Origin of the sequence: Pseudescherichia sp. AS216 (assembly GCF_037152055.1) — a bacterium.
Taxonomy (GTDB): Bacteria; Pseudomonadota; Gammaproteobacteria; order Enterobacterales; family Enterobacteriaceae; genus Pseudescherichia.
In genome coordinates this window covers 114,088-212,585 of sequence record NZ_JBBCMV010000006.1, presented here as the reverse complement: position 1 = coordinate 212,585, position 98,498 = coordinate 114,088, and the positions used below count along the sequence as shown (strand labels likewise).

Here is a 98,498-nt window from a genome sequence, read left to right as displayed (position 1 = left end):
GCCGCAGTTCTCGCCCGCACGACCTTCGTCCAGCAGTTTGCGGAACATTTCAACGCCGGTACAGGTAGATTTCGCAGTATCTTTGATACCAACGATTTCAACTTCTTCACCAACTTTGATGATACCGCGCTCTACACGACCGGTAACAACGGTACCACGACCGGAGATGGAGAATACGTCTTCGATCGGCAGCAGGAACGGCTTGTCAATCGCACGCTCTGGTTCCGGGATGTAGGAATCCAGGTAGCCAGCCAGCTCAACGATTTTCTCTTCCCACTCAGCTTCGCCTTCCAGCGCTTTCAGCGCGGAACCACGAATGATCGGGGTGTCGTCGCCCGGGAAGTCGTACTGGGACAGAAGTTCACGCACTTCCATCTCAACCAGCTCCAGCAGCTCTTCGTCATCAACCATGTCGCATTTGTTCAGGAACACGATGATGTACGGAACGCCTACCTGACGACCCAGCAGGATGTGCTCACGGGTCTGCGGCATCGGGCCGTCAGTCGCAGCAACAACCAGGATCGCGCCGTCCATCTGCGCAGCACCGGTGATCATGTTTTTAACATAGTCGGCGTGGCCCGGGCAGTCTACGTGTGCGTAGTGGCGAGTCGGGGTGTCATACTCAACGTGAGAGGTGTTGATGGTGATACCACGAGCTTTCTCTTCCGGCGCGTTATCGATCTGGTCGAATGCACGAGCAGAACCACCGTAGGTTTTAGCCAGAACGGTAGTGATGGCAGCGGTCAGGGTAGTTTTACCGTGGTCAACGTGGCCGATAGTACCAACGTTAACGTGCGGTTTTGTACGTTCAAATTTTTCTTTAGACACGGCTATATTCCTTACTATAGTGCTCTCCCCTTCAGGAGAGAGCACGGGACTTAGATTTTAACCCTGCGGCTTATTTACCGCGGGCTTCAATTACGGCCTGAGCAACGTTGTTCGGCGCATCATCATACTTCAGGAATTCCATGGAGTAAGATGCACGACCTTTAGTCAGTGAACGCAGCTGAGTTGCATATCCGAACATTTCAGACAGCGGAACTTCAGCGTGGATCTGAACGCCAGTAGCGTTAGATTCCTGACCTTTCAGCTGACCACGACGACGGCTAAGGTCACCGATAACGTCACCGGTGTTCTCTTCCGGCGTCTCTACTTCAACCTTCATGATCGGCTCAAGCAGAACTGGTTTTGCTTTCTTAAAGCCATCTTTAAAGGCAATAGACGCAGCCAGTTTAAACGCCAGCTCAGAGGAGTCAACGTCATGGTAAGAACCGAAGTGCAGACGCACGCCCAGATCCACTACCGGGTAACCCGCCAGCGGGCCAGCTTTCAGCTGTTCCTGGATGCCTTTATCAACGGCTGGGATGTATTCGCCAGGAATTACACCACCCTTGATGTCGTTGATGAACTCGTAACCTTTCGGGTTAGAGCCCGGCTCCAGCGGGTACATGTCGATAACAACATGACCGTACTGACCACGACCACCAGACTGCTTGGCGTGTTTGCCTTCGATATCGGTAACTTTTGCGCGAATCGCTTCACGGTAAGCAACCTGAGGTTTACCGACGTTCGCTTCAACGTTGAATTCACGCTTCATACGGTCAACGATGATGTCGAGGTGCAGCTCACCCATGCCCGCGATGATAGTCTGGTTAGACTCTTCGTCAGTCCAAACGCGGAATGACGGGTCTTCTTTAGCCAGACGACCCAGAGCCAGACCCATTTTTTCCTGGTCAGCTTTGGTTTTCGGCTCAACGGCGATAGAGATTACCGGCTCAGGGAACTCCATACGCTCCAGAATGATCGGGTGATCCGGGTTACACAGGGTGTCACCGGTGATCACGTCTTTCAGACCGATTGCTGCAGCGATGTCGCCTGCGCGAACTTCTTTGATCTCTTCACGTTTGTTAGCGTGCATCTGAACGATACGACCGAAACGCTCACGTGCAGATTTCACGGAGTTCAGTACGGTATCACCAGAGTTAACCACACCGGAGTACACACGGAAGAAGGTCAGGTTACCTACGAACGGGTCGGTAGCGATTTTGAACGCCAGCGCCGCGAACGGCTCGTCATCACTTGCGTGACGCTCAGCCGGGGTATCTTTACCGTCATCCAGCATGCCGTTGATCGCCGGTACGTCGATCGGAGATGGCAGGTAATCAATTACCGCATCCAGCATCGCCTGAACACCTTTGTTCTTAAATGCAGAACCACAGGTTACCAGGATGATTTCGTTGTTCAGAACGCGCTGACGCAGAGCCGTTTTGATCTCTTCTTCAGTCAGTTCTTCACCGCCCAGGTATTTCTCCATCAGCTCTTCAGAAGCTTCAGCAGCGGATTCGATCAGGTTCTGGTGCCATTCTTCAGCCAGATCCTGCATGTCAGCCGGGATATCTTCGTATTCGAAGGTAACGCCCTGGTCGGCATCGTTCCAGTTGATGGCTTTCATTTTCACCAGGTCAACAACACCGGTGAAACCTTCTTCAGCACCAATCGCCAGCTGCAGCGGAACCGGGTTCGCGCCAAGACGGGATTTGATCTGACCAACAACTTTCAGGAAGTTCGCACCCATACGGTCCATTTTGTTAACGAACGCGATACGTGGAACTTTATATTTGTTTGCCTGACGCCATACGGTTTCAGACTGCGGCTGAACACCACCAACTGCGCAGTAAACCATTACCGCACCGTCAAGAACACGCATGGAACGTTCTACTTCGATGGTGAAGTCAACGTGGCCCGGGGTGTCGATGATGTTTACGCGATGCGGTTCATACTGCTTCGCCATACCAGACCAGAATGCAGTGGTCGCTGCGGAGGTGATGGTGATACCACGCTCCTGCTCCTGCTCCATCCAGTCCATAGTTGCCGCGCCGTCGTGTACTTCACCGATTTTGTGGTTTACACCGGTGTAGAACAGGATACGTTCGGTAGTAGTGGTTTTACCGGCGTCGATGTGCGCACTGATACCGATGTTACGGTAGCGTGCAATGGGTGTTGTACGAGCCATTTGATTCCTCTATTGCCTTAGCGTTCAAGTTATGTAGCCCAAAGCGGGCAGCTTACATAAAGCGCCCGCTTGGTGACTATTACTCCGAAGGGATTACCAACGGTAGTGGGCGAACGCTTTGTTGGCTTCTGCCATACGGTGAACGTCTTCACGTTTCTTAACTGCAGTACCTTTGTTGTCTGCAGCATCAGAAAGTTCGTTCGCCAGGCGCAGAGCCATGGATTTATCACCGCGTTTACGAGCAGCTTCAACGATCCAACGCATTGCCAGAGCATTACGACGAACCGGACGAACTTCAACTGGAACCTGATAAGTAGAACCACCAACGCGGCGAGACTTAACTTCTACAGTCGGGCGCACGTTGTCGAGAGCGACTTCGAAAGCTTCCAGTTCATTTTTACCAGAGCGCTGAGCCAGGGTCTCAAGAGCACTGTATACGATTGCTTCTGCAGTAGATTTTTTACCATCTACCATCAGGATATTTACAAATTTAGCCAGCAGTTCTGATCCGAACTTAGGATCCGGCAGGATTTTACGCTGACCAATGACGCGACGACGTGGCATGGAAATACTCCGTTGTTAATTCAGGATTGTCCAAAACTCAAAGAGTTTAGTTTGACATTAATTTAAAACGTTTGGCCTTACTTAACGGAGAACCATTAAGCCTTAGGACGCTTCACGCCGTACTTGGAGCGAGCCTGCTTACGGTCTTTAACGCCTGAGCAGTCAAGTGCACCACGAACGGTGTGGTAACGAACACCCGGAAGGTCTTTAACACGACCGCCACGGATCAGGATCACGGAGTGCTCCTGCAGGTTGTGACCTTCACCACCGATGTAGGAGGTAACTTCGAAACCGTTAGTCAGACGCACACGGCAAACTTTACGCAGTGCGGAGTTCGGTTTCTTAGGAGTGGTGGTATATACACGAGTACATACACCACGTTTCTGCGGGCAGGCTTCCAGCGCAGGCACGTTGCTTTTCGCAACTTTGCGTGCACGTGGTTTGCGTACCAGCTGGTTAACTGTTGCCATTAAATAGCTCCTGGTTTTAGCTTTTGCTTCGTAAACACGTAATAAAACGCCCTCATACAATATGAGGACGCGGAATTTTAGGGCTGTGCTCAAAAGGTGTCAAGAAATATACAGCGGATCTCACACTACCAGGCGATCTGAGCAGCGTGTTTTACCGTCAGGCTAACGAAATCAGTATAGCTAACCAGGACGATTCTGTTCGAAATTTGACCAGAAAGAGCGCGGGCATCAACGTCTTCCTGTAGAGCATGAACTGTTATGGGGGCAGCCAGCAGTAAATCAAGGTAGTGACTTCCCACCACCGCCGCCGTAACGCCATCAGAGAGCAGCAGCAGGTCATCCCCCTCCTGCAACGTGCGCATCAGCGTAGCCATGTCGCACTGCCAGGGAGAGTAACGAAGAGTATGCAGCATAACAGCCTCAAAACGTCATAACGACGTCATAGCGATGTAGACACTCGCGCAGCGCTTCAGGTTCCAGCGGCTGGGCATTGAGAATAAAAGAGTGTGAGGCGCTCAGCCCGCGCTCGCGCAGCGAGGCCGCGCACAGCCAGAGCTGCTCGATATCGTAGAGCGGTAGCACCTTAAAGGTAGCGATATAGTCGCGGGCGAGGATATCGCCAGGGCGCTGGTTAGCCAGCAGCTGAAAAACGCCATCGCCAAGGAAAAAGACGCCAATCTCCTCAGTCAGGGCCGACATTGCCAGCAGCGCATCCAGCCCTTCCCGTCCGGCAGATGAGCCGTGCGGTGCGGAGTTAAACACAAATGCCACGCTTTTCATCAGAACTGCACCACGCGATCGCAGGTTAACGCCGCCTCGGCCAGCGCGCCTAAGCCGCTGAGGGTAAAGCCCGGCTGAAGGTTGGCAGCGGGTAAGCCAGCACGCTGCGCTTCGCTCTCGTCGGTTACGCCACGCCGCAGCGCTGCCGCAACGCAGATATGCAGCTCGACCTGATGATCAAGGTGCAGCCCCTGCCAGGCCCGAACCAGATTGAACTCGTCGCTTGCTGGGGCGGTAAGCTGGTTGGCGTTATAGACCCCTTCGCGGTAGAAAAAGACGCTCGCCAGCTCGTGACCCGCTGCCAGCAGTGCCTGAGCAAACTGCCATGCGGTGCTGGCCTGCTGCGTGCCGTAGGCAGGCCCCGTCACCATTAAGGCAAAACGCATTACTTATCCTGCCCCTGGAAGTCGCCGCTCTTGAACTGGCGAATGTAGAGGTAGACCGTATGCTTGGAGATATTCAACCTATCGGCCACCTGGTTAATCGCATCTTTAATATCAAAAATGCCTTTTTCGTAGAGGTTCAGCACGATTTGCCGGTTCTTCGCATTGTTAGAGACGTTCCGGTCGGCGTTCACCTCTTCGATGGTGAACTCCAGGGTCTGCATCACCAGATCGTCCACTGAGGAGGCAAAGTTCACGGCGGAGCCGACGTCCGGCGTCTCCGGCGGAATAAAGGTGTTCATAATTTGCGAGAAGGGAACATCAAGGTTCATGTTGATGCACAGCAGACCAATGACCCGGTGCTCGCGATTGCGGATGGCAATCGTGACCGACTTCATCAGCACGCCGCTTTTGGCACGGGTGAAGTAGCACTTCGAGACGCTGCTGTCTGCGCCCGTCATGTCGTGCAGCATGCGCAGGGCAAGATCGGTAATCGGCGAGCCAATCTTACGCCCGGTGTGTTCACCGTTAGCAATACGAATGGCGGAGCATTTGAGATCCTGCAAGGAGTGCAAGACGATTTCACAGTGGGCACCAATGAGCATCGCTAACCCATCGACCACCGCTTCGTAGGATTTCAGGATATCGAAGTCGGTCTGATCAAAAGGCCGTTGATCCAGCAGATCGAGCTCGCTGGTTTCGTTGGTTAATAGCGACCTGGACATGAAAAAAAACACTCCTTTTCAGGAGCCTGTCGTTATGTTTTCAGGGCAGGCTCATCATTTACAGGGACATCTAAATTAATACAGCGGCCATAGCGCTGCCAGTGTTAATTATACCTGCCCTGTAATAAAAAACCGCCGCCTGATTAGGCGGCGGCTGTCAGCGTATTACTTTTTATCCGCAGCGGCAGGTTGCTCTGCCGGTGCTGCCGCTTCCGGCTTCGGCTGCGCATCCGCTTTCGGTGCCGGTTTGATATCCAGCAGCTCTACGTCGAAGACCAGCGTAGAGTTAGCCGGGATACCCGGAACGCCGGTTTTACCGTAGGCCAGCGCCGGTGGGATCACCAGCTTGATTTTGCCGCCTTTCTTGATGTTTTTCAGGCCTTCGGTCCAGCCTGGGATCACACCATCGAGGCGGAAGGAGAGCGGTTCGCCACGGGTGTAGGAGTTATCAAACTCTTTACCGTCGATCAGCGTACCTTTGTAGTTAACCACCACGGTATCGCTATCTTTCGGTGCATCGCCGGTCCCCTCTTTCTCTACTTTGTAGAGCAGGCCGGTAGAAGACGTTTTCACATCCTTCTCTTTAGCAAAGGTATCGCGGAAGGCTTTGCCTTTGGTTTCGTTCTCAGTCGCGTCCTTCTCCATCTTCTCCTGAGCGGCACCCTTCACGCGTGCTTCAAAGGCCTGCAGAGTCTGCTCAATCTCCTGGTCAGAGAGCTTGCTCTTGTTGGCAAAGGCGTCCTGAACGCCGGCGATCAGCTGAGCCTGGTCCAGCTTGATGCCCAGTTTTTCCTGTTCTTTCAGGGAGTTTTCCATATAACGACCCAGTGACGCGCCCAGCGCATAGGCTGATTTTTGGTCGTCGTTTTTGAATGCCGCTTTGCTGTCGGTGGTTGCCGGGGCTTTAGCCGGAGCGTCAGCAGCAAAAGAAAGAGGTGCATTCAGCGCAACGGCCATCGTGGTCGCCAGCAGCGTGACTTTAAACAGTGATTTCATCCATATCTCCAGGGCCGGGGGCAAATTGCTCCAGGGTTTGCGTATTTGAAAAACGTACTATAAATCGTTGTGGGAGAAATCTATATAACGACATTCCCGATTGTTGCCTCTTTTGAGACTATTTTTGTTTAAATTAGTTTCTTAAGGATGTCAGGTAGGCTGCGCAGCCGCGTAAAGTTGCGTAGAATCCGGGCTAAAACAGATGAGGTGAAACATGCAGAATATGACGCTGGAAGCGCGGCTGGCAGAGCTGGAGAGCCGTCTGGCTTTTCAGGAGATTACGATCGAGGAGCTTAACCAGACGGTCACCGCCCACGAGCTGGAGATGGCGAAGCTGCGGGACCTGATGCGCCTCGTTACCGAAAAGCTGAAAGCCAGCCAGCCTTCACACATGGCCTCTCAGTCAGAAGAGACGCCGCCGCCCCACTATTGATTTTTAAAACGCGAGGCGTAAAAAAAGCGGGGATATCCCCGCTTTTTGAAAGACGAAGTCTTTAGTGGCAGCCGCAACCGCCGTTGCCACAACCACCTTTACCATGACCGTGGTCATGATCGTGGCCGTGACCACCGCAGCAACCGTCGCCGTGTTCATGGTCGTGACCATGATCGTGGCCGTGCGGGCCGTGAACGTGGCCGTGGGCCAGCTCTTCTTCGGTCGCTTCACGAATGGCAACGACTTCAACGTTGAACTTCAGGTTCTGGCCAGCCAGCATGTGGTTACCGTCAACCACGACGTGGTCATCTTCCACTTCGGTGATCTCAACCGGCACCGGACCCTGGTCAGTTTCAGCCAGGAAGCGCATGCCTACCTGCAGTTCGTCAACGCCCATGAAGACGTCTTTCGGTACGCGCTGCACCAGGTTCTCGTCGTACTGACCGTAAGCGTCATTTGCGCCCACCGCCACGTCAAATTTGTCGCCAGGTTCGTGACCTTCCAGCGCGGACTCCAGACCAGAGATCAGGGAGCCGTGACCGTGCAGGTAGTCCAGCGGCGCACTTACCGGAGACTCATCAACCAACACACCGTCTTCTGTACGTACCTGATAGGCCAGGCTGACCACCAGGTCTTTTGCTACTTTCATGATATCTCCTGAGCGTGGGTAAATTGCTGGCGCAGATTGTAACGGAATTCTGCCCCTGTGTACCCTTAAGCTTAAAAAAAGCTAGGGCATATCGCTAGTCCGGATGAAAAATCCCGATAACTTGCTCTTCTTTGCGAACGTGCTCACGGGCCTCTTTATCCGCCTCGCGCATCTGGTGGCCGCACTTAACGCACTCAACAATATCGACATTATTTTCGCGCCACATCGCCAGCGTATCCTGGGCCTGACAGGCTGGGCACCTGGCACCCGCGATAAAACGTTTACGTATCGCCATACTTTTTACCCTCTATTCAAACTCGTCCCAGCCATCCGGCTGCCGGCGCTCATGCTGCATTTCACGCTGGAAAATCTCTTCCAGCTCGCGCCGCGCCTCCCGGACGCGGGAGATCTGCTGTGTATCAGTATGCACCACCGGCATCAGTTCGCGCAGCATCCGCATATCAAGTCGACGGAAATGCAGCTGTGCTCGCTGCGCCTGGTGAGGATGCATGCCCAGCGAGACCAGCGCCTTGCGCCCCAGCTCCAGCGCGCTGGAGAAGGTCTCACGGGAGAACTGTGTCACCCCCGCCTGAAGCAGTTCGTGCGCCTCAAAACGTCCCCGCGCCCGGGCAAGAATGGCCAGGTGTGGGAAATGCTGCTGGCAAATGGCGACCAGCTTCATGGTGTCTTCCGGCTCGTTGCAGGTGATGACGATCGATTCCGCCGCCTCTGCGCCCGCCGAACGCAGCAGCTCCACCTGAGTCGCGTCGCCGTAGTAGACCTTATAGCCATATTTCCGCATCAGGTTCACCACGCTGATATCGCGCTCCAGCACGGTGATGCGCATCTTGTTGGCCATCAGCAGGCGACCAATCACCTGGCCGAAGCGGCCAAAGCCAACAATGATGACCTGCGGCTTGTCATCTTCAACCCACTGGGCTTCCCCCTCCTCTTCCGGGCTGTTGAAGCGCCGGGAGAGTCCCTTATCAATGCCTTTCATCAGCAGCGGCGTGGTCATCATCGACAGGGTGACCGTGACCAGCAGCAGCGCCATCTGATCGTTATGGAACAGCTTCTGCGAGGAGGCGGTAGAGAAGAGCACGAAGGCAAACTCACCGCCCTGACTGAGCACGCCGGCGAACTGCATCCGCTCCGAGCTTCGCAGGCCATAGAGGCGCGCCAGCAGATAGAGCACCGTGGTTTTGACCGCCACCAGAGTGGCGACTGCCGCGATAACCCACGGCAGATGGGTATAGAGCACGCCCAGGTTAAGCGCCATCCCCACGGAGATAAAGAACAGCCCCAGCAGCAGGCCTTTGAACGGATCGATGGCCGATTCCAGCTCGTGGCGGTACTCGCTCTCTGCCAGCAGCACCCCGGCGATAAAGGTACCGAGGGCCATCGACAGCCCCAGCGCGTCCATAAAGAGCGCCGAGCCGAGCACCAGCAGCAGCGTGGCGGCGGTAAACACCTCCCGCACTCCGGAGGCGGCAATAAAGCGGAACACCGGGCGCAGCAGATAGCGACCGCCTAGCAGCATCCCGGCAAAGGCGATCACCTTCATGCCGATCTTGATCCAGTCGAAGTGGTCATCGCCGCTGCCCGCCAGCAGCGGCACCAGCGCCAGGGCCGGGATCACCGCCAGATCCTGGAACAACAGCACCGAGAATCCCAGCTGTCCCGCCTCGCTGCGGTTCATCCCCTTGTCGCGCATAAGCTGGAGCGCCATCGCGGTGGAGGACATCGCGAGACCAATGCCGCCAATCACCGCCGCCTGCCAGGCAAAGTCGGTCAGCATCAGCAGCCCGGCAAGGATCGCGGCGCTGAGCAGCACCTGCGCCGCCCCGACGCCAAAGATCGACTGCCGTAGCTGCCACAGCTTCGATGGGTTGAGTTCCAGGCCGATGATAAACATCAGAAACACGACGCCCATTTCAGAGAAGTGGAGGATCTCATCAACGTCGCTGATAAATCCTAGCCCCCATGGGCCGATGGCAATACCTGCCAGCAGATAGCCCAGCACGGCACCAATGCCCAGCCGGGCAGCCAGCGGCACGGCGACTACGGCGGCAAATAGAAACAGTACGCCCGCCAGCAGCAGATCGGTTCCGTCCATTAGCGACCTCCCGTCGCGGTGGGTGATGCCAGCCAGTCGCCGTAGGCCTTAGCATGGCTGGCCAGTTCCTCTTTCGGCTGGCGGCGTGCCCAGTAGACGATAAACGGCGTCATCCACTGCATGTGGCACATGGCTGCCGTCAGCTCAAAGGGACGCAGGATATCGCTAAGCGGATAGCGGTTGAGACCGTCGTAGCGGTAGGCGCTCTCCGGCTCGCCAGTGGTGACCACGCAACGCCAGCGCTTGCCTGCCAGCTGGTTGCCTCCCGGTCCGCTGGCGAAGCCGCGGGTGAGAACGCGATCCAGCCACTCTTTAAGCAGCGCCGGACAGCTATAGGTGTAGAGGGGATACTGAAAAACGATAACGTCGTGCTCGCGCAGCAGCGCCTGCTCGCGAGGGATATCGATAAAAAAATCTGGATAGTGCGCATAGAGATCGTGCACTGTCACGTTGTTGAGTTGCATTGCCGGCTTAAGCAGGACCCGGTTAGCTACCGAGTCCTGGGATTCCGGATGGGCATACAGCAGCAGCACTCTGGCTGTCTGGGACATCGCTCCCCTCCCGGTGATGTTTTAATGATTTTGTGTATCGCTGTCGTTTCGGGCTACCATTGCGCCCCGGTGCGGCATTATAGGCGCACTCCACATTATCATAATGACAAATTAACATAGTCGGAACATACGGCGCTCTATGATTGTTTTCTCCTCACTACAAATTCGTCGCGGCGTGCGTGTCCTGCTGGATAACGCCACCGCCACCATCAATCCCGGCCAGAAAGTCGGGCTGGTGGGTAAAAATGGCTGCGGGAAATCGACCCTGCTGGCGCTGCTAAAAAACGAGCTTACCGCCGACGGCGGCAGCTTCACCTACCCTGCCAACTGGCAACTGGCGTGGGTGAATCAGGAGACCCCGGCCCTCAACGAGCCCGCCATCGACTATGTTATTGATGGCGATCGCGAGTATCGTCAGCTGGAGGCCCAGCTCAACGACGCTAACGAGCGTAACGACGGCCATGCCATCGCTACCGTGCACGGCAAACTCGACGCCATTGACGCCTGGACCATCCGCTCCCGCGCCGCCAGCCTGCTGCACGGACTGGGCTTCTCTACCGAGCAGCTTGAACGCCCGGTAAGCGACTTCTCCGGTGGCTGGCGTATGCGTCTCAACCTTGCCCAGGCGCTGGTCTGCCGCTCGGATCTGCTCCTGCTCGATGAGCCCACCAACCACCTCGATCTCGATGCGGTGATCTGGCTGGAGCGCTGGCTGAAGAGCTATCAGGGTACGCTGATCCTCATCTCTCACGACCGTGACTTTCTCGATCCGGTGGTGGATAAAATCATCCATATCGAACAGCAGAGTATGTTCGAGTATACCGGCAACTACAGCTCGTTTGAGCGCCAGCGCGCCACCCGTCTGGCGCAGCAGCAGGCTACCTACGAGAGCCAGCAGCAGCGCGTAGCGCATTTGCAAAGCTTTATCGACCGCTTCAAAGCCAAGGCCAGCAAGGCCAAACAGGCCCAGAGCCGGGTGAAGATGCTGGAGCGCATGGAGCTGATCGCCCCGGCGCACGTGGATAACCCCTTCCACTTCAGCTTCCGCGCGCCAGAGAGCCTGCCCAACCCGCTGCTGAAGATGGAGAAGGTGAGCGCGGGCTACGGCGATCGCACCATTCTTAACTCCATCAAGCTCAACCTTGTGCCGGGCTCGCGTATTGGTCTGCTGGGACGTAACGGCGCGGGTAAATCGACGCTGATCAAGCTGCTGGCGGGCGAGCTTGCTCCTACCGGCGGCGATATTGGCCTCGCGAAAGGCATTAAGCTCGGCTACTTCGCCCAGCACCAGCTGGAGTTCCTGCGAGCGGATGAGTCGCCACTGCAGCATATGGCGCGCCTTGCGCCGCAGGAAGCGGAGCAGAAGCTGCGGGACTACCTGGGCGGCTTTGGCTTCCAGGGCGATAAGGTCACCGAGAACACCGAGCGTTTCTCCGGCGGTGAAAAGGCCCGGCTGGTGCTGGCCCTGATCGTCTGGCAGCGTCCTAACCTGCTGCTCCTCGATGAGCCAACTAACCACCTGGATCTCGACATGCGCCAGGCACTGACCGAAGCGCTGATCGAGTTCGAAGGCGCACTGGTGGTGGTGTCGCACGATCGTCACCTGATCCGCTCCACCACCGACGATCTCTACCTGGTCCACGACGGCAAAGTTGAGCCGTTCGACGGCGATCTGGAGGATTACCAGCAGTGGTTGAGCGACGTGCAGAAGCAGGAGAATCAGCCTGCCGAGGCGGCGAAAGAGAACGGTAACAGCGCCCAGGCGCGGAAAGACCAGAAGCGTCGGGAAGCTGAGCTGCGCACCCAGACTCAGCCGCTGCGCAAAGAGATCGCCCGTCTGGAGAAAGAGATGGAGAAGCTCAACGCCCAGCTGGCGAAGGCCGAAGAGAAGCTTGGCGACAGCGGCCTGTACGATCAGAGCCGCAAGGCCGAGCTGACCGAGTGCCTGCAGGCCCAGGCGAGCGCGAAGTCGGGTCTGGAGGCGTGTGAGATGGCATGGCTTGAAGCACAGGAGCAGCTTGAAGGCATGCTGCAAAGCGAGTAACGCCATGGACATCGCCAGCGACATCACCTTTCGCAAGCTGACCATCTTCATGACCTTTATGGAGAAGGGCAACATCGCCCGCACCGCCGAGGCGCTGGAGATCAGCGGCGTCAGCGTTCACCGGGCGCTGCACACCCTGGAGGAGAGCGTCCGCTGCCCGCTGTTTGTGCACAAGGGACGCAACCTGCTGGCGCTGCCCGCCGCCTGGACGCTGCTGGAGTATTGCCAGGAGGTGACGCAGCTGATGGCCCGCGGCCTTGAGGAGACGCGCAAAACGGCGGGCGTCGGCCAGGGTCGGCTCCGGGTAGGCACGCTCTACTCGCTCACCCTGGAGACGGTGCCGCGCCTGATCATGGGGATGAAGCTGCGACGGCCGGAGCTGGAGATTAACCTGACGATGGGCTCCAACGACATGCTGCTGCAAAAGCTGGAGGATGGCGAGCTGGATGCGATCCTCATCTCGCTCTCTGAGCACCAGGTTGATCTGGCTCAGTTCGAAGTGCTACCCCTGTTTCACGATGACATCTTTCTTGCCGCACCGGCCTCCGCTACGCTGAATAGTGACGAGCTGGCGGATCTACGCGACTACCGCCAGCAGAAGTTTGTCTCGCTGGCAGAGGGATTTGCGACCTACGCCGGGTTTCAGGACGCGTTTCACATCGCTGGCTTTGAGCCTGAGATCGTTACCCGTGTGAATGATATCTTCTCGATGCTTAGCCTGGTGCAGGCCGGGGTAGGCTTTACCCTGATGCCGGGGCGGATGAAAAAGGTGTATGAGAGCTCGGTACAGCTGCTGAAGTTAGCCGAGCCGTACCAGATGCAGCAGCAGATTGGCATTGTCTTTGCCCGCAGCCGCGAGCACGATCCCAATCTGCTGGCGCTGGCCGCCGAAGGACGCATGTACGCCCGTAGCCTGGAACAGAACGTTACGCCCTGAGACGCTTCGCCAAATGGGCGACAACGTCCACGCCGCTGCGCTCAAGCGAGATCGCTTCCCCTTCCCACGCGGCCTGACGGGTCAGGCAGGTCAGAATGCCACCCGGTGGCATCTCAATGGCCAGCCGCGCCTCGCGCTCATTGGCGGCAATCACCGCCTCCTGCCAGCGCACCGTTCGCGCCATGTTCATTGCCAGATCGTCTGCAATGCGCTCTGGCTGCCACAGCACGCGGGCGCTACTGCCGCTAAGATAGGCGCAGCGGGGACGAGAGAGCGTTACCCCGGTAAAGGCCTGCGCCAGCTTCTGCGCAGGGGCATTAAGCAGCGCGCAGTGCGACGGCACGCTTACCGCCAGACGCTGGGCTTTCGTTGCCCCCAACGCCTGCGCCTGCTGCGCCACCTGGGCCATATCTTCATCGCGCCCGGCGATTACGATCTGCGTCTCGGCATTGAGATTGGCTATGTACGTGCCGCTGCCCGCTACCAGCGCCTCCACCTGCGTCAGGGTCAGGCCCATGATCGCCGTCAGGCCATAACCGTGCGGGTAGGCCTGCTCCATCAGATCGCCGCGCAGTGCCACCAGGCTTAACGCATCTTTAAACGCCAGCGCCCCGGCGATGACGGCCGCAGGGTATGCGCCAATCGACAAGCCGCTGACCAGATCCGGCTCAATGCCGCGACGCTGCATCGCGCGCGCCCAGGCAACGCCGGCAATCAGCAGAGAGAGCTGCACCGCGCGGGTATGCTTTAGCGCCTCCGGGCTGTCGAGAGTATCGATCTCCGCGCCCAATACTTCACGCGCTTCGGCCATCTCGTGACCCGGCAGATTTTGCAGCATGCCAGGGCGCTGGGTCCCCTGTCCGGGAAAGGTAAACAGAATTTTCATTAATCCTCCCTGTGCCAGGGATCGCTGACCAGACGCGGGCCCCGGCTGGTTTTAAGCAAGACGCGCCCGTCGCGCAGCCACTCGTTGAGGGCAAAGCCACCGATTGGGGTATCCACCTGGGTATCTACCCGACACAGGGCATGCATCAACGGCGCCTGCCAGCGGAGCAATAGCTCGCGGGAGAGCGGCTGCGGAGCGCGGATCAGCAGGTCAAGATCGCTGCTGGCGTGGATCACCGGAATACCGGTGGCCAGCGCATAGCCGCTGCTGCCGGTGATGCCCCAGACCCACGGCCACGTCTGCTGAGCAAGCTGCAATGCCACCTGTACCGGCGGCTGCGAGATAAACGGCGAGCGCAGCAGATCGTTACTGTCTACCAGCTGTTCTGGGGAGACCACACGTACTACCTGCGTCGCGTCGGTCCAGCCTGCCGCGCGCTGGTCGCGGCGAAGACCGCGCACCCCAACCGGGATGCGCTCTCCGTCCATGTCACGCCGCACCACCACCGGTAATCCTGGGTGCCATACCGTCTCTACCCAGGGTTCACCAACCCCATCGAGAGCCTCGCGGTTTTTCAGCCAGATAAGATCGTGGGGGCGCAGCGTGGTCATGGTTACATTCCTGAAGTCAGCGAGATAAACAGCGGTAGCGACAGGATACACAGCAGCGAGCTTAACAGCAGCACGGCTTCTGCATCCGGGGACTGCACGCCAAAGCGGTTACCAAACACCACGCCGAAGAAGCCCGCTGAGAGTGCAATCATCAGAATGGCGGTGATCGCCACGGAGCCGGAGAGGCCAAGAGCCAGCACGATACCCCAGGCAATCGCGGGCTGGATCAGCAGTTTGGCGATGGTTGAGGTGATCACCATGGTGTTAATTTGCAGCTTCCGTGCGGAGAGGATCACCCCGGTCAGGAACAGCGCAGCGGCGGTAGCAGCCAGACCCAGCGGTTTGATCGCCGCCAGCACCAGCTCCGGCATGCGAATGCCGATAGCGGACAAGATCACCCCCAGCAGCGGTCCCATGACAATTGGTTTTTTAATCGAGCGCCACATCAGTACCGGCAGCATGGAGAGCGTAGAGCCGCTGTTGTTGCCTTCGGCACGCGCTTTTTCGCGTTCAAGGATCAGCAGGCAGAACGGCGTCATCAGCACGGAGCCGCAGGCGATAGAGACCGCCACGGAGAGCGAGGTAGAAGAACTTTCACCCAGCACGCTGCCCAGAATCGGCAGGCCCAGCGCGGCGTAGTTCGGCAGCGCAACGGTCAGCGTGAGCACGGCGGCATCCTGCGGCGACTTTATAAAGACTTTTGTCGCCAGGAAGTAGATCGCGGCGTAGGTGATCCACATCGCCAGGGTCAGGACCAGAATCAGCGGCGACTGGGCGACGATGCCGGTCCACGGGGTCTGCACGGTGGCGCTAAACAGCGCGGCGGGCAGGGCAAAATCCATCACGAAAATATTGAGCAGGGAAACATTTTTATTATCAACCATCTTTGCTTTGCCGGCCCAGAATCCCAGCAGCATGATGACGAAAATCGGTGCGAGAGCATGAACAATTACGTAAGTCATAAAAAATCACCTGTGGTTAAAAGTTTTAGCACTGGCGCGATGATTATTATTTTTTCAGGGCGTCGTTCTCCTCGCGGGCGCAGCGAATGCGCCCACGGGGACTTACCTCTGGCAGGTCTCTCTTTTCTTACCAGCTCGCTTTCATGCGCTCGCGCACAAGAAGAGAGCTATGACGGTTGTCAGCCCCGAGACGGTTTTTCAGCGTCCGGTCCTGACGAGCATCATGGATGGCCTGTTGCAGGGCGCTGTGCACCTGCGCCAGGTCGTTATCGGTTGGGGCGTCGGGATTGCTGATATCCAGCAGGTCAGCCAGTAGCCCGAGGGTGGCGTAGTTGCTGATGTCGTAGGCCATCGGCGGAATCGTTGCCGCCAGCTTCTCCAGCGCCTCGACGGTACGCAGCGTAATACGTGCCGCAGACGCTTTACCCATCGCATGGATCAGCACGCCCTTGTCGTTAAAGGCGATCAGCCGGTTGGCCTGGTAGCCGTGGGCCAGAAACGCGCCGGACATGGCTTTACCGACGATCAAACCAATCACCGGATGTCCTGCCAGCCGTGCGTTCGCATAGGCCGCAGCGGCCCCGGCCAGCGCCTGATGGATACCAAACGCCTCTTCACGCCGGCCATAGGCCTGGCTAGGCACGTCGATCACCGCCACAATCGGGCGCTTAACATCGTTGTCAGCATCCAGGGCGATGGTTTCACTCACTACCTTCGCCAGAGTCCACCCCTCCAGCAGCCCCACTTCGCCTTGAGCGGCGCGAGGATAGTGGTTGTGGGCATCCGGAACCACGGTAATGAAGCGCACAGGTTCCCCGTTAAGCTCGCCATCAGCGGCCTGAACAGAGGGACACAGCCCCGCCAGACGTTTGGCGTTGGGGACCAGGGTTTCCAGCCATAGTTCGCCGCGGCTAATTGAGTTACTCATTATTTATCCTCCCGGGCAAAGAGCGCTTTAATCTGTTCTGCATCAGCCTGCTTAGTGGTATCGAAACGGCTCAGGCGATCCAGATACCAGGCGTAGTTGTCGGTACGGTGCTTAGCCGGTACGCCTTTGGCGATGAAGTCATTCATCGCGCCTTTTACGGCGTTGATGCCGTCGCCGACCAGGGCATCCACCAGCCCGCTCTGATAGCGCACCTCACCACCGGTCATGCTCCAGATAAACGGCCGGTCGCGGGAGTCGTACTCGGCAATGCCCGCCTCCTGCTCAATCACTTGCGGACCGTTAAGGCCGAGGCGCGCCTCGCGGGTGACGATCAGGTAGCTACAGAGCGCAGCGGCAATGGACATGCCGCCGAAGCAGCCCACCGTACCGGCCACGATGCCGATAACCGGGGTGTAACGACGCAGATCGACAATCGCCGCATGGATATCGGCAATCGCCGCCAGGCCGAGGTTGGCCTCTTGTAAACGCACCCCGCCGGTCTCCAGACACAGTACGGCCTGGGTGGGAATGCCGTTGCGGTTGTCTTCCGCCGCCAGCTCTAACGCTGCCGCCATCTTCGCACCAGAAACCTCGCCCATGCTGCCGCCCTGGAAGGTGCCTTCGATAGCCACGACCACGGCGGGTTGGCCATTGATGGTGCCTTTAGCAACCACCATGCCGTCGTCGGCCTGCGGCACGATGCCCTGCGGCCCCAACCACGGTGAGATAATGCCTTCGAACGGATCCAGCAGCTCGCGGAAGCTGCCCTCATCCAGCAGCGCCTGCGCACGCTGGCGCGCTTTCAGTTCGATAAAACTGCGATCGTCACGCATGGCTTACCCCCTCAAAGACCTGTTCGATACGAATGCGTGCCACGCCCGGCGTTGCGCCAAAGTCATGGATCACCAGCTTGCCGGCAGGCAGCTCGCTTACCATGCCAAGGCGGTTAAACAGCGCTTCCCAGCGGGCGCGGCTGTTGTCCACGGAGGTGGTGATATCAATAGTGAGCGTTTCGCCCGGCGCGGCGGTGAATAACACCTCCATATCGCCGGATCCGACAACGCCTGCCAGCGCTTTGCCGCTTAGCGTGCGGCTGGCGGGCACAGAGATTGTGATCTGTTCCATAACATCCTCTTAATGCTTTAAATAGGGCGATTCGACACGGTCAAGAAACAGGGTGGCAGCGAGCAGATCCGCTGCGCCACCCGGCGAGGCGTTGAGCATCAGCATCTGGCGATCTAACCTCGCCAGCGCCTGCTGCCCGGCCAGCTGCGCGGTGCCGCCCGCGTTGAGTACGGCTCGTGCGCCATGCTGCATGGCCTCAAGCCCCTCCATCCCGGCGCGGGAAAGTACGCAGGTGTCGGTCAGCGAGGTCATGATCGCCATCAGGGCATCAAGCCTGGCGTGCGTCTCGCTGCTGCCGTTCAACCGGCTCTGCTGCAACTGCGGCAAGGCGTACTGCATGATGTGCGGAAACGCCTGCTGAGCCTCTTCACGTGCACCCGGCACGCGATAGCGATGGGTAGCCCGCAGCCCTTTACTGAAGACCTTTGGGGCAGCGTCATCCGGCAGCATGGCCAGGCCTGCGGCAGTGCGGGTAATCGCCTGCGCATTGCCCTCGCCGCCGAGCATCGCCACCGCGCTGACCAGTAGCCCCAGCGCCCAAATCGCGCCCCGGTGGGTATTCACGCCGTGGGTGGCCGCCATCATCTGCTGCTCCCCTTCACGGCCGAGTCGTCCAATCGTTTGTCTGAGCGCAATGTCCGCTGGCCGCTGCCAGCTCTGCTGCGCCAGGGCCTGAAACGTCGGGGTCAGGCTGCGCGCCGAGCGCTCCATCAGCGCTAACGACAGGTCGTGATGCGCGCCGTTTCCCCGGCTGTCCACAAGTCCGGGCTTCGGGCTGAGTCGTGCTTCGTCAATCAGACACTGGGTGGCGGTATGCGCCAGCCATTCGGCACCGCCCTGAGCCTGAATCTGTGGCAGATGTTTCATTACCAGCTCCGGAATTTTGCAGGTGGGTTGTAGAGGCCGTCTGACCACTCAACCAGGTCAGCCACGCTGCCCGCCGCCAGCAGGGAGCGGGTGGCGTCGGAGCGGCGAATACCCATATCTTCCGGGTAGAGCACCTTGCCGCTTTGACGCAGCGCCGCAACGCGTTTAGCGTCAACGCCCAGACCGATGTCGGTGATCCCAGCGACCGCGGCGACCATCGCCCGGCGCTCTTCCATGCTCTCGGCGCGCCACAGGTGAGCCAGCCCCTCTTCGGTCAGGACGTGGGTCACATCGTCGCCGTAGATCATCACCGGTGCCAGCGGCATGCCGGAGGCTTTGGCCACCTCAACCGCGTCGAGTTTCTCAACGAAGGTGGGTTTAACGCCGGCCTGGAAGGTTTCGACCATCTGCACCACCAGTTTTTTACCGCGCTGCATTGGATCGGGCTCAGTCATCATGTTGAGCCAGGCCGGGGTAGCGTGACGGCGGCCGTGGGGATCGTGGCCCATGTTAGGCGCGCCACCAAAGCCAGAGAGACGACCGCGGGTCACCGTTGAGGAGTTGGCATAGCCATCCACCTGCAGCGTCGAGCCGATAAACATATCTACCGCGTACTGGCCCGCCAGCTGGCAGAAGGCGCGGTTCGAACGCATCGAGCCGTCGGCTCCGGTAAAGAAGACGTCAGGGCGGGCGCGGATATACTCCTCCATGCCCAGCTCGCCGCCGAAGCAGTGGATGCTCTCTACCCAGCCGCTCTCAATCGCCGGGATCAGCGTAGGATGCGGGTTCAGGGTCCAGTGCTTACAGATTTTGCCTTTCAGGCCGAGCTGTTCCCCGTAGGTAGGCAGCAGCAGCTCGATAGCAGCGGTGTTGAAGCCGATACCGTGGTTCAGCGACTGCACCTGGTGTTCGGCGTAGATACCTTTAATCGCCATCATCGCCATCAGGATATGCTCCTGCTTGATCAGGCGCGGATCGCGGGTAAAGAGCGGTTCGATAAAGAACGGCTTGTCAGCGACCACCACGTAGTCAATCCACGATCCGGGAATATCGACGCGAGGCAGATCGTTCTCGTCATCCACCAGCTCGTTGACCTGTGCAATAACGATACCGTCATGGAACGCGGCGGCTTCCACCAGCGCCGGGGTATCTTCGGTGCTGGCCCCGGTATAGAGGTTGCCCTTGCGGTCGGCTTTAAAACCGGCGATCAGCGCCACGTTCGGAGCCAGATCAACGTAGAGACGAGAATAGAGTTCGATGTAGGTGTGAATTGCACCGATCTCAAGCTGATCGTCTTCTAACAGCTGAGAGATGCGCAGGCTTTGCGTTCCGGAGAAAGAGAAGTCCAGCTTGCGGGCGATGCCCTTTTCAAAAATATCGAGATGTTCGCTGCGCCCGACGCTGGGCATGATCATATGCAGGTCGTGCACTTTTTGCGGGTTAACCTCCGCCAGCGAACGAGAGAGGAAGTCCGCCTGCTTCTGGTTGTTCCCCTCAAGGACCACCCGGTCGCCCGGCGCAATCAGTTTTTCTAGCATGGCGACCAGGTCGTCGGTCGGTAGCACTTTGCCTTCTACCGGGACAGAAGCCAGACGACGCTGTTTCTCAGTGCGTCGTGTGTTCCATACCCGTGCAGGCGTTTGCCCAGATAACATTATTAACCTCCTGATTCAGCAATCGTTTTGATTTGCTTAACGCTGAAGGAAGTGTGCGCCCTGCTGAAAAATGCATCAATAAAGCGGTTAGCAGGATCATTAGCCTGAGAGTAACGATCAAAATAGGAATTTGTGATTCAGATCAGCCCAGAGGGGAGAAAAATGCGCTACGACAGGAGAAGAGTGACCCATTTTCATAAACATAATTTATTCGTGCAGGTATAGTATTCCGCAGATAACTGAAAAATAACTCGCACGACATGACCCAAATAACTCCCTTACTGCTTCCCGCTGCGGCGGAAGATAACGTTGAATTCCGCCCGATGCCGGGGGCAAGCAACCCGCATTTGCAGACCATGCTGCCGCGTATTTTGCGTCGCCGTCTGCAGTTCACCGCCCAGTGGCAGCGCCTTGAGCTTCCCGACGGCGACTTTGTCGATCTGGCGTGGAGCGAAGATCCGCAGCAGGCAAAAGATAAGCCCCGGCTGGTGGTATTCCACGGCCTGGAGGGCAGCCTGCACAGCCCCTATGCCCATGGATTAATTCACGCCGCCAGGCAGCGCGGCTGGCTTGGGGTGGTGATGCACTTTCGCGGCTGCAGCGGCGAGCCTAACCGCCTGAACCGCATCTATCACTCCGGCGAAACCGAAGACGGCAGCGCGTTCCTGCACTGGCTGCATAGTGAGCTGGGCCCGGCACCCACGGCGGCTGTGGGTTACTCCCTCGGCGGCAATATGCTTGGCTGCCTGCTGGCTAAAGCGGACGACAGCCTGCCGCTCAACGCGGCGGTGATTGTCTCGGCTCCGCTGGTGCTGGAGGCCTGTAGTCTCCATATGGACAAGGGTTTCACACGCGTCTACCAGCGCTACCTGCTGAACCTGCTGAAAGCCAACGCCACGCGCAAACTCAAGGCCTATCCCGGCTCCCTGCCGATCGATCTCGCCCAGCTCAAGCGCGTGCGCCGCATCCGTGAGTTTGATGACCTGATCACGGCGAAGGCGCACGGGTTCGATGATGCCATCGACTACTACCGCCGAAGCAGCGCCATGCCGCTCCTGCCGCAGATCCGCAAGCCGACGCTGATTATCCATGCCAAAGACGATCCCTTTATGGATCACCACGTCATTCCCGCGGCGGGCCATTTACCCGCTAATATTGAGTATCAGTTGACCGAACATGGTGGCCACGTTGGCTTCGTTGGCGGCACGCTGCGCCGTCCTGAGATGTGGCTTGAAAAGCGCATCCCCGACTGGCTGGCACCCTATCTGGAGGCATAATGATTATTCCCTGGCAAGAGGTTCCACCCGAGACGCTCTACAGCCTGATTGAGAGCTTTGTCTTGCGCGAAGGCACCGATTATGGTGAACATGAGCGTTCGCTTGAGCAAAAGGTTGCCGACGTAAAGCGTCAGTTGGAGACGGGTGAGGCCGTGCTGGTGTGGTCAGAGCTACACGAGACGGTCAATATTATGCCCCGCAAACAGTTTCGCGAATAACGCTGCGTCAGGCGATCCGCCCTCTTCTGCTGTTTATCAGGGAGTCGTTCGCTATGTCAGCCAAACATCCGGTGATTGCTGTGACAGGTTCCAGCGGGGCAGGAACCACCACCACCAGCCTCGCCTTTCGTAAAATTTTTTCCCAACTCGGGCTACGCGCCGCCGAGGTGGAGGGCGATAGCTTCCACCGCTATACCCGTCCGGAGATGGATATGGCGATCCGCAAGGCGCGCGATGCCGGGCGACATATCAGCTACTTTGGCCCGGACGCCAACGACTTTGGCCTGCTGGAGCAGACCTTTATCGAATATGGTCACAACGGCACCGGGCAGGCGCGCAAGTATCTGCACACCTACGACGAAGCCGTGCCCTGGAACCAGGTGCCGGGTACCTTTACGCCGTGGCAGCCGCTGCCGGCACCCACCGACATTCTTTTTTACGAGGGATTGCACGGCGGCGTGGTGACGCCCCAGCACGACGTGGCGCGCCATGTGGATCTGCTGGTGGGGGTGGTGCCGATTATCAACCTGGAGTGGATCCAGAAGATGATCCGCGACACCAGCGAGCGCGGTCACTCCCGGGAGACGGTGATGGACTCGGTGGTGCGCTCGATGGATGACTATATCAACTTCATTACGCCGCAGTTCTCACGCACCCACATCAACTTCCAGCGCGTCCCCACGGTCGACACCTCCAACCCCTTTGCGGCCAAAAATATCCCCTCGCTGGACGAGAGCTTTGTGGTGATCCACTTCCGCGATCTGGAGGGGATCGATTACCCATGGCTACTGGCGATGCTGCAAGGCTCGTTTATCTCCCATATCAACACCCTGGTGGTGCCGGGGGGTAAAATGGGGCTGGCGATGGAGCTGATCATGCTGCCGCTGGTGCAGCGGCTGATGGAAGGCAAGAAGATTGAATAAGATAGTGCCCGGCGGCGCTACGCTAACCGGGCCTTTAACGTTACGCTTCAATCACTTCGTATGAATGGGTGATGTTGACCGCTTTCTCCAGCATCAGCGCCACGGAGCAGTACTTCTCTGCTGAGAGATCCACCGCACGGGATACTGCCGCATCCTTCAGCTCTTTGCCGGTAACGATAAAGTGCAGGTTGATGTGGGTGAAGAGACGCGGTGCCTCTTCCCGGCGCTCGGAGGTCAGCTTCACTTCGCAATCGGACACGCTATGACGGCCTTTCTGCAGGATCGACACCACGTCGATGGCGCTGCATCCGCCTGCCGCCATCAGCACCATCTCCATTGGGCTGGGGGCTTTATCCCCGGAGTTGCCGTCCATTAACACCTGATGACCAGAGGCGGATTCGCCAAGGAACGTCAGCCCTTCAACCCATTTTACGCGTGCTTGCATTTTCATCACTCCAGAGTGGCAATTTTCCCGACAGATTACGCGCGCCGAGTAAAACGCGCAACGGAAGGCGACATGCATCAAGCTGAAGCGAGACACCAGGAGACACACGGCAAAAGCTATGCTAAAACAGTCAGGATGCTACGGTAATGTATTGACATTATGCAGGTATGCAGAGGACTTCAACCATTACAGGCCGCATGCCTATATTGACGGCCCCCTTCCCAGGATTCGGGAAGCATATGATTGCAACCCCAGCCGCCGGATCCGTCCCGCGACTGGCGCCAGCTTATAACAGAGGATAACCGCGCATGGTGCTTGGCAAACCACAAACAGACCCGACTCTCGAATGGTTCTTGTCTCATTGCCACATTCATAAGTACCCATCGAAGAGCACGCTGATTCACCAGGGTGAAAAAGCGGAAACGTTGTATTACATCGTCAAAGGCTCAGTGGCAGTGCTCATCAAGGACGAAGAAGGGAAAGAGATGATCCTCTCTTACCTGAACCAGGGAGACTTTATCGGTGAACTGGGCCTGTTTGAAGAGGGCCAGGAGCGCAGCGCATGGGTACGGGCGAAAACCGCCTGTGAAGTGGCCGAAATTTCCTATAAAAAATTCCGTCAGCTTATCCAGGTCAACCCGGATATTCTGATGCGCCTTTCGTCGCAGATGGCTCGCCGCCTGCAGGTCACCTCTGAGAAAGTGGGCAACCTCGCCTTCCTCGACGTGACCGGCCGTATCGCGCAGACCCTGCTGAACCTGGCTAAACAGCCGGACGCCATGACCCATCCGGACGGGATGCAGATCAAAATCACCCGCCAGGAGATTGGCCAGATCGTCGGCTGCTCTCGTGAAACCGTGGGCCGTATTCTGAAGATGCTGGAAGATCAGAACCTGATCTCCGCGCACGGCAAAACCATCGTCGTCTACGGAACACGTTAAGCTTTAAAAACGGCGTATCGCCTCGCGGACGCCGTTTTTGCTCTCCTCCTCATGTGGCGCAGGTTAATCTACCACCCCGAAGTTAACTACGCACTGCGGCAAACGCTGGTGCTGTGTCTTCCCGTGGCCATCGGCCTGGCGCTGGGTCATCTTCAGCATGGTCTGCTGTTCTCGCTGGTGCCCGCCTGCTGCAACATTGCCGGTCTCGATACCCCCCACAAACGCTTCTTTAAGCGCCTGATTATCGGCGGCTCGCTGTTTGCCGGCTGTAGCCTGGCGGTGCAGCTGCTGCTGGGGGCCAACGTTGCGCTCCCGCTGATCCTCGCCGGGCTGGCAATGCTGCTTGGCGTCACGGCGGAAATCAGTCCTCTACACGCGCGCCTGCTGCCCGCTTCGCTTATCGCCGCTATATTTACCCTGAGCCTGGCGGGCAATATGCCGATCTGGGAGCCGCTGCTCATCTACGCCCTTGGCACGCTCTGGTATGGGGCATTTAACTGGTTTTGGTTCTGGCTGTGGCGCGAGCAGCCCCTGCGCGAATCGTTAAGCCTGCTCTACCGCCAGCTCGCCGACTACTGCGAGGCGAAGTACAGCCTGCTGACGCAGCACGCCGATCCGGAGAAGGCGCTGCCACCGCTGCTGGCGCGTCAGCAAAAGGCGGTGGATCTCATCACCCAGTGCTATCAGCAGCTGCATATGCTCGCTGCCAACCAGCATAACGACTACAAACGCCTGCTGCGGGCGTTTCAGGTGGCGCTGGATCTGCAGGAGCACATCTCGGTAAGCCTGCACCAGCCGGAAGAGGTGCAGAAGCTGGTGGAGCGCAGCCACGCCGAAGCGGTGATCCGCTGGAATGCGCAGGTAGTCGCTGCCCGGCTTCGGGTACTGGCGGACGACATTCTGTATCATCGCTACCCGACCCGTTTCACCATGGAGAAGCAGATTGGCGCGCTGGAGAAGATCGCCCGCCAGCATCCGCAAAACCCGGTTGGGCAGTTCTGCGCCTGGCACTTTAGCCGTATCGCCCGGGTGCTGCGTACCCAGCGCCCGCTCTATAGCCGCGATCTGATGGCCGACCAGCAGCGCCGCCAGCCGCTGTGGGAGGCGCTAAAAAGCTACCTGTCGCTGAAATCTCCGGCGCTGCGCAATGCTGCCCGCATCAGCGTCATGCTGAGTATCGCCAGCCTGATGGGCAGCGCCCTGCATCTGCCGAAGCCCTACTGGATCCTGATGACGGTACTGCTGGTCACGCAGAACGGCTACGGCGCTACCCGGGTACGTATTTTACACCGGGCGGCGGGCACGCTGGCAGGGTTAACGGTTGCCGGGGCTACTCTGCACTTCCATGTCCCGGAGGGGTATACGCTGCTGGGCATGCTGTTTATCACGCTGATCAGCTATCTGATTATTCGCAAGAGCTACGGCTGGGCGACGGTGGGGTTCACCATTACGGCGGTGTACTCGATTCAGATCCTGACCCTGAGCGGCGAGAACTTTATCGTCGCCCGGCTGATCGACACCCTGATTGGCTGCCTGATCGCCTTCGGCGGGATGGTCTGGCTCTGGCCGCAGTGGCAGAGCGGCCTGCTGCGCAAAAACGCCCATGATGCCATTGAGAAGGATCAGGATGCGATTCGCCTGATCCTCAGCGACGACCCGCAGCCGACGCCGCTGGCCTACCAGCGCATACAGGTCAACCAGGCGCACAACGCCCTCTTTAACTCGCTCAATCAGGCGATGCAGGAGCCGGGGTTCAATACCCACTATCTGGAAGATATGAAGCTCTGGGTGACCCATAGCCAGTTTATTGTCGAGCATATAAACGCCCTGACGACGCTGGCCCGTGAGCACACCATGCTGACGCCGGATCTGACCCAGCGCTATCTCGAGTCATGCGAAATTGCGCTTCAGCGCTGCCAGCAGCGGCTGGACTATGACGGGGCCGGGGCTTCCGGCGACGCGAATATTCTTGAAGCGCCGGAGACGCTCACCCAGGGTCCAATGAGCCCAATGGAGATGCATCTTCAGCGCATTATCGGGCATCTGAACAGCATGCACACCATCTCGTCGGTGGCATGGCGTCAGCGCCCGCATCATGGCATCTGGCTTAATCGCCGGTGGAGTAAAGATTAAGCCCGAGTGATGTTGGCCACCGCCACAGCAAAGCGCTGCATACCCTCATCAATATCCTGCTCGCTGACCACCAGCGACGGCGCAAAGCGCATCACGTCCGGCCCGGCGTTCAGCACCATCACGCCCTCATCGGCGGCCGCGTAAAGCAGATCGCGGGCGCCCCCCTTGTATTGAGGTTTTAGCTCTGCGCCAATCAACAACCCCATGCCGCGAATATCGCTGAATACGTCAAACTGCTCGTCGATCTGCTGCAAATGCTTCACAAAGCGCTGACGCTTCTCGCTCACGCCTTGCAGCACCTCAGGCGAGCTGATGATGTCAAAAGCCGCGCCCGCTACCGCGCAGGCCAGTGGGTTACCGCCGTAGGTCGAGCCGTGAGAGCCCACGTGGAAGGCGCTGGCAATCGCCTCGGTGGTCAGCACCGCGCTAATCGGGAAGCCGCCGCCCAGGGCCTTGGCGCTGGTGAGGATATCCGGCGTCACGCCGTAGTGCATGTAGGCAAAGAGATCGCCGCTGCGCCCCATCCCGCACTGCACCTCATCAAAGACCAGCAGCGCCTGGTGCTGGTCGCACAGCTCACGCAGACCCTGTAAGAATTCTGGCGTTGCGGCAGTCACGCCCCCTTCCCCCTGCACCGGCTCAACCACCACCGCACAGGTGTGATCGTCCATGACCGCTTTCACTGCATTAAGATCGTTGAACGGCACGTGGATGATATCGGCGGGTTTTGGCCCGAAGCCGTCAGAGTACTTCGGCTGGCCACCAACCGAGACGGTAAACAGCGAGCGTCCGTGGAAGGCATTATGGAAAGCAATGATTTTGGTTTTGTACGGACTGTGGCGCGTAGAGGCATAGTAGCGCGCCAGCTTAAAAGCGGTTTCGTTGGCCTCGGTGCCGGAGTTCATAAACAGCACGCGTTCGGCAAAGGTGGTATCGATAATCTTGCGCGCCAGGCGCAGCGCCGGCTCGTTGGTAAAGACGTTGCTGGTATGCCACAGGGTTTCGCCCTGGCTCTTCAGCGCCTCCACCAGCGCAGGATGGCAGTGGCCCAGCGCTGTCACGGCAATCCCGCCGGCGAAATCAACATACTCCTTGCCCTGCTGATCCCACACTCGGCTGCCTTTGCCTTTCACCGGAATAAACTCCGCCGGTGCATAAATGGGCAGAATTACTTCGTCAAATGTTGCGCGCGTAACTGCGTTCTGTTCAGTTGCCATGTCATGCCCATCCGTTATATGCAGCAATGATTATGAAAATATAATCACAAAATATGCATAAAAAATCAGTGCATGGCAACTAAAAATCGGCATGGTTGAGAAAGTTTGCCAGTAGCGCGTGCCCCTGCTCGCTCAGGATGCTCTCCGGGTGGAACTGCACGCCCTGCAGATCCCACTCCCGATGACGAATAGCCATAATCTCCTGGGTATCGCTCCAGGCGGTCACCTCGAAGCAGTCGGGCAGCGTAGCGGGATCGATCAGCAGCGAGTGGTAGCGGGTGACGGTAAGCGGATTGTTGAGCCCATGAAACACGCCCCGCCCGCTGTGGGTAATCGGCGAGGTTTTGCCATGCATCACCTTCTGCGCCCGCACGATGGTCGCGCCAAAAACCTGCGCAATGGCCTGGTGGCCCAGACAGACGCCGAGGATCGGCAGTTGACCGGCGTAGTGACGGATGACCTCCAGCGATATGCCCGACTCGTCCGGCGTGCAGGGTCCGGGAGAGATCACGATCTTCTCCGGGGCCAGCGCCGCGATATCGGCGAGGGTTACCTCGTCGTTGCGCTTCACCACGACCTCCGCTCCCAGCTCGCAGAAGTACTGATAGAGGTTCCAGGTAAAGGAGTCGTAGTTGTCGATAAGCAGGATCATGATAAGTCACTTGATAACTCTCTTTGCGACATTGTACGCAGCTTGAGAAATTCTGACTATGACCTACTGAAAGAAGTGCTTACTATTGCACTAAGTGCTACATTAAAGTGAACAGGGATGTAAATCAAATGCGGATTTTTAAAACAAAATGGTTCAGTAAAACGGCAAAAAACCATGCCATCAAGGACGATGAGTTATGTTTGGCTATCAACGCGGCATGTGAAGGAAAAGCAGATGACCTTGGCGGTGGCGTCTATAAAAAGCGCCTAAACCACAATCGCGATCGCGCCATTATCCTGGCTAAAGGTGGGAGGAATTGGTTTTACACTTTCCTGTATGCCAAACAGGATATGGCAAATATCACTCATGAAGAACTCTCAGGCTTTCGAACACTCGCAAAGCATTACGGGTGTCTGAAAAATGAAAAACTGAGCCTATTAATTGACGCTAAAGAGTTGCTGGAGATTTGTCATGATCGCAAAAGAGAAATTTAAAAGCACCGCTTTTGAAGCGATTCATAGCGCTGCTGCGGGATTACACAGCGTAGATGCTATCTCCCAAGAAACAATGCGTAGCTTTGATAAAGCCTGCATTGGCCAGGTAGATGATATTCAACCCAATGAAATCAAAAAGCTGCGGGAGAAGTTTAACGTTAGCCAGCCTGTTTTTGCCCACTACTTAAACACCAGCGTTTCAACCGTACAAAAATGGGAAAGCGGAGCTAAACGGCCGAATGGGTTATCGCTAAAGCTGTTAAGCGTTATACAAAAGCATGGGCTGGACATATTGATATAGATATGTCCGCCCTTACGCAGGCCGGATAAGCGCAGCGCCATCCGGCAACGTTCTACTCCGCTTCGCTCACCACCTGAGTGAAGATAGCGATCAGTGCCGAGAGGTCGCCCATTGCGCCGCTCTGGTTGGCCGCGCTCCAGGCGTCTGGCTCAATGCCGCGCCAGTCCAGCAGATAGCCTGCATGGATCGCCAGCTGCTCGAAGAAGATCCGCTCGGCAATGCCGTTGCCGATCCGGAACGGGTGCAGGACGTTAATTTCGCAGTAGTAGTGCGCTAAACGCTCAATAAACGCGCTTTTCTCCAGGCCCTGCAACCACTCTTCATCTTCCAGCGCCTGCATCAGGGCGTTGCCCTCTTTCTCGATATAGTCAAAATTACAGAAGCGCGTATCGCCCTGATAGATGTTGACCTCACGGATCTCACCGGCCCATTCAAAGATATCCTGGTAGAGATGACGATGGATGGCGCAGAGGTGCGGCAGGCCGCGGGCAACGGGACCCAGCTCCAACGTCGCGGCACGCAGTGCGGTAAATTCGTACGCCGCCTCTTCGAGCTGTTTCGCCTGGTGAATGCCCAGCCGGTTGCTCATCACGTTGCGGCCGGCGTAGAAGTACGGGTCGCGCCCGTCGCCAAACTTATCGCTCATGCTGCCTCCGCAGCGCCTCAAGGCGCGCCTCTGCTTCTTCTGCGTTGAGCGTTACCAGGGCGCACTCCACCCCTTCCAGCCGTCTGCTGGCCTGGAAATTGACGTTACGCTGCTGCTCCCAGAGACGGGATTTTTGCCGGTCGGTGAGTTTTTTCGCCATTGTGTCTCCCTGATGATGTGCGTCATTTGCCACAAGTATAAGCGGCATTTTCACGTTACGCAGGGAAGCAGGCGGAGCACGGGCAGGTGATGCCCGTGCAAAAAAGCGTTAGGGCAGAACTTTTGCGGAGAGAATAACCACCGGTTTCGATGGCACATTCTGATAAGGACCGACGTTGTGGGTCTGTACCTGGGAGATCTTGTCCGCGATATCCATGCCTTTCACAACTTTACCAAAAACGGCGTAGCCGAAGTCGCGCTGGCCGTGATCGAGGAAAGCGTTATCCGCCACGTTGATGAAAAACTGGCTGGTGGCGCTGTCTTTATCAGCGGTACGGGCCATGGAGATGGTGCCGCGGGTGTTGCGCAGGCCGTTGTCCGCTTCGTTCTTGATCGGCGGGTTCGGCTGCTTCTGCTGCATCTGCTCGTTAAAGCCGCCGCCCTGCACCATAAAGCCGGGGATCACGCGGTGAAAGGTGGTGTTGTTGTAGAAACCGCTGTTCACATAGTCAACAAAGTTCTTCACTGATACCGGGGCTTTCTGGCTGTTCAGCTCCAGCTCAATGTTTCCCGCAGAGGTGGTTAACAGAACATGAGGATCGCCTTTTGCGGCGAAGGCAGCCGGAGAGAGTGCAGAGAGAGCAAAAATAGCCGCTACAGCCGCCAGAGTCGTTTTAACCATGTGAATTCCTACAGTGAACAGAGAAGAGAGCGAGTCGCTTGATTCTAAAGAGCATGCTGCCCCCAGGCCAGCGCTTTACTCAATTTTACGAATTTGAAACAGTTGTGTCTGTAGCGCTCTGTGCCGCAACAGACGGAAAATATGTGACACATTTCAAAATAAAATGTGCAACATGAGCAATTTTCATTTTTAAAGATTTAAATGTGTCACCTGAACGCATAAAATCTGCCCGTTCACGACGCAGTCAATGCGTTTTACACTTCTCTTCACAGGCCAGTCATGACTAACAGCAACAGAATTAAGCTCACATGGATCAGCTTCTTCTCCTACGCCCTTACCGGTGCGTTGGTGATCGTCACCGGTATGGTGATGGGCGATATCGCGAAGTACTTCGATCTTCCGGTATCCAGCATGAGCAACACCTTCACTTTCCTGAACGCTGGGATCCTTATCTCTATCTTCCTGAATGCCTGGCTGATGGAGATCGTCCCGCTAAAAACGCAGCTGCGTTTTGGCTTTGTACTGATGGTGCTGGCCGTCGCCGCGCTGATGCTGACCCATAGCCTGGCAATCTTCTCTGGCGCGATGTTCGTGCTGGGGCTGGTGAGCGGTATCACTATGTCCATCGGCACCTTCCTGGTGACGCAGATGTATGAAGGTCGCCAGCGTGGCTCTCGGCTGCTGTTCACCGACTCCTTCTTCAGCATGGCCGGAATGATCTTCCCGATGGTGGCCGCTTTCCTGCTGGCCCGCAGCATCGAGTGGTATTGGGTCTACGCCTGCATTGGTCTGGTCTACGTCGCTATCTTTATTCTGACCATTGGCTGCGAGTTCCCGGCCCTGGGCAAACATGCTGCCCCAAGCGACAAGCCGGTGGTGAAAGAGAAGTGGGGCGTTGGCGTCCTGTTCCTCTCTATCGCCGCGCTCTGCTACATCCTCGGCCAGCTGGGCTTTATCTCCTGGGTGCCGGAGTATGCTAAAGGTCTGGGCATGGACGTCAGCGGCCAGGGCAAGCTGGTCAGCGACTTCTGGATGTCTTACATGGTCGGTATGTGGGCGTTTAGCGTTATTCTGCGCTTCTTCGACCTGCAGCGTATTCTCACCGTGCTGGCAGGAATGGCGACCGTGCTGATGTATCTCTTCATCACCAGCAGCCCGGAGCATATGGCGTGGTTTATTCTGGCCCTTGGCTTCTTCTCCAGCGCCATCTACACCACCATCATTACCCTTGGCTCTCAGCAAACCAAAGTGGCGTCGCCGAAGCTGGTTAACTTTGTCCTCACCTGCGGCACCATTGGTACCATGCTGACCTTCGTGGTGACCGGACCTATCGTGGCCAACAGCGGCCCACAGGCGGCGCTGATGACCGCTAACGGCCTCTACGCCGTGGTATTCGTTATGTGCTTCGCGCTGGGCTTCGTGACTCGCCATCGCCAACACAACACTACCGCCTCCGCGCACTAAGCTATTCCCGCCCCTTTTCGTCCTGAAAAGGGGCTAGCTCCTCTCCTCCTCAAGGGTTCACTCCCATTAATCTTTAGTGGTAACTCTTCCTGCGCAAAAACCCTCTTTTTTGTATGTAATTTGCTCTACGCCGAAAAGCCAGCTAATTCCGTGACTTAGAAAAAAGCTTTTAAATCAGCAATATACTCCTTAGGGAGTAGGTAAAGGTGAACTTGATTTGCATCAATAAACGCCACGGCTGAATCGTTAAGGTAGGCAGTAATAGAAAAGAAATCGAGGCAAAAATGAGCAAAGTCAGAATCGCTATTATCGGTAACGGCATGGTCGGCCACCGTTTTATTGAGGATCTCCTCGATAAAGCTGACGCTGCCCGCTTCGACATTACCGTATTTTGTGAAGAGCCGCGGAAAGCCTACGACCGCGTCCATCTCTCTTCCTACTTCTCTCACCACACCGCCGAAGAGCTCTCCCTGGTGCGCGAAGGCTTCTATGAGAAGCATGGCGTCAAAGTGCTGGTGGGCGAACGAGCTATCACGATCAACCGTCAGGAGAAGGTGATCCACTCCAGCGCGGGCCGCACGGTCTATTACGATAAGCTGATAATGGCCACCGGCTCCTATCCGTGGATCCCACCGATTAAAGGCTCCGAAACCCAGGATTGCTTTGTTTATCGCACTATCGAAGATTTGAACGCCATTGAAGCCTGCGCGCGCCGTAGCCGCCGGGGCGCAGTGGTGGGCGGCGGCCTGCTCGGTCTCGAAGCCGCCGGGGCGCTGAAGAACCTCGGCGTTGAGACCCACGTCATTGAGTTCGCACCGATGCTGATGGCCGAACAGCTTGACCAGATGGGCGGCGAGCAGCTGAAACGCAAAATTGAGAGCATGGGCGTGCGCGTGCACACCAGCAAAAATACCCAGGAGATCGTCCAGGAGGGCGTCGAAGGGCGCAAAACCATGCGCTTTGCCGACGGCAGCAGCCTTGAGATCGACTTCATTGTCTTCTCAACCGGTATTCGCCCACGCGACAAGCTGGCGACCCAGTGCGGGTTAGCAACGGCCCAGCGCGGTGGGATCATGGTGAATGACACCTGCCAGACCTCCGACCCGGATATCTACGCCATCGGCGAGTGCGCCAGCTGGAACAACCGCGTCTACGGCCTGGTTGCGCCGGGCTACAAAATGGCACAGGTGGCGGTGGACCATATCCTTGGCACCCCGAACGCCTTTGAAGGTGCCGACCTCAGCGCCAAGCTGAAACTGCTGGGCGTGGACGTCGGCGGCATTGGCGATGCCCATGGCCGCACGCCAAACTCCCGCAGCTACGTCTACCTGGACGAGAGCAAAGAGGTCTATAAACGCCTGATCGTCAGCCCGGATAACAAAACCCTGCTCGGTGCGGTGCTGGTAGGCGACACCAGCGACTTTGGCAATTTACAACAGCTGGTGCTGAACGCCATCGAGCTGCCGGAAAACCCGGATGCGCTGATCCTGCCCGCCCACGCGGGCAGCGGCAAACCCTCAATTGGCGTTGATAAGCTGCCGGACAGCGCGCAGATCTGCTCCTGCTTCGATGTGACCAAAGGCATGCTGATCTCGGCCATCAACAAAGGCTGCCATACGGTAGCGGCGCTGAAGGCAGAAACCAAAGCCGGTACCGGCTGCGGCGGCTGTATTCCACTGGTAACCCAGGTGTTGAACGCCGAGCTGGCGAAACAGGGTATCGAAGTGAACCACAGCCTGTGCGAACACTTTGCCTACTCCCGCCAGGAGCTGTACCACCTGATCCGCGTGGAAGGGATCAAGACCTTCGACGAGCTGCTGGCCAAACACGGTAAGGGCTACGGGTGCGAAGTGTGTAAACCCACCGTTGGCTCCCTGCTGGCCTCCTGCTGGAACGAGTACGTTCTGAAGCAGCAGCATACGCCGCTGCAGGATACCAACGATAACTTCCTTGCCAACATCCAGAAAGATGGCACCTACTCGGTGATCCCGCGCTCTGCCGGTGGCGAAATCACTCCGGAAGGGCTGATGGAGGTGGGGCGTATCGCCCGTGAGTTTAACCTCTACACCAAAATCACCGGCTCACAGCGTATCGGCCTGTTTGGCGCGCAGAAAGATGACCTGCCGGAGATCTGGCGTCAGCTGATTGAAGCCGGGTTTGAAACCGGTCATGCCTACGCCAAAGCGCTGCGCATGGCGAAAACCTGCGTCGGTTCAACATGGTGCCGCTACGGTGTCGGCGACAGCGTGGGCTTCGGCGTCGAGCTGGAGAACCGCTACAAAGGCATCCGTACCCCGCACAAAATGAAGTTTGGCGTCTCTGGCTGCACCCGCGAATGTGCGGAAGCGCAGGGTAAAGACGTGGGCATTATCGCCACAGAAAAAGGCTGGAACCTCTACGTCTGCGGTAACGGCGGGATGAAACCCCGCCATGCGGATCTGCTGGCGGCGGATCTCGACCGCGACACCCTGGTACGCTACCTCGACCGCTTTATGATGTTCTACATCCGCACCGCCGATAAGCTGACCCGTACCGCGTCCTGGCTGGACAATCTGGAAGGCGGCATCGAGTACCTGAAGAGCGTGATTATCGACGACAAGCTTGGCCTGAACAGCCAGCTGGAAGCAGAGATGGCCCGCCTGCGCGACGCCGTTATCTGCGAGTGGACCGCTACCGTTAACGATCCGCAGGCGCAGGTCCGCTTCAAACACTTTATCAATAGCGATCGCCGCGACCCGGCGGTACAGATTGTACCGGAACGTCAGCAGCATCGCCCGGCCACGCCGTATGAGCGTATTCCGGTCACTCTGGTGGAGGAAACCGTATGAGCCAGTGGAACACCGTCTGTCAGCTCGCTGACATCGTGCCAGCAACCGGCGTCTGCGCCCTGTTGAATAACCAGCAGATCGCGATTTTCCGCCCGCGGGCCGATGAGCAGGTCTATGCCATCAGCAACATCGATCCCTTCTTTGAGGCCAGCGTGCTGTCGCGCGGCATCATTGCCGAGCACGACGGCGAACTGTGGGTTGCCAGCCCGCTGAAGAAACAGCGCTTCCGCCTGCGCGACGGCCTGTGCATGGAGGATGCGGACCACTCCGTAGCCCGCTTTGATGCCCGGGTTAAAGACGGCGAAGTACAAATTAAAGCGTAATACCCCGGCGGGGGTGCAATGCCCCCGCCTGTTAACCTTCTCTTTTTTAGCTTTTTTCTATTTAACTTTGGATAATCATCATGTTCGCAGACACTATCAACAAGTGTGCGGCTAACGCTGCGCGCATTGCACGCCTCTCTACAGATAATCCGCTGGGCTTCTGGATCAGCTCTGCAATGGCCGGCGCCTACGTGGGCCTGGCGATTATCCTCATCTTTACCCTTGGCAACCTGCTTGACCCGGCGGTACGTCCGCTGGTAATGGGCGCGACCTTCGGCATCGCGCTGACGCTGGTGATCATCGCTGGCTCCGAGCTGTTTACCGGCCACACCATGTTCCTGACCCTGGGCGTGAAAGCGGGCACCATCAGCCGCGGCCAGATGTGGACGATCCTGCCGCAGACCTGGCTAGGTAATCTGGTGGGGTCGGTTTTTGTTGCCCTGCTCTACTTCTGGGGCGGCGGTAGCCTGCTGTCGGTCGATACCAGCCTGGTGCACACCGTAGCGCTGGCAAAAACCAGCGCTCCTGCCAGCGTGCTGTTCTTCAAGGGTGTGCTCTGCAACTGGCTGGTGTGTCTGGCGATCTGGATGGCGATCCGTACCGAAGGCGCGGGGAAATTCCTTGCTATCTGGTGGTGCCTGCTGGCATTTATCGCCTCTGGCTATGAGCACTCGGTCGCCAACATGACTCTGTTCGCCCTATCCTGGTTTGGTCATCACAGCGACGCCTACACCCTGTCCGGTATTGGGCATAACCTTTTGTGGGTAACCCTGGGGAATACTTTATCCGGAGCCATATTTATGGGACTGGGATATTGGTATGCTACCCCTCGCGCAGAGCGTCCTATACCAGCTAAAAACGCCGCGCAGGAAACCGTTAGCCCTTAAAGCGAGTTAGCGCTTAAAACTACAACGAGGTTACGTCGTGCACCATCTTCCTATTTTTTGCCAGTTACGCGATCGCGACTGCCTGCTCGTCGGCGGTGGCGATGTCGCAGAGCGTAAAGCCCGCTTACTTCTGGAAGCCGGTGCGCGGCTTACCGTCAATGCGCTGCACTTCGATCCGCAGTTTACCGTGTGGGCGGACGAGGGCATGGTCACTCTGGTAGAGGGCCACTTTAATGAGGCGCTGCTCGATCCCTGCTGGCTGGTGATTGCCGCTACCGACGACGATGCGGTCAATCAGCAGGTCAGCGATGCGGCGGAAGCGCGCCGCATCTTCTGTAACGTGGTTGATGCACCGAAAGAGGCAAGCTTTATCATGCCGTCAATCATCGACCGCTCGCCGCTGATGGTAGCGATCTCCTCCGGCGGCACCTCGCCGGTCCTGGCGCGCCTGCTGCGGGAAAAGCTGGAGTCGCTGCTGCCGCTGCACCTTGGCAAAATTGCTGGCTACGCTGGCACCCTGCGTGGACGGGTGAAGGCCACCTTCGCCACCATGGCCGAGCGCCGCCGCTTCTGGGAGAAGTTTTTCACCAACGACCGTCTTGCCCAGTATCTGGCCAACAGCGATCGCCTTGCCATCGACAACGAGACGGAGTCGCTGTTTAACACGCCGCTCGATAACCGCGGGGAAGTGGTGCTGGTTGGCGCAGGGCCGGGCGATGCCGGGCTGCTGACGCTGAAGGGCCTCCAGCAGATCCAGCAGGCGGACGTGGTGGTCTATGACCGCCTGGTCTCCGACGACATTATGAACCTGGTGCGCCGCGACGCCGACCGTATTTTTGTCGGTAAACGTGCGGGCTATCACTGCGTGCCGCAGGAGGAGATTAACCAGATCCTGCTGCGCCAGGCGCAGTCCGGCAAGCGTGTGGTGCGCCTGAAGGGTGGCGATCCGTTTATCTTTGGTCGCGGCGGCGAAGAGCTGGAGACGCTGTGCCACGCGGGGATCCCTTTCTCCGTGGTGCCGGGCATTACCGCTGCCTCGGGCTGCTCCGCCTACTCGGGCATTCCGCTGACCCACCGCGACTACGCCCAGAGCGTGCGGCTGATCACCGGCCACCTGAAAACCGGCGGCGAGCTGGACTGGGAAAACCTGGCCGCAGAGAAGCAGACCCTGGTGTTCTATATGGGGCTCAATCAGGCCGCAACGATCCAGCAGAAGCTGATCGAGCATGGGATGCAGGCGGACATGCCGGTCGCGCTGGTGGAAAACGGTACGGCGGTACAGCAGCGGGTCGTGAGCGGGGTATTGAGCGAGCTGGGTACGCTGGCGCAGCAGGTTGAGAGCCCGGCGCTGATTATCGTTGGCCGCGTCGTCGCCCTGCGTGACAAGCTGAACTGGTTCTCGCACCACTGATTTTTGAAAAACGCCCGGCGGCACTACGCTTGCCGGGCCTACATATTACATCCGAAAATTACGGCTTGGCCACAAAGCCAATCGCTGCGTATACCGCTTTCAGCGTCTCTGCGGCGCGGGCGCTGGCTTTCTCGGCACCCTCTTTCATAATGCGCTGCAGGAAGGCTTCATCGTTACGGTAGCGGTGGTAGCGCTCCTGAAGCTCGGTCAGCATGCCAGAGACCGCTTCCGCCACTTCACCCTTCAGGTGGCCGTACATTTTACCTTCGAAGTGCTGCTCCAGCTCGGCAATGCTCTGTCCGGTCACGCCAGAGAGGATATCCAGCAAGTTAGAGACGCCCGCCTTCTCCTTCACATCGTAGCGCACGACCGGCGGCTCTTCGGAGTCGGTTACCGCACGTTTGATCTTCTTCACCACCGACTTCGGATCTTCCAGCAGGCCGATAACGTTGTTGCGGTTATCGTCAGACTTGGACATCTTCTTGGTCGGCTCCAGCAGGGACATTACGCGCGCGCCGGATTTCGGAATGAACGGCTCCGGTACTTTAAACACGTCACCGTAGATAGCGTTAAAACGCTGGGCGATATCGCGGCTCAGCTCAAGGTGCTGCTTCTGATCTTCACCAACCGGTACCTGGTTAGTCTGATAGAGCAAAATGTCTGCCGCCATCAGCACCGGATAGTCAAACAGGCCGGCGTTGATGTTCTCAGAGTAGCGCGCTGACTTATCCTTAAACTGGGTCATGCGGCTCAGCTCGCCGAAATAGGTGTAGCAGTTCAGCGCCCAGCCAAGCTGCGCATGCTCCGGCACGTGGGACTGCACGAAAATGGTGCTCTTCTCGGGATCGATCCCGCAGGCCAGGTAGAGCGCCAGCGTATCCAGGGTAGCCTTGCGCAGCTTCTCTGGATCCTGACGGGCGGTAATGGCGTGGAGATCCACGATGCAGTAGATGCAGTCGTAGTCATCCTGCATGGTTACCCACTGACGCAGCGCACCCATATAGTTGCCGATGGTCAGTTCACCTGAGGGCTGTGCGCCACTAAAGACGATGGGCTTAGTCATTTTTCTGTTCCTGATGTTCACTATATGGAAGCCCAAGCGCGGGCAGTAACTCTTTGAAATGGTCGAAGATATGATCCGGTTCGCTCAGCGCGATGGCTTCGCCGTAGTTGTAGCCGTAGGTGAGGCCCACGGCACAGCAGCCAGCCGCTTTCGCCGCCTGAATATCATTCCGCGAATCGCCAACAAACAGCAGCGCCTGCGGCGTCACCCCGAGCTTCTCCGCGACCAGCAGCAGCGGCTCCGGGTGCGGCTTTTTGTTTTTGACATCGTCACCGCCGATCACCAGCGTGAAATAGCGGGCAATATCCAGCGCCTCCAGCAGGGGCGCAACAAACGGCGTCGGCTTATTGGTTACCAGCGCCAGCGGATAGCCCTCTTCATGCAGGGCGGCCAGGGTGGCGGCTACGTCCGGGAAGAGAAAGCTGCCCTCTTCAACCACGTCGGCATAGTAGCGATCGAAAAGCTTGCGCAGAATGCGGGCCTGCTCCTCTTCGGGAATAGCCGCGTGATCGATTGCCGGTTTGCCCGCCATTGCACGCTGGCTGGCGTGCTCCTGACGAGACCATGCCAGCGCCCGCTGCATCAGCACGTCAGCGCCGTTGCCGATCCACGTGACTACCCGAGCCTCACCGGCAGCGGGCAGCTCCAGGGCATAGAGCGCCTGGTCTACGGCGTGGGTCAGACCCGGAGCGCTATCGACCAGCGTACCGTCGAGATCGAAGGCAATAGCCTGAATTCCATCGATTTTCTTAGCCATGATGAACCTTTGCCAGTTCGCTGCGCATTTTATCGATCACGCTACGGTAGTCCGGCTGGTTAAAAATAGCCGAGCCAGCGACAAACATATCTGCGCCTGCGGCGGCAATTTCACCGATGTTATCCGCCTTCACGCCGCCATCAACCTCAAGGCGAATGTCATAGCCGGAAGCATCGATGCGACGGCGCACTTCGCGCAGCTTGTCGAGCGTATGAGGAATAAAGCTCTGGCCGCCGAAGCCCGGGTTGACGGACATCAGCAGGATCACATCGAGTTTGTCCATGACGTAGTCAAGCCAGCTCAGAGAGGTTGCCGGGTTGAACACCAGCCCCGCTTTACAGCCGTGCTCTTTGATCAGCTGCAGCGAGCGGTCGACGTGTTCGCTGGCTTCGGGATGGAAAGTAATAATGCTCGCCCCTGCGGCAGCGAAATCGGGGATCAAACGGTCTACCGGTTTCACCATCAGGTGGACGTCAATGGGGGCGGTGATGCCATAGTCGCGCAGGGCTTTCAATACCATCGGCCCCATCGTCAGATTGGGGACGTAGTGGTTATCCATGACGTCAAAATGCACCACGTCGCCACCGGCCGCCAGCGCGTTAGCGGTGTCCTCACCCAGGCGGGCAAAGTCAGCCGACAGAATTGAAGGGGCAATCAAATACTGTTTCATCCGCATCTCCTTGAGAACTATTTTTTGTCTGCCGGGCGATAGAGCGCCAGCAGTTCGTCCACCTTTTTGCGTGTGCCACCGTTGCTGCTGATACTGCGGCGCACTTTAACCTGAAAATGCGTCGCGGCTTTGTACCACTCACGGGTGTCCGGCGTATCGTGATTCGAAATTAACACTGGGATTTGCTTACTGACCAGTAATTCCGCCATCTCTGCCAGACGCGCCTGCTCTAGCGGACTAAAGCTGTTGGTATGATAGGCGGTAAAGTTCGCCGTCGCAGAGAGAGGTGCATAGGGCGGATCGCAGTAGACCACGGAATTAACGTCGGCGAGTTCCATGCACGCCTCATACGAGAGGCAGCGAAACTCTGCGTTCTGGGCCTTTTCAGCAAAGTGGTACAGCTCGGCTTCCGGGAAGTAGGGTTTTTTATACCGGCCAAAGGGCACGTTAAACTCGCCGCGCAGGTTATAGCGGCACAGACCGTTATAGCCGTGACGGTTTAGATATAAAAACAGCACCGCGCGCCGCAGCGGATCCCGGCACTGGTTGAACTCGGTACGCAGCCGGTAGTAGACCTCAGCCTGGTTATGCTGCGGCGTAAACAGCTCGCGGGCGTTGAGGACATACTCATCGGTGCGGGTTTTAACGATGTTGTAGAGACCGATCAGATCGCTGTTGATATCCGCAAGGATATAGCGAGAAAAGTCGGTATTCAGAAATACCGACCCGGCCCCGACGAAGGGTTCTATAAGACACTCACCGGGTGGTAAATGCTTTTTAATGTCGTCGAGCAGGGGGTATTTCCCCCCTGCCCATTTCAGAAAAGCGCGATTTTTTTTCATGCTGACTAACTAATGACACCCTTTGCAGCTGGGGCGTGAGCCCGACAGCATTTGCGCTTTACTCATTACTTGAGATCGGCCTGCACCTGATGCAGCGGCTTCGCCCACGGGTTTTTCGCCTGCACGTCGGCTGGCAGCGTAGAGACGGCGCGTTTAGCATCATCTTTCGACGCATAGACACCGCTTACCAATACGTACCACGGCTGACCGTTACGCGAAGTCTGATAAACCACGAAGTTTTTCAGGTTCTCTTTCTTCGCCCACGCGTTCAGGTTGTTGTAGTTCGACGAGCTGCTCAGCTGCAGCGTGTAGTGGCTGCCCGGCGCTGACTTCAGGGAACCCACGTTGCCAGTAGAGGCATTAGCCGTGGCCGCAGGCGCTGCTGCTGCCGGTGCGGCGGCCGCTGGCGCAGGGGTCGTGGCAGGCTTCGCCGACTGGGTCGGTGCCGTTGCCGTGACCGCTGCGGACGGTTTCGCCGCAGGGGCTGCGCTGGCCGTTGCTTTTGGCTGGGCCGTGCTGGTCGTCGCTGGCGCGGTCGTGGCCGCCGTCTCGGTGCGCTTCGGCTGGGCTGCTGCTTTCGGCGCGCTTTGGGTTGGCTTCGGCTCGATTACCGCCTGCTGGCGCTCGGTGCGCGGCGCGGCGCGGTGCTCGGTTGCGGAGGCCTGACGCTCAGACGCGGCGGTCTGGCGCGACTCTGCTGCTTTCGCGTTATGCACTGGCGCTACGGTAGCGGGCTCGGTTGGCAGAGTGGAGTTCACCGCCACGCTGTCTACCTGGTTTTGGTTCTGCGGCTGCGCCAGGGCGTTGTTCAGATCGCCCTGCACTTCAACGCGCTGCTGGCCTTCCGGCGCGGCAGGTGTCTGCCCCTGGGTTGGCGTAGAGGCGATCGGCGGCAGAGAGACATCCTGCGGATTACCCGCCGTCTGCTCAGCCGAAGTCGCGCCCGGCGCAGGCTGCGTGCCGTTGGCCTGGTCGGCGGCGTTATCTGACAGGTTGACGCTCTTCTCCGAGGATGCCTGTTCACTGCCGGACTTATCGGCAGGTGACTTCAGCGCGGATCCGATGCCGACGATCAGCAGGAGTAGAACCAGGATCCCCAGCCCCATCATCAGGTACTGGCGGGAGGCAGGTTTAGCGGCAGGGGCTTTTTTACGCTTGCGAGGGCGACGCTCTACGCGCTCCTCATCCACGGCGCTCTCCTCCAGCTCCTCTTCCTCATAGCTTTCGTCACTCTCTTCACGTGCTTTACGCGTCCGTGAAGGGCGACGATCGTCAGCGTCCAGATCGACATCATCGAAGTTGATCTGCGGATCGCTGTCGCGTTCAGAAGACTGGCGCGTACGACCAGGACGACGATCGCTGGGATCGGTTTTCAGCTCGTCTTCTGGTTTGAATTCATCCATTTAACACCCCACTCAAAGGCTAATGCCTACCACTAGTGCGCATTGCCCGAAGTTAAACACCACGACTGGCGTGGCCAGACCTTTCTCGTTTTCACGCCTGCTGGCAATCAGCAATGGCGCCAAGAACAACATCATGTGGCACTCCGCCACGGACTTCACTCTTCCCTATCGCCAGCGGCAGGACTAAACGCATCTCGCCCGCCAGCACCTTTTTGTCACGCAGCATGTGAGGAATATACGCCTCTGCGGACATCTCCCGCGGACCGTTGACCGGCAGGCCAGCGCGCGTGAGTAAGGTAATGATTCGCTGCGTATCGTCCCGGCTAAACTGCCCGAGGCGTTCGGCCGCGCGTGCTGCCATGACCATTCCCGCCGCCACCGCTTCACCGTGCAGCCAGTTACCGTAGCCCATTTCGGCTTCGATAGCGTGACCAAACGTGTGGCCCAGGTTGAGTAAAGCACGTAAGCCGGTCTCGCGCTCGTCCGCGGCGACAACTTCGGCTTTTAGTTCACAACAGCGGCGAATGCAGTAGGCCATGGTGGGACCGTCGAGGCGCAGAAGCGCATCGAGATTCTCTTCCAGCCAGCTAAAGAATGCGGCGTCAAGAATGATGCCGTACTTGATGACTTCAGCCAGGCCAGAGGAGAGTTCGCGCGCGGGAAGCGTCGCCAGGCAGTCGAGATCGACGACCACCGAGGCGGGCTGGTAGAACGCGCCGATCATATTTTTGCCGAGAGGGTGATTCACCGCTGTCTTGCCGCCAACGGACGAATCGACCTGAGAAAGGAGCGTGGTGGGCACCTGAATAAAGCGCACGCCACGTTGATAGCTCGCAGCCGCAAAGCCGGTAAGATCGCCTACCACGCCGCCGCCAAGTGCCACCAGCGTCGTATCGCGCCCATGAGGTTTTTGCAACAGGGCGGTGAAAACCGTATCCAGTACCGCCAGGCTTTTGTACTGCTCACCGTCCGGCAGCACGACGCTGTCAACCCGCACACCCGCCTGTTCAAGAACATGGCGGATTTTTTCAAGATAGAGCGGAGCCAGCGTCTCGTTAGTGACCAGCATGACCTGGTCGCCTGACTTCAACGGCAAAAAGGAAGCTGGATCGTTAAACAAACCAGCCGCGATGGTGATTGGGTAACTACGTTCCCCAAGAGTGACGGTGATCCTCTCCATGACGCGACATCCACCTTAATTGCGTAAACCTGCAGGCGTTATAGTAAGCCAGAATCAGTTGCTTTCCAGCATATGAATAATCTGGTTTGCAACCACTTTTGCGCTCTGATCGTCGGTGCGGATGGTGACGTCGGCAATCTCTTCATAGAGAGGATTCCGTTCGTCGGCCAGCGCTTCGAGAACTTCTCGCGGCGGCGTCTCCACCTGTAACAGTGGACGCTTTTTATCGCGTTGAGTACGAGCCAGCTGCTTTTCGATAGTGGTTTCCAGATACACCACTACGCCACGGGCGGAGAGACGATTACGGGTTTCGCGGGATTTCACAGAGCCGCCGCCTGTCGCCAGCACAATGCCCTGCTTCTCGGTCAGTTCGTTAATGACCTTTTCTTCGCGATCGCGGAAACCTTCTTCACCTTCTACATCGAAGACCCAGCCCACATCAGCTCCGGTTCGTTTCTCAATCTCTTGATCAGAATCGTAAAATTCCATATTGAGTTGTTGAGCTAACTGACGCCCAATAGTGCTTTTGCCGGCACCCATAGGCCCAACCAGAAAGATATTGCGTTTCTCTGCCATTTTTTCGGTACTACTATAAGACTATTCGTTAATGGTAAACCCACTTCGCAGACACCTGGCGGAGCAGGACATGAACTGAAACCTCATATGCGTAAGTTCGAGAATCAGACTGAAAATTATCTCAATACTCGCGCTGTTTTGGCAACTGAATAAATCACCAACCTTGCGAAGAGGCCAATTGAGGTAAGACGGGAGTAGCTGACGCTCAAAATCGGTACTCCTTGTAAGCTAATTCATGTCTCACGTCAAACACCTGAGTTCAGTTCATGGCAAAAATCATCATATTTGAGCTGCGCCCTTCCCGCCTTAATGCAGCGGCATAAGGCGTGGCGTGATGAAAACCACCAGCTCGCGCCGCTTGTTATCGTTACCCTCATGGCGAAAAAGACGTCCCAGCCAGGGCACGCTGCCCAGCCCAGGCACGCTCTCGCTGCCGGATTTCTTCTGTTGCTGAAAGATGCCGCCCAACGCCAGCGTATCACCGCTGCCGACTTCGACCTGAGTTTCGATCTCCTGCTTATCGATAGCTAACACTTCGCCATCCGCCTGCTGAAGCACCTGGCCGGGCATATTCTGGCTGATATGCAGCTTTAGACGCACCCTACCGTCCTGTAGCACCGTTGGCGTTACCTCCATTCCCAGCACCGCCTCCTTGAACTCGACCGAGGTCGCGCCGCTTTCCCCGCTGGAGACCTGATAGGGAATTTCGCTCCCCTGCTTGATGCTGGCTGGCTGCTGATGAGAGGCGAGCAGACGCGGGCTGGCGATGATTTCCAGCTGCTGCGCCTGCTCAAGGGCCGACAGCTCGACGTCCAGCATGCGGCCATTGATGCGTCCGATATTAAAGCCCACGCGCGTCGTGGCCTCGCTCACCGAGAGATCGCTACTGAGCGTGGTGACATCGCCAATTTTCCCTGCCGCCTGCGCTTCGGCTAGCGTCCACTTCACCCCGAGCTCACGCAGGCTCTTTTCATTAATCGTTACGATATGCGCCGACAGCTCTACCTGGGCGACCGGTAGATCCATCTCTGCGATCCAGCGCGCTATGACCTGCAGCGAAGCCGCGTTGTCCCGCAGCAGCAGGCGGTTCATGCGTTTGTCGGCCATCATCGTGCCCTGCGGGCTGAGCAGCTTTCCACCCGCCCTGGCCAGCTCTTCCGCCTCGGCATAGCGTAGCGTAACGCTCTTCTCCACCAGCGGCAGAGCGCTCTGCTGCTTCGCCCTGTCGGCCTCACGTTTCTCCTGCTGCTGCTCTCCCCACGCCTGGGTATGCACCTGGAGAACGCTGTTCTCTTTCTGCACGATCAGCTCCGCGCTGGAGAGCACCGTCTGCAAAGCCTGCTGCCACGGAACGTTTACCAAATGCAGAGAGAGGGTGCCGCTGACCTCTGGCGCAACGACAAGGTTGTAGCGACCCAGCTCTGCCAGGGTCTGCAGCACCTGCACCACCGGAACATCATCGACGGCCAGCGTCACCGGTAGCGGGCTTTTTGCCCATGCTGGCAGCATGCTGAGAAGCAGCCCGGCTGCCGCTATCCATTTTTTCATCCTTAGCTCCTTGTCGCTGCCACTGCCACTGCGCTGGTTCGCAACCTGCAGCGGTGGCAATGTGCAACGTCTGCTCCGTAACCGAGACGACCTGCCAGCCGGGTGGCAGACGCCCTCCCGCCGCCGCTCTGATCCACCGTCCTTCGGCGTTACGCAGCACGCCCCGGCGATGACCGTTAACGTCAATAAAACCCTGGTAGCGCCACTGGGCCAGCATCGCCGTCTGACAGCGGTCCGGCAGCGGCTGAAAAGGATCGCGCATGCCGAGCAGCAGCGGCAGGGCCAGTAGCCATACCCGGCGTGTGTCAGGAGCCATCGCTGCTCTCCAGCTCAAGGCGCAGATGCAGCACGCCCTCTTTTAACGCCAATGAAAAGGCGGTGGCCTGCATACGCTGTTTGGCGAGGCGGGCAAAGGTCTCGGGCACATCCTGCCACCCGGTTTGCAGCACCAGCTCACCGCCGCGGGCGTTCGGATGCCAGCTCAGCAGCCGGGCGCTGCCGGTCTGGAAAGCCAGCGCGGAAAAAGCGCGCTCGGGTAGGATCGCAGAGGTCGCCAGCTCCTCTGCCTGGCGCAGCGGCATCACGCCTGCCCACAGCTGGCTGCGGCTCTGCTGCTGGGCACGGATCTCGGCCAGCCGCTGCGTCTGCTCGTGTATGCATGGCCGCACCGCCAGGAGCCAGGCCAGCGCGGCGCAGCCTAAGGCGATTGTCAGCCAGATGGCGCTTCGGCTATGGGCAGAGAGCGAGAGCCAACGCTCAGGATTGAGGTGCATGAGGCGCGTCCGGAAGCAGAGCGTAATTAAACTGCCAGCGCCCCTGGGTATCCCGCGAGGCAGCCCCGGGCTTACTCATTCGTAGCCCAGGAAATGCATTGAGTACCGTTTCCAGCTCACCTAGCGCCGCGAAGCTCACCGCATAGCCTGCCAGCGACAGCGTCCCCTGCTGAAAGCGCAGCTCACTCAGCCACGCCTGCGCTGGCAGCGCGTCAGCAAGACGGGTTAACGTCTGCTGCCACTCCCGCGTGGCCTGTAACCGCTGATGACGCTGCTGCCGAGCCTGCCGCTCTGCCTGCTGGGCAAGCAGGCGCGTCTGGCGCTGGGCCAGCCCTGCCTGCAACGTTACGCCCGCCTGCTGCACCCATGTTAGCCGCTGGTTCTCCTGCAACGCGTACATTCGCAGCACCGTGGCCAGCAGCACAATTAGCAGCAGGCTAGCAGAGAAGAGCGTTATCCAGATGCGCAGGCAGCGGCGCTGCTGTCGGGCACGCCAGGGAAGAAAGTTGACCGCCTGCGCCACTATTCACCTCCCAGCGCCAGGCCAATGGCGACCGCCCAGGCCGTGCCGTTTTCCGGCAGCGGTGGGCACAGCCGCGCAATGGCGCTCCAGGGGTCGAAGCTGCCCGGTTCGACATTGCAAAGTGAGCCCTCCGCCAGCGGCAGGCCCAGCACCTGGGCCAGCTCATCAACGGTATTGGCCTCCTCATGTGCGCGCCGTCCCCAGTCGCTGCGCGTTGCCCAAAGCCACTGGCAGGCGTCACGCCAGGCCAGCCAACGCAGCGGCGGCACAAGCAGCGGAATAAAGCGCTGGAGGGCACAGGCGTCAGGGGTGATGGCCGAGAGATGCAGGTTAAGGTTATCCGCCAGCGTCATCAACGCGGCAACGTCACTGGTCTGCGCCGCCGTCACGCTGTAAGCGCGCTGTACGCTGTCATCGGTGTAGTCGATGCGCAGGTCGTCGGCAGGTATGCCCAGCTCGCGGGCGAGGCTGTTGGTCACCCACTGTAGCTGGGCGCTTTCGCCTAGCCGTACGGCGGGCCGGGGCAGCCGCTTTTGCAGCGTGCGGCCGGCTGGAAAAGCGATGCTAATCTGGTGCCTGCGCGGCAGGGTTTTACTCCATGCCTGCAACGCCATATAGAGACGTTCAGGCTGCCTAATCTGCCCGTCAATAATCGTCCCTGCTTCCAGCGGCAGCTGCCACCAACGGCGCAGCACAAAGCGGGATTTTTCCTGCGTTAGCGCGATGGCATAGACGCCATCCTGCTGAATATGAAGGCCTATTCGCCAGCGACCGAGTGCCATAAATCGCGATCTCCTTATCGTTCGTCGGGGTGACGGCTATATCAATGCATCAGGCTTGCCTTTATACTACGCCGCGATTGTTTATAAACTGCCCAAAGAAAACTAAATGGGAAATCTCCGGTGAAGTTCGTAAAGTATCTATTTATCCTTGCAGTCTGTTGCATTCTGCTGGGAGCAGGCTCGGTTTATGGCCTCTACAAATTTATTGAGCCACAGCTGCCTGACGTCGCCACGCTGAAAGACGTGCGGCTGCAAATTCCGATGCAGGTTTATACCGCCGACGGCGAATTGATTGCGCAGTACGGCGAAAAGCGCCGCATTCCGCTGACCCTGGATCAGATCCCACCTGTTATGGTCAAAGCCTTTATTGCCACTGAAGACAGCCGTTTTTATGAGCATCACGGCGTCGATCCGGTGGGGATTTTCCGTGCTGCCAGCGTGGCGCTCTTCTCCGGCCACGCCTCTCAGGGGGCGAGTACCATTACGCAGCAGCTGGCGCGTAACTTCTTTCTCAGTCCGGAAAAGACCCTGATACGTAAGCTGAAAGAGGTCTTCCTGGCGATCCGCATTGAGCAGATGATGAGCAAGGATGAGATCCTTGAGCTTTACCTGAACAAGATCTACCTCGGCTACCGCGCCTACGGCGTGGGCGCGGCGGCGCAGGTCTATTTTGGTAAGTCTGTGGACCAGCTTACCCTGAGCGAGATCGCGGTGATTGCGGGGCTGCCAAAAGCACCCTCAACCTTCAACCCGCTCTACTCTCTCGACCGTGCGACCTCGCGGCGTAACGTGGTGCTGGCGCGTATGATGAGCGAAGGCTATATCAACCAGTCGCAGTACGACAGCGCCCGCAGTGAAGCCATTGATGCCAACTATCACGCCCCGGAGATCGCCTTCTCCTCCCCTTATCTCTCGGAGATGGTGCGCCAGGATATGGTGTCGCGCTACGGCGAGAAGGCCTATGAGGATGGCTACCGGGTCTACACCACCATCACGCGGAAAACACAGGAAGCGGCCCAGAAGGCGGTACGCGACAACGTGATGGATTACGACATGCGTCACGGCTATCGCGGACCGGCGAACGTGCTGTGGAAACTGGGCGAGAGCCCGTGGGATAGCAAAAAAATCACTGACTCTCTGCGCGCGCTGCCGACCTATGGACCGCTGCTCCCTGCCGTAGTGATGCAGGCCAATGCCCAGGAAGCAACGGCGATGCTGGCCGACGGCACGTCAGTGTCGCTGCGCATGGACGGCGTACGCTGGGCACGCCCTTTCCGCTCGGATACCGCTCAGGGCGCAACGCCGCGCCGGGTGACCGATGCAGTACAGGCCGGACAGCAGATTTGGGTTCGCCAGGTGAACGACGCCTGGTGGCTGGCGCAGGTGCCGGACGTGAACTCGGCCCTGGTCTCCATCAACCCGCAGAACGGAGCGGTGATAGCCCTGGTCGGCGGCTTCGATTTCAACCAGAGCAAATTTAATCGCGCCACTCAGGCGCTGCGCCAGGTCGGCTCGAACATCAAGCCATTCCTCTACACCGCGGCGATGGACAAAGGGCTCACGCTGGCGAGCATTCTTAACGACGTGCCGATCTCACGCTGGGATGCCGGCGCAGGCTCCGACTGGCGACCGAAAAACTCGCCGCCAGAGTATGCCGGTCCTATTCGCCTGCGCCAGGGGTTAGGCCAGTCGAAAAACGTGGTGATGGTGCGGGCCATGCGGGCGATGGGCGTCGATTACGCTGCGGAGTACCTGCAACGCTTCGGTTTCCCGGCCCAGAACATTGTTCACACCGAGTCGCTGGCGCTCGGCTCCGCCTCCTTCACCCCACTGCAGGTGGCGCGCGGCTATGCAGTCATGACGAACGGTGGCTTCCTGATCGACCCGTGGTTTATCAGCAAGATCGAAAATGACCAGGGCAAGGTACTGTTTGAAGCCCAGCCGAAGGTCGCCTGTGCGGAGTGTGATATTCCGGTGATCTACGGCGAGACGCAGAAGTCCAACGTGCTGGAGAACAGCAACGTTGAGGACGTATCCGTGTCGCAAGAGCAGCAGAACCTCACCGTGCCTATGCCGCAGCTTGAACAGGCCAACCAGGCGCTGGTGGCGCAGACCGGTGCGCCGCAGTACGCGCCGCATGTAATCAACACCCCGCTGTCGTTCCTGATTAAGAGCGCGCTGAACAGCAACATCTTTGGCGAACCGGGCTGGCAGGGTACCGGCTGGCGTGCCGGACGCGATCTCAAGCGTAACGATATTGGCGGCAAAACCGGCACCACCAACAGTTCGAAAGATGCCTGGTTCTCCGGCTACGGTCCTGGCGTCGTGACCTCGGTATGGATTGGCTTTGACGATCACCGTCGCGATCTGGGCCGGACTACCGCCTCCGGCGCGATTAAGGATCAGATCTCAGGCTATGAAGGCGGGGCGAAGAGTGCCCAGCCAGCATGGGATGCCTTTATGAAAAGCGTGCTGGACGGCGTGCCGGAAGCACCGCTAACGCCGCCGCCGGGTATTGTGACGGTGAACATCGATCGCAGCACCGGGCAGTTAGCGAACGGTGGCAACAGCCGTCAGGAGTACTTCATTGAAGGTACGCAGCCAACCCAGCAGGCGGTGCATGAGGTGGGGACAACCCTTATCGATAACGGCGAGACGCACGAGCTCTTTTAGGTGACCAATACGCCCGGCGGGGCTATTCCCGCCGGGCGTGAGTTACGCTACAGCCGTCCCTGCCCTTTCAGCCATTCGCGCACTAAAAACAGCGCGCTCACGTTGCGGGCCTCGTTGAAATCGGGGTCTTCCAGCAGATCCATCAGATGTGCCAGCGGCCAGCGCACCTGCGGCAGCGGCTCTGGCTCATCCCCTTCCAGCGACTCCGGATAGAGATCTTCCGCAACCACAATGTTCATCTTGCTGGAAAAGTAGGAGGGCGCCATGCTGAGCTTTTTCAGGAAGGTCAGCTGGTTAGCACCAAAACCGATCTCCTCTTTTAGCTCACGGTTCGCTGCCTCATAGACGCTCTCGCCAGCGTCAATAAGCCCTTTCGGGAACCCTAGCTCGTAGGATTCAATGCCGACGGCATATTCACGGATCAGCATCACGTGCTCATCGACAATGGCGACAATCATAACGGCTTCACGGGTCGAGGGGCGCATACGCTCATACACGCGGCGAACGCCGTTACTAAATTCCAGGTCCACGCTTTCGACGTTAAACAGGCGAGATTTAGCGACCGTTTCAACGTTAAGAATGGTGGGTTTTTGCAATGATTTGCTCATTCTGATGGGTCTTTAGAGTGAAAACTTTCATCATTGTGCGGCAAACCGCACGGTTTCGGCAACGGCAATTGCCTTTTATTTACATTTGTGCAACTTAGAGGTAGGGCATTAATCATTTAGCCAGGAAAGTCAAGAGATTGAAATAAAACTAAGAATTTGCTGATATGGTCTACGACACGGCTTTGTTACCATCGCGCGCTGCTACTATTCGCTTCGCCAACAAGGTGCACCGACTACACCTCTGTAAGAAAAGTAAGATGGGAAAAGCATGAGCACCATTTTGATTTTTATCGCTGCTATGCTGGCCTGCGCTCTCCTTGCAGGGTGGTTCTTCAGACGACGTTCGCACCGTCGCTTCCGTCTGCCGTACCTGCCGGATTTTGCCGGGGCGGCGAACCGTAAGCTCACGCCGGAAGAGCGGAGCGCGGTTGAATCCTATATCGAGACGCTGTCCCGTACTCAGCAGGCGCCTGGCCTGACGGGTGCCACCGCTGCACCGATCTCCCTCTCCCTGAATGCGCAAAGCAATACGGTGCTCTCCGTCACCCACTCGATCACGCGCTACGGCATCAACAGCGACGATCTCAATAAGTGGCGCTACTTCCTCGACTCGGTTGAAGTCCATCTGCCGCCGTTCTGGGAGCAGTATATTACCGACGAGAACGTGGTTGAGCTTATCCGCACCGATACGCTGCCGCTGGTGATCTCTCTCAACGGCCATACGCTGAGCGACTCGCTTCAGGAAGCACGCGGCTACGCCCTGGAGCTGCCGTCCACAACCCAGACCTCAATTCGCGGGGAAGAGAGCGAACAGATTGAGCTGCTGAATATCCGTCAGGAGACGCGGGAGGAGTATGCCTTAAGCCGCCCTGATGGCCTGCGTGAAGCGCTCTTGATTGTGACCTCATTCCTGCTGTTCTATTTCTGCCTCGCCACGCCGGACGTTTTTGTACCGTGGATGGCCGGGGGCGCGGTCATGCTGCTCGCCGCCGGGCTGTGGGGGATCTTCGCCCCGCCAGCTAAGAATACCCTGCGTGAGATCCACTGCCTGCGCGGCACGCCCCGCCGCTGGGGTCTGTTTGGCGAGAACAACCAGGAGCAGATCAATAATATCTCGTTGGGAATTATCGATCTGATCTATCCCCGCCACTGGCAGCCCTACGTTACTCAGGATCTGGGTCAGCAGACCGATATCGATATCTATCTCGACCGTCACGTCGTGCGCCAGGGGCGGTTTTTATCCCTGCATGACGAAGCGATCAACTTCCCCTTACAGCACTGGCTGCGTAGCGCAATTATCTCCCTCGGTGCGCTGGTGGTGCTGGTTCTGCTGCTGATCTGGGTGCCGCTGGATATGCCGGTGAAATTCACCCTGTCATGGATGAAAGGCGCGCAGACCGTCGAGGCCACCAGCGTAAACCAGCTGGAGCAGGCCGGGCTGCGGGTAGGCGATACCCTGAGCATCCACGGTACCGGCATGTGCAATATCCATATGCAGGAGAACTGGCGCGGGCGGCAAAACTCGCCTTTCTCACCGTTCGACTGCTCACAAATTATCTGGAACGACGCACCGCCGCTGCCGCTGCCGGAATCCGATACCGTCAATAAAGCGAACGCGCTGATTCAGGCGGTGAACCGCCAGCTGCACCCCTCCAGCGAGGAGGATTCCCACGTCAGCGCCGCGCTACGGTCGGCGATTCAGAAGTCGGGCATGGTGCTGTTAGATGATTTTGCCGAGATCGTGCTGAAAACCCAGGACCTCTGCTCTGCCGAAGATGAATGCGCACGGCTTAAGAACGCGCTCGTTAACCTCGGCAACACCAAAGACTGGGAGACGCTGACCAAACGCGCCAGCGCGGGCAGGCTCAGCGGCGTAAACGTGCTGCTGCGTCCGGTTAGCGCCGAATCGCTGGATAACCTGGTGACCACCTCGACCGCCCCCTTCCTGCTGCGCGAAACCTCACGCGCCGCCCAGGCGCTTAACAGCCCGGCACCGGGCGGGTTTGTGATCGCCAGCGATGAAGGCAGCGAGCTGGTGGATCAGCCGTGGCCGCCCATCGCGTTGTCTGACTATCCCCCGCAGGAGCAGTGGAACGAGTTCCAGCGGCTGGCGCAAATGCTGATGCAGACCCCGTTTAGCGCCGAAGGTATCGTCACCAATATCTATACCGATGCCAACGGAACGAAGCATGTCAGCCTGCATCGGATGCCATCCAGCGCCGGGCTATGGCGCTATATTGGTACTGCCCTGCTGCTGCTGGCGATGATCCTCTGCACCCTCTATAACGCCGTTCAGGCGATACGCCGCTACCAGCGTCACCGCTCACGCCTTGCCGATATTCAGGAGTATTACGATAGCTGCCTGAACCCGCAGCTGCTGCAGGCCTCCGATAGCCCATCAGATCGCTTTATCTGATAAAAGCAGCGCGCGCCAGGGTATGCTACCCTGTCGCGCTTATCCGCTCGCAGGAGTCTCTCATGCATATTGATATCAACTGGCAGGACGTAGAGACCGTGCTGCTGGATATGGACGGCACGCTGCTGGATCTGGCGTTTGATAACTATTTCTGGCAAACGCTGGTGCCGGAAACCTTCAGTGCTGCACGCGGCCTGACGCCATCCGAGGCACAGACGCAGATGCAGGCGGAGTATCATGCCGTGCAGCATACGCTAAACTGGTACTGTCTGGACTACTGGAGCGAACGTCTTGGCCTTGATATTTGTGCCATGACCACGGCCGAGGGCCCGCGTGCCGTTATGCGCGAAGATACCGTGCCCTTCCTGGATGCGCTGAAGGCCTGCGGCAAGCGCCGAATTTTGCTCACTAACGCCCATCCGCACAACCTGGCGGTGAAGCTTGAGCATACCGGACTGGGCGCACACCTTGATTTATTACTTTCTACCCACACATTTGGTTATCCGAAAGAGGATCAACGACTGTGGCAGGCCGTTGTTGAAGCTACCGGTCTGAACCCGGAGAAGACGCTGTTTATCGATGACAGCGAGCCGATTCTGGATGCGGCGGCGGCATTCGGTATTCGTTACTGCCTCGGCGTCACCAACCCTGACTCCGGGCTGGTGGAGAAGCGCTATCAGCGTCATCCCGGACTCAACGACTATCGCCGCCTGATCCCCTCACTGAAGTGAAGGAGATGCGATGAAAGAGAAGCCCGCGCAAGACGTCCGCTTAGACAAATGGCTCTGGGCGGCGCGCTTTTACAAAACCCGTGCTCTGGCCCGCGAGATGATCGAGGGTGGCAAGGTGCACTACAACGGGCAACGCAGCAAGCCGGGGAAAACCGTTGAGCTGAACGCCATTCTGACGCTGCGTCAGGGAAATGATGAACGCACGGTGGTGGTAAAAGCCATCACCGAGCAGCGCCGTCCGGCAAGCGAGGCGGTGGCGCTGTATGAAGAGACGGCTGAAAGTATTGAAAAACGCGAGAAGATGGCGGTAGCCCGCAAGCTGAACGCGTTAACGATGCCGCACCCGGAGCGCCGCCCGGATAAAAAAGAGCGCCGCGACCTGATGAAATTTAAATACGGTGATGACGCGTAGTCGTCGCCCTCCAGAGAGATAATTATGGCCCAACACGACCAATTACACCGCTATCTGTTTGAAAACTACGCTGTTCGTGGCGAGCTGGTAACGGTATCCGAAAGCCTGCGACAGATCCTTGAAAACCATAGCTACCCGCAGCCGGTGAAAAATATCCTCGCGGAGCTGCTGGTGGCGACCAGCCTGCTGACCGCCACGCTGAAGTTTGCCGGAGACATTACCGTCCAGCTGCAGGGCGATGGCCCGATGAGCCTGGCGGTGATCAACGGCAATAACAAACAGCAGCTGCGCGGTGTAGCGCGCGTTCAGGATGAGATCGCGGACGATGCCGATCTGAAAGCGCTGGTTGGCAACGGCTATCTGGTGATCACGATTACGCCGGAAGAGGGCGAGCGCTATCAGGGCGTGGTCGGCCTGGAAGGCGATACGCTGGCAGCCTGCCTGGAGGACTACTTCATGCGTTCAGAGCAGCTGCCGACCCGCCTCTACATCCGCACCGGCGAGGTCGACGGCCAGCCAGCCGCAGGGGGCATGCTGTTGCAGGTGCTGCCAGCCCAGGATACCGATTCTAATGACTTCGAGCACCTGACGACGCTGACCGACACCATCAAAACGGAAGAGCTGCTTACTCTGCCAGCCAACGAGGTGCTGTGGCGTCTCTATCACGAAGAAGAGGTGACGCTCTACGATCCGCAGGACGTTGAGTTCAAGTGCACCTGCTCCCGCGAACGCTGCGCCGGGGCGCTAAAAACCCTGCCGGATGAGGAGATCAACAGCATCCTGGAAGAGGAAGGTGAAATCGATATGCACTGCGACTACTGTGGCAGCCACTATCTGTTTAACGCGATGGATATTGCCGAGATCCGCAATAACGCCTCCCCTGCCGATCCGCAGGTACACTAATCCTCCTCGCTTTTCAGCGCGCTGCCCGACGGCGCGCTGCTTCATCCCTCTTTCCCGCAGCAAACATTTTCTGAAACCCTTACGTAATTTTGTTACCGGAAAGCGATTACACTCACAATCTTACCGATAAATTGACCTGCATTTTCCCTTTGTGAAGCATTTTCGCTATGCATGAGATGAATCCTGCCATAATTTGTCTCGCTTGCGGGTAGATGTAACCACTTTTTCACCAACGACGGCTTGTCTGGATACCTAAATCTATGAGCCTCGTCGCGGTTAACCCCTACAGAATAACCCTACAATCGCAGGCAATACATATTGGCTAAGGAGCAGTGACATGCGCGTTAATGGTTTAACCCCGCAAGATCTCATGGCTTATGGTATCAATGATGTTCAGGATATCGTCTATAACCCCGACTACGATACGCTGTATCAGGAAGAGCTCCGTCCAGACCTGGAAGGATATGAGCGGGGCGTTCTGACGAACTCGGGTGCTGTCGCCGTCGATACCGGCATATTTACCGGACGTTCGCCGAAAGATAAGTACATTGTCCGCGATGACACGACTCGCGACACCGTATGGTGGGCAGATAAAGGCAAAGGCAAAAACGATAACAAGCCGCTCTCTCCGGAAGTGTGGCTGCAGCTGAAAGGCCTGGTGACCCAACAGCTCTCCGGCAAGCGGCTGTTTATTATCGATGCCTTTTGCGGTGCGAATGCCGATACCCGCCTCGCCGTGCGTTTTATTACCGAGGTGGCCTGGCAGGCGCACTTCGTGAAGAACATGTTTATCCGTCCGACGGAGGTGGAGCTGGCTGACTTTACGCCGGACTTTATCGTCATGAACGGCGCAAAATGCACTAACCCACAGTGGAAGGCGCAGGGTCTCCACTCTGAGAATTTTGTCGCCTTTAACCTGACCGAGCGCATTCAGCTTATCGGTGGCACCTGGTACGGCGGCGAAATGAAAAAGGGGATGTTCTCGATTATGAACTACCTGCTGCCGCTCAAGGGCGTTGCCTCTATGCACTGCTCGGCGAACGTCGGTGAAGCGGGCGACGTCGCGGTGTTCTTTGGTCTCTCCGGCACCGGCAAAACCACCCTCTCCACCGACCCTAAACGCCGCCTGATTGGCGATGACGAGCACGGCTGGGATGACGACGGCGTGTTTAACTTTGAAGGCGGCTGCTACGCTAAAACCATCAAGCTCTCTCGTGAAGCAGAGCCGGATATCTATAACGCTATCCGCCGCGACGCGCTGCTGGAGAACGTTACCGTGCTCGACGACGGCACTATCGATTTTGATGACAGCAGCAAGACCGAGAATACCCGCGTCTCCTACCCTATCTACCATATCGATAATATCGTTAAGCCGGTGTCAAAAGCGGGCCACGCTACAAAGGTTATTTTCCTGACCGCCGACGCCTTTGGCGTGCTGCCTCCGGTATCGCGCCTCACCGCTAACCAGACCCAGTATCACTTCCTCTCCGGCTTTACCGCCAAGCTGGCCGGCACCGAGCGCGGCGTGACGGAGCCCACTCCAACCTTCTCTGCCTGCTTCGGCGCAGCGTTCCTCTCTCTGCACCCAACGCAGTATGCCGAGGTGCTGGTCAAACGGATGCAGGCGGCAGGCGCGCAGGCTTATCTGGTGAATACCGGCTGGAACGGCACGGGGAAACGCATCTCTATCAAGGATACGCGGGCCATCATTGACGCCATTCTCGACGGATCTATTGATGAGGCTGACACCTTCACGCTGCCAATATTTGATCTGGCGATCCCCACCAGCCTGCCGGGCGTCGATCCGCAGATCCTCGATCCGCGTAATACCTACGCCTCCCCAGAGCAGTGGCAGGAGAAAGCCACCGCGCTAGCGAAGCTGTTTATTGAGAACTTTGAGAAGTATACCGATACGCCAGCGGGTGCGGCGTTGGTGAGCGCAGGACCAAAATTGTAGTAAAACGCCGGGTGGCGCTGCGCTTACCCGGCCTACATTTTACATAGCGTTCTGGCCGCGCGTGACCGGAACGGGGAACCAGGCGCGGATTGAAAGGCCGCCGCGCTCGCTGGTGCTCAGTTCCAGCATGCCGTTATGGTTGTCGACGATACGCTGCACGATCGCCAGCCCCAGCCCGGTGCCGCTGGTGCTGCGGGCGCTGTCGCCGCGCACGAAGGGCTGGAACAGGTGCTTGCGCTGCTCCGGCTTAATACCCGGCCCATCATCTTCGACCTGGAACCAGGCGCGGTTCGCCTCGCAGCCGCTGCTGACCCGGATCCAGCCGTTGCCGTAGCGGGCGGCGTTCACCACCATATTGGCGATGGCACGCTTAATCGACAGCGGATGCATTCGCAGGTAGATCTCCTGCGGATAGAGCGCTGTGTCAATTTCACGCTCGTAGCCGCTCTCTGCCGCCACCACTTCGCCCAGCACCGCGTTCAGCTCGGCTATCTCCATCGGCATCTCCTGGCCGGTTCGCAAATAGTCGATAAACTGTTCGATGATGGCGTTACACTCTTCGATATCCTTGTTGATCGACTCCGCCAGGTAGCCATCCTGCTCGCCCATCATCTCCGTGGCCAGGCGGATACGGGTCAGCGGCGTACGCAGATCGTGGCTGACGCCCGCCATCAGCAGAGTACGGTCATCGGCCAGCTGTTTAACCCCTGCCGCCATCTGATTGAAGGCCCGGGTCACGGAGCGCACCTCCGACGCGCCGTACTCGCGCAGCGGAGGTGGGATCTGCCCTTTCCCCACCTTCAGCGCCGCGTGCTCAAGATCCACCAGCGGCCGGTTCTGAATACGAATAAAGAGCCACGCCCCGCCTATCGCCAGCAGCATAATCGCCAGGGTGTAGCGGAACAGCGGCGAGAAGTCGCCCTGATGGATCTCGGTAAGGGGCACCCGCACCCAGATATTGGGCGACAGCCAGGTCTTCAGCCACACCACCGGCGAGCTTTTGTTTACCTCAACGCGGACTTCCGTTGGGCCGCCCAGCTGCTGCGCCATCTGCTGACTTAAAAAACCATAGTGCTGCGCCCAGCGCAGACCGGCATCTTCCGCCGCCTCGTTCGAGTAGAGCGAAATGCCCAGCTCGCGGTAAATCTCCCGGCGAAAAGCCGGGGGCACCACCAACTGCGTGCCATCCTCCAGCTGCAGCTTGTCGGTCATCAGCATACGGACTTCGTACGCCAGCACCTTATTAAACTGTTGCAGGCTGGGCAGGATCGCAAAGTTCAGCACCACCAGATAGGTTGTCACCAGGCTGACAAACAGCAGGGTGACAATCAGCAGTAGCGTGCGGGCAAATGAACTTCGCGGCGAGAAGCGCAGTCGCCTCATGCTTTAGAGCCGTCCGGCACAAAGACGTAGCCCAGACCCCAAACGGTCTGTATATAGCGCGGGTGCGCCGGATCCTCTTCCACCATGCGGCGCAGGCGGGAGATCTGCACATCAATGGAGCGCTCCATGGCCGAGTATTCGCGGCCGCGCGCCAGGTTCATCAGCTTATCGCGGGAGAGGGGCTCACGCGGATGGCTGACCAGCGCCTTCAGTACCGCAAACTCGCCGCTGGTGAGCGGCATCGGCTCATCTTCGCGGAACATTTCACGGGTGCCGAGGTTAAGCTTAAACTTGCCAAACTGAATGACGGCCTCATCCTGCGACGGCGCGCCGGGGAGCTCGTTGGCCTGGCGACGCAGCACCGCGCGAATGCGAGCCAGCAGCTCGCGGGGGTTAAACGGCTTCGGAATATAGTCGTCGGCGCCGATCTCCAGCCCCACGATACGGTCAACCTCTTCCCCTTTCGCCGTCACCATAATGATCGGCATCGGGTTGCTCTGGCTACGCAGACGGCGGCAGATGGACAAACCATCCTCGCCGGGAAGCATCAGGTCGAGTACCATCAGGTGGAAGGATTCACGGGTAAGCAGGCGATCCATCTGTTCTGCGTTGGCTACGCTGCGAACCTGGAAGCCTTGCTCGGTGAGATAACGTTCCAGCAGTGCGCGCAGGCGCATATCGTCATCGACGACCAGAATCTTATAATTCTCTTGCATTGTTTGTACTCCCAAAGGTTCGGATAATATAGGTATGTATTCTAAAAAAGTGTGCGCCGACCACCAGCTAAATCTGGTATACATTCTAGTCGAAATTGTTACAAAGCATATTTAACAGCAGCTTAAAGGCAGAAACCGGATGAAAACGCCACTTATCACCCGAGAAGGTTACGACAAGCTTAAACAGGAGCTGGACTATCTCTGGCGTCAGGAGCGCCCGGAAGTCACGAAAAAGGTGACCTGGGCGGCAAGCCTCGGTGACCGCAGCGAGAATGCTGACTATCAGTATAATAAAAAACGCCTGCGGGAAATTGACCGTCGCGTCAGATACCTGACGAAATGCCTGGAAAACCTGAAAATTGTTGATTACTCCCCGCAGCAGGAGGGCAAAGTCTTCTTTGGCGCGTGGGTTGAGATCGAAAACGATGATGGCGACACCAAACGCTTTCGCATCGTGGGCTACGACGAAATTTTTGGCCGTAAGGACTACATCTCTATCGACTCCCCGATGGCCCGTGCGCTGCTGAAGAAAGAGGTCGGCGATCTGGCAGTCGTCCAGACGCCGGGCGGCGAAGCAAGCTGGTACGTCAACGAAATCACCTACGTTAAAGAGTCTTAGAGCATCCTCTCCGGCTGGCATTTTTGCCAGCCAGTCCGTATAACTATCCCCTTGATTTTCGATCCACTACTCGATCCACTAGATGAAATAGCCATGATGAATGATTCGCTCTGCCGCATTATTGCGGGTGATATTCAGGCCAGAGCCGAACAGGTAGAAGCTGCCGTTCGCCTGCTTGATGAAGGGAACACCGTGCCGTTTATTGCACGTTATCGTAAGGAAGTCACCGGCGGGCTGGATGATACGCAACTGCGTAACCTGGAGACCCGCCTGGGCTACCTGCGGGAGCTGGAGGAGCGTCGTCAGGCGATCCTGAAGTCCATCGGCGATCAGGGTAAACTGACTGACGATCTGGCGAAGGCCATCACCGGCACGCTGAGCAAGACCGAACTCGAAGATCTCTACCTGCCCTACAAGCCGAAACGCCGTACCCGCGGGCAGATCGCTATTGAAGCTGGCCTGGCGCCGCTGGCGGATCTGCTGTGGAACACGCCGTCGCACGATCCGCAAACCGAAGCGGAGAAGTTTATTGACGCCGATAAAGGCGTGGCCGACAGCAAAGCCGCGCTGGACGGCGCGCGCTACATCCTGATGGAGCGCTTTGCTGAGGATGCGGCCCTGCTGGCGAAGGTGCGCGACTACCTGTGGAAAAACGCCCACCTGACGTCGACCGTGGTCGCTGGCAAAGAGGAAGAGGGCGCGAAGTTCCGCGACTACTTCGATCACCATGAGCCGATTGCCAACGTGCCGTCCCACCGCGCGCTGGCGATGTTCCGCGGCCGCAACGAAGGCGTGCTCCAGCTGGCGCTGAATGCCGATCCGCAGTTTGATGAGCCGCCGAAAGAGAGCCACTGCGAGCAGATTATTAGCGATCATCTGGGTCTGCGCCTGAACAACGCCCCGGCGGACAGCTGGCGTAAAGGCGTGGTGAGCTGGACGTGGCGCATCAAGGTGCTGATGCATCTGGAGACCGAGCTGATGGGCACGGTGCGCGAGCGCGCCGAAGATGAAGCCATTAACGTATTTGCCCGCAACCTGCACGACCTGCTGATGGCGGCCCCTGCCGGGCTGCGCGCGACCATGGGTCTCGATCCCGGCCTGCGTACCGGCGTGAAGGTGGCAGTTGTTGACGGCACCGGCAAGCTGGTGGCGACCGATACTATCTATCCCCACACCGGCCAGGCAGCGAAAGCCGCCGCCGTCGTGGCTGCGCTGTGCGAAAAACATAACGTGGAGCTGGTGGCGATCGGTAACGGTACTGCCTCCCGCGAAACCGAGCGTTTTTACCTCGACGTGCAGAAGCAGTTCCCGCAGGTGAAAGGCCAGAAGGTGATCGTCAGCGAAGCAGGGGCATCCGTCTACTCCGCCTCGGAACTGGCGGCGCAGGAGTTCCCCGGTCTTGACGTTTCGCTGCGTGGCGCGGTCTCCATTGCCCGTCGCCTGCAGGATCCGCTGGCGGAGCTGGTGAAGATCGATCCGAAATCCATCGGCGTCGGCCAGTATCAGCATGACGTCAGCCAGACCCAGCTAGCCCGTAAGCTGGATGCGGTGGTAGAGGACTGCGTAAACGCCGTCGGCGTCGATCTCAATACCGCCTCCGTGCCGCTGCTGACCCGCGTAGCGGGCCTGACCCGCATGATGGCGCAGAACATCGTGGCATGGCGCGACGAGAACGGTCAGTTCCACAACCGCCAGCAGCTGCTGAAGGTGAGCCGTCTTGGGCCGAAAGCCTTTGAGCAGTGTGCAGGGTTCTTGCGTATTAACCACGGCGATAACCCGCTGGATGCCTCCACCGTTCACCCGGAAGCCTACCCGGTGGTCGAGCGCATCCTGGCCGCGACCGAGCACTCTCTGCGCGACCTGATGGGCAACAGCAGTAATCTACGCGGTCTGAAAGCGTCTGACTTTACCGACGAGCGCTTTGGCGTGCCGACGGTAACCGACATCATCAAAGAGCTGGAAAAACCCGGCCGCGACCCGCGCCCCGAGTTCAAAACGGCCACCTTTGCCGATGGCGTTGAGACCATGAACGACCTGCAGCCGGGAATGATCCTCGAGGGCGCGGTCACCAACGTCACCAACTTTGGTGCCTTTGTGGATATCGGTGTCCATCAGGATGGCCTGGTGCACATCTCTTCTTTGGCGAATAAGTTCGTTGAGGATCCTCATACGGTGGTAAAAGCCGGCGACATTGTCAAAGTGAAGGTGCTGGAGGTTGACCTGCCCCGCAAGCGTATCGCCCTGACCATGCGTCTGGACGAGCAGCCGGGCGAAGGCAATGCCCGTCGCGGCAACAGCAACAGCGCGCCGCGTGAACCTGCTGCCCGCCAGGCGAAGCCGCGCGGCCGTGAGGCTCAACCCTCAGGTAACAGCGCGATGATGGACGCGCTAGCAGCGGCGATGGGTAAAAAACGCTGATCCCCTTACCCCCTGCGTGTTAATTTATCGCGCAGGGGGTAATTTATTCAAACGGTAAATAAATATAATCTCCGATGTTGCTACAACGTATATTAATTAATTCTCGTTGTTAAAAGCTCCACGCGGAATATTGCGCTAAATCAAAACAAATAGTCATTCTTACCTAATTCAACACTCCTACACATTTTAATGATTGATGATAAAAACTATTATCATTACCATTGTCCTGTTGATTATTTAACCATTTATCTAGTAGGTCCTATGTCCTTCTCGCCAGCCAGCGCGTGGAAAATCGTGGGGTTTTCCCGTGAAATTAGCCCGGCCTACCGGCAAAAACTGCTCTCTCTGGGCATGCTCCCCGGATCATCATTTAATGTGGTGCGGGTCGCTCCCTTAGGCGATCCGATTCATATTCAAACCCGGCGCGTCAGCCTGGTATTACGCAAAAAAGATCTCGCGTTATTAGAGGTGGAAGCGCTGCCGCGTTAACGGCGCTCCACGCAATGAGTCTATTATTATGAAAAAATTAACCCTTGGCCTTATTGGTAATCCTAATTCCGGCAAGACAACCCTTTTTAATCAGCTCACGGGCGCGCGCCAACGCGTAGGCAACTGGGCGGGGGTCACCGTCGAGCGCAAAGAGGGCTCCTTTACCACCACCGATGCGCAGGTGACGCTGGTCGACCTGCCTGGCACCTATTCGTTGACCACTATCTCGTCGCAAACCTCCCTCGATGAGCAGATCGCCTGCCACTATATTCTCAGCGGCGACGCCGATATGCTGATTAACGTCGTCGATGCCTCTAACCTGGAGCGTAACCTCTACCTGACGCTACAGCTGCTGGAGCTGGGTATCCCCTGCATTGTTGCGCTGAACATGCTGGATATTGCCGAGAAGCAACAGATCCGCATCGATATCGACGCCCTTGCTACGCGCCTTGGCTGTCCGGTAGTCCCGCTGGTCTCGACGCGCGGACGCGGCATTGAAGCGCTGAAAATGGCCATCGACCGTCATCAGCGCAACAGCGATATCGAGCGGGTTCACTACGCCCAGGCGCTGGTGCGTGAAGCTGACACGCTGGCGCAGGCGATGGCCGCCGATATGCCCCTTCAGCAGCGCCGCTGGCTGGGTTTACAGATGCTGGAGGGTGATATCTACAGCCGCGCCTATGCCGGTGACGCCGCCCACAGGCTGGATGCGTCGCTGACGCGCCTGGGTGAGGAGATGGCCGATCCGGCCTTGCACATTGCCGACGCCCGCTACCAGACCATCGCCGCCATTTGCGACACGGTCAGCAACACCCTTACCGCCGAACCGAGCCGCTTTACCGCCGCGATGGACCGGATCATCATCAACCGCGTGCTGGGCCTGCCGATCTTTCTGCTGGTGATGTACGTTATGTTCGTGCTCGCCATCAACATCGGTGGCGCTCTGTCGCCTATTTTCGACGCCGGTTCGGTCGCTATATTTATTCATGGTACGCAGTGGCTGGGTTATACCCTGCACTTCCCGCAGTGGCTGACCATCTTCCTGGCCCAGGGGATTGGGGGTGGGATCAACACCGTACTGCCGCTGGTACCGCAGATCGGCATGATGTACCTGTTCCTCTCTTTCCTTGAGGACTCAGGCTATATGGCGCGGGCGGCCTTTGTGATGGACCGCCTGATGCAGTCCCTTGGCCTGCCGGGTAAATCCTTTGTGCCGCTGATCGTCGGCTTCGGCTGCAACGTACCGTCGGTGATGGGGGCGCGCACCCTTGATGCGCCGCGCGAGCGTTTGATGACGATTATGATGGCACCCTTTATGTCCTGCGGGGCGCGGCTGGCCATCTTCGCCGTGTTTGCCGCTGCCTTTTTCGGCCAGGAGGGGGCGCTGGCGGTCTTCTCTCTCTACCTGCTCGGCATCGTGATGGCGATCCTTACCGGCCTGATGCTCAAGCACACCATTATGCGCGGCGAAGCATCGCCCTTTGTAATGGAGCTACCGGTCTACCACGTTCCCCATCTGAAGAGCCTGGCGATTCAGACCTGGCAGCGGCTGAAGGGCTTTGTGCTGCGCGCCGGGAAGGTGATTGTCATCGTCAGCATCTTCCTGAGCGCCCTGAACAGCTTTACGCTGAGCGGGACGGCGGCCAATACCATCAACGATTCGGCGCTGGCCGCCGTCAGCCGGGTCTTTACCCCGCTGCTGAAGCCCATCGGCGTCCACGAGGATAACTGGCAGGCTACTGTCGGTCTCTTCACCGGTGCGATGGCAAAAGAGGTGGTGGTTGGCACGCTAAACACTCTCTATACCGCCGAGAACATTGAGCAGGAGGCCTTCGATCCAGCGACCTTCAGCCTGACGCACGAACTCACCGGTGCCCTGGAAGAGACCGGGCAGAGCCTGGTCGATACCTTTAGCCTGAGCGTGCTGGCTAACCCCATTGAGGCCAGTAAAGGCGACGGTGAGATGGCGACCGGCACCATGGGAGTGATGGGCGAAAAATTTGGCAGCGCCGCCGCCGCGTACAGCTATCTGATTTTTGTCCTGCTCTATATTCCCTGCATCTCGGTAATGGGGGCGATCGCCAGAGAGTCGAGCCGCGGCTGGATGGGTTTCTCTATTCTTTGGGGGCTGAATATCGCCTACTCGCTGGCAACGCTCTTCTACCAGGCCACCAGCTTTAGCGCCCATCCGCGCTACAGTCTGACCTGCATTCTGGCGGTGGTGCTGTTTAACGTTCTGCTGCTGGGTGGGCTGCGCCGGGCCAGAAGTCGGGTCGACGTCAATCTGCTGGCAACGCGCAAAACGGCGGCCATTGACGTACGCATTGAAGAGGAAGCCGGGGGATATCTGAGCGGCAAATGTAAAAACTGTCCGCAGGGTAAGGCTTGTCAGCACTAACAGTAGATACTGCGCTAAAGAACAGGGCGGGCGCGCTGCCCGCCTGACGTAGATTACTTGTAGACATCCGCCGTGGCACGAATGTCTTTACTGATTTTGTCCCCGCTGGTGATCACATAGTACTTGCCGCCCAGCGCATCGGCTTTCTTCACCAGCTCTGCCCGGGCGTCCATTGGTGCTGACGTATCCGACGTGCTGACGGTGCCGATTTTGGTCAGATTCATCTCTTTAATCTTATCTTTCTGCACCTCTTCCGCCGCCATCACGCTAAACGAGAGTGCACCAATAACCAGAGATACGACGATACCTGCTGTACGTTTCATAGCCTTTACTCCATACGGTAGTGGATGCCATTACGCTTTTTGTTGGAACGCCAAATAGATAAATACGTTTAAATTTTAGTCTGTCCCAGCCGTTTCGCCAGCTGCTGCGTAAACTCCACCAGCCTCTGACAAAATGCCTCAGGGTGCGAAATGAAGGGCGCATGCGCCGCCTTAGCAAATACCTGCGACTCGCTCTCCGGCCACAGCGCGTCCAGCCACGGCACGATTTTGCGCGGGACCAGCCCGTCAAGACGCCCGTAGAGACGGAGGAACGGCTGCGTCAGCTGCGTCAGCGGCGCGCGCAGATCGGCCGTTTTCAGGATCTCCAGCCCGCCGTTGAGCACCTCTACCGACGGCATCGGCAGGGCCAGCACGGCGTGCTTCAGCTTACGGGCATCGTCCCGAGCAGTTTCCGTCCCCAGGGTTTGCAGCGCCAGAAAACGCTCTACCGTGCGCTGAAAGTTATCGCTCAGCTGCTGCTGGAAGCCGGACAGCACCTCGGGTTTAATGCCCGGCCAATCGCCTTCGGCGCTGAAGCAGGGAGAGGAGGCGACCGTGACCAGGGCGCTCACGCGACCGGGAGCGCTTAACGCCGCCTGGCTTGCCACCAGCCCACCGAGGCTCCAGCCAAGCCAGATCGCCTCTTTTGGCGCATGGGCCAATACAATCTCCGTCATCTCGGCCAGGGTCAGCGCGCCAAAGCCGGTGCTGCGACCGTAGCCTGGCAGATCCACCAGGTGCAGGGTAAAGTGCGAGGCCAGCTCCGCCGTAATGCAATCCCACACCTCTGCATTCAGTCCCCATCCGTGCAGCAGCACAAGATGACAATTTCCTTCGCCTTTGGTTTGCCACCAGATGTCGTTCATCCGCTATTGTTCTCTTCTCATGTCCAGGAGGGTACGTATGCTAACAGCGCCAGGCTTGTGCTGGCTATGCCGAATGCCGCTCGCCCTGCCCCGCTCAGGGATCTGCTCTGTCTGCCGTCGAACGATTCAGCTCACTGATAGCGTATGCCCACAGTGCGGCCTGCCCGCCGCCAGCATAACCCTGCCCTGCGGCCGCTGCCTGCAAAAGCCGCCGCCGTGGCAGAGGCTGGTGGCGGTCAGCGCCTACGCTCCGCCGCTGAGCACGCTGATCCACCAGCTGAAGTTCTCCCGTCGACCGGAGCTGGCTGCGGCGCTGGCCCGGCTGCAGCTGCTGGCGATTATTAATGCCCGCCGTACCACACGGCTCGCGCTGCCGGACCGCATCGTTAGCGTGCCACTCTATTCGCATCGCCAGTGGCAGCGGGGCTTTAATCAGAGCGATCTGCTCTGCCAGCCGCTGGCACGCTGGCTGGACTGCCGCTACGCCAGCAACACCCTGACCCGCGTTCGCCCGGCCCTGACCCAGCATTTTCTCAGCGCTCGCCGACGAAGAAGCAATCTCAAAAATGCCTTCCGCCTTGAATTGCCGCTTGACGGCCTCCATATGGCTATTGTGGATGATGTCGTCACTACCGGCAGCACCGTTGCGGAGATCACCCGTCTGCTGTTGCAGGGCGGCGCGGCGACTGTTCAGGTATGGTGCCTATGTCGAACCTTGTAGAGGCGCGATGATGGGCGTATTATAACCGAGTAAAACAGTCAACTATTTAGGCCATTGCTATGATCCATATTTCCGACGCAGCTCAGGCGCACTTTGCCAAACTGCTGGCAAATCAGGAAGAAGGAACACAAATCCGCGTATTTGTGATCAATCCAGGCACGCCAAATGCCGAGTGCGGCGTCTCTTACTGCCCGCCGGATGCAGTGGAAGCAACGGATACCGCGTTACCCTTTTCGCTGCTGACCGCGTATGTCGACGAGCTGAGCGCACCGTATCTGGAAGATGCGGAGATCGATTTTGTCACCGACCAGCTGGGCTCGCAGCTGACGCTGAAGGCACCTAACGCCAAAATGCGTAAGGTGACTGACGATGCCCCGCTGATGGAGCGCGTTGAGTATCTGCTCCAGTCGCAGATCAACCCGCAGCTGGCTGGTCACGGTGGCCGCGTTACGCTGATGGAGATCACCGACGAAGGCTATGCCATTCTGCAGTTTGGCGGCGGCTGTAACGGCTGTTCAATGGTCGACGTCACGCTGAAAGAGGGGATCGAGAAGCAGCTGCTGAACGAGTTCCCTGAGCTGAAAGGCGTGCGCGATCTGACCGAGCACCAGCGCGGCGAACACTCCTACTACTGATCGTCGTTCGTCCTGTCTGCTCCTGCTATGCCCGGCGGCGCTTCGCTGACCGGGCTTCTTGCCTCTGCTGTATAATATGACCCACGTCGCACTTCTAAAATTTACCCGCCCAAAGTGATTCTATTCGCCTGCATGTTACCCGTATCATCCCTCCGTGCAGTTAAAACTACTTAATAAGCCAGTTACTTTGTAGATAAGCGTTACCCATAACATCATAAAGGCCAGGTAAACCATGCCACTTATCATCGTTGCTCTCGGTGTTGTTCTATTACTTCTGTTAATGATCCGCTTTAAATTAAACGGCTTCATTGCATTGATCCTGGTGGCGCTTGCCGTTGGGCTGATGCAGGGAATGCCGGTAGATAAAGTTATCGCCTCCATTAAGGCAGGCGTCGGCGGTACCCTCGGCAGCCTCGCGCTGATCATGGGCTTCGGTGCCATGCTGGGTAAGATGCTGGCGGACTGCGGCGGTGCCCAGCGGATCGCCACGACCCTGATTGACAAGTTTGGTCAGAAATATATCCAGTGGGCGGTGGTATTAACCGGTTTTACCGTCGGCTTTGCGCTGTTTTATGAAGTGGGCTTCGTGCTGCTGCTGCCGCTGGTGTTCACCATCGCGGCGAAAGCGCGCGTGCCGCTGCTCTATGTAGGTGTGCCGATGGCCGCCTCGCTCTCTGTGACCCATGGCTTCCTGCCGCCGCACCCAGGTCCGACCGCCATCGCCACCATCTTCCACGCGGATATGGGCAAGACCCTGCTCTACGGTACGCTGCTGGCTATCCCGACCGTGATCCTGGCCGGTCCGGTCTATGCGCGTTTCCTGAAGAAGATCGATAAGCCGATCCCGGAAGGCCTCTATAACGCAAAAACCTTTACCGAAGCAGAGATGCCAAGCTTTGCCGTCAGCGTCTGGACCTCGCTGGTGCCGGTGATCCTGATGGCCGGGCGCGCCGTCGCAGAGATGATCCTGCCAAAAGGCCACCCGATCCTTGCCTACGCTGAGTTCTTTGGCGACCCGGTGATGGCAACGCTGATTGCCGTGCTGATTGCCATCTTTACCTTTGGCCTTAACCGTGGCCGCTCAATGGATCAGATCACCGATACCATCACCTCCTCGATTAAAATCATCGCCATGATGCTGCTGATTATCGGCGGCGGCGGTGCGTTCAAGCAGGTGCTGGTAGACAGCGGCGTGGATAAATACATCGCGGCGATGATGCACTCCACCAACCTGTCGCCGCTGTTTATGGCGTGGTCAATTGCCGCCGTGCTGCGTATTGCCTTGGGCTCGGCTACCGTGGCGGCCATCACCGCTGGCGGGATTGCGGCTCCGCTGATTGCCACTACCGGCGTCAGCCCTGAGCTGATGGTTATCGCCGTCGGCTCCGGCAGCGTGATCTTCTCCCACGTGAACGATCCAGGGTTCTGGCTGTTCAAGGAGTATTTCAACCTGAGCATCGGTGAGACCATGAAGTCATGGTCAGCGCTGGAGACCATTATTGCGGTATGCGGCCTGATCGGCTGCCTGCTGCTGGGAATGGTGATCTGATTGATGTGCCCGGCGGCGCTGCGCCGCCGGGTAATGATTTACTTCTTCGATGCAGCCCTACGCCGCTTGTCCAGATCCTTCACCAGCCTGTTCACCTTCTCATCGGCAAACATCTTCTCCAGCGACGTCGACAGCTTGCGCCGCCAGTTTTTGTACTGGTAGCTGGTGCCCGGCACGTTGACGGGATCGGCCATATCCAACCAGTCCTCTGGCTGTAGCCCAAGCAGCGCACTGCTGCTGTCGGCAATATAGCGTTGCAGACCCCGGTTGAGGGTAGCATTCATCGCCATGCGAGCCGCTTTGTGCCCGGTGCTTTTCGGCAGACAGCCGTGCTGATGCAGCGCGTCCAGCAGGCCCTGCTTCGCCCGCTCACGATCCGCATACAGCTCACGCAGCACCTCTTCGTCCGGATAGAGTCCGAGCGTTTTCCCGAGGGTCAGATCGTCCGCTTCCCAGTAGCCGCGCAGGGTCGGCAGGTCGTGGGTTGTGGCTACCGCCATCGACTGGGCAGGCCATAACTCTGGGGCACGCACCCGCTTTTTATCATCGCTTTCGAAATAGAGCACCTTGTAGGAGTAAACCCCGCTGTCGCGCAGCTTGCTGACGATCTCCTTCGGCACGGTGCCGAGATCTTCGCCAATCACCATGCAGCTATGGCGTTTACTCTCCAGGGCAAGGATCGCCAGCATGTCATCCACCGGGTAGTGAACATAGGCCCCCTGATCCGCCGTCTCGCCGTAAGGGATCCACCACAGGCGCAGGAGCGACATTACATGGTCGATACGCAGCGCGCCACAGCTCTTCATGTTGGCCCGCAGGAGCTGAACAAACGGCTCATAGCCACGGGCGGTGATGATATGCGGATCCATCGGCGGCAGGCCCCAGTTTTGCCCCAGCGGCCCAAGAATATCCGGTGGCGCACCCACGGAGGCCTCCAGGCAGTACAACTCGCGATCGCACCAGGTTTCTGACCCGCCCTCGGCAACGCCTACCGCCAGATCGCGGTAGAGACCAATCGGCATCGCAAAGCCCTGGCTGGTCTCCCAGCACTCCGCCAGCTGCACCGCAGCCAGCCACTGTAGCCAGAGGTAAAAATCCACCTCGTCGGCGTGCTCCTGACAGAAGGCTTTTACCTGCGGGCTGTCGGTATGCCGGTAGGCTTCCGGCCACACCGGCCAACCCCAGCGCATCTCATCCTCTTTTACCTGATACTCATGCAGGGCATCAAACGCGGCCTGCCAGTAGAGGCCTTCGCCCTGCTGCTGCACAAAACCGCGAAACGCCGCCATCTGCTCGTCGTCTTCCGCCCGATCGGCAAAGAGACGCCACGCCATTTTCAGCGCTGCCAGCTTAAGGGCGGTGACGCCGGCATAGTCGACCCACTCGCTGTCCCGCGCCGCATTGAGTGCTTTCTGGGTAGAGTCCATCTTCCACCACGCCTGCGCCTCGTCGCTGCGCTGGTAATCCTCGATGGCGTTAACGTCGATATAGAGCACGTTAAGCCAGCGCCGTGAAGAGGGGCTATAGGGGCTGGCGCTCTCCGGCATCGCCGGATAGAGAGCATGAACCGGGTTGAGGCCGATAAACGCCCCACCCCGCTTCGCGACCTCGACCAGCATGGCCTTCAGATCGCCGAAATCGCCGATACCCCAGTTTTTCTCCGAGCGCAGGGTATAAAGCTGAACGGTGGCACCCCACAGCTTTTTGCCCTCCAGCAGCGCCTCGGGTTCATAGCAGCGCGGCGGGGCGACAATCACCCGGCACTGCCACTGCTTTTTACCCTGGCGCAGGGTCAGCGTGTGATACCCCTCTGCCAGCGAGGCTGGCAGCGTGATCCGCTTCTTGTCGCGGAACGTCCCCTGGTGCTGCTCACCCGTTTCAGTCGTGAGCGTCCAGCTAAATTCGCCGCTGCCCTCAACGGGCAACGCCAATCTTTTGCCGTGGATCAGCACCTTAACCTGCGCAACGGGGGCCGCGGCCACCTTTTTAGCCGCAGCGGGGTGCATTGCGTTAAGCAAACGCCGTTTGGTTTCGGCACCAATTGACTGGGGTTTGCCGTGGGCGTTGATATAGTTAGGGCTAATGCCCGCCGCCAGCGCGGCGTCAGCCAGACGTTTACTTTCCATGGCGCTCCTTAGCGTTTGGCCTGCCAGATCAGGTTTTGATAGTCACGAATTGAGCGATCGGAGCTGAACATGCCGCAGCGGGCGGTATTAAGGATCGCCGCGCGGGTCCAGGCCTCCTGGTCGCGATAGAGCACGTCGACCTGTTTTTGCGCCTCAACGTAGGCGGCAAAGTCAGCGGCAACCAGGTAGGGATCGCCCCCCTCTTTGCCGATGCTGTGCAGCATCAGGTCGAACGCATGCTTGTCGCCGTCGCTATATTTACCGCTCTCCAGCTCTTTGAGGATCGCATTCAACAGCTTGTCTTTCTTGCGCCATTTAACCGGATCGTAGCCCTTCGCCTTCAGGGCCTTCACCTCTTCCACAGTATGGCCGAAGATAAAGATATTCTCTTCGCCGACCTGCTCGGCAATCTCGACGTTGGCACCATCCAGCGTGCCCACGGTGAGTGCGCCGTTCAGTGCCAGCTTCATGTTGCCGGTACCAGAGGCCTCTTTTCCTGCGGTAGAGATCTGCTCGGAGACGTCCGCCGCCGGGATCAGCTTCTCGGCCGCCGAGACGCAGTAGTCCGGCAGGAAGACCACCTTCAGCTTGTCGCCCACGCTGGGGTCGTTGTTGATCGCCTCTGCCACCTTATTGATAGCAAAAATAATGTTCTTCGCCAGGTAGTAGCCCGGTGCGGCTTTGGCTCCGAACAGGAAGACGCGCGGCACGCGGTCCGCCGCCGGATTCTCACGGATCTCTTTGTAGAGCGCGAGGATGTGCAGCAGATTCAGGTGCTGACGCTTGTACTCATGCAGACGCTTGATCTGAATATCAAAAATAGCGTTAGGGTTGATCTCGATACCGGTACGCGCTTTCACAAACGCCACCAGCTGCGTCTTGTTCTCCTGCTTGATAGCGCGGTACTGCTGACGGAAGCTGGCGTCGTCGGCATACTTCTCCAGGCCCAGCAGCTGGTCGAGATCGTTTGCCCACTCTCTCTTCAGCGTCTTATCAAGCAGCGCGGCAAGCGCCGGGTTGCACTGCTTGATCCAGCGGCGCGGGGTGATGCCGTTCGTGACGTTATGGAACTTGTTCGGCCACAGCTGGTGATACTCCGGGAAGAGATCCTTCACCACCAGGTCCGAGTGCAGCGCCGCCACGCCGTTGACCGCGAAGCCGCTCACGACGCAGAGGTTAGCCATGCGTACCTGGCCGTCATAGACCACCGCCAGCTTCGCCCACACCGCCTCGTTGCCCGGCCAGGTTTTCACTACCTGCTTTTTAAAGCGGTCGTTGATCTCTTTGATGATCTGCATATGGCGCGGCAGCAGCGGTTTCAGCAGCCGCTCATGCCAGTTTTCCAGCGCTTCCGGCATCAGCGTGTGGTTGGTATAGGCAAACAGGCGGCTGGTAATTGACCATGCCTCGTCCCAGCTCAGCTGATGTTCGTCGATCAGCACGCGCAGCATCTCCGGAATGGCGATGGTCGGGTGGGTATCGTTGAGCTGGATCACTTCGTAGTCGGGCAGCTCCGCCAGCTTGCGCCCGGCCAGATGGTGACGGCGCAGAATATCCGCGACCGAGCAGGCGCACTGGAAATACTGCTGCATCAGGCGCAGTTTTTTACCCGCGGTGTGGTTGTCGTTAGGGTAGAGAACTTTAGTCAGCTTTTCAGCGTCGATGCCCTGCTGTTCGGCACGCAGGAAATCGCCGTCGTTAAATTTAGTCAGATCGAACGGGTGAGCGTGTTTAGCCTGCCACAGTCGCAGAGGCTGCGCTACGCCGTTCCGGTAGCCCAGCACCGGCAGATCCCACGCCTCGCCGATCAGAGAAAACGCCGGCTCCCAGCGCCCGTCCCGGCTCACCTTGCCGCCAAGATTGACCTTAACGTCCAGCGCGGCGTTGTGCTGGAACCAGGGGTAGCTGCCGCGATGCCAGTCGTCCGGGGCCTCCTGCTGCTGCCCGTCGACAAAGGACTGGCGGAACAGACCGTACTGATAGTTCAGGCCGTAGCCAATAGCGGGCTGACCTACCGTCGCCATCGAGTCCAGGAAGCAGGCTGCCAGCCGGCCTAAGCCACCGTTGCCCAGCGCCGGATCGATCTCCTCTTCCAGCAGGTCGGTGAGATTGACGTTATGCGTTTGCAGCAGATCGCTCACCTCCTGATACCAGCCCATATTAAGCAGGTTGTTGCCGGTCAGGCGGCCAATGAGGAACTCCATGGAGATGTAGTTTACGTGGCGCTGATCCTCTGCGGGTTTGGCTACCGCCTGGGCAGCAAGCTGCTCCGCCAGCGCGCCGCTAACCGCGTGCCACCACTGGTGGGGGGTCATCTCTTCGGCGGAACGGAGACCAAAACGCTGCCACTGACGCGTCAGGGCGGCGGCAAACTGAGCTTTGTTAAAGGTTGGCTGTGACATAGCAAACGGGGATCCTGTAAGTAAAAACAACGTTAGCGCTAGTTTGCCTGGCCCCTGGGTTGACTTCCTCATCCTGCCAGGGAAAAGCCCAGGAGGAGCCGCAGGGATGAGCCAAAAGTGTGACCGCTGCCACTTAAAGTTAGCTGTAAAAAGGCGAATTACTCAAAAATTCAACGGTCAGCTGGCACAAAAACGCATGCGAAAGTATGAGGACATTATCGGCAGGTAACCGGGAGGGCGCTCAAGGAAATGAAATGGCGTTTCATATATACATACATGAATTTAAATTTACTGCGGCGAATCATAGATACAAATATTAACAACCTTACCCATCGAACCCTATTAACTACCACTTTCGACCTATGGATTTTGAATATCAACAACCTAATCTAACTCTGCCAAAAGTGAATATTACATTCTGCTCCATTTGCCCGCAGGCTAGTTACCACGTGCCCTCGCTACCTGTCGGGCGTTTTATTCAGCCAGGTTATGAAAATGTGACACGGTGCAAATTCAGCGTCGTAAAATTCGGACATAACTTGCAATAGAATCCATTCTGACCGACCTTATTAGTCATTAATTACGAAGCGCAAAAAAATTCCTTTTTCTTCGTTCCCTCACAGTGAAGTGATAACTATGTTGATTCCGTCCAAATTAAGTCGCCCGGTTCGTCTTGACCATACTGTGGTCCGCGAACGCCTGCTGGCTAAACTTTCCGGCGCGAACAATTTTCGTTTGGCTCTGGTTACCAGCCCGGCTGGCTACGGCAAAACGACGCTTATTTCACAGTGGGCTGCCAGTCAAGCCGATCTGGGCTGGTTCTCGCTCGATGAGGGGGATAACCAGCCGGAGCGATTCGCCAGCTATCTTGTCGCCGCCGTGCAGCAGGCGACCGGCGGACACTGCGTCTCCAGCGAGGCGATGGCGCAGAAGCGTCAGTACGCCAGCCTCCCCTCGCTCTTTTCACAGCTCTTTATTGAGCTGGCAGAGTGGCAGCGTCCGCTCTACATCGTGATCGATGACTATCATCTGGTGACCAACCCGGTGATCCACGACGCGATGCGTTTCTTCCTTCGTCATCAGCCGGAAAATCTGACCCTGGTGGTGCTGTCGCGCAACCTGCCGCAGTTGGGCATTGCCAACCTGCGCGTGCGCGATCAGCTGCTGGAAGTCAGCAGCCAGCAGCTGGCCTTTACTCATCAGGAGGCAAAGCAGTTTTTTGATTGCCGCCTGAACGCCCCGATTGAAGCGGCGGAGAGCAGCCGCCTGTGCGACGACGTGGCCGGATGGGCCACCGCCCTGCAGCTGATTGCCCTTTCGGCCCGGCAGAATAACAGTTCAACCCAGCACTCTGCCCGCCGCCTGGCAGGGATTAACGCCAGCCATCTGTCGGACTATCTGGTCGATGAGGTGCTGGACAATATCGATTCCACTACCCGCCAGTTCCTGCTGAAAAGCTCCCTGCTGCGCTCGATGAACGATGCGTTGATCGTCCGCGTCACCGGCGAAGAGAACGGCCAGATGCGGCTGGAGGAGATCGAGCGCCAGGGGCTGTTTTTACAGCGTATGGATGACTCCGGGGAGTGGTTTAGCTATCACCCGCTGTTCGGCAGCTTTTTACGCCAGCGCTGCCAGTGGGAGCTGGCCACCGAGCTGCCGGATATTCACCGCGCGGCGGCAGAGAGCTGGATGGCGCAGGGCTTTCCGAGCGAGGCCATTCATCATGCGTTAGCGGCGGGCGATGGCACGATGCTACGCGATATTCTGCTGCACCACGCGTGGGGCCTGTTTAACCACAGCGAGCTGACCCTGCTGGAGGCGTCGTTAAAGGCGCTGCCGTGGGAGAGCCTGCTGGAGAACCCGCGCTTGGTGCTGCTGCAAGCCTGGCTGATGCAGAGCCAGCACCGCTATAGCGAAGTGAATACCCTGCTGGCCCGCGCCGAGCAGGAGATGGACATGACGGCGGATCACGCGCTGCAAGGTGACTTTAACGCGCTGCGCGCCCAGGTGGCGATTAACGATGGCGATCCGGTAGAGGCCGAGCGGCTGGCGATGATCGCGCTTGAAGAGCTGCCGCTGGCTAACTTCTATAGCCGCATCGTGGCGACCTCGGTGCATGGCGAGGTGCTGCACTGCAAGGGGCTGCTCAGCCACTCTCTCACCCTGATGCAGCAAACCGAGCAGATGGCGCGCCGCCACGACGTCTGGCACTACGCGCTGTGGAGCCTGATCCAGCAGTGCGAGATCCTGTTTGCCCAGGGCTTCCTGCAGGCTGCCTGGGAGTGCCAGGAGAAGGCGTTCACGCTGATCCGCGAGCAGCATCTTGAGCAGCTGCCGCTGCACGAGTTTTTGCTGCGTATCCGCGCCCAGCTGCTGTGGGCATGGGGACGTCTTGATGAATCCGAAGCGGCTGCCCGGGAAGGCATGACCGTGCTCTCTGCCTATCAGCCTCAGCAGCAGCTGCAATGCCTGGCTCTGGTAGTGCAAAACTCGCTGGCGCGTGGCGATCTGGATAACGCCCGCAGTCACCTTAACCGGCTGGAGAACCTGCTCGGTAACGGACAGTACCATAGCGATTGGGTGTCCAATGCTGACAAAGTGCGGGTGATCTATTGGCAGATGACCGGCGATAAGCAGGCTGCTGCCCAGTGGCTGCGTCAGACGCCGAAATCAGAGTTTGCCAATAACCACTTCCACCAGAGCCAGTGGCGCAACGTTGCCCGGGCGCAGATCCTGCTGGGAGACGTGGCGTCGGCGGAGATGGTGCTGGAGGAGCTGAACGAGAACGCGCGCAGCCTGCGGCTGATGAGCGATCTGAACCGTAACCTGCTCCTGCTAAACCAGCTTTACTGGCAGGCCGGACGTAAGAACGATGCCCAGCGGGTGCTGATAGAGGCCCTGACGCTGGCAAACCGCACCGGCTTCGTTAGCCACTTCGTAATTGAAGGCGAGGCGATGGCGCAGCAGCTGCGGCAGCTGATCCAGCTTAACGCCCTGCCAGAGCTAGAGGGCCACCGCGCCCAGCGCATTCTGCGTGACATCAACCAGCATCATCGCCACAAGTATGCCCATTTTGACGAGCGCTTTGTTGAACGTCTGCTGACCCACCCGGAGGTCCCGGAGCTGATCCGCACCAGCCCACTGACCCAGCGGGAGTGGCAGGTGCTGGGGCTGATCTATTCCGGCTACAGTAACGAGCAGATCGCCGGCGAGCTGGCAGTCGCGGCGACCACCATCAAAACCCACATTCGTAACCTCTACCAGAAGCTGGGCGTCGCCCACCGCCAGGATGCGGTACAGCACGCGCAGCAGCTATTGCAGATGATGGGCTACGGCGTCTGAACTGTCGGCCGGGCAAATGCAGTGCCGCCCGGCGTGATTTTTAGCACAGTTCCAGCTGGATATTGTGGCTCTTGATTACGTCCAGCACGCCAGCGGGCGGCATCACGTCGGTATAGACCGCATCTACCATGCTGATGCTGCCCATGTTAACCATGGCATTGCGGCCATATTTGGAGTGATCCACTACCAGCATCACGTGACGTGAGTTGTCGATAATCGCTCGCTTGGTGCGCACCTCGTGGTAGTCAAACTCCAGCAGCGAGCCGTCGGCGTCAATGCCGCTGATCCCGAGAATGCCAAAGTCGAGGCGGAACTGGGAGATAAAGTCGAGGGTCGCCTCGCCGATAATTCCCCCGTCACGGCTGCGCAGTTCGCCCCCGGCCAGAATAATGCGGAAATCCTCTTTCACCATCAGGGTGTTGGCGACGTTGAGGTTATTGGTGACGATGCGCAGGTGATTGTGATCCAGCAGCGCATGCGCGACCGCTTCCGGCGTGGTGCCGATATCGATAAACAGCGTTGCCCCGTCTGGGATCTGGCTGGCGACTTTGCGGGCAATCCGCTCCTTCTCCGCCGTCTGGGTGGCTTTACGATCGTGCCACGGGGTGTTTACCGAGCTGGAGGGGAGCGCCGCGCCGCCGTGATGGCGCAGGATCATGTTCTGATCGGCCAGATCGTTTAAATCGCGGCGAATGGTCTGCGGGCTGACGGCAAACTGCTCTACCAGCTCCTCGGTACTGACGTAGCCCTGCTTTTTTACCAGCTCGATGATGGCATCGTGGCGCTGAGTCTGTTTCATTGCAATGTTCCTGAGCTTTTATGTTCGTTTTCGCGTATCAACAAAGGCCATCGCCAGCCCCACGGCCAGGCCGGTGACGTGCGCGCCGTTGGCGATAGACATGCCAAACAGATCAAACCAGCCGGCAATTAACCATATTAAAGAAAAGGCTATCAGGCCTCGTGGCAAATAGACACCGCTTTGCGGATCGCGCTCGCCGCGCAGCCAGGCGTAGCCCATCAGCGCATACACCACGCCGGAGAGGCCACCAAACCACGGGCCGCTAAACTTATGCTGCACATAGCCGCTGAGCAGCGCGCTGATAAGCGTGATTACAATGAGCTTGCCGCTGCCGAGGCGCTTCTCGACCGCCCCGCCGATGTACCACCACCAGAGCAGGTTGAAGAGAATATGCATCACGGAAAAGTGCATCAGAGCGTGGCTGAAGTAGCGCCAGAGATCGAACCGCAGCGAGGGATCGAAAGGCCACGCCAGCCACATCATGACAATCTGATCGCCAAGCGTGCTCATCAGGATAAACACCAGCACGCAGAGCAGCGCGACGATCAGCGTTACCGGCCCGGCCCGCTCGCGCAGGGTGGCGAAGAAGGGGTAGCGACGATAGTGCAGGCCGCTATTCACCTGCCCTGATTGCCAGCTGGCCGCCAGGTAGCGCGGATCTTCCGGGTTCTGCTGGAAGCGCGCCAGCTCTTCGCGTACGCGTCCGGCCTGGCTCTCGTCCGCCAGCCAGACGTCGCTGGTGTCATGGTGTTGAATAGTCAAAACAACGCCCTGGGTTTGCATATAGTCAACAAACGCCTGGGCGACGCGCGGGTTAGCAAAGGAAGTGATCATCAACATGCTGGCGGTCGCTTTTTCCACACAAAAGAGGGCAGTATAGCGGGTTATGACGCCGCTGACTAAAGCGTACCGTGTGCCACTTCCGCCGGGAAGTGACGATGCCAGGCGTCAAAGCCGCCGTCGACGCTGTAGACCTGGTCAAACCCCTGCTGCAACAGGTACTGGGCGGCACCTTTGCTGCTGTTGCCGTGGTAGCACATCACCATCACTGGCGTATCAAAGTCGTTCTGCTGCATAAACGTCCCCAGCGTATCGTTGGTCAGATGAAACGCGCCGGGGGTATGGCCCATGGCATAGCTCTGCGGATCGCGGATATCGACCAGCACCGCCAGCTTCTGATGCATCTTCTGGTGGGCTTCTTCTACATTAATACACTCAAACTGATCCATTTCGCTCTCATCTTGGTTGGGTATGCGCGTTATACATTCTCTCTCTAATTTTACGTCGTTCCGCCAGGTAAACGCCATTATGTTATGCGTATCACTCTAAATTGTTTTTTTGATGTTACCAAAAGCGCGTTCGTTTGCTATTATGAGCGATATCGAACATTTTTGAGCTTTTACGAAAGTGCATGAGGTGAGCATGGAAACCAAAGATCTGATTGTGATAGGTGGGGGCATCAACGGTGCCGGTATCGCGGCAGACGCCGCCGGGCGTGGTCTTTCCGTGCTCATGCTGGAGGCGAATGACCTGGCCTGTGCCACCTCCTCGGCCAGCTCGAAGCTGATCCACGGCGGCCTGCGCTACCTGGAACACTATGAGTTTCGCCTGGTGAGCGAGGCGCTGGCGGAGCGTGAGGTGCTGTTGCAGATGGCACCGCATATCGCTTTCCCGATGCGTTTTCGCCTGCCCCACCGTCCGCACCTGCGTCCGGCGTGGATGATCCGCATCGGCCTGTTTATGTACGATCACCTGGGCAAACGTACCAGCCTGCCCGGCTCTACCGGTTTGCGTTTTGGCTCAGAGTCGGTGCTGAAGCCGGAGATCGTGCGCGGATTCGAATATTCTGACTGCTGGGTCGACGATGCGCGTCTGGTGCTGGCGAATGCGCAGATGGTGGTGCGTAAAGGTGGTGAGGTGTTAACCCGTACCCGGGCGACCTCGGCACGTCGCGAAAACGGTCTGTGGATCGTGGAAGCCGAAGACATTGATACCGGCGAGAAATACCGCTGGCAGGCGCGAGGCCTGGTAAATGCCACCGGCCCGTGGGTGAAGCAGTTCTTTGACGAGGGGATGCAGCTGCCGTCGCCGTATGGCATCCGTCTGATCAAAGGTAGCCATATCGTGGTGCCGCGCGTGCACTCGCAGAAGCAGGCCTATATTCTGCAAAACGAAGATAAGCGTATCGTGTTTGTGATCCCGTGGATGGACGAGTTCTCTATTATCGGCACCACCGACGTTGAGTATAAAGGCGATGCACAGCACGTTGAGATCGACGAGGGTGAGATTAACTACCTGCTGAAGGTCTATAACGCGCACTTTAAAAAGCCGCTGACCCGGGACGATATTGTCTGGACCTACTCCGGTGTACGTCCGCTGTGCGACGATGAGTCCGACTCACCGCAGGCCGTTACCCGCGACTATACTCTCGATATTCGTGATGACGAGGGTAAAGCGCCTCTGCTCTCTGTCTTCGGCGGCAAGCTGACAACCTACCGCAAGCTGGCCGAACACGCGCTGGAGAAGCTGACGCCGTACTACAGCGGCATCGGCCCGGCGTGGACAAAAGAGTGCGTACTGCCCGGGGGCGATATTGCTGGCGACCGTGACGACTACGCGGCGAAGCTGCGCCGTCGCTATCCGTTTATCAGCGAGCCGCTGGCACGCCACTACGCCCGGACCTACGGCAGCAACAGCGAGCTGATCCTTGCCGGTACGTCGTCCGTTGAAGATCTTGGGGAGAATTTTGGCCATGAGTTCTACGAGGCCGAACTGCGCTATCTGGCAGAGCATGAGTGGGTGCGTCGCCTCGACGATGCTATCTGGCGTCGGACGAAGGTCGGTATGTGGTTAAACGCGGAAGAGCAGTCTCGGGTGGCGCTGTGGCTGGCTAGCTGGGCTAAGCGTGAATTGTCATTAGCATCATGATTAAAACGCCCGGTGGCGCTATGCTTACCGGGCCTACGTGTAGGCCGGGCAAACGCAATGCCGCCCGGCGTTTTTACAGTTTTACAGGCGTATCGGCTTAATATCCCAGATTTTATCCGCGTACTCCTTGATTGTCCTGTCAGATGAGAAGTAGCCCATATTGGCGATGTTATGCATCGCTTTAATGGTCCACTCTTCTGGCTGGCGGTAAAGCTCATCCACCCGATCCTGACAGTCAACGTAGCTGCGAAAATCTGCCAGCACCTGATAGTGATCGCCGAAGTTAAGCAGGGAATCCACCAGATCGCGGTAGCGGCCCGGCTCATCACGGTTAAACACGCCGGTGGCAATCTGCGTCAGGACGTTGTTCAGCTCTTCGTCTTTATCATAGTAGTCGCGCGGCTTATAGCCTTGACGACGCAGCGTCTCAACCTCATCCGCCGTATTACCAAAGATAAAGATATTGTCATCACCCACGTGCTCCAGCATCTCGACGTTTGCGCCATCCAGCGTGCCGATGGTCAGCGCACCGTTGAGGGCAAACTTCATGTTACTGGTCCCGGAGGCCTCCGTTCCCGCCAGCGAAATCTGCTCGGAGAGATCCGCTGCCGGAATGATCAGCTGCGCCAGGCTGACGCTATAGTTCGGAATGAACACCACCTTCAGCTTGTCGCCAATCTGCGGATCGTTGTTGATGACCTTCGCCACATCGTTGATCAGATGAATAATATGCTTCGCCATGTAGTAGGCCGAGGCCGCCTTACCGGCAAAGATATTGACGCGTGGCACCCAGTCCGCATCCGGATCGGCTTTGATGCGGTTATAGCGGGCGATAACGTGCAGGACGTTCATCAGCTGACGCTTGTACTCATGGATACGCTTGATCTGTACGTCGAACAGCGCCTTCGGGTTTACCACCACGTTAAGCTGCTGGCCGATGTAGAGCGCAAGACGCCTTTTATTCTCCAGCTTCGCCTGGCGTACAGACTGGTTCAGCATCGGGAAGTCGATGTGCTGCTCCAGCTCGCTAAGCTGGCTCAGATCGGTTCGCCAGGTACGCCCGATATGCTCATCAAGCACATCCGACAGCGACGGGTTAGCCAGCGCCAGCCAGCGTCTCGGCGTGACGCCGTTGGTGACGTTGGTAAAGCGCCCAGGAAACACTTTCGCAAAATCCGCAAACAGCGACTGCACCATCAGGTTTGAGTGCAGCTCGGAGACACCATTGACCTTATGGCTGGTCACAACGGCCAGCCAGGCCATACGCACCCGACGGCCGTTGGACTCGTCGATAATCGAGACGCGGCTAAGCAGACCGGTATCATTCGGATACTGCTCCTGCACCGTCTTCAGGAAGTAGTCATTGATCTCAAAGATAATCTGCAGATGACGCGGCAGAATTTTACCCAGCATGTCTACCGGCCAGGTCTCCAGCGCCTCACTCATCAGCGTATGGTTGGTATAGGAGAAGATCTGGCAGGTGGCCTCAAAGGCATCATCCCAGGTGAACTTATGCTCGTCTATTAGCAGACGCATCAGCTCAGGGATCCCGAGCACCGGATGGGTATCGTTGAGGTGAATAGCAACCTTATCCGCGAGATTGGCATAGGTCTTATGCAGCATGAAATGGCGGTTAAGAATATCCTGCACCGTCGCCGAAACAAGGAAATACTCCTGGCGCAGACGCAGCTCGCGGCCGGAGTAGGTCGAGTCATCCGGGTAGAGCACGCGGGAGACGTTTTCCGAGTGGTTTTTATCTTCCACCGCGGCAAAATAGTCACCCTGGTTGAATTTACCGAGGTTAATCGCGCTACTGGCCTGAGCATTCCACAGCCGCAGCGTATTGGTGGCGTCGGTATCAAAGCCGGGGATGATCTGATCGTAGGCGACCGCCAGGATCTCTTCGGTCTCTACCCAGCGGGTCTTTTTCCCCTCCTGCTGGATCCGACCGCCGAACCGCACCTTGTAACGGGTGTTGTGGCGTTTGAACTCCCACGGGTTGCCGTACTCCAGCCAGTAGTCCGGGGACTCTTTCTGGCGACCATCAACGATGTTCTGCTTGAACATACCATAGTCGTAGCGGATGCCGTAGCCGCGCCCTGGCAGACCAAGCGTAGCCAGCGAGTCGAGGAAGCAGGCGGCCAGACGCCCCAGGCCACCGTTGCCGAGGCCGGGGTCGTTCTCTTCGTCGATCAGCTCTTCAAGATCCAACCCCATCTCTTCCAGCGCGTTTTTAACGTCGCCGTAGATGCCCAGCGCCAGCAGGGCATTAGAGAGGGTGCGGCCAATCAGAAACTCCATCGACAGGTAATAGACCTGGCGCGTCTCCTGAGAGAGCTGCGCACGGTTTGAGCGCAGCCAGCGCTCAACCAGGCGGTCACGCACGGCGAACAGGGTGGCGTTCAGCCACTCATGTTTATTGGCGATGGCCGGATCTTTACCAATGGTAAACATCAGTTTATAGGCAATGGAGTGCTTTAACGCCTCAACGCTGAGCGTCGGTGATGTATAGGTAAAGGGTACATTCATAAACGTGATTCCTGGTGCTCTACTTCAACCGATAATAGAGATCCCGATAGGATTGAGCGGCAACCTGCCAGCTAAAATCCATATTCATCGCCTGACGCTGAACAAAGCGCCACAGCGAAGGCCGGGACCACAGCACAAAAGCACGCCTTATTGCCCTAAGCAGCGACCAGGCATTGCTGTCTTCAAACACAAATCCGCTGGCGATACCGTCCGCCAGGTTCTCAAGTGAGCTGTCTGATACGGTGTCAGCCAGCCCACCGGTACGCCGTACCAGCGGCAGCGTGCCGTACTTCAGTCCGTAGAGCTGCGTCAGGCCGCACGGCTCAAAGCGGCTCGGCACCAGAATCACATCCGCGCCGCCCATAATGCGGTGCGAGAAGGCTTCGTGATAGCCGATCTGAACCCCTACCTGCCCCGGATGCTCGGCGGCGGCGGCCAGGAAACCCTCCTGCAGCACCGGATCGCCTGCGCCCAGCAGGGCCAGCTGTCCCCCCTGCTCCAGCAGGCCGGGCAGCGCCTCCAGCACCAGATCCAGTCCTTTCTGACTGGTCAGGCGGCTGACGACGGCAAAGAGCGGGATCTTCTCATCGACCTTTAGACCCATCGCAATTTGCAGCTGACGCTTGTTTTCTGCCTTATCTTCCAGCGAGTCGCGGGTAAAGCGTGACGCCAGCAGCAGGTCGGTTGCCGGATCCCAGATCTGCTCATCAACGCCGTTGAGGATCCCGGAGAGGCGGCCCTCTGCGTGGCGCTGGCGCAGCAGTCCTTCCATGCCGTACGCAAACTGCGGCTCGGTGATCTCCCGCGCGTAGGTGGGGCTAACCGCCGTAATGTGATCGGCAAAATAGAGCCCCGCCTTCAGGAACGAGAGCTGGCCGTTAAACTCTACGCCATTAACACTAAAGAATGACAGTGGCAGATCTATTTCACTCATGTGATGAGCATAAAACATACCCTGGTAGGCTAAATTATGCACGGTAAATACGGACTTCGCCGGATGACCACGCGCGGCAAGGTAGGCAGGGGCCAGCCCGGCATGCCAGTCGTGGGCATGGACAATGTCCGGACGCCAGAACGGATCGAGACCGCATGCCATCTCGCTGCCGACCCAGCCGAGCAGGGCGAAACGCAGCACGTTGTCGGTATAGGCAAACAGATTCGTATCGTGATACGGGCTGCCGGGACGGTCATAGAGGTGTGGGGCATCAATCAGATAGATACCCACGCCGTTATAGTGGCCGAAGAGCAGCGTGATGTGTCCGGCAAACGTCTCTCGTCGGGACACCACTTTCGCATCAGTAATACCGCGCCGAATATCAGGGAATGCCGGCAGCAGTACGCGGGTATCAACACCACCGGCTATTTGCGCCGCAGGGAGTGCACCAAGTACATCTGCCAGACCACCGGTCTTGAGCAACGGGAACATCTCAGAACATACATGTAAAACCTGCATTCTCGCTCCTGTTAAAAACCGCTACCGTATGCGGGCGGTAGCGGTAAACCAGCGCGCGGACCCCTTCCGCGCAAGGTTATGATTTGATGCCGTCACTCTTTTAATTTGCTTAACATCTCGCGCGTGACCAGCACAATGCCTTCTTCTGAACGGTAGAACCGACGGGCATCCTCTTCTGCATTTTCACCAATGACCATGCCCTCGGGTATTTTACAGGCGCGGTCAATAACGCAGCGGCGCAGGCGGCACGAACGTCCTACCCAAACATCCGGCAGCAGAACCGACGAGTCGATATTGCAGAATGAGTTAACGCGCACGCGCGGGAACAGCACCGACTGCACCACCACCGAACCGGAGATAATGCAGCCCCCCGACACCAGCGAATTAAGCGTCATTCCATGGCTACCCGATCTATCCTGTACAAATTTAGCAGGCGGTAGCGATTCCATGTGGGTTCGGATAGGCCAATTTTGATCGTACATATCCAGTTCGGGTGTTACGGAGGCAAGATCGAGGTTAGCCTTCCAGTACGCCTCCAGGGTTCCCACGTCGCGCCAGTAAGGCTCGGCGTCTGGATCCGACTGCACGCAAGAGTGCGGGAAGGCGTGGGCAAAGGCCTCGCCGGCTTTCGTCACTTTCGGGATAATATCCTTACCGAAATCGTGATTAGAGTTCTCATCCTTGTCATCCTCTTCCAGCAGCGCGTAGAGATACTCTGCGTCGAAAATATAGATCCCCATGCTGGCCAGAGATTGGGTGTCATCCCCTGGCATCGTCGGCGGATTGGCAGGCTTCTCAACGAAATCGATTACTTTTTCGTTTTCATCTACCGCCATCACGCCGAACGCCGTTGCTTCTGCTTTTGGTACCGGCAGGCAGGCGACGGTGCAGCGTGCGCCCTTCTCAACGTGGTCGATCAGCATGCGCGAGTAGTCCTGCTTATAGATGTGATCGCCCGCGAGGATGACAACGTACTCCGCATTGTAGCGGCGAATGATGTCTAGGTTCTGGGTGACCGCATCCGCCGTGCCGCGATACCAGTTCTCACCGTGTAAGCGCTGCTGGGCGGGAAGGAGATCGACAAATTCGTTCATCTCTTCGCTAAAGAAGGACCAGCCGCGCTGAATATGCTGCACCAGGGTGTGCGACTGATACTGGGTGATCACGCCGATACGACGGATACCGGAGTTAAGACAGTTGGAGAGCGCAAAATCGATAATACGGAACTTGCCGCCAAAGTGTACCGCAGGCTTGGCGCGTGTGGTGGTCAAGTCTTTGAGACGCGTGCCACGCCCTCCTGCCAGGATCAGGGCTACAGATTTTAATGGCAGCTGGCGCGCTAACATTAGCGGATCGTTGTTATCTAATCTAACCATGATGAACTCCTTTTTTTATGACCTTCGAAAAACGCATACTCCATGCGCGGGCCCATGCCAGACAGCCACTACCACCGGATTATCCTCACCGGCAAATGGAGGAACGGCGCGCCATTCCCCGTCGGGTAATACAATCTCTGTAACCTTATCCGTATTGTTCAGCGTAATCAGGAAACGGTCTGAAAGCAGGATTTGCAGATGGCCTGGCCCATGCTCCCACTCCTGCACGCTTAAAGGCTGGGCATCCTTGTTCAGCCAGCTGACGTTACCGTCACCCTCTTCCCACCAGGCATTCTGCGTTAATGCCGGGACCTGCTGGCGAAGATGGATTAAGGTGGCCACGAAGGTGGTTAACCCGTCATTTGCCTTTTCCCAATCAAGCCAGGTCAGCGCGTTGTCCTGGCAGTAGGCATTATTGTTACCATGCTGGCTATGTCCCTGTTCATCACCCGCCAGCAGCATTGGCGTACCTTGTGACAGCAGCAGCGTGACCAGTAGGGCATGGACACTGTCTCGCCGCCGCTCAATCACATACAACGATCCGCCTAATCCCTCTGTACCATGATTATTGCTGTGATTATTGTTAGTGCCGTCGCGATTCTCTTCACCGTTGGCCTCGTTGTGCTTATGGTTAAAGCAAACGCAGTCGCGTAGCGTGAAACCGTCGTGCGCCGTCACCAGGTTAATCGACGCGGCGGGAAGACGCCCGCTGCGTCTGAACACATCCCCCGAACCGGCAAAGCGCGTGGCAAATCGGCCCAGAGAGAGATCCTTCGCCAGCCAAAAACGGCGGGAAGCATCGCGAAACTGATCGTTCCACTCAGCAAACAGCGGCGGGAAGTTACCCACCTGGTAACCGCCCTCACCCACGTCCCACGGCTCGGCAATCAGCTTCACTGCCGAGAGCAGCGGATCGTTTTTTATCTCCTCAAACAGCGGCGCACGGGCATCAAAGTGCGGCGTGCGCCCCATCACCGTCGCCAAATCGAAGCGGAAGCCGTCGATGTGGTAGGTCTCTACCCAATGCCGCAGGCACTGGTGCGCATACTCCACTACGCCAGGATGACTCAGGTTCAGGGTATTACCGCAGCCGGTCCAGTTGGCGTAATCGCCATTCTCTCTGATCCAATAATAGCTACGGTTATCGATTCCGCGCAGGGAGAAGGTCGGGCCTTCAAGATCGACCTCAGCGCTGTGGTTCAATACGATATCGAGGATCACCTCAATACCGGCTTTGTGCAGCGCTTTGACCGCCTCGCAAAACTCCTGCTGGGCGCGGTCAGGATCGCTGGCGTAGCGCGGATCGAGGGCAAACATCGCCAGCGGGTTGTAGCCCCAGTAGTTGCTCAAGCCCAGCCGCTGCAGGCGCGGTTCGCTGGCGAAATGCGCCACCGGCAGCAGCTCCAGAGCCGTGATCCCCAGCCGTTTAAAGTAAGCGATCATCACCGGGTGGCCGAGGGCCCGGTAGGTGCCGCGTATCGCCTCTGGAATGTCCGGATGCAGATACGTCAGCCCCTTAACATGGGCCTCATAGATCACCGTTTTGCCCCAGGCGTTACGCGGCGGGGCGTCATCTTCCCAGTCAAACGCCTCGTTAACGACCACGCTCTTTAACGCAATCCCCGCGTTGTCGTGCGGATCGGGCGCAGCAAAGCCACCGTGAAAAAGCGGATGATCGATAGCCTCTCCCTCTACGCGATGGGCGCAGGGGTCAACCAGCAGCTTTGCCGGGTTAAAGCGGTGGCCCGCCGCGGGATCCCAGGGGCCGTGAACCCGGTAGCCATAGCGCAAACCGGGACGCGCCCTCTCCAGAAAACCATGCCAGACGTCGCCGCTGCGGGCAGGCAGGTCGTAGCGCTGTTCATTCCCTTCATCGTCAAAGAGACAGAGCTCAACTCGCTCTGCGTTTGCCGAGAAGAGCGTGAAGTTCACGCCGTTGCCCTCGTAATGCGCGCCAGGTGGCGCAGGCTTACCTGCCGCCAGCTTCGTCATTCACCCTCCCTCACCAACCAGATGGTAGAGAGCGGCGGCAGCGTCAGGCTGAGCGAGTTATCGCGACCGTGGCTGGGGATGGCATCGCTGTGCACGCTGCCGTAATTCCCGGCGTTGCTGCCGTGATAGTGCATTGAATCCGTGTTCAGTACCTCACGCCAGCGGCCCGGCTGATTGATGCCAAAACGGTATTCATGGCGCGGCTCTGGCGTAAAGTTGCTGGCCACGATAATTTCATTTCCGTCTTTGTCCCGGCGTACGAACACAAACACCGAACGCTGGCTATCGTCGACCACCAGCCATTCGAAACCGTAGCCATCGAAATCAAGCTCGTGCAGCGCTTTATGGTGACGATAGGTGGTGTTGAGATCGCGCACCAGCCGCTGAACGCCGTGGTGCCAGTTATCGCCGCCCTCCAGCAGATGCCAGTCAAGGCTGCTGTCGTGGTTCCACTCACGGCCCTGAGCAAACTCGTTGCCCATAAAGAGCAGTTTTTTACCCGGGAAGGCCCACATCCAGCCGTAGTAGGCGCGCAGGTTGGCAAACTTCTGCCATGCATCACCCGGCATGCGATCAAGAATCGATTTTTTGCCATGCACAACTTCATCATGCGACAGCGGCAGAACGAAGTTCTCGGTGTAGTTGTAAATCATCCCGAACGTCAGCTTATCGTGATGATACTGACGGTAGATGGGATCGAGCTTGAAGTAGTCGAGGGTGTCATGCATCCAGCCCAGGTTCCACTTGTACCAGAAGCCCAGCCCACCGTTATCCGATGGCCGCGATACGCCCGGGAAATCGGTGGACTCTTCGGCCATGCTCACCGCCCCTGGTACCTGCTCGCCCAGCTTGCGGTTAGTGCTACGCAGGAATTCGATGGCTTCAAGGTTCTCGCGACCGCCAAACTCGTTGGGGATCCACTCCCCCTCTTTGCGGCTGTAGTCACGGTAGATCATGGAAGCCACCGCATCGACGCGCAGGGCGTCAATACCAAAGCGCTCAACCCAGTAGAGCGCGTTACCCACCAGATAGTTACTGACCTCACGGCGACCATAGTTATAGATCAGCGTGTTCCAGTCCTGATGGTAGCCCTCGCGCGGATCGCTATGCTCATAGAGATCGGTTCCATCGAACTCAGCGAGGCCGAATTCATCCGACGGGAAGTGGCCTGGTACCCAGTCAAGGATCACGTTCAGACCCGCCGCATGGGCAGCCTTGATAAAGTAGCGGAAGTCATCCCGCGTGCCGAAGCGGCGAGTGGGCGCATAGAGGCCCGTTGGCTGATAGCCCCAGCTGCCATCAAACGGATGCTCGTTGATCGGCATCAGCTCTAAGTGGGTAAAGCCCATCCACTTGGCGTAGGGAACCAGCTGCTCTGCCAGCTCGCGATAGCTCAGCCAGAAGTTATTGTCGGTATGGCGACGCCATGAGCCGAGATGCACCTCATAGATAGAGATCGGCTGGTCAAACTCGTTGGCTCGCTTGCGCTCTTCGGTCTGCTCGACCTTTTCCGGCAGGCCGCAGATCATGGAGGCAGTTTCCGGGCGCATCTGCGCCTCGAAAGCATACGGGTCGGCCTTGATGCGTAGATTACCGTTGGCGTCGATCATCTCGAATTTGTAGATCTGCCCATTCTGCACGCCGGGGATAAACAGCTCCCAGATGCCGGACTCTTTGCGCAGGCGCATGGGATGACGACGGCCATCCCAGTAGTTAAATTCGCCTACTACCGAGACGCGTTGGGCATTCGGTGCCCAGACGGAGAATTTGGTACCGGTCACGCCGTCCATGGTATCGGCGTGCGCACCCAGGGTCTCATACGGCCGCAGGTGCGTGCCCTCTGACAGCAGCCAGGCATCTAAGTCCTGAATGAGAGGACCAAAGCGGTAAGGATCGTCTATCAGATTAGCGTGATCGTGCCAGTGAACGGCAAGCTGGTAGCGGAAAGGATTTTTACGGCGTTGAATGATACCGGCAAAGAAGCCACGTGAATCAAGGCACTCTAGCCTGGCCAGCTTGCGTCCGGTTTTCGTTTCGATAACCCACACTTCGGTGGCGTCAGGCAGCAACGCGCGGACTTCCAGCCCGGCATTGGTGCGGTGCATACCGAGTACGGAAAAGGGATCCGCAAAATGGCCTGCTATTAGCGCGTTAATCACGTCTCTATCGACAAGACTGGACATGGTTTTTTTATCCTGTTCTCAATGTGCCACATTTTTTTCGCCAGCCACATCCAGCTGGCCTGAAACTGTTCCAACCTAAAGCATAGACAAGGCTTCCCCTGTCTCCTGATTAATTTGGCTGAATTGCGACTACATTATGTATTTACCAAAATTGTCGCTGTGTTTGTTCACAAAAAATGTGCAAAAAAAAGGAGGTGACGCAGCACCTCCTCATAAACAGTGATCGTTACGCCAGCTGGCGCAGCATCCGTCGTAGCGGCTCGGCGGCTCCCCACAATAGCTGATCGCCGACGGTGAAGGCGGAGAGATACTCCGGCCCCATGTTGAGCTTGCGCAGACGGCCAACCGGGGTAGTCAGCGTGCCGGTGACCGCCGCCGGGGTCAGCTCACGCATGGTGATCTCACGGTCGTTCGGCACCACTTTCGCCCACTGATTGTGGGCCGCCAGCAGAGACTCAACGGTTGGGATAGAGACATCTCTCTTCAGCTTGATGGTAAAAGCCTGGCTGTGGCAGCGCAGCGCACCCACGCGCACGCAGAGGCCATCCACCGGAATAACCAGATCGGTATTGAGGATCTTGTTGGTCTCTGCCTGGCCCTTCCACTCTTCACGACTCTGGCCGTTATCAAGCTGCTTATCAATCCACGGGATCAGGCTGCCCGCCAGCGGTACGCCGAAGTTATCAACCGGCAGCTCGCCGCTGCGGGAGAGCGTCGTGACCTTACGCTCGATATCAAGGATAGCCGAGGCCGGATCCGCCAGCTCGCCGGCAACGTGGCTGTGCAGCTGGCCCATCTGCGCCAGCAGCTCACGCATGTGGCGCGCGCCGCCGCCGGAGGCCGCCTGGTAGGTAGCAACCGAAACCCAATCCACCAGGTTCTCGGCAAACAGGCCACCCAGCGACATCAGCATCAGGCTAACGGTGCAGTTGCCGCCGACAAAGGTTTTCACTCCGTTGTTCAGGCCCTGGGTAATAACGTCCTGGTTCACCGGGTCAAGAATGATGATGGCATCATCTTTCATGCGCAGCGAGGAGGCCGCGTCGATCCAGTATCCCTGCCAGCCGCTTTCACGAAGCTTTGGATAGATTTCATTGGTATAATCGCCGCCCTGGCAGGTAACAATGATGTCGAGTGCCTTCAGCGCCTCCAGATCAAATGCGTCCTGCAGCGTGCCCGCCGCCCCTGTACCGAAGGTCGGTGCTGGCTGGCCAAGCTGGGACGTAGAGAAGAAGACGGGGCGAATGGCATCAAAGTCGTGCTCTTCTACCATGCGTTGCATGAGTACAGAGCCGACCATACCGCGCCAGCCGATAAAACCAACATTTTTCATAGCGTATTTCCTGCAGAGGTGGGTGCTGTTTGAGCGATCCAGATCTTTTTACTGGTATACCTCACACATTACAAAATGCAGCTAAAGTCGCAAGTGAAATTAATCAATGATAGTGTCGCCGTCAGAAATAGCGCTTATCAGCGGCCGTTTAGGGCGTGCCTCAGGGAAACGAAGCAATGAATGATATCCTCTCCATCGCGGTGCTGTTGATCCTGATTATGGATCCGCTTGGCAACCTGCCTATCTTTATGTCGGTATTAAAGCATACCGAACCGAAGCGCCGCCGGGCGATTATGATCCGCGAGCTGCTGATTGCCCTGCTGCTGATGCTGATTTTCCTTTTTGCCGGCGAGAAGATCCTCTCATTCCTGAACCTGCGCGCCGAGACCGTCTCTATCTCCGGCGGCATTATCCTGTTCTTAATCGCCATTAAGATGATCTTCCCCAGCCCCGAGGGTGGCAGCTACGGCATGCCCGCCGGTGAAGAGCCGTTTATTGTACCGCTGGCGATCCCGCTGGTGGCGGGCCCCACTCTGCTCGCCACGCTAATGCTGCTTTCGCACCAGTATCCGAATCAGATGGGCCATCTGGTGATCGCCCTGATGCTGGCGTGGGGCGGCACGGTGGCGATTCTGCTGCAGTCGACGCTGTTTTTACGCCTGCTCGGTGAGAAAGGGGTTAACGCGCTGGAGCGTCTGATGGGACTGGTGCTGGTCATGCTGGCAACCCAGATGTTCCTGGACGGCATTCGGGTGTGGATGAAGGGGTAGCGGTACCTGAAGACGCCCGGGGGGCAGTATGCTAAAATTTGTACACTATAGGAGGTAAATTTTATGCCTAAAAATCTTTCTCCGAGTGTGGCGAGCAAGGTTCGTCATCTTGCTGCCTTTCACCATGTGTCAGATAAGTGTGACAGCACGAGCCGCATGGCTATGGCCATTACGCGTCTGGCTGGCGATACTGTCATTCTTGATAACGTTGAGCAGTTACTCGTCAATTTGAAGAGGAAAGGCGTGCTCACGAAAGCCGAAACGCTTTCACTTCAGGCTGACTATCTCAAGGAAAAGCGGAAAATCTGACAGGGATCTGTGTATGATTTTTGACCCATTCGGTGACTTCGAAACGGCCGGATATTTACAAAACTCATTAGGGTTGAAAGACCCTAATGAGGTGAAACAGTCTGAGCACCTTGTGTTTGAACTGGGAATAGAAGACGCGATTAGCTTTCTCTCCTCTCTGAAGTCCATAAATTACACGTCGCTACTTAAGGTTCATGAACTTCTCTTTTCGGATTTTTATCCCTGGGCCGGGCGTGACCGTCATGCGTTGACACCTAACCTGGCCGTCTTTAAGGGCTCCGCTGACAATCCACGTCATACAACTTTCGAACATCCCAAGGGTATTAAACTTGCTGTAGATTATGCGTTACGACTGGCAGCAGACTGTGAGAATTTCAAAGCAAAACCTGGCGAGGTGATGGGGCTTTTAGCTTTTGCTCATCCTTTTCTTGATGGTAACGGGCGAACGATTTTGTTAGTTTTTATGGAGCTCGCGTTCCGCGCAGGCTTCGCCATCGACTGGGCTCAGACTGATAAAGATGATTATTTATATGCGCTTAGCGCTGAGATTGGCGATCCTGCCAAAGGTTATCTCAATGCCTACCTGAAACCATTCGTTGTAGATATATCAAACCGTGATCAATGGCCTGAACTGATTGCAGGTATTAAGGGACTTGATGGGTTAGACAAAGAGAATGTGTCTTATGGCAACTTGGACGATCCTGAGATTCAGAGACTCTACGCTGTAACCCGGTATTACTCCTCTTCAGATCCCCACTCACATTAAACAAAAAGGCAGCCGCTAAAAGGGGCTGCCTTTTTGATAGCAGAAGTTTAGCTTAGCAGCGAGAAGGCAATCATCCCGACAATCGCGCCCGTGGTGCCGAGGATGGTTTCCATCATCGTCCACGTCTTCAGCGTCTGTGCTTCGGTTGCGCCGGTAAACTTACCGAACAGCCAGAAGCCAGCATCATTGACGTGGCTAACCACGATAGAGCCGCCTGCGATGCAGATCGACAGCGCAGCCATCTGTGCGCCAGAGAAGTGCAGCTGCTCAATCACCGGCATCACCAGACCCACCGCGGTCAAACAGGCCACCGTTGCCGACCCTTGAATAATACGCACCGCCGCAGCCAGCACGAAGCAGGTGATAGCAATAGGCAGGCCCATGCCGGTCAACGCTTCGCCCAGGGCCGGACCGACGCCGGAATCCACCAGCACCTGCTTAAAGACGCCGCCTGCACCGATCACCAGCAGAATAATGCCCGCCGGCTGCAACGCCGTCCCGCAGATCGCCATCACTTTGTCTTTCGCCATGCCCTGACGATACGCCAGGCCGTAGATGGCGACCAGGCACGCCACCAGGATGGCGGTAAACGGATGGCCGATAAACTCCAGCCACTCGTAAAGCGTAGAGCCCTGCTCAACGAAGCGGGCGGCGATGGTTTTCAGGCCGACCAGCACCAGCGGCAGCAGGATCAGCGCCAGGCTGAAGCCGAACGACGGCATCTTGCCTTCGCCGAGATGCGGCTCGCTGATATCATCCGGAATATGCAGCTCAACGTAGCGGCTGATAAAGTTGCCCCACAGCGGCCCGGCAACCAGCATGCCCGGGATCGCCGCGCAGAGGCCGATCAGGATCATCCAGCCAAAGTCGGCGTGCATCTGAGACGCCAGCAGCATCGGCGCTGGCCCCGGCAGCAGGAAGGCCGCCGCCGCCGCAACCCCGGCAAATAGCGGGATGACCAGCTTAACCAGGTTAGTGCCCGTATGGCGCGCCATGGAGAAGGCGACGCTGATCAGCAGCACAATCGCCACTTCAAAGAAGAGCGGCAGCGCACAGATCAGCCCCGCAAGGCCGATAGCATAGTGCGCCCGGCTGTGGCCGAAAGATTTCAGCATCCTGACCGCGATCTGATCCACCGCGCCGGTCTCATGCAGAATTTTGCCGAACATCGCTCCCAGCGCGACCACTATGGCGAGGAAGCCCAGCGTGCCGCCCATGCCTTTTTCCATGGTTTTGGCAATGGCGTCGAGCGGCATGCCGGAAAAGAGCCCTGCGCCAATAGAAACCACCATCAAAGCAATGAAGGCGTGAAGACGTGCCTTCATCACTAAAAACAGCAGCAGCAAAACCGAGCCGACCGCTGTCAAAACAAGCGTTAAAGTACCCACTGTACTGCCTTAATTTTTTATTTATTAATCACATCAATAGTGCTGGCCACCACGCCGTCGAGCGGCTGGTCGATATCCACAATTAATACGTCGCTCTCGTCTGCCTTTGGCTCCTCCAGCGCTTCAAACTGAGTCACCAGCATCTGCGTCTTGAAGAAGTGGCCTTTACGCGCTTTGAGGCGGGCTTCGATCACGTCGAAATCACCCTTCAGGTAGATAAAGGAGAGGTTGGGATTGCCGTCGCGCAGCAGATCGCGATAGCTCTTTTTCAGCGCCGAGCAGACGATCAGCGACACTTTATTGGTGCGCTGCATCGCGAAGGCGGCATCGTTCAGCGCCTGCAGCCAGGGCTTGCGGTCGTCATCGTTCAACGGCTCGCCAGCGGCCATTTTGGTGATATTGCTGCGCGGATGGAGAAAGTCGCCATCCAGGAACGCGGCATGCAGCTGATGGGCTACTTCGCTGGCAACGGCGGATTTTCCACTGCCGGATACGCCCATCAGGACATAAACGTGGTGATCGTGATTAGTCGTGCTCAAAGGTCGCTCCCACAGAGACAAAAGGTAGATTGTTACGGGTAACAGTTATCGGTAACATTTTCCTGCTGGGGCGAGTGAGAAGCAATAAGCCGTACTCTCCGAAGTGAATAAGTGTGAGCTACTTCAAATTTGTCAGACTAAATAGATCCACCTGGTGATAATGTGAAACCTAAATCTAACATTTTCGGCGTCACGACCTCACCGCGAATGCGCGCCAGCAGGCGCTCGGCACCAATGCGGCCCATGCGTTCACGCGGCGTCAGCACGCTCGCCAGCTGAGGCTCCATCACCTGGCCAATATCATGGCCGTGGAAACCGGCAATCGCCATGTCATCCGGGATTTTTAATCCTAAACGTTGGCACTCGAACGCCGCCCCCACCGCAAGGTCATCATTGGTACAAAAAATACCGTTGAGCTGCGGATATTCGCGGCGCGCCTGGCGCATCAGTTCAATGCCGGATGAGTACGACGAGGATTGCTCCATCATCACGCTGTACGGCGTCAGGCCGGCGTCGCGCATCGCCTGCTCATACCCCTGCTGTTTGATAATAGTACGTTCGTCGAGACGTGCACCAAGATAGGCGACGTGGTGATGGCCGCGCGCCACGATGGCCGCAGTCATCTGGCGGGCAGCATCGAAGTTATCAAAGCCAACGGCGATGTCGAGACACGGCGAGCAGCTGTCCATCAGCTCCACCACCGGAATACCCGCCACCTCGATCATCTTTAGGGTCCGCGGCGTATGGCTACGCTCGGTAAGGATCAGGCCGTCGATGTTCCACGACAGCATTGACTCCAGCCGCTCCTCCTCCATCTCCGGCTTGTAGCCATAGTGGGCCAACATGGTCTGATAGCCATGGGCATCGGTGACGCTTTCGACACCGCGCAGCACTTCAGCGAAGACCTGGTTGGTCAGAGAGGGAAGCAGCACGCCGATAGCGCGGCTGGTAGCGTTTGAGAGGATGTCAGGTGCGCGATTAGGAATGTAGCCCAGCTCGTCCAGCACCGCTGCAATTTTGCCACGCAGCGCCACGGAGACTTGCTCCGGGTTGCGTAAAAAACGGCTGACGGTCATTTTGGTCACGCCAACGCGATCTGCAACGTCCTGAAGTACGGGTCTTTTCTTTTTCATCGTCCTGAGCGGGGTAAACGGGAGAACATTGTTTTAGTTTACCACGACGCAGGCGCAACCTCCCCGCTGATAAGGAGAGGTGGCGCACTTTATTTAACACATCATACCGGTGGCAGGTCGAACAGCAGGATTTCACTGTCGCTGTCTGCATGAATCGACAGCGCCTGCTCGTCCCAGATAGCCAGACCATCAGCAGTGGTGGCGGTGGTCCCGTTAACAGAGACGCTACCTTTCACCACCTGGATCCACACCTTACGTCCGGCGGTAATCTGGTAATCCCCCTGCTCGTCTTGTGACAGCGCCCAGCGGGAGAGCTCCATATCCTGGTTCACTTTCAGCGAGCCGTCCCGGGCATCTGGAGAGAGCACCAGCTGGCGACCATGGGCGGCGTCAAAGCGGCGCTGCTCGTAGCGCGGTGCAATGCCGGTTTTTTCTGGAATGATCCAGATTTGATACAGGTGCAGAGGCGCTGTTTTGCTCGGGTTGTACTCAGAGTGGCGTACCCCGGTTCCGGCGCTCATGATCTGAAACTCACCGGCTGGCACCTGCTCTTTATTACCCATGCTATCTTCGTGCTCCACCGCCCCTTCCAGCACGTAGGTTAAAATTTCCATGTCTTTATGGGGATGGGTACCAAAACCCTGGCCGGCGTCAATCATGTCGTCATTAATGACGCGCAGCGCCGAGAAACCCATAAAATTTGTATCATAGTAGTTGGCAAAAGAGAAGGTATGCCATGAGTCCAGCCAACCATGATTTGCGTGACCACGTTCGTTTGCTTTGCGTAAGAAAATCATTTTTTCACCCCCGACTGTTTTCGATGGAGTAAGTTTGTACCCGATCGACCCAGGATGATAGAGGGTGAAAATTGACTCCTCTGTTCAAAAATTATGAACAACTTATAAAACAGCAAAAAACCTTATTTTGCGAGGGTTACCGTGGCAGGTGCGGCCTGCTCAAACCCGCGTTCGAGGATCTCAAGGTTGGTTAACACCTCAGATTCCTTGACGTAGTTTTCTGCGCCTTCTGTCAGGGTGGCATAAAGGGCATCGTAGACGCGGCCATAGTCGCCTGGCTCCGGCTGCCACTCTTCGCGCACCGTCTCTCCGGCGTCGTTGAGGTACTCCAGCGTCGCCAGGGTGTCGTCGGCAGCAAACCCAGCCTCGCCCGGCATAATATTGGCCTTCAGGCTGGTCTCCTGCTGGTCAATCCCATACTTGATAAACGAGCCGCGGGTACCGTGGATGATAAATTTCGGGTAGTCGATTTTGACATAGTGGCTGGTCTTCACAATCGCCTTCAGGTCGCCGTAAAAGAGTTGCGCCTCAAAGGTGTCGTCCGGGTTGGCTTTATTACGCAGGCTGCGGATGTCATAGGCGACATGGTCCGGGCGACCAAACAGGGAGATGATCTGATCCAGGGTATGCACGCCGAGGCCAAAGAACATGCCGTCCTGCGGCAGGCCCGGTTTGGTCTCTGCTACCGGACGGAAGTAGTCAA

93 protein-coding genes (1 of these 93 running past the window's edge) are annotated in these 98,498 nt (G+C 57.8%); 33 read left to right on the top strand and 60 right to left on the bottom strand.

Annotation, left to right across the window (positions count from 1 at the left end):
• The 9 genes from tuf to fkpA all read right to left on the bottom strand — a co-directional run.
• Nucleotides 1–828: elongation factor Tu (gene tuf / locus WFN61_RS17885; protein ID WP_337039012.1), on the bottom strand; the 828-nt coding region annotated here is incomplete at its 3' end.
• A gap of 70 nt (nucleotides 829–898) precedes the next feature.
• On the bottom strand, nucleotides 899–3,013 hold the full coding sequence (gene fusA / locus WFN61_RS17880) for an elongation factor G (RefSeq protein ID WP_144818084.1): 2,115 nt from the start codon (nucleotides 3,011–3,013) through the stop codon (nucleotides 899–901).
• A gap of 93 nt (nucleotides 3,014–3,106) precedes the next feature.
• Nucleotides 3,107–3,577 carry a 30S ribosomal protein S7 gene (gene rpsG / locus WFN61_RS17875; RefSeq protein WP_004106370.1) on the bottom strand — a complete coding sequence of 157 codons (471 nt, stop codon included), beginning with the start codon at nucleotides 3,575–3,577 and terminating at the stop codon, nucleotides 3,107–3,109.
• Between the two features lie 95 nt (nucleotides 3,578–3,672).
• Nucleotides 3,673–4,047, bottom strand: coding sequence for a 30S ribosomal protein S12 (gene rpsL / locus WFN61_RS17870; RefSeq protein ID WP_000246815.1), 375 nt, complete (start codon nucleotides 4,045–4,047; stop codon nucleotides 3,673–3,675).
• Nucleotides 4,048–4,172: 125 nt separating this feature from the next.
• A complete protein-coding gene (tusB, locus tag WFN61_RS17865) occupies nucleotides 4,173–4,460 on the bottom strand; it encodes a sulfurtransferase complex subunit TusB (RefSeq protein ID WP_337039009.1) in 288 nt (95 codons plus the stop codon).
• A gap of 7 nt (nucleotides 4,461–4,467) precedes the next feature.
• A complete protein-coding gene (gene tusC / locus WFN61_RS17860; RefSeq protein ID WP_144818082.1) occupies nucleotides 4,468–4,827 on the bottom strand; it encodes a sulfurtransferase complex subunit TusC in 360 nt (119 codons plus the stop codon).
• Nucleotides 4,827–5,213 (bottom strand): sulfurtransferase complex subunit TusD, encoded by a 387-nt coding sequence (tusD, locus tag WFN61_RS17855; protein WP_337039008.1) that lies wholly within the window; start codon nucleotides 5,211–5,213, stop codon nucleotides 4,827–4,829. Before tusD ends, tusC begins: the two co-directional genes overlap by 1 nt.
• A complete protein-coding gene (locus tag WFN61_RS17850; RefSeq protein ID WP_042393043.1) occupies nucleotides 5,213–5,935 on the bottom strand; it encodes a helix-turn-helix transcriptional regulator in 723 nt (240 codons plus the stop codon). The genes tusD and WFN61_RS17850 overlap by 1 nt, the downstream gene beginning before the upstream one ends.
• 165 nt (nucleotides 5,936–6,100) lie before the next feature.
• On the bottom strand, nucleotides 6,101–6,931 hold the full coding sequence (fkpA, locus tag WFN61_RS17845) for an FKBP-type peptidyl-prolyl cis-trans isomerase (protein ID WP_144818080.1): 831 nt from the start codon (nucleotides 6,929–6,931) through the stop codon (nucleotides 6,101–6,103).
• A gap of 214 nt (nucleotides 6,932–7,145) precedes the next feature.
• Here fkpA and WFN61_RS17840 point away from each other — a divergent pair, with 214 nt between their 5' ends.
• Nucleotides 7,146–7,364 carry a protein SlyX gene (locus WFN61_RS17840; RefSeq protein ID WP_042393046.1) on the top strand — a complete coding sequence of 73 codons (219 nt, stop codon included), beginning with the start codon at nucleotides 7,146–7,148 and terminating at the stop codon, nucleotides 7,362–7,364.
• A gap of 61 nt (nucleotides 7,365–7,425) precedes the next feature.
• Here WFN61_RS17840 and slyD read toward each other — a convergent pair whose 3' ends face one another.
• From slyD to kefG, 4 genes are all read right to left on the bottom strand, one after another.
• The gene (slyD, locus tag WFN61_RS17835) at nucleotides 7,426–8,013 is read right to left on the bottom strand and encodes a peptidylprolyl isomerase (protein ID WP_042393048.1); all 588 of its coding nucleotides are present in this window, start codon (nucleotides 8,011–8,013) and stop codon (nucleotides 7,426–7,428) included.
• 94 nt (nucleotides 8,014–8,107) lie between these two features.
• A complete protein-coding gene (locus WFN61_RS17830; protein ID WP_144818079.1) occupies nucleotides 8,108–8,308 on the bottom strand; it encodes a YheV family putative zinc ribbon protein in 201 nt (66 codons plus the stop codon).
• A 12-nt stretch (nucleotides 8,309–8,320) separates the two neighbouring features.
• Nucleotides 8,321–10,129 carry a glutathione-regulated potassium-efflux system protein KefB gene (kefB, locus tag WFN61_RS17825; protein WP_337039006.1) on the bottom strand — a complete coding sequence of 603 codons (1,809 nt, stop codon included), beginning with the start codon at nucleotides 10,127–10,129 and terminating at the stop codon, nucleotides 8,321–8,323.
• Nucleotides 10,129–10,680 (bottom strand): glutathione-regulated potassium-efflux system ancillary protein KefG, encoded by a 552-nt coding sequence (gene kefG / locus WFN61_RS17820; protein ID WP_312273863.1) that lies wholly within the window; start codon nucleotides 10,678–10,680, stop codon nucleotides 10,129–10,131. The genes kefB and kefG overlap by 1 nt, the downstream gene beginning before the upstream one ends.
• Nucleotides 10,681–10,819: 139 nt before the next feature.
• On the opposite strand from kefG, the gene WFN61_RS17815 reads away from it, so the two are divergent.
• Entirely contained in the window at nucleotides 10,820–12,724 is a 1,905-nt protein-coding gene (locus tag WFN61_RS17815; RefSeq protein ID WP_312174553.1) for an ABC transporter ATP-binding protein, read from the top strand.
• A gap of 4 nt (nucleotides 12,725–12,728) precedes the next feature.
• Nucleotides 12,729–13,661, top strand: coding sequence for a LysR family transcriptional regulator (locus WFN61_RS17810; RefSeq protein ID WP_144818087.1), 933 nt, complete (start codon nucleotides 12,729–12,731; stop codon nucleotides 13,659–13,661).
• On the opposite strand, the gene mdcH is transcribed toward WFN61_RS17810, so the two are convergent.
• The 8 genes from mdcH to mdcA form a co-directional block, all read right to left on the bottom strand.
• Nucleotides 13,651–14,547, bottom strand: a complete 897-nt coding sequence (gene mdcH, locus WFN61_RS17805) for a malonate decarboxylase subunit epsilon (protein ID WP_337039005.1) — start codon at nucleotides 14,545–14,547, stop codon at nucleotides 13,651–13,653. The genes WFN61_RS17810 and mdcH overlap by 11 nt on opposite strands.
• On the bottom strand, nucleotides 14,547–15,158 hold the full coding sequence (locus WFN61_RS17800) for a malonate decarboxylase holo-ACP synthase (protein ID WP_337039004.1): 612 nt from the start codon (nucleotides 15,156–15,158) through the stop codon (nucleotides 14,547–14,549). Before WFN61_RS17800 ends, mdcH begins: the two co-directional genes overlap by 1 nt.
• A 2-nt stretch (nucleotides 15,159–15,160) precedes the next feature.
• Nucleotides 15,161–16,120, bottom strand: coding sequence for an AEC family transporter (locus tag WFN61_RS17795; RefSeq protein WP_337039003.1), 960 nt, complete (start codon nucleotides 16,118–16,120; stop codon nucleotides 15,161–15,163).
• A 127-nt stretch (nucleotides 16,121–16,247) separates the two neighbouring features.
• Nucleotides 16,248–17,048, bottom strand: coding sequence for a biotin-independent malonate decarboxylase subunit gamma (gene mdcE, locus WFN61_RS17790; RefSeq protein WP_257758675.1), 801 nt, complete (start codon nucleotides 17,046–17,048; stop codon nucleotides 16,248–16,250).
• Nucleotides 17,048–17,881, bottom strand: a complete 834-nt coding sequence (locus WFN61_RS17785; RefSeq protein ID WP_144818071.1) for a biotin-independent malonate decarboxylase subunit beta — start codon at nucleotides 17,879–17,881, stop codon at nucleotides 17,048–17,050. The genes mdcE and WFN61_RS17785 overlap by 1 nt, the downstream gene beginning before the upstream one ends.
• A complete protein-coding gene (gene mdcC, locus WFN61_RS17780) occupies nucleotides 17,874–18,173 on the bottom strand; it encodes a malonate decarboxylase acyl carrier protein (protein WP_222889383.1) in 300 nt (99 codons plus the stop codon). Before mdcC ends, WFN61_RS17785 begins: the two co-directional genes overlap by 8 nt.
• Nucleotides 18,174–18,182: 9 nt before the next feature.
• Nucleotides 18,183–19,040, bottom strand: a complete 858-nt coding sequence (locus WFN61_RS17775) for a triphosphoribosyl-dephospho-CoA synthase (RefSeq protein WP_257758677.1) — start codon at nucleotides 19,038–19,040, stop codon at nucleotides 18,183–18,185.
• Entirely contained in the window at nucleotides 19,040–20,695 is a 1,656-nt protein-coding gene (gene mdcA / locus WFN61_RS17770) for a malonate decarboxylase subunit alpha (protein WP_144818068.1), read from the bottom strand. The genes WFN61_RS17775 and mdcA overlap by 1 nt, the downstream gene beginning before the upstream one ends.
• Nucleotides 20,696–20,955: 260 nt before the next feature.
• Between mdcA and WFN61_RS17765 the strand changes: the two genes are divergently transcribed.
• Genes WFN61_RS17765 through WFN61_RS17755 form a run of 3 tightly spaced genes read left to right on the top strand, consistent with a single transcriptional unit; the run spans nucleotide 20,956 to nucleotide 23,113 of the window.
• Nucleotides 20,956–21,972, top strand: a complete 1,017-nt coding sequence (locus tag WFN61_RS17765) for a hydrolase (RefSeq protein WP_144818067.1) — start codon at nucleotides 20,956–20,958, stop codon at nucleotides 21,970–21,972.
• On the top strand, nucleotides 21,972–22,190 hold the full coding sequence (locus tag WFN61_RS17760) for a YheU family protein (RefSeq protein ID WP_042393072.1): 219 nt from the start codon (nucleotides 21,972–21,974) through the stop codon (nucleotides 22,188–22,190). Before WFN61_RS17765 ends, WFN61_RS17760 begins: the two co-directional genes overlap by 1 nt.
• A gap of 53 nt (nucleotides 22,191–22,243) precedes the next feature.
• A complete protein-coding gene (locus WFN61_RS17755; RefSeq protein ID WP_257758679.1) occupies nucleotides 22,244–23,113 on the top strand; it encodes a phosphoribulokinase in 870 nt (289 codons plus the stop codon).
• Nucleotides 23,114–23,153: 40 nt separating this feature from the next.
• On the opposite strand, the gene WFN61_RS17750 is transcribed toward WFN61_RS17755, so the two are convergent.
• On the bottom strand, nucleotides 23,154–23,558 hold the full coding sequence (locus WFN61_RS17750) for an OsmC family protein (RefSeq protein ID WP_144818066.1): 405 nt from the start codon (nucleotides 23,556–23,558) through the stop codon (nucleotides 23,154–23,156).
• Nucleotides 23,559–23,866: 308 nt separating this feature from the next.
• On the opposite strand from WFN61_RS17750, the gene crp reads away from it, so the two are divergent.
• Together crp and WFN61_RS17740 are read left to right on the top strand one after the other, a co-directional pair.
• On the top strand, nucleotides 23,867–24,499 hold the full coding sequence (gene crp, locus WFN61_RS17745; RefSeq protein WP_000242758.1) for a cAMP-activated global transcriptional regulator CRP: 633 nt from the start codon (nucleotides 23,867–23,869) through the stop codon (nucleotides 24,497–24,499).
• 51 nt (nucleotides 24,500–24,550) lie between these two features.
• Nucleotides 24,551–26,632: a YccS/YhfK family putative transporter gene (locus tag WFN61_RS17740; RefSeq protein ID WP_144818065.1), complete on the top strand. Its 2,082-nt coding sequence runs from the start codon at nucleotides 24,551–24,553 to the stop codon at nucleotides 26,630–26,632.
• On the opposite strand, the gene argD is transcribed toward WFN61_RS17740, so the two are convergent.
• Together argD and pabA are read right to left on the bottom strand one after the other, a co-directional pair.
• On the bottom strand, nucleotides 26,629–27,849 hold the full coding sequence (gene argD, locus WFN61_RS17735; protein ID WP_337039001.1) for a bifunctional acetylornithine/succinyldiaminopimelate transaminase: 1,221 nt from the start codon (nucleotides 27,847–27,849) through the stop codon (nucleotides 26,629–26,631). The genes WFN61_RS17740 and argD overlap by 4 nt on opposite strands.
• 79 nt (nucleotides 27,850–27,928) lie before the next feature.
• Nucleotides 27,929–28,501 (bottom strand): aminodeoxychorismate synthase component 2, encoded by a 573-nt coding sequence (pabA, locus tag WFN61_RS17730; protein WP_144818063.1) that lies wholly within the window; start codon nucleotides 28,499–28,501, stop codon nucleotides 27,929–27,931.
• Nucleotides 28,502–28,629: 128 nt separating this feature from the next.
• Here pabA and WFN61_RS17725 point away from each other — a divergent pair, with 128 nt between their 5' ends.
• Nucleotides 28,630–28,995, top strand: coding sequence for a type II toxin-antitoxin system RelE/ParE family toxin (locus WFN61_RS17725; protein WP_144818062.1), 366 nt, complete (start codon nucleotides 28,630–28,632; stop codon nucleotides 28,993–28,995).
• Nucleotides 28,973–29,296 (top strand): helix-turn-helix domain-containing protein, encoded by a 324-nt coding sequence (locus WFN61_RS17720; protein ID WP_144818061.1) that lies wholly within the window; start codon nucleotides 28,973–28,975, stop codon nucleotides 29,294–29,296. Before WFN61_RS17725 ends, WFN61_RS17720 begins: the two co-directional genes overlap by 23 nt.
• Before the next feature lie 52 nt (nucleotides 29,297–29,348).
• On the opposite strand, the gene WFN61_RS17715 is transcribed toward WFN61_RS17720, so the two are convergent.
• The 3 genes from WFN61_RS17715 to ppiA form a co-directional block, all read right to left on the bottom strand.
• Nucleotides 29,349–29,942: a putative adenosine monophosphate-protein transferase Fic gene (locus WFN61_RS17715; RefSeq protein WP_144818060.1), complete on the bottom strand. Its 594-nt coding sequence runs from the start codon at nucleotides 29,940–29,942 to the stop codon at nucleotides 29,349–29,351.
• Nucleotides 29,932–30,102 carry a YhfG family protein gene (locus tag WFN61_RS17710; RefSeq protein ID WP_144818059.1) on the bottom strand — a complete coding sequence of 57 codons (171 nt, stop codon included), beginning with the start codon at nucleotides 30,100–30,102 and terminating at the stop codon, nucleotides 29,932–29,934. The genes WFN61_RS17715 and WFN61_RS17710 overlap by 11 nt, the downstream gene beginning before the upstream one ends.
• Nucleotides 30,103–30,210: 108 nt before the next feature.
• Nucleotides 30,211–30,783, bottom strand: coding sequence for a peptidylprolyl isomerase A (gene ppiA, locus WFN61_RS17705; protein WP_257758686.1), 573 nt, complete (start codon nucleotides 30,781–30,783; stop codon nucleotides 30,211–30,213).
• 279 nt (nucleotides 30,784–31,062) lie between these two features.
• Between ppiA and tsgA the strand changes: the two genes are divergently transcribed.
• The 5 genes from tsgA to cysG all read left to right on the top strand — a co-directional run bounded on the left by tsgA (nucleotide 31,063) and on the right by cysG (nucleotide 37,696).
• On the top strand, nucleotides 31,063–32,247 hold the full coding sequence (gene tsgA / locus WFN61_RS17700; RefSeq protein ID WP_222889373.1) for an MFS transporter TsgA: 1,185 nt from the start codon (nucleotides 31,063–31,065) through the stop codon (nucleotides 32,245–32,247).
• A 284-nt stretch (nucleotides 32,248–32,531) separates the two neighbouring features.
• Nucleotides 32,532–35,075, top strand: a complete 2,544-nt coding sequence (gene nirB, locus WFN61_RS17695; protein WP_337038999.1) for a nitrite reductase large subunit NirB — start codon at nucleotides 32,532–32,534, stop codon at nucleotides 35,073–35,075.
• Nucleotides 35,072–35,398, top strand: coding sequence for a nitrite reductase small subunit NirD (gene nirD, locus WFN61_RS17690; protein WP_042393096.1), 327 nt, complete (start codon nucleotides 35,072–35,074; stop codon nucleotides 35,396–35,398). Before nirB ends, nirD begins: the two co-directional genes overlap by 4 nt.
• A gap of 80 nt (nucleotides 35,399–35,478) precedes the next feature.
• Entirely contained in the window at nucleotides 35,479–36,285 is an 807-nt protein-coding gene (gene nirC, locus WFN61_RS17685; RefSeq protein ID WP_312282892.1) for a nitrite transporter NirC, read from the top strand.
• A gap of 37 nt (nucleotides 36,286–36,322) precedes the next feature.
• A complete protein-coding gene (gene cysG / locus WFN61_RS17680) occupies nucleotides 36,323–37,696 on the top strand; it encodes a siroheme synthase CysG (RefSeq protein ID WP_144818054.1) in 1,374 nt (457 codons plus the stop codon).
• Between the two features lie 58 nt (nucleotides 37,697–37,754).
• Here the strand turns inward: cysG and trpS are convergent, their stop codons facing one another.
• The 12 genes from trpS to pilM form a co-directional block, all read right to left on the bottom strand.
• Nucleotides 37,755–38,759, bottom strand: coding sequence for a tryptophan--tRNA ligase (gene trpS, locus WFN61_RS17675; protein ID WP_144818053.1), 1,005 nt, complete (start codon nucleotides 38,757–38,759; stop codon nucleotides 37,755–37,757).
• On the bottom strand, nucleotides 38,752–39,516 hold the full coding sequence (gene gph / locus WFN61_RS17670; RefSeq protein WP_144818052.1) for a phosphoglycolate phosphatase: 765 nt from the start codon (nucleotides 39,514–39,516) through the stop codon (nucleotides 38,752–38,754). The genes trpS and gph overlap by 8 nt, the downstream gene beginning before the upstream one ends.
• Nucleotides 39,509–40,186, bottom strand: coding sequence for a ribulose-phosphate 3-epimerase (gene rpe / locus WFN61_RS17665; RefSeq protein ID WP_042393104.1), 678 nt, complete (start codon nucleotides 40,184–40,186; stop codon nucleotides 39,509–39,511). The genes gph and rpe overlap by 8 nt, the downstream gene beginning before the upstream one ends.
• Nucleotides 40,187–40,203: 17 nt before the next feature.
• Complete coding sequence (gene dam / locus WFN61_RS17660; RefSeq protein ID WP_144818051.1) at nucleotides 40,204–41,028, bottom strand: adenine-specific DNA-methyltransferase; 825 nt, start codon at nucleotides 41,026–41,028, stop codon at nucleotides 40,204–40,206.
• Between the two features lie 65 nt (nucleotides 41,029–41,093).
• Nucleotides 41,094–42,431 carry a cell division protein DamX gene (gene damX / locus WFN61_RS17655; RefSeq protein WP_312174520.1) on the bottom strand — a complete coding sequence of 446 codons (1,338 nt, stop codon included), beginning with the start codon at nucleotides 42,429–42,431 and terminating at the stop codon, nucleotides 41,094–41,096.
• Between the two features lie 91 nt (nucleotides 42,432–42,522).
• The gene (aroB, locus tag WFN61_RS17650; protein WP_144818049.1) at nucleotides 42,523–43,611 is read right to left on the bottom strand and encodes a 3-dehydroquinate synthase; all 1,089 of its coding nucleotides are present in this window, start codon (nucleotides 43,609–43,611) and stop codon (nucleotides 42,523–42,525) included.
• A gap of 54 nt (nucleotides 43,612–43,665) precedes the next feature.
• On the bottom strand, nucleotides 43,666–44,187 hold the full coding sequence (gene aroK, locus WFN61_RS17645) for a shikimate kinase AroK (protein ID WP_003861630.1): 522 nt from the start codon (nucleotides 44,185–44,187) through the stop codon (nucleotides 43,666–43,668).
• A 306-nt stretch (nucleotides 44,188–44,493) separates the two neighbouring features.
• Entirely contained in the window at nucleotides 44,494–45,735 is a 1,242-nt protein-coding gene (gene hofQ, locus WFN61_RS17640; RefSeq protein WP_312235631.1) for a DNA uptake porin HofQ, read from the bottom strand.
• Nucleotides 45,644–46,051: a HofP DNA utilization family protein gene (locus WFN61_RS17635; RefSeq protein WP_312235630.1), complete on the bottom strand. Its 408-nt coding sequence runs from the start codon at nucleotides 46,049–46,051 to the stop codon at nucleotides 45,644–45,646. The genes hofQ and WFN61_RS17635 overlap by 92 nt, the downstream gene beginning before the upstream one ends.
• Complete coding sequence (locus WFN61_RS17630) at nucleotides 46,041–46,508, bottom strand: HofO family protein (protein ID WP_144818046.1); 468 nt, start codon at nucleotides 46,506–46,508, stop codon at nucleotides 46,041–46,043. The genes WFN61_RS17635 and WFN61_RS17630 overlap by 11 nt, the downstream gene beginning before the upstream one ends.
• Nucleotides 46,492–47,031: a PilN domain-containing protein gene (locus WFN61_RS17625; RefSeq protein ID WP_337038998.1), complete on the bottom strand. Its 540-nt coding sequence runs from the start codon at nucleotides 47,029–47,031 to the stop codon at nucleotides 46,492–46,494. The genes WFN61_RS17630 and WFN61_RS17625 overlap by 17 nt, the downstream gene beginning before the upstream one ends.
• Complete coding sequence (gene pilM, locus WFN61_RS17620; protein ID WP_144818044.1) at nucleotides 47,031–47,813, bottom strand: pilus assembly protein PilM; 783 nt, start codon at nucleotides 47,811–47,813, stop codon at nucleotides 47,031–47,033. The genes WFN61_RS17625 and pilM overlap by 1 nt, the downstream gene beginning before the upstream one ends.
• A 120-nt stretch (nucleotides 47,814–47,933) precedes the next feature.
• On the opposite strand from pilM, the gene mrcA reads away from it, so the two are divergent.
• Entirely contained in the window at nucleotides 47,934–50,486 is a 2,553-nt protein-coding gene (gene mrcA / locus WFN61_RS17615; RefSeq protein WP_257758694.1) for a peptidoglycan glycosyltransferase/peptidoglycan DD-transpeptidase MrcA, read from the top strand.
• A gap of 47 nt (nucleotides 50,487–50,533) precedes the next feature.
• Here the strand turns inward: mrcA and nudE are convergent, their stop codons facing one another.
• Nucleotides 50,534–51,094 (bottom strand): ADP compounds hydrolase NudE, encoded by a 561-nt coding sequence (gene nudE / locus WFN61_RS17610; RefSeq protein ID WP_042393123.1) that lies wholly within the window; start codon nucleotides 51,092–51,094, stop codon nucleotides 50,534–50,536.
• Between the two features lie 268 nt (nucleotides 51,095–51,362).
• Here nudE and WFN61_RS17605 point away from each other — a divergent pair, with 268 nt between their 5' ends.
• From WFN61_RS17605 to pckA, 5 genes are all read left to right on the top strand, one after another.
• A complete protein-coding gene (locus WFN61_RS17605; protein ID WP_337038997.1) occupies nucleotides 51,363–53,510 on the top strand; it encodes an intracellular growth attenuator family protein in 2,148 nt (715 codons plus the stop codon).
• A gap of 62 nt (nucleotides 53,511–53,572) precedes the next feature.
• Nucleotides 53,573–54,241 carry a GMP/IMP nucleotidase gene (gene yrfG, locus WFN61_RS17600; RefSeq protein WP_144818041.1) on the top strand — a complete coding sequence of 223 codons (669 nt, stop codon included), beginning with the start codon at nucleotides 53,573–53,575 and terminating at the stop codon, nucleotides 54,239–54,241.
• Nucleotides 54,242–54,251: 10 nt separating this feature from the next.
• Nucleotides 54,252–54,653, top strand: coding sequence for a ribosome-associated heat shock protein Hsp15 (gene hslR / locus WFN61_RS17595; RefSeq protein WP_144818040.1), 402 nt, complete (start codon nucleotides 54,252–54,254; stop codon nucleotides 54,651–54,653).
• A gap of 24 nt (nucleotides 54,654–54,677) precedes the next feature.
• Nucleotides 54,678–55,556: an Hsp33 family molecular chaperone HslO gene (gene hslO, locus WFN61_RS17590; protein ID WP_144818039.1), complete on the top strand. Its 879-nt coding sequence runs from the start codon at nucleotides 54,678–54,680 to the stop codon at nucleotides 55,554–55,556.
• 337 nt (nucleotides 55,557–55,893) lie between these two features.
• Nucleotides 55,894–57,513 carry a phosphoenolpyruvate carboxykinase (ATP) gene (pckA, locus tag WFN61_RS17585; protein WP_337038996.1) on the top strand — a complete coding sequence of 540 codons (1,620 nt, stop codon included), beginning with the start codon at nucleotides 55,894–55,896 and terminating at the stop codon, nucleotides 57,511–57,513.
• A 39-nt stretch (nucleotides 57,514–57,552) separates the two neighbouring features.
• On the opposite strand, the gene envZ is transcribed toward pckA, so the two are convergent.
• Nucleotides 57,553–58,896, bottom strand: a complete 1,344-nt coding sequence (gene envZ / locus WFN61_RS17580; protein ID WP_257758697.1) for a two-component system sensor histidine kinase EnvZ — start codon at nucleotides 58,894–58,896, stop codon at nucleotides 57,553–57,555.
• Entirely contained in the window at nucleotides 58,893–59,612 is a 720-nt protein-coding gene (gene ompR, locus WFN61_RS17575; protein ID WP_042393138.1) for an osmolarity response regulator transcription factor OmpR, read from the bottom strand. The genes envZ and ompR overlap by 4 nt, the downstream gene beginning before the upstream one ends.
• 139 nt (nucleotides 59,613–59,751) lie before the next feature.
• Between ompR and greB the strand changes: the two genes are divergently transcribed.
• The 4 genes from greB to feoB all read left to right on the top strand — a co-directional run bounded on the left by greB (nucleotide 59,752) and on the right by feoB (nucleotide 65,536).
• A complete protein-coding gene (greB, locus tag WFN61_RS17570) occupies nucleotides 59,752–60,231 on the top strand; it encodes a transcription elongation factor GreB (RefSeq protein ID WP_222889357.1) in 480 nt (159 codons plus the stop codon).
• Between the two features lie 93 nt (nucleotides 60,232–60,324).
• Complete coding sequence (locus tag WFN61_RS17565; RefSeq protein ID WP_337038995.1) at nucleotides 60,325–62,649, top strand: Tex family protein; 2,325 nt, start codon at nucleotides 60,325–60,327, stop codon at nucleotides 62,647–62,649.
• 261 nt (nucleotides 62,650–62,910) lie between these two features.
• Nucleotides 62,911–63,138 carry a ferrous iron transporter A gene (gene feoA / locus WFN61_RS17560; RefSeq protein ID WP_144818086.1) on the top strand — a complete coding sequence of 76 codons (228 nt, stop codon included), beginning with the start codon at nucleotides 62,911–62,913 and terminating at the stop codon, nucleotides 63,136–63,138.
• A 28-nt stretch (nucleotides 63,139–63,166) separates the two neighbouring features.
• Nucleotides 63,167–65,536: a Fe(2+) transporter permease subunit FeoB gene (gene feoB / locus WFN61_RS17555; RefSeq protein WP_337038994.1), complete on the top strand. Its 2,370-nt coding sequence runs from the start codon at nucleotides 63,167–63,169 to the stop codon at nucleotides 65,534–65,536.
• A 53-nt stretch (nucleotides 65,537–65,589) separates the two neighbouring features.
• Here feoB and WFN61_RS17550 read toward each other — a convergent pair whose 3' ends face one another.
• On the bottom strand, nucleotides 65,590–65,859 hold the full coding sequence (locus WFN61_RS17550; protein ID WP_144818033.1) for a YdgH/BhsA/McbA-like domain containing protein: 270 nt from the start codon (nucleotides 65,857–65,859) through the stop codon (nucleotides 65,590–65,592).
• 68 nt (nucleotides 65,860–65,927) lie between these two features.
• Nucleotides 65,928–66,725: a pimeloyl-ACP methyl ester esterase BioH gene (bioH, locus tag WFN61_RS17545; RefSeq protein ID WP_257758700.1), complete on the bottom strand. Its 798-nt coding sequence runs from the start codon at nucleotides 66,723–66,725 to the stop codon at nucleotides 65,928–65,930.
• Between the two features lie 37 nt (nucleotides 66,726–66,762).
• On the opposite strand from bioH, the gene gntX reads away from it, so the two are divergent.
• The 3 genes from gntX (at nucleotide 66,763) to gntT (ending at nucleotide 69,630) form a co-directional block, all read left to right on the top strand.
• Nucleotides 66,763–67,446, top strand: a complete 684-nt coding sequence (gene gntX / locus WFN61_RS17540; RefSeq protein WP_257758702.1) for a DNA utilization protein GntX — start codon at nucleotides 66,763–66,765, stop codon at nucleotides 67,444–67,446.
• Nucleotides 67,447–67,505: 59 nt separating this feature from the next.
• On the top strand, nucleotides 67,506–68,081 hold the full coding sequence (gene nfuA, locus WFN61_RS17535) for a Fe-S biogenesis protein NfuA (protein ID WP_144818030.1): 576 nt from the start codon (nucleotides 67,506–67,508) through the stop codon (nucleotides 68,079–68,081).
• Nucleotides 68,082–68,313: 232 nt separating this feature from the next.
• Entirely contained in the window at nucleotides 68,314–69,630 is a 1,317-nt protein-coding gene (gene gntT, locus WFN61_RS17530; protein WP_144818029.1) for a gluconate transporter, read from the top strand.
• A gap of 38 nt (nucleotides 69,631–69,668) precedes the next feature.
• Here the strand turns inward: gntT and malQ are convergent, their stop codons facing one another.
• Both malQ and malP read right to left on the bottom strand, forming a co-directional pair.
• On the bottom strand, nucleotides 69,669–71,756 hold the full coding sequence (gene malQ, locus WFN61_RS17525; protein WP_337038993.1) for a 4-alpha-glucanotransferase: 2,088 nt from the start codon (nucleotides 71,754–71,756) through the stop codon (nucleotides 69,669–69,671).
• Between the two features lie 8 nt (nucleotides 71,757–71,764).
• On the bottom strand, nucleotides 71,765–74,158 hold the full coding sequence (gene malP / locus WFN61_RS17520; protein WP_144818027.1) for a maltodextrin phosphorylase: 2,394 nt from the start codon (nucleotides 74,156–74,158) through the stop codon (nucleotides 71,765–71,767).
• A 636-nt stretch (nucleotides 74,159–74,794) separates the two neighbouring features.
• On the opposite strand from malP, the gene malT reads away from it, so the two are divergent.
• Entirely contained in the window at nucleotides 74,795–77,500 is a 2,706-nt protein-coding gene (malT, locus tag WFN61_RS17515; protein ID WP_144818026.1) for an HTH-type transcriptional regulator MalT, read from the top strand.
• Nucleotides 77,501–77,540: 40 nt separating this feature from the next.
• Here malT and WFN61_RS17510 read toward each other — a convergent pair whose 3' ends face one another.
• The 3 genes from WFN61_RS17510 to glpE are packed head-to-tail and all read right to left on the bottom strand — an operon-like array spanning nucleotide 77,541 to nucleotide 79,528.
• A complete protein-coding gene (locus WFN61_RS17510) occupies nucleotides 77,541–78,299 on the bottom strand; it encodes a DeoR/GlpR family transcriptional regulator (protein ID WP_144818025.1) in 759 nt (252 codons plus the stop codon).
• Nucleotides 78,300–78,317: 18 nt separating this feature from the next.
• Nucleotides 78,318–79,139 carry a rhomboid family intramembrane serine protease GlpG gene (gene glpG / locus WFN61_RS17505; RefSeq protein ID WP_144818024.1) on the bottom strand — a complete coding sequence of 274 codons (822 nt, stop codon included), beginning with the start codon at nucleotides 79,137–79,139 and terminating at the stop codon, nucleotides 78,318–78,320.
• Between the two features lie 59 nt (nucleotides 79,140–79,198).
• Nucleotides 79,199–79,528 carry a thiosulfate sulfurtransferase GlpE gene (gene glpE, locus WFN61_RS17500; RefSeq protein WP_103820339.1) on the bottom strand — a complete coding sequence of 110 codons (330 nt, stop codon included), beginning with the start codon at nucleotides 79,526–79,528 and terminating at the stop codon, nucleotides 79,199–79,201.
• Nucleotides 79,529–79,721: 193 nt separating this feature from the next.
• Here glpE and glpD point away from each other — a divergent pair, with 193 nt between their 5' ends.
• Complete coding sequence (gene glpD / locus WFN61_RS17495; protein ID WP_144818023.1) at nucleotides 79,722–81,227, top strand: glycerol-3-phosphate dehydrogenase; 1,506 nt, start codon at nucleotides 79,722–79,724, stop codon at nucleotides 81,225–81,227.
• A gap of 81 nt (nucleotides 81,228–81,308) precedes the next feature.
• On the opposite strand, the gene glgP is transcribed toward glpD, so the two are convergent.
• The 6 genes from glgP to asd form a co-directional block, all read right to left on the bottom strand.
• The gene (glgP, locus tag WFN61_RS17490; RefSeq protein ID WP_257758706.1) at nucleotides 81,309–83,756 is read right to left on the bottom strand and encodes a glycogen phosphorylase; all 2,448 of its coding nucleotides are present in this window, start codon (nucleotides 83,754–83,756) and stop codon (nucleotides 81,309–81,311) included.
• A gap of 19 nt (nucleotides 83,757–83,775) precedes the next feature.
• Nucleotides 83,776–85,209, bottom strand: coding sequence for a glycogen synthase GlgA (gene glgA, locus WFN61_RS17485; RefSeq protein ID WP_337038992.1), 1,434 nt, complete (start codon nucleotides 85,207–85,209; stop codon nucleotides 83,776–83,778).
• 92 nt (nucleotides 85,210–85,301) lie between these two features.
• The gene (glgC, locus tag WFN61_RS17480) at nucleotides 85,302–86,585 is read right to left on the bottom strand and encodes a glucose-1-phosphate adenylyltransferase (protein WP_337038991.1); all 1,284 of its coding nucleotides are present in this window, start codon (nucleotides 86,583–86,585) and stop codon (nucleotides 85,302–85,304) included.
• A 15-nt stretch (nucleotides 86,586–86,600) separates the two neighbouring features.
• On the bottom strand, nucleotides 86,601–88,577 hold the full coding sequence (glgX, locus tag WFN61_RS17475; RefSeq protein WP_337038990.1) for a glycogen debranching protein GlgX: 1,977 nt from the start codon (nucleotides 88,575–88,577) through the stop codon (nucleotides 86,601–86,603).
• Nucleotides 88,574–90,760: a 1,4-alpha-glucan branching enzyme gene (gene glgB, locus WFN61_RS17470; RefSeq protein ID WP_222889346.1), complete on the bottom strand. Its 2,187-nt coding sequence runs from the start codon at nucleotides 90,758–90,760 to the stop codon at nucleotides 88,574–88,576. Before glgB ends, glgX begins: the two co-directional genes overlap by 4 nt.
• A gap of 226 nt (nucleotides 90,761–90,986) precedes the next feature.
• Nucleotides 90,987–92,093, bottom strand: coding sequence for an aspartate-semialdehyde dehydrogenase (asd, locus tag WFN61_RS17465; RefSeq protein ID WP_313574477.1), 1,107 nt, complete (start codon nucleotides 92,091–92,093; stop codon nucleotides 90,987–90,989).
• A 176-nt stretch (nucleotides 92,094–92,269) separates the two neighbouring features.
• Between asd and WFN61_RS17460 the strand changes: the two genes are divergently transcribed.
• From WFN61_RS17460 to WFN61_RS17450, 3 genes are all read left to right on the top strand, one after another.
• Complete coding sequence (locus WFN61_RS17460; RefSeq protein WP_042393172.1) at nucleotides 92,270–92,863, top strand: YhgN family NAAT transporter; 594 nt, start codon at nucleotides 92,270–92,272, stop codon at nucleotides 92,861–92,863.
• Between the two features lie 63 nt (nucleotides 92,864–92,926).
• Complete coding sequence (locus WFN61_RS17455; protein WP_257758710.1) at nucleotides 92,927–93,172, top strand: hypothetical protein; 246 nt, start codon at nucleotides 92,927–92,929, stop codon at nucleotides 93,170–93,172.
• A 13-nt stretch (nucleotides 93,173–93,185) separates the two neighbouring features.
• Entirely contained in the window at nucleotides 93,186–93,938 is a 753-nt protein-coding gene (locus WFN61_RS17450) for a Fic/DOC family protein (protein WP_257758711.1), read from the top strand.
• Between the two features lie 47 nt (nucleotides 93,939–93,985).
• Here WFN61_RS17450 and gntU read toward each other — a convergent pair whose 3' ends face one another.
• The 5 genes from gntU to WFN61_RS17425 form a co-directional block, all read right to left on the bottom strand.
• Nucleotides 93,986–95,326, bottom strand: a complete 1,341-nt coding sequence (gene gntU / locus WFN61_RS17445) for a gluconate transporter (RefSeq protein WP_144818016.1) — start codon at nucleotides 95,324–95,326, stop codon at nucleotides 93,986–93,988.
• A gap of 17 nt (nucleotides 95,327–95,343) precedes the next feature.
• Complete coding sequence (gene gntK, locus WFN61_RS17440) at nucleotides 95,344–95,865, bottom strand: gluconokinase (protein WP_222889345.1); 522 nt, start codon at nucleotides 95,863–95,865, stop codon at nucleotides 95,344–95,346.
• A 137-nt stretch (nucleotides 95,866–96,002) separates the two neighbouring features.
• Nucleotides 96,003–96,998 (bottom strand): gluconate operon transcriptional repressor GntR, encoded by a 996-nt coding sequence (gntR, locus tag WFN61_RS17435; RefSeq protein ID WP_222889344.1) that lies wholly within the window; start codon nucleotides 96,996–96,998, stop codon nucleotides 96,003–96,005.
• 101 nt (nucleotides 96,999–97,099) lie between these two features.
• Nucleotides 97,100–97,795, bottom strand: coding sequence for a pirin family protein (locus WFN61_RS17430; protein ID WP_312282909.1), 696 nt, complete (start codon nucleotides 97,793–97,795; stop codon nucleotides 97,100–97,102).
• Between the two features lie 122 nt (nucleotides 97,796–97,917).
• Nucleotides 97,918–98,498 carry the 3' portion of an oxidoreductase gene (locus WFN61_RS17425; RefSeq protein ID WP_337038989.1) on the bottom strand. 457 nt of this gene lie beyond the right edge of the window, so 581 of the gene's 1,038 nt are visible here — the last part of the coding sequence; its start codon lies beyond the right edge, outside the window; its stop codon occupies nucleotides 97,918–97,920.

Excerpts from the sequence above, each read along its gene's own strand:
- fusA (WP_144818084.1), bottom strand. The coding sequence starts at position 3,013 with ATGGCTCGTACAACACCCATTGCACGCTACCGTAACATCGGTATCAGT.
- rpsG (WP_004106370.1), bottom strand. The coding sequence starts at position 3,577 with ATGCCACGTCGTCGCGTCATTGGTCAGCGTAAAATCCTGCCGGATCCT.
- rpsL (WP_000246815.1), bottom strand. The coding sequence starts at position 4,047 with ATGGCAACAGTTAACCAGCTGGTACGCAAACCACGTGCACGCAAAGTT.
- tusB (WP_337039009.1), bottom strand. The coding sequence starts at position 4,460 with ATGCTGCATACTCTTCGTTACTCTCCCTGGCAGTGCGACATGGCTACG.
- tusC (WP_144818082.1), bottom strand. The coding sequence starts at position 4,827 with ATGAAAAGCGTGGCATTTGTGTTTAACTCCGCACCGCACGGCTCATCT.
- tusD (WP_337039008.1), bottom strand. The coding sequence starts at position 5,213 with ATGCGTTTTGCCTTAATGGTGACGGGGCCTGCCTACGGCACGCAGCAG.
- WFN61_RS17850 (WP_042393043.1), bottom strand. The coding sequence starts at position 5,935 with ATGTCCAGGTCGCTATTAACCAACGAAACCAGCGAGCTCGATCTGCTG.
- fkpA (WP_144818080.1), bottom strand. The coding sequence starts at position 6,931 with ATGAAATCACTGTTTAAAGTCACGCTGCTGGCGACCACGATGGCCGTT.
- WFN61_RS17840 (WP_042393046.1), top strand. The coding sequence starts at position 7,146 with ATGCAGAATATGACGCTGGAAGCGCGGCTGGCAGAGCTGGAGAGCCGT.
- slyD (WP_042393048.1), bottom strand. The coding sequence starts at position 8,013 with ATGAAAGTAGCAAAAGACCTGGTGGTCAGCCTGGCCTATCAGGTACGT.
- WFN61_RS17830 (WP_144818079.1), bottom strand. The coding sequence starts at position 8,308 with ATGGCGATACGTAAACGTTTTATCGCGGGTGCCAGGTGCCCAGCCTGT.
- kefB (WP_337039006.1), bottom strand. The coding sequence starts at position 10,129 with ATGGACGGAACCGATCTGCTGCTGGCGGGCGTACTGTTTCTATTTGCC.
- kefG (WP_312273863.1), bottom strand. The coding sequence starts at position 10,680 with ATGTCCCAGACAGCCAGAGTGCTGCTGCTGTATGCCCATCCGGAATCC.
- WFN61_RS17815 (WP_312174553.1), top strand. The coding sequence starts at position 10,820 with ATGATTGTTTTCTCCTCACTACAAATTCGTCGCGGCGTGCGTGTCCTG.
- WFN61_RS17810 (WP_144818087.1), top strand. The coding sequence starts at position 12,729 with ATGGACATCGCCAGCGACATCACCTTTCGCAAGCTGACCATCTTCATG.
- mdcH (WP_337039005.1), bottom strand. The coding sequence starts at position 14,547 with ATGAAAATTCTGTTTACCTTTCCCGGACAGGGGACCCAGCGCCCTGGC.
- WFN61_RS17800 (WP_337039004.1), bottom strand. The coding sequence starts at position 15,158 with ATGACCACGCTGCGCCCCCACGATCTTATCTGGCTGAAAAACCGCGAG.
- WFN61_RS17795 (WP_337039003.1), bottom strand. The coding sequence starts at position 16,120 with ATGACTTACGTAATTGTTCATGCTCTCGCACCGATTTTCGTCATCATG.
- mdcE (WP_257758675.1), bottom strand. The coding sequence starts at position 17,048 with ATGAGTAACTCAATTAGCCGCGGCGAACTATGGCTGGAAACCCTGGTC.
- WFN61_RS17785 (WP_144818071.1), bottom strand. The coding sequence starts at position 17,881 with ATGCGTGACGATCGCAGTTTTATCGAACTGAAAGCGCGCCAGCGTGCG.
- mdcC (WP_222889383.1), bottom strand. The coding sequence starts at position 18,173 with ATGGAACAGATCACAATCTCTGTGCCCGCCAGCCGCACGCTAAGCGGC.
- WFN61_RS17775 (WP_257758677.1), bottom strand. The coding sequence starts at position 19,040 with ATGAAACATCTGCCACAGATTCAGGCTCAGGGCGGTGCCGAATGGCTG.
- mdcA (WP_144818068.1), bottom strand. The coding sequence starts at position 20,695 with ATGTTATCTGGGCAAACGCCTGCACGGGTATGGAACACACGACGCACT.
- WFN61_RS17765 (WP_144818067.1), top strand. The coding sequence starts at position 20,956 with ATGACCCAAATAACTCCCTTACTGCTTCCCGCTGCGGCGGAAGATAAC.
- WFN61_RS17760 (WP_042393072.1), top strand. The coding sequence starts at position 21,972 with ATGATTATTCCCTGGCAAGAGGTTCCACCCGAGACGCTCTACAGCCTG.
- WFN61_RS17755 (WP_257758679.1), top strand. The coding sequence starts at position 22,244 with ATGTCAGCCAAACATCCGGTGATTGCTGTGACAGGTTCCAGCGGGGCA.
- WFN61_RS17750 (WP_144818066.1), bottom strand. The coding sequence starts at position 23,558 with ATGCAAGCACGCGTAAAATGGGTTGAAGGGCTGACGTTCCTTGGCGAA.
- crp (WP_000242758.1), top strand. The coding sequence starts at position 23,867 with ATGGTGCTTGGCAAACCACAAACAGACCCGACTCTCGAATGGTTCTTG.
- WFN61_RS17740 (WP_144818065.1), top strand. The coding sequence starts at position 24,551 with ATGTGGCGCAGGTTAATCTACCACCCCGAAGTTAACTACGCACTGCGG.
- argD (WP_337039001.1), bottom strand. The coding sequence starts at position 27,849 with ATGGCAACTGAACAGAACGCAGTTACGCGCGCAACATTTGACGAAGTA.
- pabA (WP_144818063.1), bottom strand. The coding sequence starts at position 28,501 with ATGATCCTGCTTATCGACAACTACGACTCCTTTACCTGGAACCTCTAT.
- WFN61_RS17725 (WP_144818062.1), top strand. The coding sequence starts at position 28,630 with ATGCGGATTTTTAAAACAAAATGGTTCAGTAAAACGGCAAAAAACCAT.
- WFN61_RS17720 (WP_144818061.1), top strand. The coding sequence starts at position 28,973 with ATGATCGCAAAAGAGAAATTTAAAAGCACCGCTTTTGAAGCGATTCAT.
- WFN61_RS17715 (WP_144818060.1), bottom strand. The coding sequence starts at position 29,942 with ATGAGCGATAAGTTTGGCGACGGGCGCGACCCGTACTTCTACGCCGGC.
- WFN61_RS17710 (WP_144818059.1), bottom strand. The coding sequence starts at position 30,102 with ATGGCGAAAAAACTCACCGACCGGCAAAAATCCCGTCTCTGGGAGCAG.
- ppiA (WP_257758686.1), bottom strand. The coding sequence starts at position 30,783 with ATGGTTAAAACGACTCTGGCGGCTGTAGCGGCTATTTTTGCTCTCTCT.
- tsgA (WP_222889373.1), top strand. The coding sequence starts at position 31,063 with ATGACTAACAGCAACAGAATTAAGCTCACATGGATCAGCTTCTTCTCC.
- nirB (WP_337038999.1), top strand. The coding sequence starts at position 32,532 with ATGAGCAAAGTCAGAATCGCTATTATCGGTAACGGCATGGTCGGCCAC.
- nirD (WP_042393096.1), top strand. The coding sequence starts at position 35,072 with ATGAGCCAGTGGAACACCGTCTGTCAGCTCGCTGACATCGTGCCAGCA.
- nirC (WP_312282892.1), top strand. The coding sequence starts at position 35,479 with ATGTTCGCAGACACTATCAACAAGTGTGCGGCTAACGCTGCGCGCATT.
- trpS (WP_144818053.1), bottom strand. The coding sequence starts at position 38,759 with ATGACTAAGCCCATCGTCTTTAGTGGCGCACAGCCCTCAGGTGAACTG.
- gph (WP_144818052.1), bottom strand. The coding sequence starts at position 39,516 with ATGGCTAAGAAAATCGATGGAATTCAGGCTATTGCCTTCGATCTCGAC.
- rpe (WP_042393104.1), bottom strand. The coding sequence starts at position 40,186 with ATGAAACAGTATTTGATTGCCCCTTCAATTCTGTCGGCTGACTTTGCC.
- dam (WP_144818051.1), bottom strand. The coding sequence starts at position 41,028 with ATGAAAAAAAATCGCGCTTTTCTGAAATGGGCAGGGGGGAAATACCCC.
- damX (WP_312174520.1), bottom strand. The coding sequence starts at position 42,431 with ATGGATGAATTCAAACCAGAAGACGAGCTGAAAACCGATCCCAGCGAT.
- aroB (WP_144818049.1), bottom strand. The coding sequence starts at position 43,611 with ATGGAGAGGATCACCGTCACTCTTGGGGAACGTAGTTACCCAATCACC.
- aroK (WP_003861630.1), bottom strand. The coding sequence starts at position 44,187 with ATGGCAGAGAAACGCAATATCTTTCTGGTTGGGCCTATGGGTGCCGGC.
- hofQ (WP_312235631.1), bottom strand. The coding sequence starts at position 45,735 with ATGAAAAAATGGATAGCGGCAGCCGGGCTGCTTCTCAGCATGCTGCCA.
- WFN61_RS17635 (WP_312235630.1), bottom strand. The coding sequence starts at position 46,051 with ATGGCTCCTGACACACGCCGGGTATGGCTACTGGCCCTGCCGCTGCTG.
- WFN61_RS17630 (WP_144818046.1), bottom strand. The coding sequence starts at position 46,508 with ATGCACCTCAATCCTGAGCGTTGGCTCTCGCTCTCTGCCCATAGCCGA.
- pilM (WP_144818044.1), bottom strand. The coding sequence starts at position 47,813 with ATGGCACTCGGTCGCTGGCGAATAGGCCTTCATATTCAGCAGGATGGC.
- nudE (WP_042393123.1), bottom strand. The coding sequence starts at position 51,094 with ATGAGCAAATCATTGCAAAAACCCACCATTCTTAACGTTGAAACGGTC.
- WFN61_RS17605 (WP_337038997.1), top strand. The coding sequence starts at position 51,363 with ATGAGCACCATTTTGATTTTTATCGCTGCTATGCTGGCCTGCGCTCTC.
- yrfG (WP_144818041.1), top strand. The coding sequence starts at position 53,573 with ATGCATATTGATATCAACTGGCAGGACGTAGAGACCGTGCTGCTGGAT.
- hslR (WP_144818040.1), top strand. The coding sequence starts at position 54,252 with ATGAAAGAGAAGCCCGCGCAAGACGTCCGCTTAGACAAATGGCTCTGG.
- hslO (WP_144818039.1), top strand. The coding sequence starts at position 54,678 with ATGGCCCAACACGACCAATTACACCGCTATCTGTTTGAAAACTACGCT.
- pckA (WP_337038996.1), top strand. The coding sequence starts at position 55,894 with ATGCGCGTTAATGGTTTAACCCCGCAAGATCTCATGGCTTATGGTATC.
- envZ (WP_257758697.1), bottom strand. The coding sequence starts at position 58,896 with ATGAGGCGACTGCGCTTCTCGCCGCGAAGTTCATTTGCCCGCACGCTA.
- ompR (WP_042393138.1), bottom strand. The coding sequence starts at position 59,612 with ATGCAAGAGAATTATAAGATTCTGGTCGTCGATGACGATATGCGCCTG.
- greB (WP_222889357.1), top strand. The coding sequence starts at position 59,752 with ATGAAAACGCCACTTATCACCCGAGAAGGTTACGACAAGCTTAAACAG.
- WFN61_RS17565 (WP_337038995.1), top strand. The coding sequence starts at position 60,325 with ATGATGAATGATTCGCTCTGCCGCATTATTGCGGGTGATATTCAGGCC.
- feoA (WP_144818086.1), top strand. The coding sequence starts at position 62,911 with ATGTCCTTCTCGCCAGCCAGCGCGTGGAAAATCGTGGGGTTTTCCCGT.
- feoB (WP_337038994.1), top strand. The coding sequence starts at position 63,167 with ATGAAAAAATTAACCCTTGGCCTTATTGGTAATCCTAATTCCGGCAAG.
- WFN61_RS17550 (WP_144818033.1), bottom strand. The coding sequence starts at position 65,859 with ATGAAACGTACAGCAGGTATCGTCGTATCTCTGGTTATTGGTGCACTC.
- bioH (WP_257758700.1), bottom strand. The coding sequence starts at position 66,725 with ATGAACGACATCTGGTGGCAAACCAAAGGCGAAGGAAATTGTCATCTT.
- gntX (WP_257758702.1), top strand. The coding sequence starts at position 66,763 with ATGCTAACAGCGCCAGGCTTGTGCTGGCTATGCCGAATGCCGCTCGCC.
- nfuA (WP_144818030.1), top strand. The coding sequence starts at position 67,506 with ATGATCCATATTTCCGACGCAGCTCAGGCGCACTTTGCCAAACTGCTG.
- gntT (WP_144818029.1), top strand. The coding sequence starts at position 68,314 with ATGCCACTTATCATCGTTGCTCTCGGTGTTGTTCTATTACTTCTGTTA.
- malQ (WP_337038993.1), bottom strand. The coding sequence starts at position 71,756 with ATGGAAAGTAAACGTCTGGCTGACGCCGCGCTGGCGGCGGGCATTAGC.
- malP (WP_144818027.1), bottom strand. The coding sequence starts at position 74,158 with ATGTCACAGCCAACCTTTAACAAAGCTCAGTTTGCCGCCGCCCTGACG.
- malT (WP_144818026.1), top strand. The coding sequence starts at position 74,795 with ATGTTGATTCCGTCCAAATTAAGTCGCCCGGTTCGTCTTGACCATACT.
- WFN61_RS17510 (WP_144818025.1), bottom strand. The coding sequence starts at position 78,299 with ATGAAACAGACTCAGCGCCACGATGCCATCATCGAGCTGGTAAAAAAG.
- glpG (WP_144818024.1), bottom strand. The coding sequence starts at position 79,139 with ATGTTGATGATCACTTCCTTTGCTAACCCGCGCGTCGCCCAGGCGTTT.
- glpE (WP_103820339.1), bottom strand. The coding sequence starts at position 79,528 with ATGGATCAGTTTGAGTGTATTAATGTAGAAGAAGCCCACCAGAAGATG.
- glpD (WP_144818023.1), top strand. The coding sequence starts at position 79,722 with ATGGAAACCAAAGATCTGATTGTGATAGGTGGGGGCATCAACGGTGCC.
- glgP (WP_257758706.1), bottom strand. The coding sequence starts at position 83,756 with ATGAATGTACCCTTTACCTATACATCACCGACGCTCAGCGTTGAGGCG.
- glgA (WP_337038992.1), bottom strand. The coding sequence starts at position 85,209 with ATGCAGGTTTTACATGTATGTTCTGAGATGTTCCCGTTGCTCAAGACC.
- glgC (WP_337038991.1), bottom strand. The coding sequence starts at position 86,585 with ATGGTTAGATTAGATAACAACGATCCGCTAATGTTAGCGCGCCAGCTG.
- glgX (WP_337038990.1), bottom strand. The coding sequence starts at position 88,577 with ATGACGAAGCTGGCGGCAGGTAAGCCTGCGCCACCTGGCGCGCATTAC.
- glgB (WP_222889346.1), bottom strand. The coding sequence starts at position 90,760 with ATGTCCAGTCTTGTCGATAGAGACGTGATTAACGCGCTAATAGCAGGC.
- asd (WP_313574477.1), bottom strand. The coding sequence starts at position 92,093 with ATGAAAAATGTTGGTTTTATCGGCTGGCGCGGTATGGTCGGCTCTGTA.
- WFN61_RS17460 (WP_042393172.1), top strand. The coding sequence starts at position 92,270 with ATGAATGATATCCTCTCCATCGCGGTGCTGTTGATCCTGATTATGGAT.
- WFN61_RS17455 (WP_257758710.1), top strand. The coding sequence starts at position 92,927 with ATGCCTAAAAATCTTTCTCCGAGTGTGGCGAGCAAGGTTCGTCATCTT.
- WFN61_RS17450 (WP_257758711.1), top strand. The coding sequence starts at position 93,186 with ATGATTTTTGACCCATTCGGTGACTTCGAAACGGCCGGATATTTACAA.
- gntR (WP_222889344.1), bottom strand. The coding sequence starts at position 96,998 with ATGAAAAAGAAAAGACCCGTACTTCAGGACGTTGCAGATCGCGTTGGC.
- WFN61_RS17430 (WP_312282909.1), bottom strand. The coding sequence starts at position 97,795 with ATGATTTTCTTACGCAAAGCAAACGAACGTGGTCACGCAAATCATGGT.